The following is a 115343-nucleotide window of genomic DNA, read 5'->3' as shown; positions in this document are numbered from 1 at the left end:
CCCACCAATGTAAAAAGGCGCCCTAAAGGCGCCTTTTTGCTATCCGCAGTTTGTCTACTTCCCTGCCTTCAACGTCGCAATCAATACTGATTGTGTATCGATGCAACTCCCTGCCAGATATGGCAGTTTTGCTCAAGCTAATCCCATTGGTGCCGATACCTCTGTTTTATAACGCGAGGAAAAAGTATGACGACCATTCAGGCTTCAACCCAACAGATTCAAACCAGCGGCGCGAGTGGAACTTCGAGCAGTAACGATATCTCTGCGCAAATCACCCGCATTCTCGACAAGATCAAAAAACTGACCCAGCAGTTAAAAGAGCTGTCGAACAGCCCCATCAGCACCGACGAGAAGAAAAAGCAGCAGGAACTTATTCAGACCCAGCTCAAAGTGCTGCAGGCTCAGCTCGCGGCGCTGCAGCGCCAGCAGGCCGAAGAGGCCCAGAAGAAGCAGGAACAAAAACTGGGCAAAGTGGAAGGCGTGAATAGCCCGTCAGACAATAATCAGATTGATATCTACATCTGATCTTCTGATGCGTTAAACAGTGGGTCGCGTATGCGGGCTTCGGTTAATCGTTGTGCCTGGATACGCACCACTTCCCAGATAGCCTGCGCCGCCCCCGAGAGTGAACGATTTTTTCGCCGCACCAGCATCAGCTTTCGCTCGACAACGGGCGTTAATCGCCTGACGGCCAGTCTGCTTCCCTGCGGCAGGGGGAGCGCCAGGGCGGGCAATACGCTGATGCCAATGCCGGCTTCCACCATGGGAAACAGCGTCGCCGGGTGACCAATCTCCTGCACGATTGTTGCCTTTACGCCCTGATTCATCAGCGCGGAATCAATCAACGGACGGCTGCCCGAGGCATAATCCTGTAATACCAGATTCGCGCCCTGCAGGGACTGCCAGCTGACCTCAGGCAACGAGGCCAGCGGATCGTCGTCACGGCAGAGCAGCAAAAAAGGCTCAGAGAGTACGCTTTCGCACGCCAGATCGCTTGCCTGACCGGGATCGATAACAATACCAAAATCGACATCCCCCTGGCGGATGCTTTCCAGCACCCACTGTTGCGGCCTGTCATGCAGTACAAAATCAATGTCCGGGTAGCGATGGCTTCCCTCGGCAATACACTGAGGTATAAGGTGTGCGGATATCGTCTGGCTGGCCGCGACCCGCACGGTACCCGAAAGCTGCTGGCCCAGCCTCCCCACGTCTCTGAGCGTGCTGTTGAGCTCATCCAGCAACCGTTCAAGGCGCAGAGCGAGCTGCTGCCCCGCTTCGGTCAGCACCACTTCACGCGTGGTTCGGTCAAGTAACCGGACGCCAGTCTGATTTTCCAGCTCTTTCACGCTGTGGCTAACCGCCGACTGGCTCAGGCCAATCATCTCCCCTGCCCGGCTAAAGCTACGAGCCTGCGCCACGGTGACAAAAACACGAAGCTGACGGAGTGAATAATTCATCTTTTTAATTCATGAATGGATGCAATAAATCAATTTTATTTCTCAAATGGAAAAAAGCACAATAGCGACATCTGTTTTCAGGAGTCATTATGAAACTATTTCGTATTGTTGATCCGTTTACGCTCACCCTGGTAGTTACCGTTTTACTGGCCTCTTTCTTCCCCGCTCGCGGCGGTTTCGTCCCGTTTTTTGAAGGGCTGACGACGGCCGCCATCGCGCTACTGTTCTTTATGCACGGCGCAAAGCTCTCCCGCGAAGCCATTATCGCGGGCGGTAGCCACTGGCGACTACACCTGTGGGTGATGTGCAGCACGTTCATTCTGTTCCCGATCCTCGGCGTGCTGTTTGCCTGGTGGGCGCCGGTTAACGTCGACCCGGCGCTTTACACCGGTTTCCTGTATCTCTGTATTCTTCCGGCCACGGTGCAGTCCGCCATTGCCTTTACCTCTCTCGCGGGAGGGAACGTGGCGGCCGCGGTCTGCTCGGCATCGGCATCCAGCCTGTTAGGGATTTTCGTTTCGCCGCTGCTGGTAGGCCTGCTGATGAACATGCACGGTGCGGAAGGTAACCTTGAGCAGGTCGGCAAAATCTGTCTGCAGCTGCTGCTGCCGTTTGTGCTGGGGCATCTTTCCCGACCGTGGACCGGCGCGTTTGTGGCGAAGCATAAAAAATGGATTTCAAAAACCGACCAGACCTCGATTCTGCTGGTGGTTTACTCCGCCTTCAGCGAAGCGGTCGTAAACGGGATCTGGCACAAGGTGGGGGCAGGCTCGCTGCTGTTTATCGTGGTGGTCAGCATCGTCCTGCTGGCGATTGTTATTGCCGTTAACGTCTTTGTGGCACGCAAATGCGGCTTCAACAAAGCGGATGAAATTACGATCGTATTCTGCGGTTCGAAAAAGAGCCTGGCGAACGGCATCCCGATGGCCAACATTCTGTTCCCGACCTCGGTGATTGGGATGATGGTGCTGCCGCTGATGATTTTCCACCAGATCCAACTGATGGTCTGCGCGGTGCTGGCGCGTCGCTACAAGCGCCAGACCGAAAAGCTGGCGCAGGAAGAGACCCGCGCCGCGAAGGCTTAAGTTAAGGACGTTTCAGGGGCTGCACTAGCTGAGTCAGCCCCTCGGTTTTGATCAGTAACGTGATAGCCATCAGCTCGCCCAGTCGCCCTGCCGGGAATTCATCCTTACGGGCAAACCACAGCAGATACTCCTCCGGCAAATCAATCAGCCTGCGGCCCTTGTATTTACCGAACGGCATCTCGGTATTGGCGATCTCAACGAACTGCTCTTTCTCCACGTTACTCTCCTAACAGACGCATCATTTCCACTTCGTCGATAACCTCAATGCCGAGCTCCTGGGCTTTCGCCAGCTTCGAACCCGCCGCTTCACCGGCGATCACCAGGTCAGTTTTCTTCGACACGCTGCCCGCCACTTTCGCCCCCAGCGCCACCAGACGTGCTTTGGCATCGTCGCGTGAAAGCTGGCTCAGGCTGCCGGTCAGTACCACCGTTTTACCGGCGAACGGGCTGTCGATCTCTTCAGCGTTAACCACCACCGGCGCGGGCCATTTAATGCCCTCTTCCAGCAGTTCGCCGATGACGTTACGGTTGCTCTCTTCGGCGAAGAAGTTAAAGACGTGCGTGGCGACGACAATACCTACGTCCGGGACTTTCTGCAGCTCCTCAATGCTCGCCTTTTCCAGCGCCTCCAGCGTACCAAAGTATGCTGCCAGACCTGCTGCGGTTGCTTCACCCACTTCACGAATGCCCAGCGCGTAGAGGAAACGGGCGAAAGTCGTCTCTTTTGCGGCTTCCAGCGCGTTAACCACATTCTGGGCAGACTTTGGTCCCATGCGGTCCAGACCGGTCAGTTTACCAGCGGTCAACCTGAAGAGGTCCGCTGGCGTGTGGACGTACTCTTTCTCAACCAGCTGATCGATAATCTTGTCGCCCATGCCGTCAACGTCCATTGCGCGACGGGAGACGAAGTGCTTCAGTGACTCTTTACGCTGCGCGCCACAGATTAAGCCACCCGTACAGCGCGCCACCGCTTCACCTTCTACGCGCTCAACGTCCGAGCCGCACACCGGACAATGGGTTGGGAAGACAACTTCGCGCGTATCGTCAGGACGCTCTGACTCAACGACGTTAACCACCTGCGGGATCACGTCCCCTGCGCGGCGAATCACCACTTTGTCACCAATGCGCAGGCCCAGGCGTTCGATTTCATCGGCGTTGTGCAGCGTGGCGTTACTCACCAGCACGCCCGCCACCTGCACTGGTTCCAGACGGGCGACCGGTGTAATAGCCCCCGTTCGACCGACCTGGAACTCCACGTCGCGAACGAAGGTCATCTGCTCCTGAGCCGGGAACTTAAACGCCACCGCCCAGCGCGGCGCGCGCGCCACAAAGCCCAGCTGCTCCTGTAGCGCCAGTGAATTCACCTTGATGACGACACCATCAATATCAAACCCGAGCGTCGGACGGTCCGCTTCCACCTTGTGGTAGAACGCCAGCACCGCTTCCGGCGAGTCGCAGAGCTGAACGCGGTTGCTCACCGGCAGGCCCCACGCTTTAAACTGCAGCAGGCGTCCAAGGTGCGTATCCGGCAGCTCGCCGCCCTCAAGAATACCCACACCGTAGCAGAAGAAAGTAAGCGGTCGCTTCGCGGTAATACGTGGGTCGAGCTGGCGCAGCGAGCCCGCCGCCGCATTACGCGGGTTAGCAAACACTTTCCCGCCGGTGCGACGAGCCTCTTCGTTAATTTTCTCGAAGCCCGCCTGCGGCAGGAACACTTCGCCGCGCACTTCCAGACGAGCAGGAATGTTGTCACCCTGCAGCCTCAGAGGGATCGCGCGGATGGTACGCACGTTGGTGGTGATGTCTTCGCCCGTCGTGCCGTCGCCACGCGTCGCGGCACGCACCAGCACGCCGTTTTCATAGAGAAGACTGACCGCCAGGCCATCCAGCTTGAGCTCGCAGCACCAGGTGAGAGAGTCGCTGCTTTTCAGGCGATCCTGCACGCGCTTGTTAAACGCGAGGAAGCTCTCTTCATCGAAGACGTTATCCAGCGACAGCATCGGCACTTCATGACGCACCTGGCTGAAAGCGCCCAGCGGCTCAGCGCCGACACGCTGGGTGGGGGAATCCGGCGTGATGAGTTCAGGATGCTGCGCCTCTAGTTCGCGCAGCTCGCGCATAAGGCGGTCATACTCCGCATCCGGCACTTCCGGCGCGTCCATAACATGATAGAGGTATTCATGATGGCGAAGCGTGGTTCGCAGTTCAGTGAGTTGTTGTTCGATTGAGTCCATATCGCACCATCAATGAGAAAAAACCCCCGACATGCGGGGGTTGAGGAGGAGTTGAAGTCAACGCAGCGATTACGCGTTAGCTTCCTTAACTTCGCGGATGCGGTCCTGATACTCGCGCAATTTCTGCGGGGTCATCATTCGACGCTGATCGTCGAGCACCACGCCACCGACTTCGTCAGCGATGTGCTGAGCGGACTGCAGCATCAGCTTAAAGTTTTGCAGTTCATCACCGTAGGACGGCACCTGCATAAAGATAGTGACGCCCGGGGTCACGAAATCACCGGTCATTTCCGGATCGAAGGTGCCAGGGTTAACCATGTTGGCCAGGCTGAACAGCGCCGGACCGCTACCGTCAGGGCTCAGGTGGCGATGGAAAATATTCATATCGCCAAACTTGAAGCCTGCCTGTTGAATACTGTTAAGCAGCACATCGCCATTGAGATGGCTACCGTGATGCGCGGCCACGTTCATAATGATCACCGCTTCTTTACGCTGCGGTTTTTCAACAACCGGTTCTGGCTCTACAACGGGCTCAGGCTCAACGTGCGGGGCCGGAGCAGGCTGAGGCGCAGGCTGTACGTGAACAGGCTGCTGCGGTTGTTGTACCGGCTGAGCAGGTTGTTGCTGCACGGGCTGCTGAACCGGTTGCTGTTGAACCGGCTGTGGCGCAGCAGGCTGCTGATAGACAGGCTGTTGCGGCGGCTGGCGCACCGGCTCTTCCACAGGCTGCGGCGCTGGCTGGCGCGGCTGTGCAGAAGCATACGGCGGTTGATACTGGTGCTGCGAAGGACGAGGCGCTTCATGCTCCCCATGGCCTGCGCCGGGCGCAGTATTGACCCGATGAACACGAACTTCACCCACGCCGTCGTCATCGCTACCGTCGATGTCATCTTCACTGTCATCGTCGTCACGACTGGACTTCATGCGCTTCAGTGGGCGATCGCGAAACATCGAGGAACGCTCTTTACGGCTGGTCCAGAAACCATGTACCAGTAAAGCGATTATGGCGATCGCGCCAACAATGATTAATATCAGACGCAAATCCTGCATCATTATATTCTCTGTTGTTCTAACACCTTGCCACCACGGCAAACATTTACTCACTAAGAGTATTTGCCGTTTACGTCAAGTGCAAGTGTGTGCAGAGCATTCACAGCATAAAGATGAAGGAAATCGTGCTTTTTGCTGGTTTTTCGAACATTTCCGAACTGGTCATTGCTCAGTAAGTGGATAATATAGGCGGGCAATTCCACTGGTTGTGTAAAAAGGAGTACAGCCTGGCTATGGTTTCAACATCTTCTTCCCCCCCGCGCAGCGGCGTCTGGTATTTTTCTCAGGGCTGGAAACTGGTCTCCCTGCCGGGGATTCGACGCTTCGTCATTCTGCCGCTGTTGATCAACATTATTCTTATGGGCGGCGCGTTCTGGTGGCTGTTTACAAAGCTGGAGAGCTGGATCCCGTCGCTGATGAGTTACGTGCCGGACTGGCTGCAGTGGCTTAACTACCTGCTCTGGCCGGTGGCGGTGATCTCCGTGCTGCTGGTGTTTGGCTACTTCTTCTCGACAATTGCAAACTGGATAGCCGCACCGTTTAACGGTCTGCTGGCGGAACAGCTGGAAGCGCGGCTTACCGGTGCGACGCCGCCGGACACAGGGATATGGGGGATCATGAAAGACCTCCCTCGCATTATGAAGCGCGAATGGCAGAAGTTTGCCTGGTACCTGCCCCGCGCGCTCGTGCTGCTTATCCTCTATTTTGTGCCAGGCATTGGCCAGACCGTGGCACCGGTGCTGTGGTTCCTGTTCAGCGCCTGGATGCTGGCCATTCAGTACTGCGACTATCCTTTCGATAACCACAAGGTACCGTTTAAAGAGATGCGCACCGCCCTGCGCAGCCAGAAGGTCGCCAATATGCAGTTTGGCGCACTGACCAGCCTGTTCACCATGATTCCCTTCCTGAATCTATTCATCATGCCCGTCGCCGTTTGCGGCGCGACGGCGATGTGGGTCGACTGCTACCGTGCTAAGCACGCGTTATGGAAATAATGCAAAAATGTGTAAAGCAGGGGTGGCTTATGCCGCCCCTTATTCCATACTGATCCCCATTATTTCCTTGCAGTATATAGATATGCGAATTCCTTACTTCCCCCTACCTGCTCAACAGGTATGCTGGGTCGGTATCCCAATTTCATACAGTTAAGGACAGGCCATGAGTAAGATTTATGAAGACAACTCGCTGACTATCGGTCATACGCCCCTGGTTCGACTGAACCGTATCGGTAATGGACGCATCCTGGCGAAGGTCGAATCACGTAACCCGAGCTTCAGCGTTAAATGCCGTATCGGTGCAAACATGATTTGGGATGCTGAAAAACGTGGCGTACTGAAGCCTGGCGTTGAGCTGGTGGAACCAACCAGCGGTAACACCGGTATTGCTCTGGCCTATGTTGCTGCTGCGCGCGGCTACAAGCTGACGCTGACTATGCCAGAAACGATGAGCATCGAGCGTCGTAAGCTGCTTAAAGCGCTTGGCGCGAACCTGGTGCTGACCGAAGGCGCGAAGGGCATGAAGGGCGCCATTCAGAAAGCCGAAGAGATTGTGGCCAGCGATCCGGCGAAATATCTGCTGCTGCAGCAGTTCAGCAACCCGGCAAATCCGGAAATTCACGAGAAGACCACCGGTCCGGAAATCTGGGAAGATACCGACGGCCAGGTTGACGTCTTTATCTCCGGCGTGGGTACCGGCGGTACGCTGACCGGCGTGTCACGCTATATTAAAGGCACAAAGGGTAAAAAAGACCTGATCACCGTTGCCGTTGAGCCGACTGACTCACCGGTTATCACCCAGGCCCTGGCCGGTGAAGAGCTCAAACCAGGCCCGCATAAAATCCAGGGTATTGGCGCAGGCTTCATTCCGGGCAACCTGGATCTGAAGCTGATCGATAAAGTGGTCACCATCACTAACGAAGAGGCCATCTCTACCGCGCGTCGCCTGATGGATGAAGAAGGCATTCTGGCGGGTATCTCTTCCGGTGCGGCCGTTGCGGCAGCGCTCAAGCTGCAGGAAGACGAAGCCTTTACCAATAAGAATATTGTGGTTATCCTTCCGTCCTCGGGTGAGCGTTACTTGAGCACCGCACTGTTTGCCGATCTGTTTACCGAAAAAGAGCTGCAACAGTAGTGCCAGCATGTTAATAACGCGTAAAAAAGCACCTTTTCAGGTGCTTTTTTGTGGCCTGCTTCAAACTTTTACCCCTCCTGGCATTGCTTCACCCCGTTGGGTCTGGTATTTAAACCAGCAATTATTTTGATGCGTGAAATTAATCGGTGAATGAAATAGCCTTGCTGAATCGATTTTATGATTTGGTTCAAGTCTTGCTTTCGCTGCATAATGTTTAATGACGATCGAAACGTCAGCGCTAACAATACAGGCTAAAGTTCAGTCGCCAGGCTAGACTTTAGTTCCACAACACTAAACCTATAAGTTGGGGAAATACAATGTTCCAGCAAGAAGTTACCATTACCGCTCCGAACGGTCTGCACACCCGCCCTGCTGCTCAGTTTGTTAAAGAAGCAAAAGGCTTTTCTTCTGAAATCACTGTGACTTCCAACGGCAAAAGCGCGAGCGCAAAAAGCCTGTTCAAACTGCAGACTCTGGGCCTGACTCAGGGCACCGTTGTCACCATCTCTGCGGAAGGTGAAGACGAGCAGAAAGCAGTTGAGCATCTGGTAAAACTGATGGCTGAGCTCGAGTAAGTTTCCGGGTTCTTTTAAATATCAGTCACAAGTAAGGTAGGGTTATGATTTCAGGCATTTTAGCATCCCCGGGTATCGCTTTCGGCAAAGCACTGCTGCTGAAAGAAGACGAGATCGTCATCGACCGGAAAAAAATTTCTGCCGACAAGGTTGATCAGGAAGTTGAACGTTTTCTGAGCGGTCGTGCCAAGGCATCTGCGCAACTGGAAGCAATCAAAACTAAAGCTGGCGAAACTTTCGGTGAAGAAAAAGAAGCCATCTTCGAAGGGCACATCATGCTGCTCGAAGATGAGGAGCTGGAGCAGGAAATCATAGCCCTGATTAAAGATAAAGGCATGACGGCCGACGCGGCTGCGCATGAAGTTATCGAAGGTCAGGCAACTGCCCTGGAAGAACTGGATGATGAATACCTGAAAGAGCGTGCGGCTGACGTACGTGACATCGGTAAGCGCCTGCTGCGCAACATCCTGGGTCTGGCCATTATCGACCTGAGCGCAATTCAGGATGAAGTGATCCTGGTTGCCGCGGACCTCACCCCGTCTGAAACCGCACAGCTGAACCTGAAAAAGGTCCTCGGTTTCATCACCGACGCGGGTGGCCGTACCTCCCACACCTCTATCATGGCGCGCTCTCTGGAACTGCCTGCCATCGTGGGTACCGGTAGCGTCACCTCTCAGGTGAAAAACGGCGACTATCTGATTCTGGATGCCGTAAACAATCTGGTTTACGTCAACCCAACTAATGAAGAGATCGATAAACTGCGCGCGGTTCAGGAGCAGGTTGCGACTGAAAAAGCGGAACTCGCTAAGCTGAAAGACCTGCCAGCTATCACCCTGGACGGCCATCAGGTTGAAGTGTGCGCAAACATCGGTACCGTTCGCGACGTTGATGGCGCTGAGCGCAACGGTGCGGAAGGCGTAGGTCTCTATCGTACAGAATTCCTGTTCATGGACCGCGACGCGCTGCCAACGGAAGAAGAGCAGTTTGCTGCCTATAAAGCCGTGGCTGAAGCGTGTGGCTCTCAGGCGGTTATCGTCCGTACTATGGACATTGGTGGCGACAAAGAGCTGCCGTACATGAACTTCCCGAAAGAAGAGAACCCGTTCCTGGGCTGGCGTGCGATTCGTATCGCGATGGATCGTAAAGAGATCCTGCGTGACCAGGTTCGCGCGATCCTGCGTGCCTCTGCTTTCGGTAAACTGCGCATCATGTTCCCGATGATCATCTCTGTTGAAGAAGTGCGTGCACTGAAGAAAGAGATCGAAATTTACAAGCAGGAACTGCGCGACGAAGGTAAAGCGTTTGACGAGTCAATCGAGATCGGCGTAATGGTGGAAACACCTGCGGCGGCGACTATTGCGCGTCATTTAGCCAAAGAAGTTGATTTCTTTAGTATCGGCACCAATGATTTAACGCAGTACACCCTGGCAGTTGACCGTGGTAATGATATGATTTCACATCTCTACCAGCCAATGTCACCGTCCGTACTGAACTTGATCAAGCAAGTTATTGATGCTTCTCATGCAGAAGGTAAATGGACTGGCATGTGTGGTGAGCTTGCAGGCGACGAACGTGCTACACTTCTGTTGCTGGGTATGGGTCTGGACGAATTCTCTATGAGCGCCATTTCCATCCCGCGCATTAAGAAGATTATCCGTAACACGAACTTCGAAGATGCGAAGGTGTTAGCAGAGCAGGCTCTTGCTCAACCGACAACGGACGAGTTAATGACGCTGGTTAACAAGTTCATTGAAGAAAAAACAATCTGCTAATCCACGAGATGCGGCCCAAATTACTGCTTAGGAGAAGATCATGGGTTTGTTCGATAAACTGAAATCTCTGGTTTCTGATGATAAGAAAGACTCCGGAACTATTGAGATTGTTGCTCCGCTCTCCGGCGAGATCGTCAACATCGAAGACGTGCCGGATGTAGTGTTTGCTGAGAAAATCGTTGGTGATGGCATTGCTATCAAACCAACTGGCAACAAAATGGTTGCTCCAGTTGACGGCACCATCGGTAAAATTTTTGAAACCAACCATGCGTTCTCTATCGAATCTGATAGCGGTATCGAACTGTTCGTTCACTTCGGTATCGACACCGTTGAACTGAAAGGCGAAGGCTTCAAACGTATCGCGGAAGAAGGCCAGCGTGTTAAAGTTGGCGACCCGGTGATTGAATTCGATCTGCCACTGCTGGAAGAAAAAGCCAAGTCTACCCTGACGCCGGTAGTTATCTCCAACATGGACGAAATCAAAGAACTGATCAAACTGTCTGGCAGCGTCACCGTGGGTGAAACCCCGGTTATCCGCATCAAGAAGTAATTCTTGCCCGCACAGAAAAATGGCGCCTTCGGGCGCCATTTTTGTTTATGCCGGGAGGATAAGCTCGTCGTAGCCTTTCGACTGGGTATAAAGCATCACGTCAGTCACCCGATCGCCGGCCATGCGAATGGCATCTGCAACGGTTTTCCCCTCTACAATTCCGCTCACCAGCTCTGAACAGAACAGGTCGCCCGTCCCTTTCAGATCGGTTTCTACGCGCGGGTGCGCGCTGACGGTCACGCCTTCATTCGTCACCAGCACCACATGGATGTTTTGCGGGTCGTCAGCGACCGGCGCGCTGGTGATCGCCACCCATTTCAGGCTGTCTGAGAGCAGTCCCTGTGCCGCCGCGATGGCGCTTTTCGGCGTGCGGCACGGCTTGCCACTTAACACTTCCAGCTCGTAGACGTTTGGCGTAATCCCCTGCGCCAGCGGCAGCAGGTGCTCCCGATACGCCTGCGGGATATCCGGCTTCACGTACATCCCGCTGTCGATATCGCCGATAACCGGGTCGACCAGCACCAGCAGATCAGGATGCTGAGCTTTGACCGCCTTCAGCCACTGCGCCAGCAGGACGATCTGGCTGGCACTGCCCATATAGCCTGTGGTAACCGCCTTAAGCTCGCGCAGGATCTCGCGCTCTTCCAGCGCTTTCAGGTAGCCGCTGAACCACTCATCGGGGATCACGCCACCATAGAAGGTGTCATAGTGTGGCGTGTTGCTGAACAGTACCGTTGGCACGGCGGTGACGTTCAGCCTGTGGGTTCGAATATTAGGAACCGCAATGCTGTTACCCACGCTCCCGTACACCACCTGCGACTGTACCGCGACAATATCAGTTTGCTGCGCCCGGGTATTATCCCGGAATAGAATCATCTCCATGACGCTTAAATCCCCGCCCCCTGCGAATAACTCTCTTCACCAAAGACGCCGGTAGACAGATAGCGATCGCCTCGATCGCAAATAATCGCCACCACCACAGCGCCCGGGTTTGCCTGCGCTACCCGAATCGCGCCCGCTACCGCGCCGCCCGAGCTGACGCCGCAGAAGATACCTTCGCGTACGGCCAGCTCACGCATGGTATTTTCCGCCTCGCGCTGGTGAAGATCCAGCACCTGGTCCACAAGCTGCGCATTAAAGATGCCGGGCATATACTCCGCCGGCCAGCGGCGAATGCCCGGAATGCTGCTCCCCTCTTCCGGCTGCAGGCCCACAATGGTGACGGCTTTGTCCTGCTCGCGCAGAAAACGCGATACGCCGGTAATGGTGCCGGTGGTGCCCATGCTGGAGACAAAATGGGTGATTCGCCCGTCGGTTTGCTGCCAGATTTCCGGGCCGGTGGTGGTGTAGTGCGCGTACGGGTTGTCCGGGTTATTAAACTGATCGAGCAGTTTACCTTCGCCGCGCTCGGCCATTTCTAACGCCAGGTCGCGCGCGCCTTCCATCCCCTGCTCTTTGGTCACCAGAATCAGCTCGGCCCCGTAGGCACGCATCGCGGCGCGGCGCTCCTGGCTCATGTTGTCAGGCATCAGCAGCTTCATGCGGTAGCCTTTCAGCGCCGCAATCATCGCCAGGGCGATACCGGTGTTACCGCTGGTGGCTTCAATCAGTACGGCGCCCGGCTTAATATCGCCGCGCTTTTCAGCCTGGACAATCATCGACAGCGCGGCACGATCTTTTACCGACCCCGCCGGGTTATTGCCTTCGAGTTTGACCCAGATTTCGCTTCCGTTAGCCGGCCCCATGCGCTGAAGTTTGACCAGAGGGGTGTTGCCGATGGTGTGTTCGAGTGTATTCACGTTTTTTACTCAATAAAAAAGCCGGGTGGCGTTTCGCTTACCCGGCCTACAAGACGCAGTGATAACTGTAGGCCCGGTAAGCGCAGCGCCACCGGGCGATAAACATCCTAATAACCTATCAGGCTGACTCCGCCAGAGCAATATCCTCGCGCGTCTCGATGCGCTCCTTCCCGTGATAAATCCGGGCATGCTGCAGCCCGACAAACAGGCGCTCCCCCCGGTGCGGCGGCACGTCGTCGCGCATGACCACGGTCAGCGGCTCGGTATACCAGCCCAGAGGCTGTACCACCAGTTGGGTGTAGTGACCTTTAGGGCTCGCTTCCAGCACCTGGACCGGCAGCGGTGAATCCAGGCTGGTTCGGCGGCTCACGTCCACTTCCCACGGACGCAGGAACAGATCGACCGGGCCCTGGTGCGCGGAGGTATAGCCCAGCGGCCAGCGGTGCGCGCCCACGTGGAACTGACCGCCGCGAATAGTGCCCTGCAGACGGTTCACCTCGCCCATAAACTCCAGCACGAAGCGGGTCGCCGGTTCACGCCAGAGCTGCTCCGGTTCGTCAACCTGCTCAATGTTGCCCTGGCTCATGACCACCACGCGATCCGCGACTTCCATCGCCTCTTCCTGATCGTGGGTCACGAAGACGCTGGTGAATTTCAGCTCTTCATGGAGCTGACGCAGCCAGCGGCGCAGCTCTTTACGCACCTGCGCATCCAGCGCGCCGAAGGGCTCATCCAGCAGCAGAATTTGCGGTTCAACGGCCAGCGCGCGAGCCAGCGCCACGCGCTGTTTCTGCCCGCCGGACAGCTGGGCCGGGAAACGATCCGCCAGGTGAGCCAGCTGCACCATCTCCAGCAGTTTGGTCACCTTCGCCTTAATGGTTGCCGCATCCGGGCGCTCGCGACGCGGCAGCACGGTAAGCCCAAACGCGATGTTGTCAAACACGGTCATGTGGCGGAACAGCGCGTAATGCTGGAACACAAAACCCACTTTACGATCGCGGGCGTGCAGGCGGCTCACGTCGGTGCCGTGGAAGCGGATGTGCCCGCTGGTCTGGTGCTCAAGCCCGGCGATAATACGCAGCAGCGTGGTTTTGCCCGAGCCGGACGGCCCCAGCAGCGCCACCATTTGTCCGGAAGGGATATCCAGCGAGATATCATTCAGCACCTGGGTGCGACCAAAAGACTTCTTAATATTGGCAATCTCAATGCTCATGATTTCCCTCCTGATGCTGACGTTTTTCCTGATTTTCTAAACGCCACTGCACCACGCTCTTCAAAAACAGGGTCAAAATGGCCATCAGCGTCAATAACGCTGCGGCAGTAAACGAGCCGATGGTGTTGTAGTCCTGCTGCAGCAGTTCAATCTGCAGCGGCAGCGACAGGGTTTCACCCCGGATAGAGCCGGAAACAACGGAAACGGCACCGAACTCGCCAATCGCGCGGGCGTTGGTCAGCACCACGCCGTAAAGCAACGCCCAGCGGATGTTCGGCAGCGTCACGCGGCGGAACATTTGCCAGCCCGAAGCCCCCAGCAGCACCGCCGCTTCGTCTTCGTTGCTCCCCTGGCTTAACATCACCGGCACCAGCTCGCGCACCACAAACGGGCAGGTTACGAAGATGGTGACCAGCACCATGCCCGGCCAGGCGAACATGATCTGCAGGTTATGCGCATCCAGCCAGCCGCCCAGCGGGCCGTTGGAGCCGTAAAAGAGCAGGTACACCAGGCCCGCCACCACCGGCGACACGGCAAACGGAATATCCAGCAGGGTCAGCAGCAGCTGACGTCCGGGGAAGTTAAAGCGCGTCACCAGCCACGCCAGCAGGGTCCCGAACACCAGGTTCACCGGGACGGTGATCAGGGCAATCAGCACGGTGAGCCAGATGGCATGGAGCATATCCGGGTTCGCCAGGTTTTCCAGCGCGGGCATCAGACCCTTGCTGAACGCCTGAACGAAAATATAAATCGTCGGCACGACGAGAATGAGGGCGGAAACCAGCACGCCCGCCCCAATCAGAAACCATTTACCCCAGTTGATGCGGGGCGCATCGTATCGCTTCAATTGCGTAACTTCCGCCATCAGTGACCTACCACACGTCGACCAAAGCGACTTTGCAGAGTGTTAATCGAGTACAGCAGCAGCAGCGAGGCGGCGAGGATCACCGAAGCAATCGCGCTCGCCGCCGGATAATCAAACTCCTGCAGGCGGATGAAAATCATCAGCGAGGTCACTTCCGTTTTCCAGGCGATGTTCCCGGCGATAAAAATCACCGCGCCGAACTCACCGAGGCTGCGGGTAAACGACAGCGCGACACCTGCCATCAGCGCTGGAGAGAGCTCCGGCAGCACCACCTTGCGGAAGCTCTGCCAGCGCGTGGCGCCCAGCGTTTCCGCCGCTTCTTCGTATTCCGGACCCAACTCTTCCAGCACCGGCTGCACGGTACGTACCACAAACGGGATGCTGGTGAAGGCCATCGCCACCGCGATACCGAGCCAGGTGTAGGTTACTTTGATATCAAATTTCGCCAGCCACTCGCCGTACAGCCCGTTTACAGAGAAGAGCGACGCGAGGGTCAAACCCGCCACCGCCGTCGGCAGCGCAAACGGCAGATCCATCAGGGCGTCAAGCAGCGTGCGGCCCGGGAAGCGATAGCGGGTCAGGATCCACGCCATCAGCAGGCCAAACACGCCGTTAAAAATGGAGGCGACAAACGCCGACAGCAGCGTCACCTTATAGGCCGCCACCACCTGCGGGTTGGTGACCACGTCCCAGTACTGCGCCCAGCTCATCTGAGCAAGCTGCATCACCAGCGCGCTGAGCGGCAACAGCAGGATCAGGCAGACGAACAGCAGGCTGGTCCCGAGGCTTAAGGTAAAGCCCGGCAGGACGCGTTTTGTCGAAACTGCAAACATTACTTATGCCCCGCCGCCAGCAGTTTGTCTAACTCACCGCCGCTGGCAAAATGCGTTTTCATCACATCAGGCCAGGAGCCAAAATGGTCTTCCACGCGGAACAGCGCGGTCTGCGGGAACTTATCTTTCAGCTTGTTCATCACGTCCGGGTTGTTTACGCGGTAGTAGTAATCGGTAATGATGGTCTGCGCCTGAGGGCTGTACAGGTAGTTGAGATAGGCTTTTGCCGCTTTCTCGGTACCGTTCGCCTGCACGTTTTTATCCACCCATGCGACCGGGAACTCGGCCAGAATGTTGGTTTTCGGGATAACCACCTCAAAGCCCTGCGCTTCATACTGCTTACGGATGTTGTTCACTTCCGACTCAAAGCTTATTAGCACATCGCCCAGACCGCGTTCTGCGAAGGTCGTGGTCGCCCCGCGGCCGCCGGTATCAAATACTTCGACGTTTTTCAGGAACTGGGTCATGAACTGCTCGGTTTTGGCTTTATCGTTACCGTCAGCCTTGTCCGCCGCGCCCCACGCGGCTAAATAGGTATAACGCGCGTTACCGGAGGTTTTTGGGTTCGGGAAAATCAGCTTCACGTCGGAACGCACCAGGTCGCTCCAGTCGTGGATATTCTTAGGGTTGCCCTTACGCACCAGGAAGCCCATGGTGGAGTAGAACGGCGAGCTGTTGTTCGGCAGTCGGCTCTGCCAGTCCGCCGGGATGAGCTTGCCTTTGTCGTGCAGGATCTGCACGTCAGTCACCTGGTTGTAGGTCACGACGTCCGCTTTCAGTCCCTGAAGAATGGCCAGCGCCTGCTTGGACGAGCCGGCGTGGGACTGCTTGATGGTGAGCTTATCGCTGTTATTGTCTTTCGCCCACTGCTGTTCGAACGGGGGATTAAGGGCGGCAAACAGCTCGCGGGAGACGTCATACGAACTGTTCAACAGTTCAGTCGCCTGCGCCTGTGCCACCAGCAGTAAACCTGCCAGCGCCAGAGTTCCTTTTTTCAGTACAGTAACGGCCATTGCGCACCCTTATAAATGTGATGACTATCTTATAGTCATAATATTTATAACGGGGATGAAAGGAGTAACGGTTTTATATACCGTTTGGTGATTTAGAAGCAGAAAAGGGAATAAGGGTGAGGCCTGATGCCCTCACCCCGGCCCTCTCCAGCAGGGAGAGGGAGAATGCCATTACAGCGCCAGAAGACGCTCAACGGACGGCGCAAAGTAGTAGCCGCCGGTCACCGGTTTGGTGAAGCGCAGCATGGCGTCGCGCTTGCCGTCGGTATCGCCGAACATGCTCAGCAGCTGCTGCTCGATGTTATACAGGCGCGCGCAATAGGCGCAGAAATAAAGGCCGTGCGTTCCGCTTGCCGTACCGTACGGCAGGCTCTGGCGGACAATCTTCAGCCCTTTGCCGTCTTCTTTGAGGTCAACGCGGGTCAGGTGCGAGGTAACGGGACGGTCGTCGCCGTCGATCTCTTCGTTAGCCTCTTTCGTACGGCCAATCATCATCTCCTGGTCGTGCACGCTCATGCGGTTAAGCTGCTTGAGGTTGTGCTCCCAGCGCTGCACGAACACGTAGCTGCCGCCCGCGTCCACGCCGTCTTTAATCACCGCCACCTCACGACGCGTCTCTTCCCCTGCCGGGTTTTCGGTTCCGTCGACAAAGCCGCTCAGATCGCGCTCTTCGACCCAGCGGAAGCCGTGAACCTCTTCCTGCACATCAATGCTGTCGCCAAAAGCCGCTACCGCCGCCTGGGCAACGGAAAAGTTCACATCGTGACGCAGGGAGAGAATGTGGATCAGCACGTCGTATTGGGTTGCCGGAGCCAGACCTTTGCCGTATGGGATGAAGTCTTTCAGCTCTTCCGCCCCTTCCCCGCCGCTCAGCTGACGCCAGACGTTATTGCCAAAGGCGACAACGGCGCCGAGGTGTGCTTCCGGGAATTTGGCCTGGAAGGTCGCCAGTTTATCAATAAACGCTTTGCTGGCCGCACGCAGGGCATCCACGTCCCCTTTAACATTGGCTTCAATCCAAATCGCCGCGCGGCAATGTTCTGGCAAAATGCCACTCTGAACCTGAGACATCGCTCCTCCTGAAATAAAGATGCCACGTCAGCGTGGCATTGATGGCGGGTATTATACCCGGATTTCAGCGAGGCGGTTTGCTCAGGCGCAAATTACTGCTTCCAGAGTATTTTGCTCACTTTCCAGCTCTTAAGCGTGTCGTCAGACGGCATCAGTCCTTCCGGGCCGCTCCAGGTGCCGGTGAAGACATAGCTGATGTGCTGGCTGCCTTCAGCCTTACATTCCACCGCAACCTTGTCGTCAGACGGCACGCTGGCGCAGTTGCCAAAGGCCTGCTTATAAAGATCGCTAAACGGGGTCCCCACCTTCACACCGCTCGCCGTCGGAATATCTTCATCCATCACCGCAATTCGGTTGACCGTGCCTTTATCACCGTTAATCACCAGCGCCAGCTTGTCGCCCTTCAGCGCCTCGTAGTAGCGAACAATATTGCCATTCTCCGTTTTCATGCCGCTGCGCAGGCGGTAATCACTGCTGAGCGCATCCTGGATAGCATTCTGATCCAGCGCCGTCGCGGCGGTAATTTTCCCCACGCCCTGCTCGGTTACTTCCGTTGATGAGCCAAACCAGTTCCACGGATACGCAGCGGACCAGTTAATGGAGGAGAGCGTCGAACAGCCGGTCAATGCCAGCGGGAGAGCGCATAAGAGTAAACGCAGCGATTTCATTGAAACGTCCTTACTTGTTAAATCAACGCTTGTTGGAGTGCGACATCGGCAAAAAGTGCCGGATTAATCATCCTGAGGCGCAAAACAGGCGCGAAGACGCGGGTTGGTCATCAGCCACAGCAGCGCCACAATATCAGCAACCACCAGCGCAACGCCGGTGCCCGTCAGCGGTTCACCGTACCACCAGAGAACCGGCTGCCATAAGAGCAACGCAACCTGGGCGAGGATCAGCAGCCATCGAAGCGTGCGCCAAAAACGAGGGATCAGGTGCCGTCGTCCGCTACACAAAAAAGCCACCACCGCCGGTACGCCCGGCAGTAAGCCGAGCCAGAAAGCATCGTGATCGGGATAAAAAAGATTCAGCAGCGTATCGCCCTGCCCGCGCGACGCGGCGGCCATCACAAACAGAACCCAGGTTCTGGCCTGGAGCAGCAGAACGCACCAGAATAAAAAGGGCAGCCTGACGCGCCCCTGAGCGTCATAGTCTGCCGGATGGATCTCAGTACTCTTCATCTTCGATCAGACGCTTTCCTAAATTCAGCACGTCAGCGTGTACGTAGCCCAGGCGTTCATACATGCCCAGCACCACGTCGTTATCTTCCCGCACCATAATCTGGATTTTCGGGCAGCCGCGAGCGATCAGCTTCTTCTCGAGCCGGTTAAGCAGCGCATTGGCAATGCCACGACCACGGTATTCCGGGTGAACGCCCAGATAATAGGCCGAGCCGCGGTGGCCGTCGTAACCGCCCATTACAGTCCCCACAACCTCACCGTTGACTTCCGCGACCAGGAACAGACTGACGTCGTGATTCACCTTACGTTCGATATCCATTTCCGGATCGTTCCACGGACGCAGCAGATCGCAGCGCTCCCAAAGGGTAATCACCTCTTCGAAATCTTCCTGGCGAAAAACGCGTATCTCCATGGTATTAACCGCCTTTTCGGGTTTAAAAACAGTGATTATGGCGCGAAGCTCGCCTTTAGCCAATAACCGGGGAAAATCTCGCCAAAATTTGGCATAATGTCACTTTGTCACGTATTGAAATGAAAAGTAAAACAATTCTCAACATGGACTGTCGTAACGGGAAACACGATACGATATAACACCAGGACCCCATTTTTTAGTATTCAGGCCGCATGAGCACATTCAAACCATTAAAAGCACTCACATCGCGTCGTCAGGTTCTCAAAGCGGGGCTGGCGGCCTTAACGTTAACGGGTATCGCAAAGCAGGCTCAGGCGAAAGACGAGAGCACGCTTAAAACCAGTAACGGACACAGCAAACCGAAAACGAAAAAGCCGGGCGCGAAGCGTCTGGTGATGCTCGACCCTGGGCACGGCGGCATTGATACCGGCGCCATCGGCAAAAACGGGTCGAAAGAAAAACACGTCGTGCTGGCGATTGCAAAAAATGTGCGGGCGATTTTACGCAGTAACGGCATTGACGCCCGTCTGACGCGCTCTGGCGATACTTTTATTCCGCTGTATGACCGCGTAGAGATCGCCCACCAGCACGGTGCGGATCTGTTTATGTCGATTCACGCGGACGGCTTTACCAACCCTTCTGCGGCAGGTGCCTCGGTGTTTGCGCTTTCCAACCGCGGCGCCAGTAGCGCCATGGCGAAATACCTCTCCGATCGCGAAAACCGGGCGGATGAAGTCGCCGGGAAAAAAGCCACCGACAAAGACCACCTGCTACAGCAGGTGCTGTTCGACCTCGTGCAGACGGATACGATCAAAAACAGCCTGACGCTTGGCTCGCACATCCTGAAGAAGATTAAGCCGGTGCATCGCCTGCACAGCAAAGGCACCGAGCAGGCGGCGTTCGTGGTCCTGAAATCACCGTCCATCCCTTCTGTGCTGGTGGAAACCTCCTTCATCACCAACCCGGAAGAGGAGCGACTCCTTGGCACCACGGCATTTCGTCAGAAGATCGCCAACGCCATCGCCTCCGGCATTATCAGTTATTTCAACTGGTTCGATAACCAAAAAGCGCACTCCAGGAAACGTTGATGAAACCCGATGCACAACTGGTCAAAACTTTCCTGCTGAAGCTGCAGGATGAGATTTGCCATAAACTGGCCGCCGCAGACGGCGGAGAATTTCAGGAAGATACCTGGCAGCGCGAGGCCGGCGGCGGTGGGCGCAGCCGCGTGCTGCGTAACGGCGGCATCTTCGAACAGGCTGGCGTGAATTTTTCCCACGTTCACGGCGACGCCATGCCCGCATCTGCGACGGCACATCGTCCCGAACTCGCGGGCCGCAGCTTCGAAGCGATGGGCGTCTCGCTGGTGGTGCACCCGCACAACCCGTTCGTGCCAACCAGCCACGCCAACGTGCGCTTTTTCATAGCGGAAAAGCCGGGGGCCGATCCGGTCTGGTGGTTTGGCGGCGGTTTCGACATGACGCCCTACTACGGCTTCGAAGAGGATGCCGTGTACTGGCACACCACCGCGCGGGATCTTTGCCTGCCGTTTGGCGAAGACATTTACCCGAAATATAAAAAGTGGTGCGACGACTACTTTTACCTGAAGCATCGCGACGAGCAGCGCGGCATCGGCGGACTGTTCTTTGACGATCTCAACACGCCTGATTTTGATACCGCGTTCAGCTTTATGCGCGCGCTGGGTGAAGGCTATACCGACGCGTACCTGCCCATCGTCGAACGCCGTAAAAACACCGACTACGGCGTGCGCGAGCGCGAGTTCCAGCTCTACCGCCGCGGGCGCTACGTGGAGTTCAACCTGGTGTGGGATCGCGGGACGCTGTTCGGCCTGCAGACCGGCGGGCGCACGGAGTCAATTCTGATGTCGATGCCGCCGCTGGTGCGCTGGGAGTACTGCTACGAGCCAAAAGAAGGCAGCCCGGAGGCTGCCTTAAAAGAATTTATTCAGGTTCGCGACTGGGTGTAACCCTTATCCCCTCTCCCTTTGGGAGAGGGTAAGGGTGAGGGTAAAAATTACAGCGGCTGCGTCTGCGCCTCAACCACCGCCAGCGCCACCATGTTCACGATACGACGCACGGAGGCAATCGGCGTTAACACGTGCACCGGCTTCGCCACGCCCATCAGCACCGGTCCTACGGTCACTCCTTCAGAGCTGGAGACGCGCAGCAGGTTATAGCTGATACGCGCCGCTTCCACGTTCGGCATAATCAGGATATTAGCCGATCCCTTCAGCGGGCTGTCCGGCATACGTTCATTACGGATGCTCTCCACGAGCGCGGCATCGCCGTGCATTTCTCCGTCAATCATCAGCTCCGGCGCGCGCTCGCGCACCAGCGCCAGCGTCTCACGCATTTTGCAAGCCGCCGCAGATTTGGACGAACCGAAGTTAGAGTGCGACAGCAGCGCCACCTTTGGCTCGATACCGAAGCGGCGCACGGTCTCGGCGGCCATCACGGTGATCTCCGCCAGCTCGTCCGGGCTCGGATCGTCGTTAACGTAGGTGTCAGCGATAAAGGTGTTGCCGCTCGGCAGCAGCAGGGCGTTCATCGCACCGGCGGTATGCACGCCGTCGCGATAGCCGAAGATCTCCTGCACCACGCTAAAGTGCTCGTGGTAATCGCCGATGGTGCCGCAGATCAGCGCATCCGCCTCGCCGCGATGGACCATGATCGCGCCGATCACCGTCGTGTTGCTGATGACGGCTTTCTGCGCCTGCTCCTGGGTGATCCCCCGACGCTTCATGATCGCGTAGTATTCGCTCCAGTACTCTTTGAAGCGCGGATCGGATTCGTTGTTGACGATCTCGAAGTCGACGCCCGGCTTAATCTGCAGGCCCAGCTTCTGGATACGCATTTCAATCACGCTCGGACGACCAATCAGGATCGGCTTCGCCAGACCTAAGGTGATCAGCTCCTGGGTGGCGTGCAGCACGCGCGCCTCTTCCCCTTCCGCCAGCACCACGCGCTTCGCGTCGGCGCGCGCCTGAGAGAAGATCGGCTTCATGAACAGGTTGGTTTTATAGACAAACTCGGTGAGTTTATCGACGTACGCGTCGAAGTCGTGAATCGGACGCGTCGCCACGCCGGAATCCATTGCCGCTTTGGCAACGGCTGGCGCAATTTTAACAATCAGACGCGGGTCGAACGGTTTTGGAATGATGTAGTCCGGGCCAAAGCTCAGATCCTGATCGCCATAGGCTGAGGCAACCACTTCGCTCTGCTCGGCGTGGGCCAGCTCCGCGATGGCGTGAACGGCTGCAAGCTTCATCTCTTCGTTGATCGCCGTCGCGCCGACATCCAGCGCGCCGCGGAAGATGAACGGGAAGCAGAGCACGTTGTTGACCTGGTTCGGGTAGTCCGAACGGCCGGTACAGATGATGGCGTCTTCACGCACCGCTTTCGCCAGCGGCGGCAGAATTTCCGGTTCCGGGTTGGCCAGGGCCAGGATCATTGGCGCACGCGCCATCTTCTTCACCATCTCCTGGGTCAGCACTTTCGGACCCGAGCAGCCAAGGAAGATATCCGCGCCGTCAATGACGTCCTCAAGCGTGCGCTTGCCGTCGTCTTCTACCGCATACGCCGCTTTGGTTTCCGCCATGTTCGGCTCGCGGTCTTTATAAATAACGCCCTTGGAGTCGCAGACCACAATGTTGTGTTTCTGCATACCCAGCGCCACCAACAGGTTCATACAGGCGATGGCCGCGGCGCCGGCGCCGGAGACCACCATGCGCACGTCGGAGAGGTTTTTCTCTACCACGCGCAGGCCGTTGAGAATCGCAGCGGTGCTGATAATGGCCGTACCGTGCTGGTCATCATGGAACACGGGAATGTTCATACGCTCGCGCAGCTTCTGCTCGATATAGAAACATTCCGGCGCTTTGATGTCTTCCAGGTTGATCCCGCCGAAGGTCGGCTCCAGCGCGGCCACTACGTTGATGAACTTGTCAGGATCGAGTTCATCCACCTCGATATCGAACACGTCGATACCGGCGAATTTCTTGAACAGCACCCCCTTGCCTTCCATCACCGGCTTACCGGCCAGCGCGCCGATGTTGCCCAGCCCCAGCACCGCCGTGCCGTTAGAGATCACGGCGACAAGGTTGCCGCGCGCGGTGTATTTGTAGGCCGCCAGCGGGTCTTTTTCGATTTCCAGACACGGGGCAGCTACGCCCGGGGAATAGGCCAGCGCCAGATCGCGCTGGGTTGCCAGCGGCTTGGTTGGGGAGACCTGGATTTTGCCCGGGACAGGGAACTCGTGAAAATCGAGGGCACTCTGTTTCAACTGCTCATCCATCTTATTTTTCCTTTCACGTATCGGTCAAAAGGGTGACGTAAGCGATCCTGATGCACACCCTGGTGTGCCGCCTAGTATCGCCTCAGGCCGCCTCCTAAACTTTGAAGGCAGCCAAACTCTCACCATCACACATTAAAAATTGTTATCAATTTATAACAGCCATGTTACCCGTCTCAAAAGCAATGCCTCCCCCGTCTGCTATGCTTTTTTGTTAAGTCCATCATGATTTTTCCAGAAGTGTGAACTAACGCACTCATCTAACTCTTTTATTTCCAAGGAGTAATCATTTATGAACCAGCTAGACGGCATCAAACAATTCACCACGGTGGTGGCAGACAGCGGCGATATCGAGTCGATTCGCCACTATCAGCCGGAGGATGCGACCACCAACCCTTCGCTACTGCTCAAGGCAGCCGGGCTTACCCATTTTAGTCATCTGATTGATGACGCCATTGCCTACGGTAAAAAGCGCGGCAAGACGCAGGAGCAGCAGGTGGCCGAAGCCAGCGACAAGCTGGCGGTTAATTTTGGTGCGGAAATTCTTAAAAGCATCCCGGGCCGCGTCTCGACCGAAGTCGACGCACGCCTCTCTTTCGATAAAGAAAAGAGCATTAACAAGGCGCGTCGCCTCGTGGAACTGTACGAGGAACAGGGGATCGATAAATCACGCATTCTGATCAAGCTCGCCTCCACCTGGGAAGGCATCCGCGCGGCAGAGGTACTGGAAAAAGAGGGCATCCACTGCAACCTGACGCTGCTGTTCTCCTTTGCCCAGGCGCGCGCCTGTGCCGAAGCGGGCGTGTTCCTGGTGTCACCGTTTGTCGGGCGCATCTACGACTGGTACCAGGCGAAACAGCCGATGGATCCGTACGTGGTGGATGAGGATCCGGGCGTGAAATCGGTCCGTAATATCTACGACTACTACAAGCAGCACCGCTACGAAACCATCGTGATGGGTGCCAGCTTCCGCCGTACCGAGCAGATCCTCGCCCTGGCAGGCTGCGACCGCCTGACAATTTCACCCAACCTGCTCCAGGAGCTACAGGACAAAGAAGAAACGGTGATCCGCAAGCTGGTGCCGACCTCCACCGTTCTGCCAAAACCGAAAGCCATGACCGAAGCGGAGTTCCGCTGGGAGCACAACCAGGACGCCATGGCCGTGGAAAAACTGGCGGACGGTATCCGCCAGTTCGCCGTCGACCAGCGCAAACTAGAAGATCTTCTCGCCGCCAAACTTTAACCTTGCCACGGAGTGAACTATGTCCCGTAAAGAGCTAGCCAATGCCATCCGCGCCCTCAGCATGGATGCCGTGCAGAAAGCCAATTCCGGCCACCCCGGCGCGCCGATGGGCATGGCTGATATAGCCGAAGTACTGTGGAACGACTTTCTGAAGCACAACCCCAATGACCCCACCTGGTACGATCGCGACCGCTTTATTCTCTCCAACGGTCACGCCTCAATGCTGCTCTACAGCCTGCTGCACCTTTCCGGCTACGATCTGCCGCTTGAGGAGCTAAAAAACTTCCGCCAGCTGCACTCCAAAACGCCGGGACACCCTGAGATCGGCTATACGCCGGGCGTGGAAACCACCACCGGGCCGCTCGGCCAGGGGCTGGCAAATGCGGTCGGGCTGGCGATTGCCGAACGCACGCTGGCGGCGCAGTTCAACCAGCCGGACCACGAGATTGTCGATCACTACACCTACGTGTTTATGGGTGACGGCTGTCTGATGGAGGGGATCTCCCATGAGGTCTGCTCCCTGGCGGGCACGCTGGGGCTCGGCAAGCTGATCGGGTTCTACGATCACAACGGCATCTCCATCGACGGGGAAACCGAAGGCTGGTTTACCGACGACACGGCAAAACGCTTCGAAGCCTACCACTGGCACGTGGTGCATGAAATCGACGGTCACGACCCTGAGGCGGTGAAAAAAGCGATTCAGGAAGCGCAAAGCGTGAAGGACAAACCGTCCCTGATTATCTGCCGCACCACGATCGGCTTCGGCTCGCCGAACAAGGCGGGTAAAGAAGAGGCGCACGGCGCGGCGCTGGGCGAGGAGGAAGTGGCGCTGACCCGGCAGAAGCTGGGCTGGAAACATCCGCCGTTTGAGATCCCGAAAGAGATCTACCGGGCATGGGATGCACGCGAAGAGGGTGAGAAAGCGCAGCACGCATGGAACGATAAATTTGCCGCCTACAAAAAAGCGCATCCTGAACTGGCGGCCGAGTTTTCCCGCCGCATGAGCGGCGGTCTGCCGGAAGACTGGGACGATAAAACCCAGGCGCTGATTGAAAACCTGCAGTCCAACCCGGCGAAAATCGCCACCCGTAAGGCGTCGCAAAATACCCTGAACGCAATCGGCCCTCTCCTGCCTGAGCTGCTGGGCGGCTCGGCGGATCTGGCGCCGAGTAACCTGACCATCTGGTCGGGCTCGAAATCGCTGAAGGAGGACATTGCCGGGAACTATATCCACTACGGCGTGCGCGAGTTCGGGATGACCGCGATTGCCAACGGCATCGCCCACCACGGCGGCTTCGTGCCCTACACCGCCACCTTCCTGATGTTCGTCGAGTACGCCCGTAACGCGGCGCGCATGGCAGCGCTGATGAAGGCGCGGCAGATTATGGTCTATACCCACGACTCCATCGGTCTGGGAGAAGACGGCCCCACCCACCAGGCGGTTGAACAGCTGGCGAGCCTGCGCCTGACGCCGAACTTCAGCACGTGGCGTCCCTGCGATCAGGTCGAAGCTGCGGTGGGCTGGAAGCTGGCGGTAGAACGCCACAACGGCCCAACGGCATTAATTCTGTCGCGCCAGAACCTGGCGCAGATTGAGCGTACCCCGGAGCAGGTGAAAAACATCGCTCGCGGCGGCTATATCCTGAAAGACAGCGGCGGCAAGCCGGACGTGATCCTGATTGCCACCGGCTCCGAGGTGGAAATCACGGTGAAAGCGGCGGAGAAACTGACCGCCGAAGGCCACGCGGTGCGCGTGGTGTCCCTGCCTTCTACGGATATTTTCGATGCCCAGGACGAGGCGTACCGCGAATCGGTACTGCCCTCAAACGTCGCAGCGCGCGTGGCGGTGGAAGCCGGTATTGCCGACTACTGGTACAAATATGTGGGTCTGAAAGGGGCGATTGTCGGAATGAGGGGCTACGGTGAGTCCGCCCCTGCCGACAAGCTGTTCCCGTACTTCGGCTTTACCGTTGAGAACGTGGTTGAGAAGGCGTTAAGCGTGCTGTAGCGCGGTCTGCGTGCCCGGTGGCGCTACGCTTACCGGGCAAAACTAGCGCGTGATCCACAGCGTGGGCCAGGCATCTGGCCCGTTCCAGTTATCACAGCTGGGCTCCTCGGCGTAGCGCACCAGGCGGAATCGCTGTCCGTCAAAACGCCAGCGCGTCTGGACTCCGCAATCGCCCAAACCGCGCCCCAGCGCCAGCGTTGTCAGCTCGCGCGTCTTTTCATCGAAGCTGGCATTCATCAACTCCATTTCGCTCCCGTCGCCTGACGGCGTAAACGGCAGACGCAGCCTGACGCTGCGTGCGGTGAACGGTTTTTTACGTGATACCAGCCACGCCAGATCGACCGTGTTATAGGCCCCCGCCTCGCAGCTGACGATCAGCAGCGCTTTCTCATCGGTTAACGCGGTGACGCGCACTTCCCGGCGGTTAGGATCCAGCGAGCACTGGCTGCTGTTCATCCTGCCGGTGCCATAGTCCAGCAGGTCGTTCAGTTCGGCGTGGGAGAGTGGCGTCGGGGTCGGATTGACGACCGCCACCTTTTTTAAGGCGGGTGCAGGCGGAACGCTTAACGGCGGATCGTCACCTTTCTTGATCCACGCGGTTTCGCTGCCGACGCGCTTTTGCTGCGCATCAATGAACAGTAGCGCGGCCTTAAGCCCGGTCAGTGAAATGACCTGCTTACCGCCGCGCAGAGTCAGGGCCTTCCCTTCCTGGATATTTTTCAGAAAGGCGGTGATGGTGGCCGCATCGTCCGTTTTCAGATGCCATGGCGTGAGCTGCCAGCGCTGTTTGTCCAGCTTCAGAGGAACGCTATCCAGCAGCAGCCGGGGGGCAATCTCTGGCTCTTTGATCGAGGGTGTATCAAGACTGCCAAGATCGATACGCAGCGTGGCATCCGTTTTCGCCCCGGCGCTACGGGTGAGCGTCATGACCAGACCACGGTGTTCACCCGTGTTGCGTGCAAGGCAAAAATTCTGGTTATTGCAGGTTACCTGCCAGTCAGAGAAGGCTTGCTGCGCCGGTGCAGCCCGCACCTGCGGCGCGAGGAGCACACAAAACAGGTAAAACAAAAAGACGCTGTAGCGCATGAATGACACAATCCCGGAACGAAAACGCTTAACTGGGCAGTATCTTCGTGTTCCCGCCGGGGTTGCTCAATCGGATTTATCAGATATACCCGAAAAACAGGCTATATCCGTTCGAAAGTGGTGTTCATCAGCCCGGTTGTCTGTAAATACTGCAGTAATATCACCGCTTTACCATCCCTGATTTCGCCTGAACGCATCATCTCCAGCGCCCGGGTAAAAGGAAGCTCCAGCACTTCAATATCTTCATCCTCTACGCCACCGCCCCGGTGCGTGCGCTGGGCGTCGCTGTATTCGGCAATGAAGAAATGCACAATTTCCGTTACGCCGCCCGGCGACATAAACAGCTCGAAGACCTTTTTGACCTCGCCCACTTCGAAGCCGGTTTCTTCCACGGCCTCTTTGCGGATACAAACTTCCGGCTCATCGTCATCAAGCAGGCCCGCGCAGGTTTCAATCAAACGTCCATCAGGGTTGCCATTAACCCATGTCGCCACCCTGAACTGACGGATTAGCACTACGCTCTGCTTGTCACGGTTATAGAGCAGAATGGTCGCTCCGTTGCCGCGGTCGTAGACCTCGCGTTTGTGGCGGATAACCTCACCGTTGCTACGTGTAAGATCATAGGTGATGTTACGCAGGACAAAGTAGTTTTCAGAAAGAATTTTGTCTTTGATAACGTCAATTTTCAGGGTCATACGGGCTCCACAGCACAATGAGTCGTCCTATACTACGCCGTGAATCCCGCTTTGTCGCCCGCCGGTTTAATGATGTTTTGGCGCGTTAACCCCAAGCCAGTCGAGGATCCCTTGCGCGGCATGGCGTCCTTCCGCCATTGCGGTCACCACCAGATCCGCGCCGCGTACCGCATCGCCCCCGGCGAAGATCTGCGGGTTGGTCGTCTGGTAACGGTAACGGCTCTCGACCGAGGCCACGATCCGCCCCCTGTCATCCGTTTCGACACCCTGCGCTTGCAGCCACGGCATCGCGTGCGGGTTAAAACCAAACGCCATGATGACCGCATCCGCGGCCATCACAAACTCGCTGCCCGCCACCGGAACCGGTCGCCGCCGTCCCTGCGCATCCGACTCTCCGAGCTCGGTACGCAGCATCCGGATACCGTTGACCTTTCCGTTCGGATCCAGCGTCAGCTCAACCGGCTGGACGTTAAATTCAAACGCCGCCCCCTCTTCTCTGGCGTTCTTCACCTCTTTCTTCGAGCCCGGCATGTTGGCCTCATCCCGACGATAGGCGCAGGTCACCTTCGCCGCACCGTGGCGTAACGCGGTTCGGACGCAGTCCATCGCGGTATCGCCCCCACCAAGCACCACCACGTTTAAGCCATGGGTGTCGATGTATGGTTCGCTGGCCGTTGCCTCCAGCCCCATAACATGGCGCGTGTTGCCCACCAGGAAAGGCAGCGCGTCGTAGACCCCTGGCGCGTCTTCATGTGGGATACCCGCCTTCATCGAGCGATAGGTTCCCACGCCAATAAACAGGGCGTCGTAATCGTGCTTTAACTGCGACATCGACACGTCCTGGCCCACCTCGCAGTTAAGCTCAAAGCGGATCCCCATCGCGGTAAATATCTCTCTGCGCCGCGCGAGCAGCGATTTGTCCAGCTTGAACGCCGGGATGCCAAAGGTCAGCAATCCGCCAATTTCCGGGTGCCGGTCATAGACCGTCACGCTCACGCCGCGGCGCGCCAGCACGTCGGCGCACGCCAGCCCGGCAGGCCCCGCGCCGACGATCGCGACGCGTTTACCTGACGGCGTGACGGCGGACATATCCGGCCGCCAGCCCATCGCCAGCGCCCGATCGGAGATATAGCGCTCGATGTTGCCGATGGTCACGGATCCTGCCTCTTCACGTATTGTGCAGGCACCCTCGCATAATCGATCCTGCGGGCAGACGCGGCCGGTAATTTCAGGTAAACAGTTAGTCTGATGAGAAAGCTCGGCCGCGCCGGCGATATCTCCCGCGTTGAGGCGCTCGATCCACTGCGGAATGTGGTTGTGCAGCGGGCAGGTCCACTCGCAAATGCTGTGCTCTCCGCATTTCAGGCAGCGCGACGCCTCGCGAACGGCCTGTTCGGCCCGGAACGGCAGGTAAATTTCGTTAAAATGGCCCACGCGTTCTGCGGCAGCCAGCTTGTCGGGCTCGCCGCGTGGCACCGTCGCCTGCATCTGCTGCAGTTTGGTACGCGGCGCGTCCACGCCGACGACCTCCGCATGCCAGGGCTGCGCCTCCAGGCAGGCCGTGCGCTGTCGGCGTGATTTCGTCAGATTGTCCAGCACGGCAGACGTCGCCAGGGAGAGGACATCCGCCGGGCAATTTTCGATACAGGCCGGGCCGTGTGGACGCGTCAGGCAGAGATCGCATTTATTCGCCGAAGCCTTCACGCTGCCGTTGTCGAGCGGGGTGACGATAATCTCCATCGTGCCAAACGGGCAGGCCACCACGCAGGCCTTACAGCCGATGCATTTTTGTTGATTCACCTGTACGCTGTCATCGCATTTGCTGATGGCGCCGTTCGGGCAGCTTTGCGCGCAGGGCGCGTTTTCGCAATGATGACAGGTCACGGGGCGGCTCTTCTCGCCAGCTCTCAGGACCGTGATACGCGGATGAAAATGGCGCTCGCTCAGGACATGCTGCTCATCGTTGTGCGCCATCACGCAGGCCACTTCGCAGGCGTGACACCCAATGCACTGCTGGCTGTTAGCCATAATAAAACGATTCATAACCACACCTGTTTTTGGTTCAATAACCTTTCTCTTTATAAGAGTATGGTATTTACGCATCACGGTGCGATCGGGCAACTTTCAAATGCCTGAAGCGCCCAATTATTTCCAGTGAACCTGTGGCAGATCAATTTTATTCAGAGAGCCGTTCTGTGACCGTTAAACGACCCGTTTCCGGAAGCCTTGCCTGGGCTTTCTTTTCGATCATAGCCCTGTCCGTGCTGACCAGCACCGTCGCGCTGCTGACGCTGGCAAGCAGCCAGCGTGATGCCGAAGCCATCAATATCGCCGGTTCGCTGCGCATGCAGAGCTATCGCATGGGTTACGAGATGCAGCGCAACAGCCCTTCTCTTGCGGCACATCGCGAGAGCTGGCAACAGACGCTCGGCGCGCCTGCCCTGCAAAAGCTGAACCGCTGGTACGTCCCCGACAATGTTAAAGCACGCTATCAGCAGCTGCATGTGGCCTGGCAGGAGATGGATGCGCGCATCGCCCGCGGCGACAGCGCGTGGTATCAACGCAATATTGAAGATTTTGTCGGCCGCATTGATGCCTTTGTGCTCGCCCTGCAGCACTACACTGAACATAAAATTCAGACGGTCACCCTGCTCTCGCTGGCTGGCGCACTCGGGATCCTGCTGCTGACGCTGTTTACCCTGCGACGCATCCGCCGCCAGGTGGTGCTACCGCTGAATAACCTGGTAGCGGCCAGCGAACGCATTGAGCGCGGCGAGTTTGCCACGCCTGCGCCGGATAGCGCCCTGCCGAACGAGCTGGGCCAGCTTTCGCGCGCCTTTAACCACATGTCAGCCGAGCTGGATACGCTCTACCGTTCTCTCGAAGCCTCGGTCGCGGAAAAGACGCGACATTTGCATGAAGCCCACCAGCAGCTCGACATGTTGTTTAAGTGCTCTCAGGCGCTGAATACCGGCCAGATAGACAGCCACTGCTTCCGGCATATCCTGCAGATTGTCCATGACTATACGCAGATGAATTATCTGGAACTGCGCACCAGCGACGACTGGCGGCTGTGTGAAGGGACGGAGGCTGAGGGTATCCCTCTGCAAAACCTGCCGGTACTGATGCAGGACACGCTCTACGGCGAGCTGCGCTGGCAAAGCGAGGCGGACAGCGTCCCCCTTCCGCTGATGAGAAGCGTGGCGACTATGCTCGGGCGCGGACTGTACTTTAACCAGGCGCAAAAGCATTACCAGCAGCTGCTGCTGATGGAAGAGCGCGCCACCATTGCCCGCGAGCTGCACGATTCGCTGGCGCAGGTGCTGTCGTATCTACGCATTCAGCTTGCGCTGCTCAAACGCGCCGTGCCCGAGGAAAATACCCCGGCGCAGACCATCATCACCGACTTCTCCCGCGAGCTGAACAATGCCTGGCAGCAGCTGCGCGAGTTGCTGACCACCTTCCGCCTGACGCTGAACCACGCGAACTTACCCGCGGCGCTGCAGGAGTCCCTCGACGTGCTGCAGAGCCAGACGCAGGCGAAACTGCATCTCGACTGCCGCCTCTCCTCGCTGGCGCTCGACGCGCAAAAGCAGGTGCACCTGTTACAGATCGTGCGTGAGGCGGTGTTGAATGCCATTAAGCACGCGCAGGCCAGCGAGATCACCGTAAGCTGCGTGACCTCAGTGGACGGGACGCACAGCGTCAGCATTCGTGACAACGGTATTGGGATTGGCGAGGCCAGCGAGCCGCCGGGACATTACGGCCTGAATATTATGCGCGAACGCGCGCAACGGCTCGGCGGGATGCTGCACTTCTCGCAGCCGCAAAACGGCGGCACACTGGTCAGCGTGACGTTTCCGGCGCCCACGCCGTTAACGGGTAAATAACGGTAAAGAGGGAAGCGCAGGGAAAAGCGCATGATAATTTACATTATCTCCTTTATTTCTCCACGTTTGACCTGGGCCTTACCGCTAAAGTTATGCGGGCAATAAACAATAATGACGTGCAGCAAAACGAGGTCACACTTTCATGGCGAATTTTTTCATCGATCGCCCCATTTTTGCCTGGGTGCTTGCCATCCTGTTGTGTCTGACAGGCGTCCTGGCGATTACTTCACTTCCCGTTGAGCAATACCCCGACCTGGCACCGCCGAACGTGCGCGTCACCGCAAACTACCCCGGCGCGTCGGCACAGACGCTGGAAAATACCGTCACGCAGGTTATCGAGCAGAACATGACGGGTCTGGATAACCTGATGTACATGTCCTCGCAAAGTAGCGCCACGGGACAGGCGACGGTGACCCTGAGCTTCAAGGCGGGCACCGACCCGGACGAAGCGGTGCAGCAGGTCCAAAACCAGCTGCAGTCGGCCATGCGCAAGCTGCCCCAGGCGGTGCAGAACCAGGGCGTAACCGTGCGTAAAACCGGTGATACCAACATATTGACCATCGCGTTTGTCTCGACAGATGGCTCAATGGATAAACAGGACATCGCGGACTACGTCGCCAGTAATATTCAGGATCCCATCAGCCGTATTAACGGCGTCGGGGATATTGACGCCTACGGCTCACAATACTCCATGCGCATCTGGCTCGATCCCAACAAGCTCAACAGCTATCAGATGACGGCGACCGACGTGACGAATGCCATCAAAGCCCAGAACGCCCAGATTGCGGTGGGACAGCTGGGGGGAACACCTTCCGTTGATAAGCAAGCCCTGAACGCCACCATCAATTCGCAATCCCTGCTGCAGACGCCGGACCAGTTCCGCAACATCACCCTGCGCGTGAATCAGGACGGGTCGGAAGTGCGTCTGGGCGATGTCGCCACGGTGGAAATGGGGGCCGAAAAATACGACTACCTTAGCCGCTTTAACGGCAATCAGGCTTCCGGTTTGGGGATTAAACTGGCCTCCGGCGCGAACGAAATGGCGACGGCAAAACTGGTGTTAGACCGTCTGGACGAGCTTTCACAGTATTTCCCGCACGGGCTGGAGTACAAAGTCGCCTATGAAACCACCTCCTTCGTTAAAGCCTCCATTGAGGACGTGGTGAAGACCCTGCTGGAAGCCATCGCGCTGGTGTTCCTGGTCATGTACCTGTTCCTGCAAAATTTCCGCGCGACGCTGATCCCCACCATTGCAGTCCCCGTGGTGCTGCTTGGGACCTTTGCGGTGCTTTACGCGTTCGGGTATAGCATTAATACCCTGACGATGTTTGCCATGGTGCTGGCAATCGGCCTGCTGGTGGATGATGCCATCGTAGTGGTTGAAAACGTCGAGCGCATCATGAGCGAAGAAGGGCTCTCTCCGCGCCAGGCGACGCGTAAATCCATGGGTCAAATTCAGGGGGCGCTAGTCGGTATCGCGATGGTACTGTCGGCTGTCTTTATCCCGATGGCCTTCTTTGGCGGCACCACCGGGGCGATTTATCGCCAGTTCTCGATCACCATCGTCTCGGCGATGGTGCTCTCCGTGCTGGTCGCGCTGATCCTCACCCCCGCGCTGTGCGCCACCCTGCTGAAACCGCTGCATAAAGGGGAGCATCACGGGCAGAAAGGGTTCTTCGGCTGGTTTAACCGCATGTTCGACCGCAACGCCGCGCGATATGAATCTGCCGTTGGGCGTGTACTCCACCGCAGCCTGCGCTGGATGATGGTTTACGTCGTGCTGCTGGGCGGGATGGTGTGGCTGTTCCTGCACCTGCCCACCTCGTTCCTGCCGATGGAAGACCGGGGGATGTTCACCACCTCGGTGCAGCTGCCGAGCGGCGCAACGCAGCAGCAGACGCTGAAAGTGGTCCAGAAAGTGGAGCAGTATTTCTTTACTAAAGAGAAAGATAACGTCGTATCCGTCTTCTCTACCGTCGGTTCCGGGCCGGGCGGGAACGGGCAGAACGTCGCCCGCATGTTCGTCCGCCTGAAGGACTGGGACGAGCGCGATACCAGAACGGGAACATCATTTGCCATCATTGAACGCGCGACCAAAGCCTTCGCGCACATCAAAGAGGCGCGCGTCTTTGCCAGCAGCCCGCCGGCAATCAGCGGCCTTGGCAGTTCCGCCGGGTTTGACATGGAGCTGCAGGATCACGCCGGTGCGGGACACACGGCGCTGATGGCGGCACGCGATAAGCTGTTAGCGCTGGCGGGCAACGATCCCGGCCTGACCCGCGTTCGCCATAACGGTCTGGATGACAGCCCGCAGCTTCAGGTAGATATCGATCAGCGTAAGGCGCAGGCGCTGGGCGTGTCGATCAACGATATCAACGATACCCTGCAAACGGCGTGGGGCTCGAGCTATGTGAATGACTTTATGGATCGTGGTCGCGTGAAAAAAGTCTATGTCCAGTCCGCCGCGCCGTTCCGCATGCTGCCGGATGATATTAACCGCTGGTTTGTGAGGAATAACGCTGGCGGCATGGTGCCGTTTTCTGCCTTTGCGACTTCGCACTGGGAGAGCGGTTCGCCACGCCTGGAGCGCTATAACGGCTACTCTGCGGTTGAAATCGTCGGGGAAGCCGCGCCGGGCGTCAGCACCGGTACCGCCATGGACACTATGGAAAAACTTGTGCAACAGCTGCCCGCCGGCTTTGGTCTGGAGTGGACGGCCATGTCTTACCAGGAGCGCCTCTCCGGGGCGCAGGCTCCCGCACTTTACGCACTTTCTCTGCTGGTGGTCTTCCTCTGCCTTGCCGCCCTGTATGAAAGCTGGTCGGTCCCGTTCTCCGTCATGCTGGTCGTGCCCCTTGGCGTCATTGGTGCCCTGCTCGCGACCTGGATGCGCGGTCTGGAGAACGATGTTTACTTCCAGGTGGGTCTGCTCACCGTGATTGGGCTGTCGGCGAAAAACGCCATTCTGATCGTTGAGTTTGCCAACGAGATGAATGCCAAAGGCCACGAGCTGATGGCGGCCACGCTGCACGCCTGCCGTCAGCGCCTGCGCCCGATCCTGATGACGTCACTGGCGTTTGTCTTTGGCGTACTGCCGATGGCAACCAGTACGGGAGCAGGCTCCAGCAGCCAGCATGCCGTCGGGACGGGGGTCATGGGCGGCATGATTTCGGCCACCATCCTGGCCATTTATTTCGTTCCGCTGTTCTTTGTGCTGGTGCGTCGTCGCTTCCCGCTAAAGGAACGTGCTGAGTAAGTGATTGAAATAAAAAAAGGCGGCTTTATCGGCCGCCTTTTTACTGTGTGATTAATTCACACTATGGTTATTTTACTTATTTTAGTGCTCTTGCAATTCTTACTGAATGTCATTTACGAAGCATGCCTTCGATAAAATCTTTCCAGTTCCCCAGTTCACGTTCAATCATAACTACCTCTCTTATTATTATGCGCATTCTACAAAAACGGGCCATCATTGTGAAGACTATTTAACCAATTGCTGTGATTGTACCCCACGTCCTGCGGGGATTTATGATAAATATGAACGGTGAGACCTCAATTTTTTGTGACGGCCAGCAATATTTTGAAATAACCCTACGAACGGGTGAGTTTTATTTTATTTGCTGACTTTATTGGGTTTTTAAAGTTTATGGACATCTATGCTTAAACGGTGAAAGAATATTCAGCGTACAGATGTGAGTTGAATTAATATAAAGTGTAAATCCAGACGATTCCTTAATGTGTTATATTCCACTTAAGGATATATCTTCGAATTTACTGAACATTTAATCATCATAAGGTCAAAAGGATTCACCATGGTTGTGATGTACGGCATTAAAAATTGCGACACCATCAAAAAAGCCCGTCGATGGCTGGAAGCGAACGGCGTGGAGTACCGCTTCCACGATTACCGCGCCGATGGGCTTGATGCAGAATTTCTGCATAGCGCTATCAGCGAACTGGGCTGGGAAGCTCTGCTGAACACCCGCGGCACCACCTGGCGTAAACTGGACGAATCTCTGCGAGCCAGCATCACCGATGCCGACAGCGCGGCAAAACTGATGCTCGAGATGCCGGCAATTATCAAACGCCCATTGCTCTGCGCGCCAGGGCAGCCTATGCTGCTGGGTTTCAGTGAAACCCTTTATTCCGACTTTTTTCGTTGAGGTGTAGTTTATGTCATGCCCGGTCATTGAGCTGACTCAGCAGCTTATTCGCCGTCCTTCCCTTAGCCCGGACGACGCAGGTTGTCAGGCTCTTATGATTGAACGCCTGCGTGCCATCGGTTTTACCGTTGAACGCATGGATTTTGGCGATACCCAGAACTTCTGGGCGTGGCGCGGACAGGGCGAAACGCTGGCCTTCGCCGGGCATACTGACGTCGTTCCCGCCGGTGACGCGGACCGCTGGATTAACCCGCCGTTTGAACCGACCATTCGCGACGGCATGCTGTTTGGTCGCGGCGCGGCAGACATGAAAGGTTCTCTGGCGGCGATGGTCGTGGCGGCAGAGCGCTTTGTGGCGCAGCATCCCAACCACAAAAACCGTCTCGCGTTTTTGGTAACCTCCGACGAAGAAGCCAGCGCGCACAACGGTACCGTGAAGGTTGTTGAAGCGCTGATGGCACGCAACGAGCGTCTCGACTACTGCCTGGTCGGTGAGCCGTCCAGCACCGAAGTGGTGGGTGACGTCGTCAAAAACGGACGCCGTGGCTCGCTGACCTGTAACCTGACCATTCACGGCGTTCAGGGGCACGTTGCGTATCCGCATCTGGCCGATAACCCGGTCCACCGCGCCGCGCCAATGCTGAGCGAGCTGGTGGCGATTGAGTGGGATAAGGGCAACGAGTTCTTCCCGCCGACCAGCATGCAGATTGCGAACGTCAAGGCCGGGACCGGCAGCAATAACGTGATCCCGGGGGATTATTTCGTCCAGTTCAACTTCCGCTTCAGCACGGAACTGACCGATGAGATGATCAAGGCGCGCGTTATCGCCCTGCTGGAAAAATATCAGCTGCGCTACACCGTGGAGTGGTGGCTTTCCGGCCAGCCGTTCCTGACGCAGCGTGGCAAACTGGTGGATGCGGTGGTGAACGCCATCGAGCACTATAATGAAATTAAGCCACAGCTGCTGACAACGGGTGGTACCTCAGACGGACGTTTTATCGCCCGTATGGGTGCTCAGGTTGTCGAACTGGGGCCAGTGAACGCAACCATTCATAAAATAAATGAGTGTGTCAATGCGGCAGATTTACAACTGCTGGCCCGTATGTATCAACGTATTATGGAGCAAATCGTCGCCTGACGAACGCTCTGAGAGGAATAGCGAATGGATTGGCTTTCAAAGTACTGGTGGGTTCTGGTGTTGGTTTTTCTGGTCGGCGTACTGCTTAACGTGATTAAAGACCTTAAGCGCGTGGACCATAAAAAATTTCTCGCCAACAAACCGGATCTTCCCCCGCACCGTGATTTCAACGACAAGTGGGACGATGACGACGACTGGCCGAAGAAAGACCAGAAGAAGTAACCGGTCCGTATCCCCTCTCCTGTGGAGAGGGGATAACCTCACATAAACTCAACAATATCATCGTTATCCGGTTTGCCGCCGCTGAGCGCTTCATCAAAGTAGTGCTTCGGCACGGTATAGCGCAAACGATCGAGCGCGAACTGCATGCTGCGGTCGTCAATCGCGTGGCCCAGATCGTCAACGATATCCAGCGTCACATCCCCCCTCTCACGAATCAGCGCTTCCTGTGCGTCAACCGCATGCGAGAGCTCAATCACCCGGTCTTCACCGCCGTGGATTAAGTGGATCGTGGTTTGCGTGGTTGCGCTAGTCGGTAACGTCGCAAAACGGCCGTTAAACGCAATCACCCGTGACACCAGACCCGGGTGCGCCTTTACGCTTTCCAGCGACATGATTGACCCCTGCGAGAAGCCAATCAGCGCGGTCGCCTCGGCACCCACGCCGCTCTGCTGCTGCCAGTAGCGGACAACGTCGATAAAGGTCGGCATGATGGCGTCAATGCGCGCCTGACGGTTCTCTTCCGTCACGCCCTGAACCGAGAACCACTGGCGCCCGTTCGGGCCGCATGGCTCTACGCCACCGATGCTGACAATCAGCGCTTCGGGGAAAACGGGTGCAAACCAGCTGCCAATCTGCCCCATATTGACGGCATTATCGCCAACCCCATGAAACAGAAGCAGTAACTGTTTAGCCGGTTTGTCAGGGCTTTGAACAACAAAATGATCGTGTTTCATGGTGGTCTCCTTAATAGATGACCTGGATTCTACGCCTCCCGACGTGAATGACCATGCCACTTTACTGAAGAAGTCATTGAAAAAATTGCCATTGCAAAATGTCTTCTTTCAACTGATGGCTGCGGGGATAATCAAGGCTTTCAAGCGCTTGCGCGGTTTCACTGCGCAGCTTTGCCAGCAACGCTTTTCGCCCGACGTCTTCCGTTTTTCCTGCCATTTTCCCTCGCAGGGCCGGAAGCGGCATGTCTACGGCTAACAGCAGCCGCGTCAGCGCGGCAACCGAGGTTGAAAACGCACGGTGTGCAAAAGCAAACCCCGCCAGCTCCAGCCAGTCGTCACTATTAAGGGTAGCTTCCCATCGGTCTTCCACGGGGATCTTTTCACCGTTCCAGGCAGACAGGACGCGCATATCCCGGCACAAACGCTGATGTTCCTGCGCGCACAGCCGACGCCCTGCCTCGCTAAGCGGCAGCAGCGCCATCGCCGTGTAGCAGCCGCTGCTGGCTTCACGATGGCTGCCCATCCGCACCAGCACAAAGCCGCACTGCTGCCAGAAATGCCAAAGTTCATCGGTGTAACCAAAGCTCACCGACAGATAATCTTCGCCGCAGGCGCTGCGAACAAGCGCCTGGCCAATCCCTTCCCGCTGACGGCGAGGGTGCACGGCAATGCGGGTCACCCGCCGTCCTCTGAGCGTCGCCGCCAGCGGAGAGCCGCCGTGTGCCGCCAGAGACTGCGCCACCAGGTTCCCGCGCGGACGCCGGAACCCCGCCCACACGGCACGGCTAAGCTCAGGGGACAGCCCGCCCTCCTCCACCAGCCATAGCGCCCCGGCGATAACCGGGTTCGTTTCGGCAACGGCAAACTGCTGCCCGGGCGCGTCCATCATGCGGCGCAAATCGAGCGGCGAGGTGCGGTAATGCGCCGCGCAGAGGAGCTCATACACGCTCGCGGCAAGCGCCGGGCGGCTTTCCCATGCCGTCGGCGCCAGAGACGTTAAATGCACCTCTCCTTCCGGGCGACGGTCGATCAGCGTATCGTCAAACAGCAGCGCGCTGGCGACGATCCGCTCAAGCGGGCAGCCCGCCGCCCAGCGCACAGGTGTAGATAAGCTGTAGCGCTGCAGCCCGGCAAACCGACCGCAGAATTTAAGCAAAAATCCCCGGCCCGTCCCTTCATAGCCCTGCACCGTGGTGGTTAACAGCACGCGGGGGAAACGGGCAACTAGCTTTTCCAGCAGAGGTCCGGGGATCGCAGCGGCTTCATCAACAATCAGCCAGTCTGCCTGGCGTGAAGAGGCAAGCAGCGCGTCCGGGGCCATAAAATGAAAACGCTCTCCGGCAAAGCGGGCGATGATATCCGTTGCCCCCTTCGACGGCGCGGTAACCACGGCGCTGCCAGCAATGCGGCTCAGCAACATTCCTGCCAGGGCTGATTTTCCGCGCCCACGCGCGGCGGTGACGGCCACGATGCCACCCGACATCCCCTGCAGCACATCCAGGATCTCAGCCTGTTCGCGCTGCGGGGCGCCGCTGGCAGGCTGCCAGTCTGGCGCGTCGGGTAAAGGCGGAAGGGATAACGCGCGGCCCTGAAGCCAGACAATCGCGTCGGGATCGGCTGCAATCGTCCGGGAGAAATGGTGGACAAAATGCGGCGTGGCTATTGCTTCCGCGCTGTCGCTCCAGCGCAGTGAATCGCTGTCTGGCAACCCGGCCCACGCGTCGAGTGGCGGAACCCGTAGCACCAGAAGGCTTCCGGCGCTCAGCGTTCCGCTCAGGGCGGCAAACGCGGCGACATCAAACCCGGCGCTGGCGTCAAAAACAGCATGCCGAAACTCGCGTCCCAGCAGGCCGCTGATGGCTTTTGAAGGATGTTCGTCAAGCCTTACCCAGTCTCCGGGCAAGGCGGCACGCAGGGCAAGCGCCTGGGTTAACGTCCACTGTACCTCGCCGCTGAGCACCACCAGCCGACGATGGCCGGTGCGCTCAAGCTCGCGTATCAGCTGTTCAAACGCCAGCATTACATCGCTTTGCCGAAGGTATTACACTGCGCCGGGTCGCCGCTGTCGAAGCCGCGTTTGAACCAGCTGTAGCGCTGCTGTGAGGTACCGTGAGTGAAGCTGTCCGGCACGACGCGCCCCTGGCTCTGCTGCTGAAGACGGTCGTCACCGATAGCCTGAGCGGCGTTTAACGCCTCCTCAAGATCGCCGGATTCCAGAACGCCCTGCTGCTGCATGCTGTGGCCCCAGACGCCCGCGAAGCAGTCCGCCTGCAGCTCCATTTTGACGGACAGTCGGTTAACTTCTGCCTGCGAGGCATTTTGCTGCAGCTGGCGCACCTTAGGCTCAATCCCCAGCAGCTTTTGCACGTGATGGCCGACTTCATGCGCGATCACGTAGCCCTGGGCAAAATCACCGCCAGCGCCAAGCTTGCGTTTCATGTCATCGTAAAAGGAGAGATCGATATAGACGGTGCCGTCTGCCGGGCAGTAGAACGGGCCCATCACGGACTGTCCGGTTCCGCATCCGGTGCGGGTGGCGCCGCGGTACATCACCAGCTTCGGCTGCTGGTAGGTACGCCCCATCTTCTCAAACAGCTGACCCCAGGTGTCTTCCGTTGTGGCGAGGATAACGGAGGTAAATTTGGCCGCTTCATCTTCATTCGGGCTGATGGAGTTCTGAGATTGCTGCTGTTGCAGCGGCTGACCGGTCATCAACCCTGTGAGGTCAACGCCGTAATAACCCGCGACTAAAACCACAATCAGCAGGATGATGCCGCCCTTACCGCTGGGTAACCGGAAGCCGGGTCCCCCCATTGAAGGACCGCCGCCGCCATCACTGCGTCTGTCTTCTACATTGTCACTTTCACGACGCCCTTGCCAGCGCATAACCACCTCTAACTATTCCATTTATAATAGCTATGATCGTAGGCGGTTAACGGCAAGATTACCATAGGAAACAAAGGTAAGACGCCAAAGGATGCGAACATCCTTTGGCAAGTGAGGGAGTTAGTCGAGCTTAACGCCTAAACGGTGAGCAACCGCTTCGTACGCTTCAATCAGGCCACCCAGGCTCTGACGGAAACGGTCTTTGTCCATTTTATCCAGCGTTTCTTTATCCCACAGGCGGCTACCGTCTGGTGAGAACTCATCGCCCAGCACCACTTCGCCTTTGAACAGACCAAACTCCAGCTTGAAGTCGACGAGGATCAGGCCCGCGTCATCAAACAGTTTTTTCAGCACGTCGTTGGCTTTGTAGGTCAGCTCTTTCATGCGCGCCAGGTTCTCTTTGTTCACCCAGCCGAAGGTTTCGCAGTAGGAATCATTGACCATCGGATCGTGCATGGCATCGTTTTTCAGGAACAGGTCGAACAGCGGTGGATTCAGTTCGATACCTTCTTCAATGCCGAGACGCTTCACCAGGGAGCCCGCCGCACGGTTACGAATAACGCACTCAACCGGAACCATATCCAGTTTTTTCACCAGACATTCCGTATCGGACAGCAACGCTTCCATCTGGGTCGGGATACCCGCTTCGGCCAGTTTGGTCATAATGAAGTGGTTGAACTTGTTGTTCACCATGCCTTTACGATCGAACTGCTCAATGCGTGCGCCATCCCCTGCTGACGTATCATTGCGGAACTCGAGCACCAACAGATCCGGGTTTTCCGTGCTGTATACGGTCTTCGCTTTGCCACGATACAACTCAGCTTGCTTCTGCATCTTCATTACTCCTGGTGTGATGATTTGTGTTCAAAACTGGGGATATTATGCCACGCACACGTTTGCGTGGCACTAAAATAAAAAGGGCTGGATTCACCAGCCCTCGTATTTATTTGCTGAATGCTGCCTGGAAGACAGCGACCAGCGCATCGTTCTGCGACTGGGTCAGCGTGTGACCTTTTGGATCGATAAACTGCAGACTGCTGCGGTTATCCAGGTCGCCTACCTGAATCTTATAGTCACCGGAGGCAAGCTGTGGATCTTTCGCGCCCAGTTCCTGCCACGCGCTGTCGGAGAGCGGCTTATAGGTTGCCGTCATGCTGCCGGTTGAACGCGTGCTGTCGGTCACTTTCATGCCCACTTTTTCCAGCGTCGCTGGCAGACGTTGCCAGGTCTGGTTAAACGGTGCACGCACTACCAGCATTGGCAGGCCGGTATCATCCGCGCCGCTCTGAACATCGAAGGTCACACCGTTACGGCTCTGCGCAGCGTTGGCGGCATCGGTAGCGGTCTTATCCAGACCTGCGGCAATCACGTTCAACATTTCGGTACTGTAACGCTGCAGGGACGCGGCATCCGCAACCGGTTTACCCGCCTGCTCCAGGTTCAACAGCTTAACGTTGACCGCCTGCTGATAACCCTGTGGTTTAACGGAGACTTGATAGCGACCGCGGTACTGCTGGTCTTCATCCAGACGGTTCCATTCGATCCAGTCGGTGGTTAACGTCTGGCTGGCGTCATCGCGTTTATCGATGGTGTAGTTCTTCGACTGAATGACGCTGACAACCTGCGGCCAAAGATTGCTACCGCGCGCGCTCTCAACCATCAGAGACGCCGTATCACCGGTGAACTGGGTACGCGCCCCGCTAACCAGCGCCAGAGGCTGTGCTGGCGGACGAATATCAAGCGCTTTACCGACCAGGCCGCTGCCGTTGGTCACGGGAATATTATAATCGCCGTTCTGAATCGGCAGGATCATACCAGCCGGTGCGTGAAGTTCAGCAAGCGGGGTCGCATCCAGATAGGATTCATCACCGCTCACCTGGCGCTTGTAGCGCGAGTCTGAACTACAGGCAGCGAGCAGCATAACAAGCGAAACACTCGCAACCTTCGCCAGGCGCGACTTCTGTACTGAATAAGCCATCAAATCTCCCTAAACTCTACAGCAAACCGGCATGCTTCAGCGCAGCCCTGACGATATCACGACCGTGGTCGGTGATCGGTGTCATTGGCAGACGCAGCGTATCGGTTGCTACAAGACCCAACTCCTTGCATGCCCATTTCACTGGGATCGGATTGGGTTCGACAAATAATTTATTGTGCAGCGGCATCAGACGCTGATTAATGACGCGCGCTTCATCAAAATGACCTGCTGCGGCCAGTTTGCACATTTCAGCCATGTCGCGCGCCGCAACGTTTGCCGTTACGGAGATCACGCCATGGCCACCGAGCTGCATAAAGTCCAGCGCGGTCGCATCATCACCACTCAACAGGATAAAGTCGTCTGAAACCAGCTCTTTGATCTGATGAACGCGGCTTAAGTTCCCTGTCGCCTCTTTAATACCGATAATATTTTTTACTTCCGAGAGACGACCAACGGTTTCCGGCAGCATATCGCAACCAGTACGGGACGGCACATTATACAGAATTTGTGGCAAGTCAGTATGTTCAGCGATGGCTTTGAAGTGCTGGAACAAACCTTCCTGAGTAGGACGGTTGTAGTAAGGAGTCACCGTCAGACAGCCAACGATGCCGCTGTCGTTAAAACGTTTGGTCAGGCTGATAGCTTCTGCGGTTGCATTAGCCCCTGTGCCCGCGATGACCGGAATACGTCCGTCAGCCAGTTCCAGGGTCAGCATCACCACATCGCCGTGCTCGTCGTGGCTCAGCGTTGCGGATTCACCGGTAGTCCCTACCGAAACGATCGCCGAGGTTCCGTTGGCGACATGGTAATCAATGAGCTTCTTCATGCTTGACCGGCAGACATTACCTTTTTCATCCATCGGTGTAACAAGCGCGACAATACTTCCCGTGAACATGAGCCATCCTCTGTGCGAACAAGAGCCTCAATGTTACGTTTGGAACTGTAATAAAAGCAAGCGACCTGAGGCTCTCAGGCGGTTGTATGCATGTTTTTTTTATGCTTTCCTTAGGAAGACTTAACCATGCAAAGGAAGAACAGGTTTGACAACCTCATCACAACATTACCTGGTTATCACTGCGCTGGGTGCCGACAGGCCGGGTATCGTGAACACCATCACCCGCCACGTAAGCAGCTGCGGCTGTAATATCGAAGACAGCCGTCTGGCGATGCTCGGTGAAGAGTTCACATTTATTATGTTACTTTCCGGGACATGGAACGCCATCACGTTGATTGAATCGACCCTGCCGCTGAAAGGGGCCGAACTGGATTTGCTGATTGTCATGAAGCGCACCACTGCGCGTCCGCGTCCAGCACTGCCTTCTACCGTCTGGGTACAGGTTGAAGTGCCTGATTCTCCGCATCTGATTGAGCGTTTCACGGCGCTTTTTGACAGTCATCAGATGAATATTGCCGAACTGGTTTCCCGTACGCAGACAAGCGATGACCATGGTCTTCCGGTGCTGTTTATTCAAATTACCGCGCACAGCCCTGCCTCACAGGATGCGTCAAATATCGAGCAAGCGTTCAAAGCCCTCTGTACAGAATTAAACGCGCAGGGCAGTATAAGCGTCGTCAATTATTCGCAGCACGAACAGGATGGAGTTGAGTAATGAACCCACTGAAAGCCGGTGACATCGCACCGAAATTTAGCTTACCGGATCAAGACGGCGAGCAAGTAAATTTGACCGACTTCCAGGGACAGCGTGTTCTGGTCTATTTCTACCCGAAAGCCATGACCCCCGGCTGCACCGTACAGGCCTGCGGCTTACGCGACAACATGGACGAGTTGAAAAAAGTCGGCGTGGAAGTGCTGGGTATCAGCACCGATAAACCAGAAAAGCTGTCACGATTTGCTGAAAAAGAGCTGCTGAACTTCACGCTGCTTTCTGATGAAGATCATCAGGTATGCGAGCAGTTCGGCGTCTGGGGCGAGAAGACGTTTATGGGTAAAACCTACGACGGCATCCACCGCATCAGCTTCCTGATTGACGCTGACGGTAAAGTTGAACACGTGTTTGACGACTTCAAAACCAGCAACCACCACGACGTGGTGTTGAACTGGCTGAAACAAAGCGCCTGATAAACAGCAAAACGGCAACCCAGGTTGCCGTTTTTCATGTTTTCTCCCTCTCCCCGTGTGAAGGGGTCGGGGTGAGGGCATCAGGCCGCCCCCCTCTACTTCTCTTCCACCGCCGGCACATCCGGCCACGCGTGGACGACCGCTTTAATCAGCGTAGCCAGCGGAATAGCGAAGAACACGCCCCAGAATCCCCACAGCCCGCCGAAAATCACCACGGATAAGATAATCACCAGCGGATGCAGGTTCACCGCTTCGGAGAACAGCACCGGCACCAGCAGGTTACCGTCCAGGCCCTGAATAATCAGGTAGACCGCGAAGCAGCTCCAGAACTCAGTCCCCAGCCCAAACTGGAACAGCGCGACCCCAACAACCGGAATGGTCACCACAAACGCGCCTATGTACGGGATCAGAACCGACAGCCCCACCAGCACCGCCAGCAGCAGCGAGTAGTTCAGGCCGAAAATCAGGAAGCCAATCCAGGTCGCTACCCCCACGACAATCATCTCCAGCACCTTGCCGCGAATGTAGTTGGTGATCTGCTGGTTCATCTCTTCCCAGACCTGCCCCGCCAGCCCGCGATTGCGCGGCAGAATACGGCGCACGGCGTTGAGCATTTGATCTTTATCTTTCACCAGGAAGAAGACCATCAGCGGCACGAGCACAAGGTAAACCGCCAGCGTCAGCAGTCCGACCAGGGACGCCAGAGAGTATTTCACCACCGAATCACCCATCGTCATGATGCGGGCGCGCATATTTTCGGCCATCGCGTCGATAATTCCGGCATCCATCAGGGCCGGATAACGGCGCGGCAGCGTGGCGGCAAAATCAGACAGCTTGTTCAGCATGCCGGGCATGTCGCGGATCAGGTTAATTCCCTGCTGCCAGGCGACCGGCATCACCACAAAAGCCATTAACAGCAGGATGCCGACAAACAGCACCAGCACGATGCTGGTCGCCCAGCGGCGGGAACAGCCGATATGTTCCAGACGCGCCGTGGGCCACTCCAGCAGGTACGCCAGCACAATCGCCACCAGCAGAGGGGCGAGCAGGCCGCTGAAGAAGAACAGAATACCGAACCCGGCAACCAGAATAACCAACAAAGCAATGGCTTCCGGGTCGCTGAACCGACGCCGGTACCACTGCATTAACATTTCGAGCATACAACCCTTCCCTGAATCGAATGGCGGGAGTGAGACGGTGAATTGTATCTAACTGTCACAAAAAAGACTTTCGCTTTTTGTATCCCGATCGCAATCCGCAAAACCCTGATGAATGGGATTTTCTTCATGCTACAACACGGCTACACTCGCAGGGCAGCAGAGATGAACGATATGCCGGTTCATCGGTCAAATTAGCACATCCAACATACAGGACAGTGGTTATGTTCAGGCAATTGAGAAAAACACTGGTTGCAACACTGATTGCCGCGGTGACGGTCGGTCAGGTGTTGCCCGCTTTTGCTGACTCGTCCGATTCATTGCCGGACATGGGCACCACAGCAGGAAGCACGCTCTCTATTGGGCAAGAGATGCAAATGGGGGATTACTATGTTCGCCAGCTGCGCGGCAGCGCCCCGCTGATCAACGACCCTTTGCTGGTGCAGTACATAAACGGGCTGGGGATGCGTCTGGTAGCGCACGCCGACTCGGTAAAGACCCCCTTCCATTTCTATTTAATCAATAATGACGAAATCAACGCCTTCGCCTTCTTTGGCGGTAACGTGGTGCTGCATTCGGCGTTATTCCGTTACTCTGACAACGAAAGCCAGCTGGCCTCGGTAATGGCGCACGAAATTTCGCACGTCACACAGCGTCACCTGGCGCGTGCGATGGAAGACCAGAAACGTAACGCTCCCCTCACCTGGGTGGGTGCACTGGGATCGATTCTGCTGGCGATGGCCAGCCCGCAGGCCGGGATGGCAGCCCTGACCGGTACGCTGGCGGGAACACGTCAGGGGATGATCAGCTTTACCCAACAAAACGAGCAGGAAGCGGACCGCATCGGGATTCAGGTGCTGCAGCGCTCGGGCTTTGACCCGCAGGCCATGCCGAGCTTCCTGGAAAAACTGCTCGATCAGGCGCGTTACTCTTCCCGTCCGCCGGAAATCCTGCTGACGCACCCGCTGCCTGAAAGCCGACTATCGGACGCGCGTAACCGTGCAAACCAGATGCGTCCTGTGGTGGTCCAGTCTTCGCAGGATTTCTACATGGCGAAAGTGAGAACCCTGGGAATGTACAATTCCGGGCGTAACCAGCTCACCAGTGACCTGCTGGATACCCTGGCGAAAGGCAACGTGCGTGAGAAAAACGCCGCGCAGTATGGTCAGGCGCTTCAGGCGATGGAAGCCAGCAAATACGACGAGGCGCGTAAAGCGCTGCAACCGCTCCTGGCTGCCGACCCGAACAACCCGTGGTATCTCGATCTGTCGACGGATATCGATCTGGGGCAGAAGAAAACCGCCGATGCGATTAACCGTCTGAAAGGGGCGAAAGACGTCCGTACCAACCCGGTGCTGCAGCTTAACCTGGCGAACGCTTATCTGCAGGGCGGCCAGCCGGGTGAAGCGGCGACTATCCTGAACCGCTACACCTTTAATAATAAAGACGATCAAAACGGCTGGGATCTGCTCGCTCAGGCGGAAGCCCAGCTCGGCAACCGCGATCAGGAGCTTGCGGCGCGTGCCGAAGGCTTTGCCCTGGTGGGCCGCCTCGATCAGGCGATTTCCGCGCTCAGCAGCGCCAGCTCGCAGGTCAAGCTTGGTAGCCTACAGCAGGCCCGTTACGACGCGCGTATCGATCAGCTGCGCGGCCTGCAGCAGCGCTTTAAGCCGTACGAGAAGATGTAATAAAGGAGAATTCACGTCATGACAGACGCCGTAAAAATTTATCACAACCCTCGCTGCTCCAAGAGCCGCGATACCCTGAGCCTGCTGAAGTCTAACGGCGTTGAGCCGGAAGTGGTGCTTTACCTTGATACACCACCTGACGCGCAAACCCTCCGCCAGCTGCTGCGCATGCTGGGAATGGGCAGTGCTAGAGAGCTGATGCGTCAGAAAGAAGATCTGTATAAGTCGCTCAACCTGGATGATAGCCGTCTCACCGAGGCTGAGCTGATCCAGGCGATGGTTGAAAATCCAAAGCTGATTGAGCGCCCGATTGTGGTGGCGAACGGCCAGGCGCGCATTGGACGTCCGCCGGAAGACGTGCTCGAGATCCTCTAATCGTTACGCCGCAGCGCTTCAAGAAAGGCCTGCGGCGTACTCTCTCCTAACTTTTTCTGCGCTTTTCCCCGGTTGTAAAATTCGCACAGCTGGATCAACAGCTCGCCTGCCGGCTCACTGTTCAGGCGTGGAATGATTTCACAGAGCGGCTGAGCAACCTGAACGGCGCGGTACTGCTGCGGATGCACCGTAACGGTGGTATTACGCTCCTCTGGCTTCACCTCGAAACCAAAAGTCTCAATAGATTGAATATCAGCCGGACAGGCTTCCAGCGCGTCGTGCGCCCAGCGGGCCAGCAGCTGCGGAGAAGTGCCCGCGTACAGCCGGGCGTAGCACCAGCCGCTCACCGGTTCACGCGCCCAAAGTAGATGCTGTTCTCCGCCATCGTCCATATGCAGAGACAGGGGCTGATGATGTAACAGAAGTTTTTGCGGCACGATACCTGCCTTGAGCGCCTTTTTCCCCTGCAACGGAGCCCCTTTTTGTTGCGCAGAGGTCGGTTTGAGGTAGCGGTTCAATGTCGCCCGGGATACGGGGATCCCCAGCACGCCGTTTACAATCTGCAGCAGTTCATCAAGCGGCGCTCCCGAGACGTCACGCAGGACATTCACCAGTGCGATCTGCTCTTGTCTCAACGCTTTGTGTATCACTTTTGGCGTTGTGTGGTTGTCCGAAATCTGCTCGCGGTTGCGCCAGCGCCTGACGGTAGTGACCGAAATGCCCAGCTCAGCGGCAAGCTCTCTGTCGCTTTTATCTGACTGCTGAAGATAGCGACGGATGCGCGGCGTCGTGGTGGCATTAGCATGCAGTTTAATTTCCATCGCAAGTCCTCAGAACTAATCTTATGAGATTTATACTACAGCAGCGATTGCTTTGTGACCGATTTCACCTTTCGCTCGCCACGCTTCACTGATAATTCCCAGACATAACACAACCAACACCCCTCAATCTTGTACGGAGTTCACAATGAACAATGTTCTGGGATTTCTTGAAGCAAAACTGATGCCGCTGGCGGCCAAAACGGCCCAGCAGCGTCATCTCGGGGCCATTCGCGGCGCCTACGTATCCTTCATGCCGTTTATCATCGTCGGCTCCGTTCTGCTGGTGATCTCGTCATTCCCGAATCAAGCCTATCAGCAGTTTATGTCTCAGGCCTTTGGTGAGAGCTGGAGCGCCATTATTGAAATCCCGTTCAACGCGGTGTTCTCCACCATGTCGCTGTTCATCAGCTTCCTGGTGGCCTTCCGCCTGGCGGAACACTACGGTGAGGATCGCATCTCCTGCGGCATCCTGGCGCTGGTCGCCTTTCTCATCCTGACGCCCTTTATCAAAGTGGCGGAAAACGGCGGTATTACCGTCATTCCGGTGGAGTGGATTGGCAGCAAAGGGCTGTTCGTGGCGATGATTGGTTCTCTGCTGTGGACGGAACTGTTCTGCTGGCTCAAGCGCAAAAAACTGGTCATCAAAATGCCGGACGGCGTGCCGCCGGCGGTGCAGGAGTCGTTCGCGGCATTAATCCCGGCCCTGCTGGTGATGATTCTGGTGCTGGGTATCCGTATCGTGTTTGAAAACACCCACTACAACACTATCCACCAGTTTATTTACGAAGTAGTGGCCACGCCGGTGCGCCACTACGGTACCTCTTACTTTGGCGCGCTGATGACGGTCTTCAGCATCACCATTCTCTGGTCAGTGGGCATTAACTCCGGCTCGATGATTAACGGCATCATTCGCCCGCTGTGGATGGAGAACCAGACCGACAACATCGCGGCCATTCAGGCTGGCGCCACGCCGCCGCACATTATCACCGAACAGTTTTTTGACATGATCTGGATGGGCGGCGCGGGGGCCACGCTGTCGCTGGTCATTGCGATGCTGATTTTCGCCCGCAGCAAAAACATGCGGGAAGTGGCGCGCCTCGGCGCCGGGGCGTCAGTGTTTAACATCAACGAACCGATCCTGTTTGGCCTGCCGGTGATCATGAACCCAATCATGCTTATCCCGTTCAATCTGGTGCCGCTGGTGCTGGTTACCGTGCAGTATGCAGCGATGAAGATTGGCGCGGTTGCCGTCACCACCGGGGTGTTTATTCCCTGGACGCTGCCACCCGTTATCAGCGGTTTTATCGTTACCGGGCACCTGAGCGGCAGCGTGATGCAGCTTATCAACCTGCTAATTGGCGCCATGCTGTACCTACCTTTCATGCGTATCGTGGACAAGCAGTACCGCGCGGCGGAAATGGTCACCGTTACGCAAACCGACACCACCCTTGCAAAACAGGAGTAAAGCATGTGGGGAATTATCGCGACCTGGAGAATGGCGCTTGAAGGCGTCACCGAGTCTGCATCTGCGCTGGCTGCGGGGAAACCGGTCTCGGCAGCGGTGGTGGATGCCGTCGCCGCCGTCGAAGATTTTCCGTTTTATAAATCCGTCGGCTACGGCGGGCTGCCCACCGAAAATGGCGAAGTGGAGCTGGACGCCGCCTACATGGACGGCGATACGCTGGCGTTTGGTGCCGTGGGCAACCTGGTGGATATCGCCAACCCGGTGCGGGTGGCGCATGCGTTAAGCCGCCAGCGCTACAACAGCCTGCTGGTGGGCCAGGGCGCGCGCGAATGGGCGCTGAGCCAGGGCTTTGCCGACAAAACCATGCTCACTGACCGCGCCTTGCAGCACTACCGCAAACGCTGCCGTGAAACGCTGGATAAGGGCTTAAGCCCTTACGACGGGCATGACACCGTCGGCATTATCGGCCTCGATAAGCAGGGCTCGATGAGCGTCGCCACCTCCACCAGCGGCCTGTTCATGAAAAAGCGCGGTCGACTCGGGGATTCGCCCATTATTGGTTCCGGATTTTACTGCGACAGTGAAACCGGCGCCGCCACCGCCACGGGCGTCGGTGAAGATCTGATGAAAGGCTGCACCAGCTACGAAATCGTCCGCCGCATGGCGCAGGGCATGACGCCCCAGCAGGCTGCCGATTCGGTAGTGTTCGAACTGGAAGACAAGCTGATGTCGCGCTTTGGGCGCGCGGGCGATCTCTCAGTGGTGTGCATGAACAACAAAGGCGAATTTGGTGCCGCCACCAACATCAAAACCTTCTCGTTTGTGGTGGCGACGGCTCGCCAGCCTCTCACCGTTTTTCGTACCGAACGCCTGCGGGAGAAAACGCATTATCACGCGGTAGACGATGAGTGGATGCAGGCCTATGCCGCGCGGATCCGCGCGCCGATTGAGGAGTCATGATGATTACGTATCAGTTTATCAACGCGCTTTCTGACGCGGCTCCGCAGAGCCATTTGATTGCGTCCGCCACCTGTACGCATTTGCCCGAAACGGCGCTGGTCGCAGAAATGCGCGAGTCTGCCAGCATCGCTGACACCCGCTTTGGCTGCGCCCCGTTTGCCCGGATCACTCTGCTGCCCGATGCGCTCTGGCAGGATAGCCTGACCGAAGGATTACTGACGGCGCTGCGCCCGCTGCTGGCCTCGCCCGTCAGCCCCGATCTGATACTGGACGTTACCGATATCGACGATGTGGTGCTGGCGCAGGCGCTGCGTTTTCTCTTTAATCAGGCGCACAGGCTAAGCGATCTGAAGCTGAGGAAAACGGATGATTCGACGGTGCGCCTTACGCACATTACTGCCCTTTGCCTGCCGGAACAGCAGGCAAAACTGGAGGGAATCTTCCGCCAGCAGCAGGCCATCGCCCACGGCATGGTCGCTGCGCGACGGCTGGCGGATATCCCTCCCGACCGCTGCACGCCGCAGTTTGTGGTGGAAGAGGCGCAAAAACTGTGTGCCGCCTTCCCTTTACTGCGCTGCGAGGTGTTGGATGAAAAGCAAATCGTTGAGCAGAGTCTGGGGCTGCTGCACGCCGTTGGCAAAGGGGCTACCTGTCCGCCACGTCTGCTGGCGATCCATTATGACGGCGTCAACGACGGACCGGTGCGCTGCTATGTGGGTAAAGGCATTACATTTGATACTGGTGGCCTGTGGCTGAAGGAAGGCGCGGGCATGTATACCATGAAATACGACATGTGCGGTGCGGCTAACGTGCTGGGCCTGATGCTGACCGCCGCAGAGCTGGCGCTGCCCGTACGCATTATGGGCGTGCTGGCACTGGCGGAAAACGCCATTGGCCCGGACGCCATGCAGCCCGGCACGGTAGCAACGGCCTGCAACGGGATCACCGTTGAAATCAACAATACCGACGCCGAAGGCCGACTGGTGCTGGCAGACGCCATCGCCTGGGCCAGCCAGCGGCATCCGCAGGCGCGCTATATCATTGATATGGCCACCTTAACCGGTGCGGTCGTGAAGGCGCTGGGGTATGAGCTGAGCGGGCTGATGACGCAGGATGAACCGCTGCGCGCGGCGCTGACGCTGGCGGGTAAGCAGAGCGGCGATGAAGTGTGGTCCCTGCCGCTGGATGCTCGGCTGAAAAAGCAGACCGACAGCGCGATCGCCGATCTGTGCAACACGCCGACCAACAATGCGGCGATTAGCGCTTCGGCGGCGTGGCTGCTGCACCACTTCTGCCCGCCAGCCATTCCGTGGGCGCATCTGGACATCAGCGGTACGGCGCTGTGGCGCGAAAACGGACGGAGCGTGGCATCGGGAAGACCGATTCCACTTCTGGTTGAGCATCTAATTGGGGATATTTAGCCGCCACCGGGCGAGAAAATTCAAAGCTTGAGAATATCTTTCACAAACGGAATGGTCAGCTTGCGCTGGGCGGTAATGGAGGCGCGATCGAGCTGATCGAGCGTGTCAAACAGCGTACGCATTTCGCGATCCAGCCGCTTGAGCAGAAAGCGGCCCACGTCTTCCGGCAGCTCAAATCCGCGCTGTTTTGCGCGCAGCTGTAACGCCTGAAGCTTATCTTCATCCGACAGCGGCTGGAGCTTGTAGATTTGCCCCCAGTCCAGACGAGACGCCAGATCCGGCAGCCCCAGATTCAGCTGTCGCGGTGGACGATCGCCGGTGATCAGCAGCCGGGTTTTGCCCGACTCCAGGATGCGGTTGTAGAGGTTGAAGATCGCCATTTCCCACGGCTCGTCCCCCGCCACGCACTCGATATTATCGATGCAGACCAGCGAGAGATGTTCCATTCCCTCCAGCACCTCAGGCACGAACCACGTACGTTTATCCAGCGGCACGTAGCCTACCGCATCACCGCGCGCTGAAAGCTCCGCGCAGGCGGCATGCAGCAGATGGCTGCGCCCCGCGCCTTCGCGTGACCAGATATAGATGTATCCGCTGTGATCCTGGCGCAGCACGTTTTGCAGTGCAGCCAGTAAAGAGGGGTTATCACCCGGCCAGAAACTCGCGAAAGTTTCGTCGTCAGGGAGATAAAGTGGCAGAGAGAGCTGTGCCGGTCCGTTCAGAAATACCTCAACCAGAGATCCTACGTAAAATCGGAAAGGAGTTTAACACGGAACCTGCAAGGAGAGAACCGGGCGATCCCTCGCCCGACTTTTCGATCAATGTGACGCTTTTTCGCTTTCGTCCGCGTCCAGTACCACCTCTTCAGGGCGGATCACCGAGATCAGCTTGAAGATCAGGCTCAGGCCAACGCCGACGATGGTCGCCAGCGCCATGCCCTTCAGCTCGGCCGCACCGATGTGCACCTTCGCGCCGCTCACGCCGATAATCAGGATTACTGAGGTCAGGATCAGGTTCTGCGCCTTGCTGTAATCCACTTTGGATTCAATCAGCACGCGAATACCAGATGCCCCAATTACCCCGTACAGCAGCAGAGACACGCCGCCCATCACCGGCACCGGGATGATCTGAATCGCTGCCGCCAGCTTGCCGACGCAGGAGAGCAGAATGGCGATGATCGCCGCGCCGCCGATAACCCAGGTGCTGTAAACGCGGGTAATCGCCATCACGCCGATGTTCTCACCGTAGGTGGTGTTTGGCGTGGAGCCAAAGAAACCGGAGATGATGGTGGAGAAACCGTTCGCAAACATGGAACGGTGTAGACCCGGGTCACGGATCAAATCGCGCTTAACGATGTTCGCCGTCACCACCAGGTGGCCGACGTGCTCCGCAATCACCACCAGCGCCGCAGGCAGAATGGTGAAAATCGCAAACCATTCGAAGCGAGGGGTGTAGAAGGTTGGCAGCGCGAACCAGTGCGCCTCGGCAATCGGAGTGGTGTCCACCACGCCCATCGCGAAGGAGAGCGCGTAGCCCGCCAGCACGCCGATCAGGATCGGGATGATCGCCATAAAGCCGCGGAACAGGACGGAGCCAAACACCGTTACGCCCAGCGTAACCAGCGAGATGATAATGGTTTTGGAATCCGGTGACTGGCCGTCAGCAGGCAGCAGACCGGCCATATTCGCCGCCACACCCGCCAGTTCAAGACCGATGACCGCAACGATGGCGCCCATCGCCGCAGGCGGGAACATCACGTCCAGCCAGCCGGTACCGGCTTTCTTCACAATGAAGGACACCACGCAGAACAGGACGCCACACATGATAAAGCCGCCCAGCGCGACTTCATAACCCAGCGGCAGCAGCAGCAAAACCGGCGAGATAAAGGCGAAGCTTGACCCCAGATACGCCGGGATTTTGCCTTTACAGATAAAGAGGTACAACAACGTACCGATGCCGTTGAACAACAGCACGGTTGCCGGGTTAATGTGGAACAGGATTGGCACCAGCACGGTTGCGCCAAACATGGCGAACAGGTGCTGCAAACTAAGCGGGATAGTCTGTAAAAGCGGCGGTCTTTCACTCACCCCGATAGCACGGCGCGTCATAGTGTTTTCCTCTGAGTAGTATTGTTGTTGGTGTTTTATTCAAAAAAAAGCCGACTATCAAAGTCGGCTTATTTATCGTTATTCGATTATTTCGTACCAAAGATCTTATCGCCGGCATCGCCGAGCCCTGGAATGATGTATCCGTGCTCGTTCAGGCCCTGGTCGATAGAGGCGGTATACAGCTCAACGTCCGGGTGCGCTTTTTCCAGCGCCGCGATCCCTTCCGGTGCCGCAACCAGCACCAGCACCTTAATGCTGCTACAGCCCGCGTTTTTCAGCAGGTCGATGGTGGCGATCATCGAACCACCGGTCGCCAGCATCGGGTCAACCACCAGCGCCATACGCTCGTCGATGTTAGACACTAGCTTCTGGAAGTAAGGAACCGGCTCAAGGGTTTCTTCGTTACGGTAGATACCCACCACGCTGATACGCGCGCTTGGCACGTGCTCCAGCACGCCTTCCATCATGCCGAGACCGGCACGCAGAATTGGCACCACGGTAATTTTCTTACCTTTGATCTGCTCAACCTGCACCGGGCCGTTCCAGCCTTCGATGGTGACTTTTTCCGTTTCCAGATCGGAGGTCGCTTCGTATGTCAGCAGGCTGCCGACTTCAGATGCCAGTTCGCGAAAACGCTTCGTGCTGATGTCATGCTCACGCATCAGGCCCAACTTGTGTTTAACGAGTGGGTGTTTCACTTCCACAATCTTCATTCTCTTTCTCCTCTGAGGCGGCGTCCGCAAAAAAATCGCGGGATTATACCGCTTTTTTCGGATTAGGCCATACCCATCTTGCTTGACGTATATCAAGCAAAGTGATTTAGAGACAAAAAAAACCGGAGGCGAAACTCCGGCTTGGGTGCGGGTTCTGCCCGGTGGCGCTGCGCTTACGCGGACCTACGTGTAGTGTAGGTCGGGTAAGCGTTAGCGCCACCCGGCAATTACAGGCTATCGCCGTTGCTCGCAATTACCTGCTTATACCAGTCGAACGATTTCTTCTTGCTGCGGTTCAGCGTGCCGTTGCCTTCATTGTCTTTGTCGACAAAGATAAAGCCGTAGCGTTTTTTCATTTCGCCCGTACCGGCAGAAACGAGGTCGATACAGCCCCACGGGGTATAGCCCATCAGATCCACGCCATCTTCCTCCACCGCTTTTTTCATCTCGCGGATGTGGGCGGACAGGTAGTCAATGCGGTACTGGTCGTTCACCGTGCCGTCGCTCTCCTGCACGTCGATCGCGCCAAAGCCGTTTTCAACGATAAACAGCGGCAGCTGATAGTGATCCCAGAACCAGTTGAGGGAGTAGCGCAGCCCCACCGGGTCAATCTGCCAGCCCCAGTCCGATTTCTGCACGTACGGGTTAGTGACCAGGCTCTTGCTCTCGTCGTAATCCAGCTGCGGGTTATCCGCCGTCGCCTTGGTGGCGAAGGACATATAGTAGCTGAAGCCGATGTAATCGACGCAGCCCTGCTTCAGCGCGGCTTTATCTTCTTCGGTAATATCCAGCGTGAAGCCGCGACGCGCAAAGTAGTTGAGCAGATGCTGCGGGTACCTGCCGCGCACGTGCACGTCGGTGAACCAGTAGCGGCGGTGCATGGCATTCATCGCCATCATCATATCGTCCGGCGCGCAGGTGAGCGGGTAGATAGGGCACATGGCAATCATGCAGCCAATCTGCAGCGACGGGTTAATCTCGCGCCCCGCCTTCACCGCCAGGGCGCTGGCCACCAGCTCATAGTGCGCCGCCTGGAACATCACCGGCTCACGGTCTTCACCCGGCGCGTACTTCAGCCCGGAGTTAGTGAACGGCGCAAAATCTTCGTGGAAGTTGGCCTGGTTGTTGATCTCGTTGAAGGTCATCCAGTACTTCACTTTATGCTGATAGCGCTGGAATACCACTTTTGCAAAACGAACGAAGAAGTCGATCAGCTTACGGTTGCGCCAGCCGCCGTATTCCGTGACCAGATGGAAAGGCATCTCGAAGTGAGACAGGGTGATAACCGGTTCGATGCCGTACTTCAGGCATTCGTCGAACAGGTCGTCATAGAATTTCAGGCCAGCCTCGTTAGGCTCAAGCTCGTCGCCTTTCGGGAAGATCCGCGTCCAGGCAATAGAGGTGCGGAAGCATTTGAACCCCATCTCGGCAAAGAGTCTGATGTCTTCTTTATAGCGGTGGTAGAAATCAATGGCTTCATGGTTAGGGTAATTTTTCCCTTCCAGCACGCCGTTGGTGATTTCACGCGGCACGCCGTGCGCGCCCGCGGTCATGACGTCGGCCACGCTCACGCCTTTTCCGCCCTCTTTCCAGCCGCCTTCCAGCTGGTGCGCCGCAACGGCCCCACCCCACAGAAAATCTGCTTTAAATCCTGACATTCGCTTTCCCTCATTCTGCGTTATTATCTGCAAAAACAATTACAGAAACCGGTTTCAGTTTGATGATGTGCAAAGGGAATAACCGTTGCAAGCAGTTCTCAGAAACCGGTTTCATTTTCGTGAACAGAGTCAAGTTTGGCTGCATTCACGGGGTGCACAGAAAAAAAGATCTCCACGTCCAGAATAGGCTCGCAAACGTTTGCCTGGACTGTTAGAATTGCGCCGATTTTTCTTACTAGCTATGCAATCGCGTGGGGATTTAAGCCGTGACCAACAAAACTTCTCTCAGCTACAAAGATGCCGGTGTTGATATTGACGCAGGTAATGCGCTGGTTGACCGAATCAAAGGTGTGGTGAAAAAAACCCGCCGCCCGGAAGTGATGGGTGGTCTGGGTGGATTCGGCGCACTGTGCGCGCTGCCGCAAAAATATCGTGAACCTGTTCTGGTCTCGGGTACTGACGGTGTAGGCACCAAGCTGCGCCTGGCGATGGATTTAAAACGTCACGACACGATCGGTATCGATCTGGTCGCGATGTGCGTGAATGACCTGGTGGTACAGGGCGCAGAGCCGCTGTTCTTCCTCGATTACTACGCGACCGGCAAACTGGACGTAGATACCGCGGCAAGCGTGATTAACGGTATCGCCGAAGGCTGTCTGCAGTCTGGCTGCGCGCTGGTCGGTGGTGAAACCGCAGAAATGCCGGGCATGTATCACGGCGAAGATTATGACGTCGCGGGCTTCTGCGTCGGCGTAGTAGAAAAATCAGAAATTATCGACGGCAGCAAAGTGGCCGATGGCGATGTGCTGATCGCGCTGGCCTCCAGCGGCCCGCACTCTAACGGCTACTCCCTGGTGCGTAAAATCCTCGAAGTGAGCGGCTGTGATCCGCTGACCACCGAGCTTGACGGTAAACCACTGGCTGACCATCTGCTTGCGCCAACACGTATCTACGTGAAGAACGTGCTCGAGCTTATCGAGAACGTCGACGTTCACGCCATTGCCCACCTGACCGGCGGCGGCTTCTGGGAAAATATTCCGCGCGTTCTGCCGGACAACACCCAGGCGGTGATCGACGAATCCTCATGGCAGTGGCCAGCCGTGTTTAACTGGCTTCAGACCGCGGGCAACGTGAGCTCTCACGAAATGTACCGCACCTTTAACTGTGGCGTGGGCATGGTTATCGCCCTGCCGGCAAGCGAAGCGGATAAAGCAGTGAAGCTGCTGACGGAGAAAGGTGAAAACGCGTGGAAAATCGGTACGATTAAAGCCTCCGATTCCGAACAGCGTGTGGTCATTGAATGAAAAACATCGTGGTGCTCATTTCCGGCAACGGAAGCAATTTGCAGGCCATCATAGACGCCTGCAAGCAGAAGAAAATCAACGGCACCATTCGGGCAGTATTCAGCAACAAGGCCGACGCGTTCGGCCTTGAGCGCGCGCGGGAAGCGAACATTCCCGCGCACGCGCTGGAAGCCAGCCAGTTTGCCGGGCGTGAAGCCTTTGACCGCGAGCTGGTGCATGAGATTGATGCCTACGCGCCGGACGTAGTCGTGCTGGCGGGCTATATGCGCATTCTGAGCCCGGCTTTTGTAGAACACTTCGCCGGACGTCTGCTGAATATTCACCCTTCTCTTCTGCCGAAATATCCCGGCCTGCATACCCATCGTCAGGTTCTGGAAAATGGCGATGAGGAGCATGGCACCTCCGTGCATTTCGTTACCGACGAGCTGGATGGCGGTCCGGTTATCCTGCAGGCGAAAGTCCCGGTCTTTGACGGCGATAGCGAAGAAGACGTGACCGAACGCGTGCAGACCCAGGAACACGCCATTTACCCGCTGGTGGTAAGCTGGTTTGTCGACGGACGTCTCGAGATGCGCGACGGCGCTGCCTGGCTGGACGGCGTTAAGTTACCTCCGCAGGGCCATGCGGCGGAAGAGTAGTTTATTATGTCGGGTGGCGCTTCTGCGCTTACCCGACCTGCCTGATGCATTACCCGAATGTCCCCTCCCCAACCCTCTAAATTCCCCAACAAAAAAAATAACTGTCATACTTTTCTGGCACTGTTGGACATATCGTGGAAATGCTCGCCATAATAAGGACGAGACGGATTTACCACGTCCTGTGATTGAACTGGAGTGTGAGCTGTAATGGGTCAGGAAAAGTTATATATCGAGAAAGAGCTAAGCTGGTTAGCATTCAACGAACGTGTACTCCAGGAAGCGGCAGACAAAAGTAACCCGCTGATCGAGCGCATGCGTTTTTTGGGTATTTATTCGAACAACCTGGATGAGTTCTACAAGGTTCGCTTTGCCGAGCTGAAAAGACGCATCATCATCAGCGAAGAACAGGGCTTAAACTCGCACTCGCGGCATCTGCTGGGCAAAATCCAGTCCCGCGTGCTGAAAGCCGATCAGGAATTTGACGGCCTGTATAACGAACTGCTGCTGGAGATGGCGCGCAATCAAATCTTCCTGATTAACGAACGCCAGCTTTCCGTTAACCAACAAAACTGGCTGCGCCACTACTTCAAACACTATCTGCGCCAGCACATTACCCCCATTCTGATCAACCGCGAAACCGATCTGGTGCAGTTTTTGAAAGATGACTATACCTACCTGGCGGTGGAAATTATTCGCGGTGAATCTATCCGTTACGCGCTGCTGGAGATCCCATCCGACAAGGTGCCGCGCTTTGTGAACCTGCCGCCGGAAACCCCGCGCAGACGCAAACCAATGATCCTGCTGGATAACATCCTGCGCTACTGTCTGGACGACATCTTCAAAGGCTTCTTCGATTACGATGCGTTAAACGCCTACTCGATGAAAATGACTCGTGACGCCGAATATGACCTGGTGCACGAGATGGAAGCCAGCCTGATGGAGCTGATGTCATCCAGCCTGAAACAGCGCCTGACGGCTGAACCGGTGCGCTTCGTCTATCAGCGCGATATGCCGGACGCCATGGTGGAGATGCTGCGTGAGAAACTGACCATTTCGCGCTATGACTCCATCGTTCCGGGTGGTCGTTACCACAACTTTAAAGATTTTATTGGCTTCCCGAACGTCGGCAAAGCCAACCTGGTGAACAAGCCGCTGCCGCGCCTGCGCCATCTCTGGTTCGATAAATTCCGCAACGGATTCGACGCCATCCGCGAACGCGATGTCCTGCTCTACTATCCGTATCATACGTTTGAGCACGTGCTGGAACTGCTGCGTCAGGCCTCGTTCGACCCGAGCGTGCTGGCGATCAAAATCAACATCTACCGCGTGGCAAAAGATTCCCGCATCATCGATGCGATGATCCACGCGGCGCACAACGCCAAAAAAGTCACCGTGGTGGTTGAGCTGCAGGCGCGCTTCGACGAAGAGGCGAACATTCACTGGGCGCGACGTCTGACGGAAGCCGGTGTGCACGTCATTTTCTCCGCGCCGGGGCTGAAAATTCACGCCAAGCTGTTCCTCATCTCTCGTAAAGAGGGCGATGAGGTGGTGCGTTATGCCCACATCGGTACCGGGAACTTTAACGAGAAAACCGCGCGAATTTATACCGATTACTCGCTCTTAACTGCCGATGCCCGCATCACTAACGAAGTGCGCCGGGTCTTTAACTTTATCGAAAACCCGTACCGTCCGGTGAGCTTTGACTATCTGCTGGTCTCGCCGCAGAACTCGCGCCGTCTGCTGTACGATATGATCGATAAAGAGATCGCCAATGCCCAGAAAGGGCTGTCGTCCGGCATCACGCTGAAGCTTAACAACCTGGTCGATAAAGGGCTGGTGGACAGGCTGTATGCGGCGTCCAGCTCCGGCGTACCGGTTAATCTTCTGATCCGCGGCATGTGCTCGCTGATCCCGGAACTGGAAGGCATCAGCGACAATATTCGCGTGATCAGCATTGTTGACCGCTACCTGGAGCACGATCGGGTCTATATTTTCGATAATGCGGGTGATAAACAGGTCTATCTCTCTTCGGCAGACTGGATGACGCGCAATATTGACTACCGAATTGAAGTCGCGGCACCGCTGCTGGATCCGCGCCTGAAGCAGCAGATCCTCGACATCATCGAGATTCTGTTCAGCGATACCGTGAAAGCACGCTATATCGACAAAGAACTCAGTAACCGCTATGTACCGCGCGGCAACCGCCGTAAAGTGCGGTCGCAACTGGCGATTTACGACTATATCAAATCACTCGAGCAACCCGATTAACCTATGCCGATAAATGATAAGACCCCACGCCCGCAGGAATTCGCCGCGGTCGATCTTGGCTCTAACAGTTTCCACATGGTCATCGCCCGTGAGGTGGATGGCGCGTTGCAGATCATCGGTCGTCTGAAGCAGCGCGTACACCTGGCGGATGGTCTTGATGAACGCAGCATGCTCAGCGAAGAGGCGATGGAGCGCGGGTTAAACTGCCTGTCGCTGTTTGCTGAGCGCCTGCAGGGCTTCTCGCCCTCCAGCGTGTGCATCGTGGGCACCCATACCCTGCGCCAGGCCCTGAATGCCCCTGAGTTTCTCAAGCGGGCCGAAAAGGTGATCCCCTACCCAATTGAGATCATCTCCGGCAACGAGGAAGCGCGTCTGATCTTCATGGGCGTCGAGCACACCCAGCCGGAAAAAGGGCGCAAGCTGGTGATCGACATCGGCGGTGGTTCTACGGAGCTTGTGATCGGCGAAGACTTTGAGCCGCGCCTGGTGGAAAGCCGCCGTATGGGCTGCGTCAGCTTCGCACAGATGTATTTCCCGGGCGGTAGCATCACCCGCGAGAACTTCCAGCGTGCGCGGATGGCGGCCGTCCAGAAGCTGGAAAACCTGGCCTGGCAGTACCGTATCCAGGGCTGGAACGTGGCGCTTGGCGCGTCGGGTACCATCAAAGCGGCGCATGAAGTGCTGCTGGCGATGGGTGAAAAAGACGGGTTTATCACGCCCGAACGCCTGACATTGCTGACCGAAGAGGTGCTGAAGCATAAAAGTTTTGACGCCTTAAGCCTGCCGGGGCTTTCCGACGAGCGTAAGGTGGTCTTCGTTCCGGGGCTGGCCATCCTCTGCGGCGTGTTTGATGCCCTCGCCATTAAAGAGCTGCGCCTTTCCGACGGCGCGCTGCGCGAAGGTGTGCTGTATGAGATGGAAGGCCGCTTCCGCCATCAGGATATTCGCAGCCGCACCGCGCAAAGCCTGGCTAACCAGTACAACATCGACCGCGAGCAGGCGAAGCGCGTGCTGGACACCACGGTGCAGATGTACGAGCAGTGGGAAGAGCAGAATCCGAAGCTCGCGCACCCGCAGCTTGCCGCGCTGTTAAAATGGGCCGCAATGCTCCACGAGGTGGGGCTCAACATCAACCACAGCGGGATGCATCGCCATTCGGCCTACATTCTGCAAAATAGCGATCTGCCTGGCTTCAACCAGGAGCAGCAAACCATGATGGCGACCCTGGTGCGTTATCACCGCAAAGCCATCAAGCTCGACGACCTGCCGCGCTTCACGCTGTTCAAGAAAAAACAGTTCCTGCCGCTTATACAGCTGCTGCGTCTGGGCGTACTGCTCAATAACCAGCGCCAGGCCACCACCACGCCGCCCACGCTGAAGCTTAAAACCGACGACCATCACTGGACGCTGAGCTTCCCGCACGACTGGTTCAGCCAGAACGCTCTGGTCCTGCTGGACCTGGAAAAAGAGCAGCAGTACTGGGAAGCGGTCACCGGCTGGCTGCTTAAAATTGAAGAAGAGAGCGCCGACGTCGCCGCGTAACGGTTCAGGCGTCCGCGCAGGACGCCTCAGCTTCCAGCAGCGACTCAAGCGGCGCCGGTCTGCCAATCAGATAGCCCTGCACATAATCGATGCCTAGCGCGTGAACCGCGCTACGTATCTCTTCGGTCTCGACGTACTCCGCCACCACCAGCATCTTCTTCATGCGCGCCAGATGGCAGATAGACGCCACAATCTGATAATCCAGGCTGTTGTTGACGATATTGCGGATAAAGCTGCCGTCGATCTTGAGAATATCCGCATCCACGCTTTTCAGCCGCGCATAGCTCGCATAGCCGGTGCCAAAATCATCAATCGCAATACGTACCCCCGTTTTCTGCAGCTGCCGGAGGATGTGTAGAGCCTGCTCCGCATTGCAAAAGGTGCTGCACTCCGTCACTTCAAAAATCAGCTGCCACGGCTCAATGGTGTATTTCGCCAGCAGGCGACTGACCTCAAGCGGAAACTGCACCCGACATACGGTTGAGGGGGCCAGATTAATGGCGAAACGCTGGCCGGGCAGCCTTTCGCGATGCGCGGCCAGGAAGCGCAGAGTATACTCCAGCACCCACAAATCCACCCGCGAGGAGAGGCCAAACTCCTGCGCGACGGGCAGGAACCGATCGGGAGAGATCAATAGCCCGTTGGCATCCGGCATCCGGAGCAGGACTTCGTGATAGCAATCGCCACGCAGGCCGCGAACGGGTTGAACCAGCAGGGTGAATTCGTCGTTATCAAGCGCCTTTTGCAGGCGGCTCATCATCGCAACTTTATCCTTCAGGTTACGCTGCAAATGGACGGCCCCACGCTGCTGAAGATTTTCCGGATGGTTAGAGGCGAGCGACAGGTCGGCAACCACGCCCAGTTCACCCAGCACCAGATACAGATGGTTAACCGGGGACCGGACATAGCAATAGCTCACTCCCACCTGCGGCTGAAGCGGCATGCCGTCCCAGACAAAGCGGAACTGCTTGATATGCTCGTCCAGGGTTTCAATTCGCTGCTGGTGCGATTCCGCGTTGAGCCGCACCGCCATGTCATACCCGGTGAGGTGATACACCTGCTCGTTGGGCTGGAGGGTACCGTTTACCCACTGCGCCAGCTGCTGTTTGTACAAAATACGCAGCAGCACGCCGTAATTTCGACCCAGAATTTCCAGCTCCGGAATACGCAGCAGGCAGAGCGCCGACCACGGGTTTTTCGCCAGATCGCGCGACAGCGCCCGCAGATTAGGCATATGGACGACCGGATCGAGCAGCGCCAGCCTGCGCGAGCGTTTGTTCACCGCGCGCTGCCGGGTTGCCAGCATCGACATAAAAACCACCACGAACGAGAAGACCAGGTAACTGGAAGAGGTGATCGCCAGCTGAATGTCATACCCCGGGTTCACCGGGATATAGCGGTAAAAATAGTGAATAGATACCAGCAGTATCGGCGTCCAGATAAGCGAAATCAGCTTATAGCCAAAACGCATCGCGCCCCAGAGCATCACCGGCATGAGCAGCGACAGGGTGTAGTTCGTGGTGAAAATGGAGCTGTTTTCATTCATCGGGAGCAGCAGCAGCGTAAGCAGCCCGCCTAGCGCAATCGCCCACATCAGAAACTCAATGACCGTCACCTTTTTATCTATCTGGGAACGGATCTGCGAGAAAAGGCTTTTGAGATAGCGCGGATGGCGAATCAGGCGGATCAGCAGATAGCTCAGCGGCACGCCCGTCAGCCCGCTGACCAGCAGCGTCTGATAGTTGATGAGCGTGCGAATATTAAGAGGGTTTAATCCCGCAAGGCTCTGCCGGCTCTCATACACGCCTAAATACACCGCAAACTGAAACAGCACCAGAAATAGCGTCGCGGGGCAGAAGACCTGCCAGAAGATGCGCTGCGCCATCAGCCGGATGTCGCCGTATGCGGTCATATTCCGTCTGGGCGCAAACACCCGGTAGCCGCCCCAGCTCAGCACTAAAGGGACGACAAAATGGAGCATACCAGCGACCGTTTCGAACATGCCGACCGAGGGGTAATAGCGGATAAACAGCGACAATACGATCCCGGGCAGCGCTTCCAGCCCAAAGAACATCATCAGCGAAAGCAAAAATGAGAGGGGTAAATAATAGAGTGCCGCAATACCGTCTCCCAGCTGCGTGAAGGTATTCGCGATGCTCAGTACGGGAAGTAAAACCACAGGCAAAATAAGCGGCAATGCCCACCAGCGGTTTTCATTTTTTTTCAGGAAAGCGAGAATGTTCATAGATGCCCGGTTAAACCCCTTTCGCTCCAGAGGGAAAATAAAGACAGGCATCCAACCTGACGTACGCGCCGCCCGGCGGCGTGCGGGGCGAACTGTGTGGAGGAAGGATTTTAAATATAAGGGCCGGGAATCCGTTGACTTAAATCAAACTACTTTACGCAAATTACTCTTTGTGGTGTTTTTTTTGAAATGATTTTCTTCATATTATCAATATGGTAAATGCATTAATTAAATTCAATAACATTAATTAATGTATACATTGACGGTTATTTACACACTGCAGAATTGACCCCTTCTTCCCGCTGTGCCTTAATATCCTTATCGCCCAAAAGGGCTTACCCAGGATAAACAGAGTGAGTCAGGTCACGCGTATGCGCAAACGACATCGATTTAACACCCGAATGACCCGCATCATACTGCTCATCAGCTTTCTGTTTTTCTTTGGCCGCTTCGTTTACTCCTCGATTGGCGCCTGGTACCACCATCAGGACAAAACCCAGTCGCAGCAATCCAGCCTCACCGTCGACACCGCTGACCGCTAAACCGCCGAAGGATGCTGCACGAGCCGAATAATGGCCGCTATCCCTTTGCTGAGGATTTTATCCTGTCGCATCACCACCGCCAGCTGCCGCTGCAGCATGGGCGTAAGCGACATCACGCATAGCCCTTCGCGATCGCCATCCTGTTCTACCGCCATTCGAGGCACGATGCTGTAGCCCAGCCCCGCGCGAACCATGCGTTTGATCGCCTCGATGCTGCCAAGCTGCATCACCGGTGCGATCGTTAATCCATTAGCCGCAAACCAGCCATCGATCAGCGTCCGGGTTCCGCTACCTGATTCAAAGGCAATCAGCGGCTGAGCGTGCAGCGCATCCGGGGTAAAGTCTCTGAAAACATCCTTCAGCTCCGGCGAGGCGATAAAAACAAACTCTTCGTCCATCACCGGCATGACGTCCAACGCCTTGCCACTCACCGGCAGCGTGACCAGCCCCATATCGAGACGGTTCTCTTCGATGGCCCTGACGATATCGCGGGTGTTGCCCGTCGTCACCCCCACGTTCAGGAGCGGATAGTCGCGTCGTAGCTGCTCCAGCAGAGGCGGCAGAAAATGAATGCAGGCCGTTGCCCCCGTGCCAAGCGTAATAGTGCCGCTCACGTCGTGGCTAAACGCATTCACGGCCCGGATGGCGTCATCCACCACCTGCTGAATACGCTCCCCGTGCGCCAGCAAGGTTTCTCCGGCAGCCGTCGCCTTAATCCCTCGCCCGGTACGCTCCACCAGCCGCGTTTGCAGAAACTGCTCCAGCTGGCGTATTTGCAGGCTGACGGCGGGCTGGGAGATACCCAGCACATCCGCTGCTGCTGAAAAGCTGCCGCGCTGGATCACCAGACGGAAGGTGGCGAGATAGCCCAGATTAAGCGTCGTCATTCAAAGTTTCTCTTATACCGCGCATAAGGTTGCAGCCCTGCCAGCACAATACCGCGCCCGTTATGCTCAGGACAACTGCATAGCGGAATGAAAAATAATGGAAACACCTGCCCTGCCACGCCGCCTCGCCCTCACAGCCGGATGTAATCAACTCATCAACTGGGGGATCTCGTTTTATATGCCGGGCACCTTTGCGCTGGCCATTTCAGCCGACCGTGGATGGTCTTCACCGCAGATTTACCTCGGCCTGACGCTGGCGATGCTGGTGATGGCGGCGGTATCCCCTTTTATAGCCCGCCTGCTGGCATGCTTTGGCGGTCAGACGGTGGTGATGAGCGGAACGTTGCTGATCGCCGCAAGCTGCGCAGGGATGGCGTATACCCAGACGCTTTTTGGCTGGTACTGTGCCTGGCTGGTCGCCGGCACAGGCATGCGCCTGTCGCTTTACGATGCGCTGTTCGCCGCGCTGGTGAACCTCTACGGGCAGCAGGCGCGCAGAACAATCTCACGCGTCACGCTGGCGGGCGGACTGGCCTCCGCCGTCTTCTGGCCGCTGGGCGATGCTCTGCTTCAGGTTATGCGCTGGCAGGACGCGCTGCGCGTCTATGCTCTGCTCGGCCTGCTGAGCGCGGCGCTGATAAGAACGCTTCCCCGTCAGCGGCGAACGATTACGACAAAGCTCACCTCGCCGCCTTTGAGCAACGAGCGGCGTAACGGCTGGCTTTATGCCATCTTCATTGCCCTCATTACCTTTGTTTCGAACGGCACGTCCACCCATCTGCCGGAGTTTATTGCCCACTTCGGCCTGCCTATCGCCATCGGCATGCTGTGGGGGATCGGCCAGACGGGTGCCCGCTCGCTGGAAGTGCTGGCGGGCGCTCGCTTAACCCCCTTTAAACTCACGCTTTTTACCGCGCTCGCCATGCCGCTCTGCTTTCTGGTTGGGCTAAGCAGTTCCCAATTTGTCTGGTGCGCGGCCGGATTTGTGCTGGGCTATGGGGCCATCAACGGGCTGGTCACCATCGTGAAAGCCACGCTGCCGCTGGAACTGTTTAGCACCGAAAGCTATGCCCGCCATACGGGCATGCTGCTTATCCCCGGCCAGCTGATGGCCGCAGCCTCACCGTTTGCCTATGCGTGGCTGAACAAAACGCTGGGGATCGCTGGCGCAATGGGGGTGTCGACGGGGCTGACGCTGGTGATTGCCGGGCTGGCGATAGCGATCGTGCGCTGTCCAGGGAAGCAAACTGTATCGCACTGTATCCAGAGCGCCACGCTGACAAACGGGTACAAAACGCCGCCTCCGGCAAATATCTCCGATACATAAAAATGGTTTTCTTTCCCTGTCGCCATTCAGAACCGATGAGGAGAGAGACCGATGACCCGTCGTTATACACTTATCCCCCTGCTTGTCCTGGCATCTGTAGCCCATGCCCAGGCCACGCCGCTGGACAACCTGAGCGCCGGGGACGTTAACGGCCCCGCCGCCGTTGCCCCGCTGGCGCAGCCGCAGCCGCCCGCAAAGCTGATCGTCGATCCCCCGCTTGCCGGGCCGCTGAGCAAAGGCGCGGTGTTTATCCAGTACCGTGCCGAAAACATGCGCATCGAGCCGGTATTCGGACCTGAAGCGCTCAAGGTCACCCCGCGCATCGGACACATTCACGTGGTGGTGGATGACGCGCCCTGGCACTGGGCTGACGCCAGCGGAGAGCCGGTGATTCTGGTGGGACTCCCCGCCGGTAAACACAAGGTGACGATTATTCTGGCCGACCCGACGCACAAGCCGCTCGACCACAAAACCATTGAATTCACCGTACCGCCCCACGCGGCGGTCCACCATTTTTAAGGAGTCTCAAGATGAAAGCACTGACTGTACTAACGGCAGGCCTGCTGGCGCTTTCCGCAAGCGCCTTTGCACAGGGTAAAACCAGCGTCGTGCTGGTTCACGGCGCGTTTGCCGACGGCAGCAGCTGGAATAAGGTGATTGCCCTGTTGCAGAAGCAGCACGCCGAGGTCATTGCCGTCCAGCTCCCGCTCACGTCGCTTAAGGATGACGTTGCGGCCACGCGGCGGGCCATCGCCCGCGCCAAGGGTGACGTGGTGCTGGTGGGCCACTCCTGGGGCGGCACCGTGATTAGCGAGGCGGGCAACGATGCGCGGGTAAAATCGCTGGTGTATGTGGCGGCATTCGCGCCTGATTCCGGCCAGTCGACGGCGGACCTGGCAGGAAGCTACCCTGCGCCGCCGGGTAGCGCGGGCATTGCCAAAGCGGCGGACGGCTATTTATACCTGCCAGCGGATGCCGTCAGGAAGGATTTCGCGCCTGACGTGAAGCCAGCCATTCAAGATACGATTGCAGCCACGCAGGGGCCAATTAAGGCAGAGGCGTTTGGTGAAAAAGTCGTCCACGCGGCGTGGCATGACAAACCGAGCTGGTATGTGGTCAGCAAGAATGACCGAATGATCAACCCCGATCTTGAACGGGCGATGGCGAAGACGATCTACGCGAAAACCACCAAGGTGGCGGCAAGCCACGTATCGATGGTGAGCCAGCCGCAGATCGTTGCCCGGACGATTGAGCAGGCGATTGAAGCAAAATAATATTTTGTAAATTGTAGGCCGGGTAAGCGCAGCGCCACCCGGCAAATAATAGCCTCAGTGCCCGCCATCCGCGGGATAATCGCGATTAATCCACGCGTGGTCCTCCTCCCAGGTGAACATCCATTTGCGCACCGGCCCGGCCATCACGTTGAGGTAGTAGCTGTCATACCCGGCCATCGTCGCCACCGGGTGGTAGCCCTTCGGCACCATGACCACGTCACGGTTATAGACCGCCATACACTCATCCAGCGTTCTGTCGTCGGTGTAGACGCGCTGCATGCAGAACCCCTGCTCCGGGTTGAGGCGATGGTAGTAGGTCTCCTCCAGATACGTCTCCTGCGGCGGGTTATCCGTGTCGTGCTTGTGGCTCGGGTACGAGCTGGTGCAGCCCTCGTTAGTCCAGACCTCCACCACCAGCAGGCTATCGGCGGGCCTGTCTTCCGGCAAAATGTTGTGCACATAGCGCTGGTTGTGACCTTTGCCGCGCGCTTCACCGTCGATATCCTGTGGCGCAATCAGCCGCGTCGGATACGTGCCCTTGCCAGGCGCGGCGCAGACCGCCAGCTCAAGCTTCGTCAGCGCCTTCACCTGCACCGTCTCCTGCGGGGTGACGTACACCGCCCACGGCTTGATGCGCTCGAACGGGCTCATCCGCCCGCCAATATCGTTAAACTGCGCGGAAGGCGTTGTGATGGAGGCGCGCCCGGCGACCAGCACCAGACAGCGCTCTTCGCTGACGGCGGTCAGCGTCAGCGTCTGCCCCTCCTGCAGTTCATACGCCTCAAAGCCGACGTACCCCCACCCTGCGCTTTCCGACGTGACGGACTGGGTGCGCCCATCCGCGTTCGGCTGTTGCCAGCGTGATAGCAAACGTGACATGTCGCCTCCTCAGATAAGCCCGGCGTCGCGCGCCAGTCGGCTCAGATTGTTATACCCCAGACGGGCGTAGGTCAGCGGATGGGCAATCGCCGGGTCCTGCTCGGCCTCCACCACCAGCCAGCCGTGATAATCCTGTGCCTTCAGCAGCCGCATAATCGGCGGGTAATCAACGCAGCCGTCGCCCGGCACGGTAAACACGCCGCTCAGCACCGCGTCGAGGAAGCTGGTTTTACGGTTTTTCACGTCCGCCAGCACGTCGGCACGCACGTCTTTGCAGTGGACGTGGTTGATGCGCGACGCCCAGCGCTGCGCCACCGCCAGCGGATCGGCCCCGGCAAAGGTCAGATGGCCGGTATCGAGCAATAGCCCCACCGCGTCGCCGGTGTGGGTCATCAGGTTGTCCACATCGTCGGCGGACTCAATCACCGTGCCCATATGGTGATGGTAGGCAATCTGCACGCCCTGCTGCTGGGTGTAGCGGGCAAATTCGGTGAGCTTCTCACCGTACTCCTTCCAGCGCGCCTGCGGGAAGCGCGGGCGCAGATGCACCGGGGTCTGCTGCTCGCCGTGAATGCAGCCGCTCACTTCCGCAAAGACCAGCACCTTCGCCCCCAGCTCGCGCAGCAGCGTCAGGTGGGACTGCACGGCGGCGATCTCCTCCTCCACGCTGCGCTCCAGCAGGCGGCCGGAATACCAGCCGGAGACCAGCTGCAGGTCGTGGCGCTGCAGGATGGGGCCGAGCAGGCGCGCTTCGCGCGGGAACTTATTGCCCAGCTCGAAGCCGGCGAAACCGGCCTCTTTACCTTCGCTCAGGCAGGTCTCCAGCGACGTCTCTGCGCCAAGAGAAGGCAGATCGTCGTTCGTCCACGTCAGCGGGTTAATGCCCAGTTGTACACTCATTGTCTTCTCCATTATGCGTGTCCGCGCTCGCGCCACCAGGCGATAAGCTGCAGGTAGTTGTCCCTGATGCGCGCCACCAGCTGCGCATCGTCAATATCGTGTTTCAGCCACGCGCGGGAGGCATCGCCAAACAGCGTGCGCCCTACGGCGAAGCCTTTCACCAGCGTCTGACCCGCTGCGGCTTTAAAGTCAGCGCGCAGCTGTTCCGCCGGGGCGTCCAGGCCGAGGATCACCACTCCGCGGCAGTGCGGGTCCCGGCGTTCGATAATCTCGCTCAGCGCCGTCCAGCCGTCGGCGGAGAGCGGCGGCAGCTTCCACCAGTCCGGGTAAATGCCGAGGTTGTAGAAGCGGGAGATAGCGCGCAGGTAGAGCTCGTCGCTGCGCGGCATGGTCGCGGGCAGGATCACCTCCAGCAGCAGCTCATGCCCGGACCGGCAGCAGGCGTGGTACACCTCGGCAATTTTCTGCTCCTGCTCCAGGCGCAGGCCGTGGGCGTCTTCCGGATGGAAAAAGACCAGGCATTTCACCACGTGCTCCTGCGGCCAGCTGATGAGCTGGGTGCCGATGTTGCCATGCTCCATCTCCAGCGGACGCGAGCCCGGCAGCTCAATGGGGCGGCCAATCCACCACCCTTCGCCGGTAATGGCGTTCAGCGCGTCCTGACCAAAGGTGCCGTCGCACAGCAGACCGGCTTTGCCCTCCAGCCCGGCGCGGCTCGCCGCCTCGCGGCTGGCCTGCAGGATCAGCTGCTTCAGCGCCGGAATGCGCTTAAGCGACGCGCCGCACTGCATCGCCATATCCTCAAGCTGGCTGCGGTGGTCGAAGGCCATCACGCACAGCTCCGGCCACTCGCGGCGTCGGGTGGTCACCCGGTGGAGATGGTTAAGACGCGGGTCGAGATCCGGGCGCGGCACATCTGCAGCGCGCGAAAGATAGTCATCCAGCTCGATTTTGCTCGGCATCGCCGGGGCGCAGCCGTGGCGCGAGACCACCAGCGCGCCGCAGGCGTTGGCGTAGCGGCACGCCTGCTCCCAGCCCTCGTCGTTCAGATAGCCGCGCAGCAGGCCGGACATAAACGCGTCCCCCGCGCCGAGGACGTTCAGCACCTCCACGCGCACGCCGGTCACCGTCAGGCCGTCGTCCAGCCGGGGCGGAATGGCGTCGGTATAGACCGAGCAGCCGAGCGCGCCGCGTTTGCAGACCAGGGTGGCCTGACTCACGGCACGCACCTGCCCCAGCGCCTGCAGGGTATCCGTGCTGCCGCCCGCAATGTGAAACTCCTCCTCGGTGCCGACAATGACGTCGAAGAGGTGCAGTACCTCCTGCAGCTCGCGGGTGACCTTATCGGCGGCGATAAAGCGCGTTTCGCCGTCGCCTAAGGCGGTGAGCCCCCACAGCACCGGACGGTAGTCAATGTCCAGCACCGTCCGGACGCCGTGACGGCGGGCATAGCCCAGCGCCGTCAGCACCGCCTCGCGGGTCTGAGGATGAGAAAGGTGAGTCCCGGTGATGGCAAGACACCGTGCGGAGGCAATGTAGCTTTCGTCCACATCGCTGGCCGTAATGGCCATATCCGCGCAGTTATCGCGATAAAAAATCAGAGGAAAGGTGTCCCGGTCTTTAATGCCGAGTAGCACCAGCGCCGTGAGGCGGTCTTTATCTGTAATCAGATGGCTGGTATCGCAGCCCACCTGGTTGAGCTCTTCGCGCAGGAAGCGGCCCATATGTTCATCGCCGACGCGCGCCAGCATCGACGAGCGCAGGCCCTGGCGCGCGGTGCCGTACGCCACGTTGCCGGACGAGCCGCCGAGGTATTTGGCGAAGCTCGACACATCCTCCAGACGGGCACCAATCTGCTGGCTGTAGAGGTCTACCGCCACGCGGCCCATGCATATCACATCAAACTGCTTTTCCACGTTGATACCTCATCAGACAATGTCGTTCACGTTCAGCCAGCGGCCTTCCCGGTGCGAAAGCGCGATCGCGTCCAGCACGCGCGACACCTTCCAGCCCTCTTCGAAGTCCGGCCACATCGGCGCGTCGGCGGCAATCCCGTCCACCAGATCGCGCACCTCCACCGTTTTTTGATCGTTAAAGCCAATCCCGTGTCCTGCGCCCATGCAGAACGCGGCGTAGTCCGGGTGAGCGGGGCCGACGAGCAGCGTGCGGAACCCCTGACGGTTCACCGGATCGTCATGCCGATAGAGCTTCAGCTCCGCCATGCGCTCCTGGGTGAAGCTGATGGCGCCTTTCGTCCCGGTGATGACGTACGACAGCCCCATTTTGCGGCCGCAGGCGACACGGGAGGTTTCAATTACCCCCTGCGCCCCGCCCGCGAAGCGCACCATCGCGTGGGCCTGATCCTCGTTTTCGACGGCAATCATCTCCGACGCTCCGGCCTTCGCCGGGCGCTCCGGGACCACGATCTTCAGATCGCCGCAGACCTGCTCGATATCCCCCACCAGGTACTGAGCCATGTTGACGATATGCGCCGCCAGGTCGCCCAGCGCCCCCAGCCCGGCGGTCTCTTTAAAGCAGTGCCAGTGAATAGGCGACAGCGGGTCGGCCATATAGTCTTCGTTGTGGGTGCCGTAGAAGTGGATCACCTCGCCTATCTCGCCGCGGGCGATAATCTCTTTCGCCAGCTGCGCCGTCGGGTTCTTCATGTAGTTGAACCCCACCAGCGTTTTCACCCCGGCCCGCTTCGCGGCGTCAACCATCTCCCGCGCGTCGTGGGCGTTCAGCGCCAGCGGCTTCTCCGAGTAGACGTGCTTGCCGTGGCGGATCGCCTCCAGCGCCATCTCTTTATGCAGATGGTTGGGTGAGCAAATATCCACCACATCAATAGCCGGGTCGGCCACCAGCGCCCGCCAGTCGCCCGTGGAGCGGTTGAAGCCAAACGCCTGCGCGCGCTCTGCCGCCAGCTCCGGCGTGACTTCCGCCACCATCTCGCGCACCAGCCTGCCGCGCAGGTTGAACACCGTTGGGGCCTGGGCATAGGCGATAGCGTGCGCCTTGCCGATATACCCGGTGCCAATTAATCCAATACGAACCTCTTTCATCGTGATCCTCACAGTGCGCCGCGACGGCTCTTGGCGTAGGTATCAAACGCCACCGCCAGAACGATAATTAATCCGGTGATAATCTGCTGGTAGTAGGCCGAGACGTTCATCAGCACCAGGCCGTTAATCAGAATCCCCATGATGATGGAGCCGATAATGGTGCCGCCGATGCGCCCGTAGCCGCCCATCAGCGAGGTACCGCCGATCACCACCGAGGCGATGACGCGCAGCTCAAAGGAGATCCCGGCCACCGCCTCGGCGCTCCCCAGACGCGCGCTCAGGATGAAGCCCGCCAGTCCCGCCAGGCAGCCGATCAGCACATAGACGCTGACCAGCACGCGCTTGACGTTCACCCCCGCCAGGCGCGCCGCCTCCGGGTTACCGCCGATGGCGTAAACGAAGCGCCCCCAGCGGGTTTTATGCAGCGCCAGATAGCCGCCGAGGGCGACGATGGCGAAGATCCAGATCGGAATGGAGATGCCGAGCAGCTCCCCGCGCCCCCACCAGCGGTAGCCCTGATCGAAACCGGCGATCGGCGCGCCATCGTTGATCACCAGCGTCAGGCCGCGCCAGATGGTCATCCCGCCGAGGGTGACGATGAACGGCGGCAGGCGCAGGCGGGTCACGCCCAGACCGTGCAGGAAGCCAATCGCCGTCCCCATCGCCAGACAAATCCCCAGCCCAATCAGCCAGCTCATGCCGCCCCAGGCGTTCGGGTCGACGGTGGTGAAGTTGTCGCCCTTAATCACGTACGCCGCGGTCATGGCGCACACCGCCAGAATGGAGCCCACGGAGAGGTCAATCCCGGCGGTCAGGATGACGAAGGTCATCCCCACGGCCATGATCCCGTAGATGGAGACTTCGGTCAGGATGTTGAAAATATTGCGTTCAGAGAAAAAGTTGCTGTTCTGCGACTGGAAGAAGATCAGCAGCAGGATCATGAAAATCAGCACCCCGAAGCGCTCAAAGAAGGCGATGGGATCGATGCGTCCGGCGCGTTTGACCGGGGCCTGCGTTTTAGAAATCATCTGCGTCATGAGAAACTCCGTTATGCCGCGTTCAGGGCGTTGTGGTTGATGGCCATCATCGTCATCAGCCGTTCTTCGTTAGCGTCGTCACCGTGGATCTCGCCGGTCACTCGCCCTTCGCTGAGGGTGATGATCCGGTCTGACACCGCCATCACTTCAGGCAGATCGGAGGAGATCACGATCACCGCCACGCCCTTTTTCGCCATGTCAAACAGCACCTGGTGCACTTCCGATTTGGTCCCTACGTCGATGCCGCGCGTCGGCTCGTCGACGATCAGCACCCGCGGGTTGAGCGCCATGCAGCGCGCGAGGATCACCTTTTGCTGGTTACCGCCGGAGAGCTTGCGCACCTCCTGCGCGCTGTTGACCATTTTGATCTGCAGCGCCTTGCGGTAGGACTCGATCAGGTCGTCCTCTTTGCGGGTATTCACGAACCAGCGCCACTGCAGCAGCGAGGAGAGGCAGGAGAGCGACAGGTTGTCGCGAATGGACAGCCCCAGCACCGCCCCCTCTTTTTTGCGGTCTTCCGGCACCAGCGCCACGCCCTGGTCGAGGGCATACAGCGGGTCACGCGGCTGGTAGGGCACGCCGTCCAGCTCAAAGCTGCCCGAGGTAAACGCGTCCGCGCCAAAGAGGCAGCGGGCCACCTCGGTGCGCCCGGCGCCCACCAGTCCGGCAATGCCTAAGACCTCCCCGGCGTGGACGTGGAAGCTGATGTCGTGCAGGGCGATGCCGTGCGGATCCAGCGGCGGCTTTTCGCGGCTCAGCCCCTTCACCGCCAGGCGGACGGGCTTGTCCTCATGATGCGTTTCGCTGGCGGGACGGCGATTAAAGGCCACGTCGCGCCCGACCATCAGGCGGATCAGCTGTTCGACGTTGGTCTCCGCCACCGCGCCGGTGCCGGTGAAACGGCCGTCCTGGAAAACGGTGAAGCGGTCGCAGAGCTGGAAAACTTCGTGCAGACGGTGGGTAACGTAAATAATGCTCACGCCACGGTTTTTAAGCTCGCGCACCACGCGGTGCAGGCTTTCCACCTCGCTGTCGCTCAGCGCGGCGGACGGTTCGTCCATAATGATTAGCCTGGCGTTGAGGGTCAGCGCCCGGGCGATCTCCACCATCTGCTGCTGGGCCACGCTCAGACGGGCGACCGGGGTGGTCGGCGCAACGTTCAGCTGCAGATAGTCGAGAATGACCTGCGCCTCCTGGTTTACCGCCTTTTCGTCGACGATCAGGTTACGTTTACGCGGCTCGCGCCCGAGAAACATGTTTTCCGCGACGGTCATGTTGGGCAGCAGGTTGAATTCCTGATAGATGGTGATAATGCCCTTGTTCTGGCGCTCCACCGGGGAGTCGTCCACCGGCAGCGTTTCGCCGTTGAACCAGATCTCCCCGCGGGTTTGCGGCTGCGCCCCCGCGAGCGCCTTCAGCAGCGTGGATTTACCCGCCCCGTTTTCCCCCAGCAGGGCGTGGATCTCGCCCGCGCCGACGGTCAGCTGGGCGCTGCTTAACGCCCAGACGCCGGAAAAGCTTTTTGCCAGGTCGGTCACTTTCAGTAAGGGTTGCGACATCGGTCTGCTCCTCCTTTAGAGTGAGCCGCCGCGCCAGCGACGGCTGCGGATAAATCAGTTACCGGCCTCACCGATACGCTCAGCCTGCTGCAGGTTCTCTTTGGTGATCAGCGTCGGCGGGTAGTCGGCCCCGGTGATGGCCTTCTTCTCGCGCACGTTGGCCACCAGCTGGCTCATCGCCGTCTGCACCGCAAAGCCCGGACGCTGGTCCGCCGTTACCGCCAGCCAGCCGTCGCGCACGCGGGCCAGCGCTTCCGGCACCGCGTCAAAGCCGGTGACCAGAATTTCACCCGGCTTCACGCCCTGGCTCTGCAGGGCTTCGATCGCCCCCAGCGCCATGTCGTCGTTGGCGGAGAGGATCACCTGCGGGCGTTTCGGCAGCGAGGGCAGCACGCTTTCCACGATGCGCATCCCTTCAGAACGCATCCAGTTGCCGGTCTGATCGGCGACGATCTTGTACTTATCGCCACCCGCCTTCAGGCTGTCGCGGATCCCTTTAGTGCGTTCGATGTTGGAGGAGGAGCCCGGCTGGCCGGTCAGCAGAATGATCTCCGCCCCGTCGGGGAATTTGGTTTTGACGAAGTCGCCAATCGCCTGGCCGCCTTTGTAGTTGTTGGCGCCAAAGTGCGGCACTTTCTTCTGGCTGTCGACGGAGCGGTCAAGGGTGACCACCGGCAGCTTCGCATCCTGAATTTCATCCACCGCGCTGGAGACCGCGTTCACGTCGTTAGGGGAGACGATAAAGCCCTGCGCCCCGCGGGTGATGGCGTTTTCCAGGTCAGCCACCTGCTTCGGTGAACTGCCCTGCCCGTCCAGCACCTGAAGCTTCACGCCCATCTCTTTTGCGGCTTTTACCGCCGTGCGCTGCATGTGAACTTCAAACGGCATGGCCAGGTTTGGCGTACTGAAAACAATTTGCTCGTTTTCGGCGAGAGCGGCCCCGGACGTCATGGCGATGAGGGCGGCTACGATCAGTTTTTTCATTATTATGTCTCTCTGTGTAGGGTTGTGGTGTTTAGAGGACGATCTCGCGCTGGCTGCGCAGTGACTCCAGCGCTTTATCCGCAAGGTACAGCGCACGTTCACCATCATCGCCGCTGCAGTCAGGCACCGCTTCGCCGCGCAGGACCGCGACAAAGTGTTCCCATTCCGCGGCGTAAGCGGATTTGTAGCGCTGCAGGAAGAAGTGTTCCGGCAGCGCGCTGGTGCAGCCCTGTTTGCCGTAGTGCTGCACCTGGTTTTCCAGAATGTTGCCCGCGCACAGCAGCCCTTCGGAGCCGTGCAGCTCCAGGCGCTGGTCGTAGCCGTAAGATGAACGGCGGCTGTTAACGATGGTCGCCATCGCGCCGGAGGCGTATTTCAGGACGATAAACGCGGTATCGATGTCCCCCGCCTCGCCAATCGCCGGATCCACAAGGTTGCTGCCCTGGGCATACACCGACACCGGCTCTTCGCCCATGATGAAGCGGGCCATGTCAAAGTCGTGAATGGTCATATCGCGGAACATGCCGCCGGAAACGCGCACGTACTCCGCAGGCGGCGGAGACGGGTCGCGGGAGATGATGAGCAACGATTCCAGTTTGCCGATGCACCCGGCCTGCGCGTCGGTTTTCACGCGGCGGAACTGCGGATCAAAGCGGCGGTTAAAGCCGATAAACAGCGGCACGTCATACTCTTTTACCACCTTCAGGCAGTCGCGCACGCGGGCGAGGTCAAGGTGGACCGGCTTTTCGCAGAAGATGGCCTTGCCGTGGCGGGCGGCCATTTCAATCAGGTCCGCGTGGGTATCGGTGGCGGAGGCGATCAGCACGGCGTGAACGTTAGGGTCGGTCATCGCTTCATCCAGGCTCTGCTGGCGGGCCTGATACTGCGTGGCGAGACGGGTGGCAAATTCCTGATTCGGGTCAACCACGGACCAGAGCGTGGTCGCGCCGTGGCTGGCGATGTTAGCTGCATGTACCTGGCCAATTCGGCCAGCGCCCAGTAAAGCAATGTTAAACATAACGGCTCCCGGTGTTGGTGAATGCTGTGAACTAACGACCCTATAAATAAAACATTTATTTCATTTTTATAAATAGTGAAAATTATGTTTTTGAGTGCGGGTTAACACTTTTGAGATGAATGAGATAAATTTTGTTATCAATCTCACAACATCGCGGGAGATGTGCCCCTCACCATAACTCTCTCCCCAAAGGGGAGAGGGGACGGTACGGCGCGGTCTTTTCTCCCTCTCCCCTTTGGGGAGAGGGCTGGGGTGAGGGGAAAATAAAAATGAAATGAAAATTTCGTTACGGCGGAAAAACTCAATACTGACGGGCTTTTTTCACCTGCGACTGCGTTTGCTCCGCGGCTTCACGCACGGCAGACGATTCCGCCACCTGCGCATCACCGGTTCGCCACCAGGAGGCGTAGTCGTGGGTCATGGTCTTCGGCAGCACCTTGATGTCCAGCAGCGTCGGGCCCGGATGGGCGCGTGACGCCTCCAGCGCCGCCAGCAGGCTTTGCTCGTCTTGCACCCGCCACGCGCGGCAGCCGTAGCTCTCCGCGTTTTGCGCAAAATCGACCTTCACCAGCGGACCGTCAAGCCGTCCGGTTTCCGGGTTGCGATGGCGGTTTTCCGTGCCAAAGCTGCCCATACCGTGCCCCATCTGCAGGTTGTTAATGCAGCCGAAGCTGGCATTATCAAACAGCAGAACGGTGACCTTAATGCCCTCCTGCACCGCGGTTTGCAGCTCGGAGTGCAGCATCATGTAGGAGCCATCCCCCACCATGGCGTATACCGGCTGCTCGGGTCGGGCAAGCTTCGCGCCGATGGCTGCCGCAATCTCGTAACCCATGCAGGAGTAACCGTACTCCAGGTGATAGCTGTCCGGCGTTTTGACCTGCCAGAGGCGCTGTAAATCGCCCGGCAGCGAACCGGCCGCGCCCACCACGATGGCGTTATCTTCCACATGCTGGTTGATCAGCCCCAGCACCCGCGTCTGGGTCAGGCGGGTATTGAGCGCCTCGCCGTACTCCGCCAACTGCGCGTCCAGGTGCCCCGCCACTTCGGGCGCGTCGTCAGGACGCCACTGGCGATCCCACAGGCGGCGGCACTCGTCGCGCCAGGCGGATTTCGCCTCAGCGATCGCCTCTCCCCAGCCGCTGCGGTAATCACCGAGCGCGTGGGTCAATGCCTCGAGCCCGGTTTGAGCGTCGGCAATCAGCGCCGTGGCGTCCAGCTTCAGGGCGTCAAACTCGGCCACGTTCAGCAGCAGAAATTCGACGTCCGGATGGGAAAAGAGCGCCTTGGAGCCGGTGGTAAAGTCGGTCAGGCGCGTGCCGATGCCAATCACCAGGTCAGCCTGCGGCGCGAGCTGGTTGGCCGCCATTCCGCCCGTCACCCCTACGCCGCCGAGGTTAAGTGGGTGGTCACTTACCAGCGCCCCCTTTCCGGCCTGAGTTTCGGCAAACGGCAGCTGCAGCGTCTCGACAAATTCGCGAAACGCCTCATGTGCGCCGGAATAGCGCACGCCACCGCCGCACACCACCAGCGGGCGACGCTTGCGGGCGATCAGCGCCCGCGCCTGCGCCAGACGCTGCGGATCGGGCGGGCGACGCTCGATGTGGTGCACGCGACGCGCGAAGAAGCTCAGCGGGTAATCCCACGCTTCCCCCTGCACGTCCTGCGGCAGGCAAATCGTCACCGCACCGGTATCTGCCGGGTCAGTAAGCGTTCGCATCGCGCTAAGCATTGCGCTCATCAACTGCTCGGGGCGGTTAATGCGGTCCCAGTAGCGGGAGACCGGACGGAAGCAGTCGTTGGTGCTGATGCTGAGGTCGTGATACTGCTCGATCTGCTGCAGCACCGGGTCCGGCTGGCGGCTGGCGTAGATATCGCCCGGGAGCAGCAGCAGCGGGATGCGGTTCGCCGTGGCGGTTGCCGCGGCCGTGACCATATTGGCGGCGCCCGGCCCGACGGAGGAGGTGACGGCAAAGATGCGCTGACGACGGTGCTGTTTGGCAAATCCCGTCGCCATATGGGCGATGCCCTGCTCGTTGCAGCCCTGCATCACCTGCAGATGGCCCGGATCCTGCTCCAGCGCCTGGCCGATACCCAGCACGTTGCCGTGCCCAAAGATGGTGGCGACGCCCTCCACGAAGGGCGTTTCGTTGCCGTCCACGCTGACGTACTGTTGATTAAGGAACCGGACCAGCGCCTGGGCCATGGTCATACGTTCGGTTTGCATAACGCCTCCTGTCAGCCCAGCGTCGGCATGGAGAACGCAGCGCCTGTCTCCTGCTGCATTTCCGGCCAGCGCGCGGTGATGGTTTTCATTCGGGTGTAGAAACGCACGCCGTCGCTGCCGTGGACGTTGAGCGCGCCGAAGATGGAGCGCTTCCAGCCGCCGAAGCTGTGGAATGCCATCGGCACCGGGATCGGCACGTTGACCCCCACCATACCCGCCTGCACCTCTTCGCAGAAGCGGCGCGCGCAGCCGCCGTCGCGGGTGAAGATCGCCGAGCCATTACCATATTCATGGCGGTTAATCAGGTCCACCGCGCTGGCGTAATCTGCTACGCGCACCACAGAAAGCACCGGACCAAAAATTTCTTCTTTATAGATGGTCATCTCCGGAGTGACGTTATCGAACAGCGTCGGCCCGACAAAATAGCCCTGCTCGTGGCCCTTCACGTTGAAGCCGCGGCCGTCCACGCGCAGCGTCGCCCCCTGCGCTTCCCCGCTGTCGATGTAGCCCAGCACCTTGCTGCGGTGCGCGGAGGAGATGAGTGGCCCCATTTCGTTTTCCGGCGACTGGTCCAGCCCCGGTCCGACGCGCAGCGCGGCAATCTGTTTTTCCAGCCGGGCGCAGAGGTCATCGGCGGTGTTATCGCCCACCGCCAGCACCACCGAGAGCGCCATGCAGCGCTCGCCCGCCGCGCCGTAGGCCGCGCCCATGATGGCGTTGGTCGCCATCTCCATGTCGGCATCCGGCATTAAAATGCAGTGGTTTTTCGCACCGCCCAGCGCCTGACAGCGCTTACCGTGGGCGGACGCGGTCTGGTAAATGTATTCCGCAATCGGCGTGGAGCCGACAAAGCTCACCGCCTGCACGCGCGGGTCTGTCAGGAGCACGTCAACGGACTCTTTATCGCCCTGCACCACGTTGAAGACGCCGTCCGGCAGGCCGGCCTCTTTCAGCAGCTGCGCCAGCGCGAGCGCCAGAGAAGGGTCTTTTTCCGACGGTTTCAGCACGAAGGTATTCCCGGTTGCCAGCGCAATCGGGAACATCCACATCGGCACCATCGCCGGGAAGTTAAACGGCGTGATCCCGGCGCAGACCCCGAGCGGCTGCATCAGCGAGTGGCTGTCGACGCCGGTCCCGACGTTCGCCGAGTGTTCGCCCTTTTGCAGATGCGGAATACCGCAGGCAAACTCCACCACTTCCAGGCCGCGGGTCAGCTCGCCCACCGCGTCGGAAAAGACCTTGCCGTGCTCTTCGCTGATGAGGCGGGCCAGGCGATCCATGTTCTCTTCCAGCAGCGCCTTGAAGCGGAACATCACGCGCGCGCGCTTAAGCGGAGCATGACGCGCCCACGCAGGAAACGCCTGCTGCGCGGCGGCAATGGCCTGCTCCGTTTCCTGCGCCGTACTCATCACCACCTGGCGGATCTGCTCGCCGGTGGCCGGGTTGAAGATCGCCTGAACGCGCTGGCCTGAACCGGTGACACATTCGCCGTGAATAAAATTCGCTACCGTCTCCATCCTTAACCTCTCGCTGTTGATACGTGACTGTGACCTGAACACTGTGTACTGAACACTATATATGAAACAAATATTCCATTTTAAGTTGAAATAAAATAAATGATGATTATTGTGATCAAGGATGGATTTTTATGTTAACAGCCAGCACCACAGACGCCGCGTGCGCTATTAAGGAATTTCGGGCGAGGAAATGACTGAAGCTTCTGTTTCATTTTTGCTGCCAGATGGATGGCCGACATTTAAAAGACGCGGTTTTGCGTTTAGAATCATATGACTGTATTTGGGGGATAAGATGACGACAGCAACCAGCCTGAACGAACTGCAGCAGCAAATCCGCGATCGCTACGATAGCCTGAGCAAGAGGCTGCAGCAGGTCTCACGCTACGTGCTGGACAACACCAACAGCGTGGCGTTTGATACGGTTGCCGTCATTGCCGAGCGCGCCGACGTGCCGCCCTCGACGCTGATCCGCTTTGCCAACGCCTTTGACTTCACCGGCTTCAACGAAATGAAACAGCTGTTTCGCATGAACCTGGTAGAGGAGACCGCCAGCTACAGCGACCGCGCCCGGCTGTTCCGCGAGATGGAGAGCGAGGCCGTGCCGGAAACGCCGCTCGATATCCTGCAGGAGTTTGCCCGCTCGAACGCGCAGGCGCTGCAGCAGCTGGCCGCCCGCGCCGAGCCGGAGATGCTGGAGCGCGCGGTACAGCTGCTGGCCGACGCCGACACCATCTACATCGCCGGACTGCGCCGCTCCTTTAGCGTCGCCGCGTACCTCACCTATGCCCTGAGCCATCTGGAGTGCCGCCCTATCCTGCTCGACGGCATGGGCGGGATGCTGCGCGAGCAAATCAGCCGCATTAAGGCGCGCGACATTGTGGTGTCGATCAGCTTCTCGCCGTACGCGGAAGAGACGGTGATGGTCAGCGAAACCGCCGCCAGCGTTGGCGCGCGGCAGATTGTGATTACGGACAGCCAGATAAGCCCCCTGGCAACGTTCAGCGATCTCTGCTTTGTGGTGAAAGAGGCGCAGGTGGATGCGTTCCGTTCTCAGTCGGCGACGCTGTGCCTGGTGCAGTCGCTGGTGGTGGCGCTGGCGTATCGGTTGGGTGAAGGGAAATAGGAAAATAAAAAACCCCCTGCACGGGCAGAGGGTTTTGGGTTAACTCAGAGGGAAATCATTCCCACTCAATCGTAGCCGGTGGCTTACCGCTGATGTCATACACCACGCGGGAAATACCGTTCACTTCGTTGATGATGCGGTTAGACACGCGGCCAAGGAAGTCGTACGGCAGGTGCGCCCAGTGCGCTGTCATAAAGTCGATGGTTTCCACCGCACGCAGGGAAACAACCCAGTCGTACTTACGGCCATCGCCCATCACACCGACGGAGCGAACCGGCAGGAACACGGTAAACGCCTGGCTTACCTTGTTGTACAGGTCAGCTTTGTGCAGCTCTTCGATGAAGATCGCGTCCGCACGACGCAGCAGGTCGCAGTACTCTTTCTTCACTTCACCCAGCACGCGCACGCCAAGACCCGGGCCCGGGAACGGGTGACGGTAGAGCATGTCGTACGGCAGACCCAGTTCCAGACCGATCTTACGCACTTCGTCTTTGAACAGCTCGCGCAGCGGTTCAACCAGGCCCATCTTCATCTCTTTCGGCAGGCCGCCCACGTTGTGGTGAGATTTGATGACGTGTGCTTTACCGGTGGCGGAAGCCGCAGACTCGATCACGTCAGGGTAGATGGTACCCTGCGCCAGCCACTTCACGTCGTCCAGCTTCAGCGCTTCTTCGTCGAACACTTCCACGAACACGCGGCCGATGATCTTACGTTTTGCTTCCGGATCGTTCTCGCCTTTCAGCGCGTCCAGGAAGCGCTGCTCGCCTTCCACGTGAACGATGTTCAGACCGAAGTGGTCGCCAAACATGTCCATAACCTGCTGGGCTTCGTTCAGACGCAGCAGACCGTTGTCCACGAAGACGCAGGTCAGGTTTTTGCCGATGGCGCGGTGCAGCAGCATCGCGGTCACGGAGGAGTCTACGCCGCCGGAGAGGCCGAGGATCACTTTGTCATCGCCAACCTGCTGGCGGATACGCTCAACGGCGTCGTCGATAATTTTTGCCGGGGTCCACAGGGCTTCACACTGGCAGATGTCGCGCACGAAGCGCTCCAGCATGCGCATACCCTGACGGGTGTGGGTCACTTCCGGGTGGAACTGCACGCCGTAGAAGCGTTTTTCTTCGTTCGCCATGATGGCAAACGGGCAGCTTTCGGTGCTGGCAACGGTCACGAAGTCAGACGGGATGGCGGTAACTTTGTCGCCGTGGCTCATCCACACGTCCAGCAGCGGTTTGCCGTCTGCGGTCAGGGAGTCTTCGATACCGCGCACCAGCGCGCTGTCGTTAACCACTTCAACCTGCGCATAGCCGAACTCGCGCTCGCTGGAGCCTTCTACGTGGCCGCCCAGCTGCATTGCCATGGTCTGCATACCGTAGCAAACGCCGAATACCGGCACGCCAGCTTCGAATACGTACTGCGGCGCGCGCGGGCTGTTCTCTTCGGTGGTGCTTTCCGGGCCGCCGGACAGGATGATGCCGCTTGGATTGAATTCGCGAATCTGTGCTTCCGTGACATCCCACGCCCACAGTTCACAGTAAACGCCCAGTTCACGCACGCGACGCGCCACCAGCTGAGTGTACTGAGAACCAAAGTCCAGGATGAGAATGCGATGTTTATGAATGTTTTCCGTCATTGACGCTAATTCCGAGGCAAGTGAAACAAAAACAGAGCGCCCGGCAGAAGCCGGGCGCGGAAACTTATCAGGAGCCCAGACGGTAGTTCGGGGACTCTTTGGTGATCGTCACGTCGTGAACGTGGCTCTCCTGGATACCCGCACCGCTGATGCGTACGAATTCCGCTTTAGTACGCAGCAGGTCAATGGTACCACAGCCGGTCAGACCCATACAGGAGCGCAGGCCGCCCATCTGCTGGTGAATAATTTCTTTCAGACGGCCTTTATAGGCAACGCGACCTTCGATACCTTCCGGCACCAGTTTGTCTGCGGCGTTATCGGTCTGGAAGTAACGGTCAGAGGAACCTTTGGACATCGCGCCCAGGGAGCCCATACCGCGGTAAGATTTGTAAGAACGGCCCTGGTAGAGTTCGATTTCACCCGGGGATTCTTCGGTACCGGCCAGCATAGAGCCTACCATCACCGCCGCTGCGCCCGCAGCGATCGCTTTCGCGATGTCGCCAGAGAAGCGGATACCGCCGTCAGCGATAACCGGAATACCGGTCCCTTCCAGCGCTTCAACCGCGTCAGAGACCGCGGTGATCTGCGGAACGCCCACGCCGGTCACGATACGCGTGGTACAGATAGAGCCAGGACCGATACCCACTTTCACCGCGCTGCAGCCGGCGTCAGCCAGCGCGCGAGCGCCTGCGCCAGTAGCTACGTTACCGCCGATGATCTGCAGGTCAGGGTATTTAGCACGGGTGTCACGAATACGCTGCAGAACGCCTTCGGAGTGGCCGTGAGAGGAGTCAATCAGCAGGACGTCAACGCCCGCGGCAACCAGCGCGTCAACGCGCTCTTCGTTACCAGCACCTGCGCCAACCGCAGCGCCGACGCGCAGACGGCCATGCTCGTCTTTACAGGCGTTAGGCTTACGTTCTGCTTTCTGGAAATCTTTAACGGTGATCATGCCGCGCAGGTGGAAGTTGCTGTCAACAACCAGCGCTTTTTCAACGCGTTTTTCGTGCATTTTTGCCAGCACCACGTCGCGGGTTTCACCTTCGCGAACGGTAACCAGACGCTCTTTTGGCGTCATGTACACGCTAACAGGCTGGTTCAGGTCAGTCACGAAACGCACGTCACGACCGGTAATAATACCAACCAGTTCGTTCTCTTCGGTCACAACCGGGTAACCGGCGAAGCCGTTACGCTCGGTCAGGGCTTTCACTTCGTGCAGCGTGGTGGTTGGCAGAACGGTCTGTGGGTCAGACACGATGCCGGATTCATGCTTCTTCACGCGGCGAACTTCTTCTGCCTGACGTTCGATGGACATGTTTTTGTGGATAAAGCCAATGCCGCCTTCCTGTGCCAGGGCAATAGCCAGGCGCGCTTCAGTCACGGTGTCCATTGCCGCAGAGAGCATAGGAATGTTCAGGCGAATGGTTTTCGTCAACTGCGTGCTGAGGTCGGCAGTATTCGGCAGAACGGTGGAGTGAGCGGGAACGAGGAGGACGTCGTCAAACGTCAGTGCTTCTTTAGCGATACGTAGCATGGGCAATATCTCTGACCTGGGTGGTTAAATATTGCCGTGGCATTATACAGAGCGTAACCGATTGCATCTACACTTTTTTATAAAAAAGCTTGCGATTGCCTCTCAGCAGGTTACTATCGACTGAATAACTTGCTGATTTAGAATTTGATCCCGCTCACATGTTATCCTCTCAATCCCCCTCAATTTATACCGTCAGCCGCCTGAATCAGACGGTGCGTTTGCTGCTTGAGCAGGAAATGGGGCAGGTCTGGATCAGCGGTGAGATCTCTAACTTCACGCAGCCGTCCTCCGGTCACTGGTACTTTACCTTAAAAGACGACACCGCCCAGGTGCGCTGCGCGATGTTCCGCAACAGCAACCGCCGTGTGACGTTTCGCCCTCAGCACGGCCAGCAGGTTCTGGTTCGCGCCAATATCACCCTGTATGAGCCGCGCGGCGACTATCAGATTATCGTCGAGAGCATGCAACCCGCGGGCGAAGGCCTGCTGCAGCAGAAGTATGAACAGTTAAAAGCCCGGCTCTCTGCCGAGGGGCTGTTCGACCAGCAGTACAAAAAGACGCTGCCCTCCCCCGCCCACTGCGTTGGGGTCATCACCTCGAAAACCGGTGCGGCACTGCACGATATTTTGCACGTGCTGAAGCGTCGCGACCCTTCCCTGCCCGTCATCATCTACCCGACCGCCGTGCAGGGTGACGATGCGCCGGGCCAGATTGTGCGCGCCATTGAGCTGGCGAACGCCCGTCAGGAGTGCGACGTCCTAATCGTCGGGCGCGGTGGCGGCTCGCTGGAAGACTTGTGGAGCTTTAACGACGAGCGCGTTGCGCGGGCAATCTTTGCAAGTCAGATCCCCGTGGTGAGCGCCGTCGGCCACGAAACGGACGTAACGATCGCCGATTTTGTCGCGGATCTCCGCGCGCCGACGCCGTCCGCGGCGGCGGAAGTGGTCAGCCGCAACCAGCTGGAGCTGCTGCGTCAGATTCAGAACGGCCAGCAGCGTCTTGAGATGGCGATGGACTACTACCTCGCCAACCGGACCCGGCGCTTTACCCAGCTTCACCACCGTCTACAGCAGCAGCACCCGCAGCTGCGTCTGGCGCGTCAGCAGACCGTTCTGGAACGTCTGCGTCAGCGCATGAACGTTGCGGTGGACGCGCAGCTTAAGCGCGCGATATCGCGCCAGCAGCGCGCGACCCAGCGCCTGAACCAGCAGAACCCGCAGCCGAAAATTTATCGCGCGCAAACGCGAATTCAGCAGCTGGAGTATCGTCTGGCGGAAACTATCCGTGCGCGACTGAGCACCACCCGCGAACGCTTTGGCAATGCGGTGACCCACCTTGAAGCGGTTAGCCCCCTCTCCACGCTGGCGCGCGGCTATAGCGTGACGACGGCGACGGACGGCAAAGTGCTGAAGCAAACCAAACAGGTGAGTACAGGCGATGTGCTGACGACGCGCCTGTCAGACGGCTGGGTAGAAAGCGAAGTGAAATCAATTAAACCGGTGAAAAAAACGCGTCAGCGTAAAACCGGATAATTCTTCGCCGGTTACTTACTATACTGCTGCTATTCCCTTTTTTTTAATAAGGAGAGCAGCATGACCCATCTTAATAGCGTTATTCCGCCGTATATTCTTCGTCGTATTATCGAAAGCGGTTCCGAACCGCAGCAGCGCTGTGCCCGCCAGACCTTAACCCATGTCCAGACGCTGATGGCCCATATGCCGGGCAAACCCGCCGCGCCGCACGTGAATAAAGCCGGGCAGCTTGAGCGTGATATTTACGACGCAAAGCAGACTCAGGAACTACCAGGTACGCAGGTGCGTTACGAAGGCCAGCCGTCGAACGGCGATATAGCGGTGGATGAGGCCTACGAGTATTTAGGTATAACCCATGATTTCTTCTGGAAAGAATATCAGCGCGATTCGCTCGATAATAAAGGGCTTATTTTAACCGGTACCGTTCACTATGGCCGGGAATATCAGAACGCCTTCTGGAACGGACAGCAGATGGTATTCGGCGACGGTGACGGGGAAATATTTAACCGCTTTACCATCGCCATAGACGTCGTGGCGCACGAGCTGAGCCACGGCGTGACCGAGACCGAAGCCGGGCTTATCTACTTTGAGCAGTCCGGCGCGCTGAACGAGTCGCTGTCGGACGTGTTTGGATCACTGGTGAAGCAGTACCATCTGAAGCAAACCGCCGATAAAGCGGACTGGCTGATTGGTGAGGGATTACTGGCAAAAGGCATCAACGGCAAAGGGCTGCGCTCGATGTCTGAACCGGGCACCGCCTACAACGATCCGCTGCTCGGCAAAGACCCGCAGCCTGCACACATGAAAGATTTCATCAAAACGCGTGAGGATAACGGCGGCGTGCACTTGAACTCCGGCATCCCCAACCGGGCATTTTATCTGGCGGCAACGGCGCTCGGCGGCTACGCCTGGAAAAAAGCGGGTTATGCCTGGTACGACACGGTTTGCGATCGCAATCTGGCGCAGGATGCGGATTTTGAGGCCTTCGCAAAACTGACGATCGCGCACGGAGAGAAACGTTCCGGCGGCGACGTGGGGGCGGCCATTAAACAAGCCTGGGAACAGGTGGGAGTGTTGTAAATGCAGGTTCCGGAACTGACGGATGACGCCGTTGTTGAGCTGGCCCGGGAAGGCGGCGTCGCTTTTATTCCCAAGCTGAGCGGACAGCGCACCATCGCGCTCTCCTCGCTCAATGAGGCCCAGCGCCAGCGCCTGGTAAGTATCCTGGAGCAGGCCTTTCCGCGCGGTCAGCCGCCGGGACAGGCCTCGTCACCCGGCAGCGGCGACCAGCGCTATTTCCGCATCCAGATTATCTGGACCGGGCAAAATCAGGCGCACTACGCCGATATCATCGTGCTGGTACCGGAGCAGGAAGCGCCCGAGTCGCTGGTCGAGCTGTGGAAGAAAGGCGAAGGCTGCGTGTGCGATTAACCTTCGGCCCGAACGAACTCCACGCGTTTTTTGGAGATAAGACCGTGGCCGTTCTGGCAGAAATAATCCACCGCCCCACAGGCTTTTAAGACCTGGAGTGGCTGATGGCACTCCGGGCAGCGGGCTTCAAGCGCAATATCCTTATTACAGCTCTCGCAGTGTGCCACCCCGTTCAGGGGCTCAAGCGGTGCCCGGCAATCCGGGCAGGTAATCGTCATATTCTCTCCTGTTGGGTTTTATCGGGGCAAGATAACTGCCCCGCCAGGGTGAATTTTATCAGGCTTCAGCCGCCGGTTTAGTCTGCGCATTTTCCAGCATGCGGCGTACCGGAACAATGAGGACGATCAGTACCGCTGCACAAATCAGCAGCGCGATGGAGCAACGCGCAAAGAGATCCGGCAGCATATCAAGCTGGTCGGCCTTCACGTGGCCGCCAATCAGACCCGCCGCCAGGTTACCCAGCGCGCTCGCACAGAACCACAGCCCCATCATCTGGCCACGCATTCTTTCGGGCGCAAGCAGCGACATGGTCGCCAGGCCAATCGGGCTGAGACACAGTTCGCCGAGCGTCAGCATCAGGATGCTGCCCACCAGCCAGAACGGCGATACGCCCGCCCCACCGCTGCTCAGCACGTTCTGTGCCGCCAGCATCATCAGGCCAAAGCCCGCTGCGGCACACAGGATACCGATAACAAACTTGGTGATACTGCTCGGACGAATGTTCATGCTCGCCAGCTTTGGCCACGCCCAGCTGAACACCGGTGCCAGCAGGATGATGAACAGGGCGTTGATTGACTGGAACCACACCGCCGGAATTTCGAAATCGCCGATCATGCGGTTAGTGTAGTCGTTGGCAAACAGGTTGAACGAGGTTGGCTTCTGTTCAAACGCGGACCAGAAGAACGCCGCGGAGATCAGCAGAATAAAGCAGACCAGCAGCCTGGCGCGCTCTTTACGGTTCAGGCCTGCAAAAACAAACAGATAAATAAAGTAGAGGGCAACGGATGCAGCAATCACGTAGACCAGCACGCTGGCTACCGCGACCGGGTTAATCACAATCACGCCCTGCGCAATCAGCGTCACGAGCGTTGCCACGCCTGCCGCCAGCGCCAGCAGCCAAACGCCCACGCCGTTACGCTTCACCACCGGGCTGTTCCAGGTGGAGTCGAGGCCAACTTCGCCGTCATAGCGTTTCATGGCCGGAACGGCAAACACGCGGAAGATAATCAGCGCTACCAGCATCCCGATACCGCCAATGCCAAAGCCCCAGTGCCAGCCGTGGGTTTTAATCAGCCAGCCGGAAATCAGCGGCGCGATGAACGAGCCCATGTTGATGCCCATGTAGAACAGCGAGAAACCGCCGTCACGACGCGCGTCGCCTTTTTTATACAGGGTACCGACCATTACCGAGATACAGGTCTTAAACAGCCCGGAGCCGAGCACGATGAACATCAGGCCGATAAAGAACAGGTTGTTCCCCATCACCGCCGAGAGCGCAATCGACAGGTGACCGAGCGCAATCAGAATCGAACCGTACCAGACGGCTCTCTGCTGGCCGAGCCAGTTATCCGCCAGCCAGCCGCCCGGCAGCGCGGCCAGGTACATGGTACCGGCAAAGATACCGACAATCGCCGAGGCGTTTTCACGCGCCAGGCCCATCCCGCCGTCATAGACGGTGGCGGCCATAAACAGGATCAGTAACGGACGAATGCCGTAAAACGAGAAACGCTCCCACATCTCGGTGAAGAACAGCGAACCGAGCGGATACGGGTGGCCGAAGAACGTTCGGCTCTCTTTTTGATTAACAGTGGATTGCATAATTCTCCCGAAAGGTATGTCGTCGTGCTTGTAAACACCAGCAGGTACGCCGGCCAGTTACGTATCTGGCCGATTTTTTACATGCGGCGAAAAGTTAGTTAACCATTTGATAACCAGGCGCTAGTTTTGTCTAGTACCGGCCCCTGGACTTTAAGATGAAAATTCGACGATTGTCTACTTTCTTAGATTTAAACATGGTTAAAAGTGAATAGTGATTGACTTCACACAGAGAAAACCGGCGGTATGATTAGACAAAAAAAGCCCGCGATAGTCGCGGGCTTTTGTGTGTTCAGCAAAGCTTATTTGCTTTTCTTAATGTGCTTAATCAGACGCTTACGCTTGCGCATCTGGTTTGGCGTCAGGGTGTTGCGCTTGTTGGCGAACGGGTTTTCCCCTTCCTTAAACTGGATACGGATAGGCGTGCCCATCACGTCCAGCGATTTACGGAAGTAGTTCATCAGGTAACGCTTGTAGGAGTCCGGCAGGTCTTTCACCTGGTTGCCGTGGATCACCACGATTGGCGGGTTATAACCACCGGCGTGGGCGTATTTCAGCTTCACGCGGCGACCGCGCACCAGCGGCGGCTGATGGTCTTCCGCAGCCATGTTCATGATACGGGTCAGCATGGCGGTGCTCTGACGACGGGTGGAGCTGTCGTAAGCTTCACGCACGGATTCGAACAGGTTACCCACACCGCTGCCGTGCAGCGCAGAGATAAAGTGCACGCGTGCAAAGTCGATAAAGCCCAGACGGAAGTCGAGGGTCTCTTTCACCTGCTCACGCACTTCGTTGCTCAGGCCATCCCACTTGTTGACCACGATAACCAGTGAGCGCCCACTATTGAGGATAAAGCCGAGCAGAGAGAGGTCCTGATCGGAGATACCCTCGCGTGCGTCGATGACGAGCAGCACTACGTTAGCATCTTCGATCGCCTGCAGGGTTTTGATAACGGAGAATTTCTCCACCACATCGGTGATTTTCCCGCGCTTACGCACCCCGGCGGTGTCGATGAGGACATATTCACGCTCATCGCGCTGCATAGGAATGTAGATACTGTCACGGGTGGTGCCCGGCATATCGTAAACGACCACGCGTTCTTCACCCAGAATACGGTTAGTAAGCGTAGACTTACCTACGTTTGGACGACCCACGATGGCCAGCTTGATCGGCAGGTCCTGCGGGTTGAAGTCGTCTTCAGGCTCTTCTTCTTCGCCCTCTTCTGCGTCTTCAAACTGCGCCCAGTATTCAGCGTCTTCGTCCACTTCTTCCGGCGGGTTCACTTCGTCAACCCACGGCAGCAGAACGGTTTCCAGCAGGCTGGTAACGCCACGGCCATGCGATGCCGCGATAGGATAGATTTCACCCAGGCCCAGAGACCAGAAATCCGCGATGGCCTGATCGGCATCGATGCCGTCGGTTTTGTTCGCCACCAGGAATGTTGGTTTTTCGCGTGAACGCAGGTGTTTAGCGATAGCGGAGTCCGCCGGCATCAGGCCAGCGCGTGCATCCACCATGAACAGCACCACGTCCGCTTCTTCAATCGCCAGCAGCGACTGTTCCGCCATGCGGGTTTCCACGCCGTCTTCCGTGCCGTCAATACCGCCGGTATCAATACAGATGAACTCGCGTCCTTCCACCTCTGCACGACCGTACTTACGGTCACGCGTCAGCCCCGGGAAATCCGCAACCAGCGCATCACGGGTGCGTGTTAAACGGTTAAAAAGAGTGGATTTTCCAACGTTAGGGCGCCCGACAAGCGCGACCACAGGTACCATGTTTGAAGCCTCATAAAATTCAAAATAACGTCGCTTTCGCGGCGTTTTTAAAAATGTCAAAACGGCTCCTGAGTGAACAGGAGCCGTTTAGTATACTACAACCGCCGGGTAATTAACGCGTGATCGCGTACAGCGTGCCGTCTTTTGCCTGAATCAGCAGTTTGCCGTCGGCCACAATCGGGTCGGTCAGGAAACCAGAGCTGTCGACTTTTTGCTGCGCAACAAAGCGGCCGTTATCCGGATCGATCCAGTGCATATACCCTTCGCTGTCGCCGACAACCAGGCTACCGTTGTACAGCGCCGGTGCGGTCAGCAGACGGTGCAGCAGGTCGCTTTGCGTCCACAGCGTTACGCCGCCTTCGGTGCTCAGGGCCAGCAGACGGTCGTTCTGGTCTACCATATAGATACGGTTACCCTCAACGATGAAATCGTTCACCGAGCCCAGCTCACGTTTCCACATGATCTGGCCGCTGCGCAGATCCAGCGCGGTCAGGTTGCCGTTATAGGCCAGCGCGTAAACCACACCGTTAACGATAACAGGCGTTGTATCCACGTCGCTCAGACGGTCAATTTCCGTTGAGCCAGTGGCCTGAGAGATACGCTGCTGCCAGATCATCTGGCCCTGCTGCATCAGCACTGCGCTCACGCGACCGTTATCACCGCCCACAATGGCAGCACCAAATGCGGTAGCCGGGGCAGATTCGCCGCGCAGAGAGAGCGCAGGCATATCCAGGTTAACGGTCCATTTCACCAGACCGTCCGCTTCGTTCAGCGCCTGCAGCTGGCCGTTGCTGGTATGAATCAGCACCAGGCCGTCGCTCACCACCGGACGAGACAGGGATTCACCCGCCACGGTTGTTTGCCAGGCAATGGAGCCGTCGCTGCTGTTCAGCGCATACACCTGCGCCTTTTCGCTGCCCACGTAGACGTGGCCACCAGCAACGGTCAGACCGCCAGAGAGCAGTGCAGGTTTACGGGAGAACCAGCCGTCTTTTTCCGCCAGGTTAACGGACCATACTTCCTTCCCGTCATCGGCGTTCACCGCTTTCACGGTACCTTTGCGGTCAGCGGCATAGACAACGCTGTCTGCATACGCAGGATGAAGGTTGGAATAGAAATCACCAATCCCATTGCCCACGGAGACATCCCACGCGGTGGATGGGGTAAACTGGTTTTCAACCGTCGGCAGTGGGGACATTTTCACAACGTCTTCTTCGCCACTGAACAGTGAACAACCACTCAATAACGTAACAGAAAGCAGTCCTGGCAGAAGTAATTTACGCAATTGCATCGGGTCCCTCTCAGACGGACAAATTATTTATTTTCATCTGCATCATTTCGCTCAGCGCAGGTGAAGCATTGCTCTCTACGCCAGCTTGCCACGCTTTACGCGCGCCCGCTTTGTCACCTTTGCTCAGCAGTGCTTCACCGCGCAGATCGGCAACGATGGCAGCAAAGCCTTCGCCTTTGATGGTATCGAGCGTTTTCAGCGCATCGTCAGCTTTCTTCTGCTGAACCTGAATACGTGCCAGGCGCAGATTGATCACCGCTTTCAGGTTTTCATCACTGGCGGCAGCAAGGCCCTGAGACAGCTGTGCAGCGGCTTTATCCAGTTCGTTCTTATCAACGTACTGCTGAGCCACTTCCAGCGCAGCCAGTGCACCGTAGGTGTTTTTGTTGTCAGCCGCAAACTTTTCTGCCGCCGTCAGCGTTTGAGGCTGATCGGCACGAATTGCGCTCACGGTATTTTCATAGGACAGAGACGCGCCGCGCGCGGAATCTGCCTGATGATTGTTCCAGTAACGCCAGCCCACCAGCGCACCGATACCTAAAACAACCCCAACAACCAGCGCTTTGCCGTTTTCAACAAAGAAGCGCTTAATCGCGTCGACCTGATCGTGTTCGTTCTCGTAAATTTCCACGCAGTCCTTCTCCTTAGCCCAATAGAGTGCGCAAGTGCGCCGCAACGCCGTCCTGCGTTACCGTTGTCTGCTCACCAGAGCGCAGGTCCTTCACCACCACTTCGCCGTTAGCCACTTCGGACTCACCCAGCACCAGTGCAATACTTGCGCCCCACTTATCGGCACGAGCAAACTGTTTTTTAAAGTTGCCGCCGCCATGGTTGGTCATCAGCTTAACGCCCGGCAGCGCATCGCGCACGCGTTCGGCAAGCTGCATCGCCGCAGACTGCGTTTCCGCGCCTGAGGCCACCAGGTATATATCGACAACGGAATCTGCTTTAAATTCCGGATTAACTGCCTGAACCAGCAAAACAAGTCGCTCAAGACCCATCGCGAAGCCAACAGCAGGTGCTGCGCGACCGCCAAGTTGCTCTACCAGACCGTCATAACGACCGCCCGCGCACACGGTGCCCTGAGAGCCGAGGCTCGTGGTCACCCACTCAAACACGGTACGGTTGTAGTAGTCCAGACCGCGTACCAAACGCTGGTTTACGGTGTAGGCGATGCCAGCCGCTTCAAGGAGCTTGCACAGGCCCGCGAAGTGTTCGCGAGATTCTTCATCCAGGTAGTCACCCAGCGCAGGCGCATCGTTCAGCAGTGCCTGAACATCCGCGTTTTTGGAATCCAGAACGCGCAGCGGGTTGCTGTACATGCGACGTTTGCAGTCTTCGTCCAGCTTCTCTTTATGCTGTTCCAGGAACGCCACCAGCGCATCGCGGTAGTTAGCGCGGGCTTCCAGAGAACCGATAGAGTTCAGCTCAAGGGAAACGTGATCGGCGATACCGAGGGCGCGCCACCAGCGGGCGGTCAGCATAATCAGTTCGGCGTCGATGTCCGGGCCCTGCAGACCAAAGACTTCCACACCCAGCTGATTGAACTGGCGATAACGACCTTTCTGAGGACGTTCGTGGCGGAACATCGGGCCGATATACCACAGGCGCTGCTCCTGATTGTACAGAAGACCATGTTCGATGCCGGCGCGTACGCAGCCCGCCGTACCTTCCGGACGCAGGGTCAGGCTGTCGCCGTTGCGGTCCTCAAAGGTGTACATCTCTTTTTCAACCACGTCGGTGACTTCACCGATCGCGCGTTTGAATAACGGGGTCTGCTCTACAATCGGCAAACGGATTTCGCTGTAACCGTAGCTGCCGAGCACCTGCTTCAGCGTGCCTTCAATGCGCTGCCAGATGGCGGTTTCGCCAGGCAGATAATCGTTCATGCCGCGGATGGCTTGAATGTTTTTTGCCACGTTTATTCTCTTTCTATATACAAAAAAAACCCAAAGAATGGGTTCAATCATACATGGGAAGCGGCTCGCTTCCCATCACGTTATTTTTCAACCTGCTGGATGCTGATACGCTGTGTCTCGTCCATCATGGCGGCTTTGGCGCGGATGCGGGCTTCAAGCTGGTCGATCATGTCGCTATTATCCAGACGATCTTTACGAACGCCATCTTCATAGAGACCACTTTTCTTGTTACCGCCGGTCACGCCCAGGGTTGACACCAGCGCTTCACCCGGACCGTTTACCACACAGCCGATGATGGAGACGTCCATCGGGGTGATAATGTCTTCCAGACGTTGCTCCAGGGCATTCACCGTCCCGATCACATCAAACTCCTGACGTGAGCAGGTTGGGCAGGCAATGAAGTTGATCCCACGCGCGCGAATACGCAGCGACTTCAGGATATCGAAACCGACCTTGATCTCTTCGACCGGATCGGCCGCCAGCGAGACGCGCAGGGTGTCACCAATCCCTTCTGAGAGCAGTAGCCCAAGACCGATCGCGGATTTTACCGAGCCGCTGCGCAGGCCGCCCGCTTCGGTGATCCCGAGATGCAGAGGCTGGTCGATCTGCTTTGCCAGCAGGCGATAAGACTCTACCGCCAGGAACACGTCGGACGCTTTTACGCTGACTTTGAACCGATCGAAGTTAAGACGATCGAGATGATCGACGTGACGCATAGCGGATTCGAGCAGCGCCTGTGGCGTAGGCTCGCCGTATTTTTCCTGCAGGTCTTTTTCCAGGGAACCGGCGTTAACGCCAATACGGATAGGGATATTTTTATCGCGGGCGCAGTCCACGACCATGCGGATACGCTCTTCGTTACCGATGTTGCCCGGGTTAATACGCAGGCAATCGACGCCGTATTCGGCCACTTTCAGTGCGATGCGGTAGTCGAAGTGGATATCAGCCACCAGCGGAACGCTGACCTGCTGTTTGATCAGTTTGAACGCCTCTGCGGCATCCATGGTCGGGACGGAGACGCGAACAATGTCCGCACCTACACGCTCTAATGCTTTGATTTGGTTGACCGTCGCTTCCACATCGGTGGTGCGCGTGTTGGTCATCGACTGAACGGCGATAGGTGCCCCATCGCCGATTGGCACATTCCCAACGTAAATCCGTTTCGATTTTCTACGTTGAATCGGAGCCTGGTTATGCATGAAAAATCTCCCGCGTTGCCCGTCTGTTACTGTGCTGCTGATTGTTCGGCATTAACGGTAAGACGTGCAACCTGGTTAGTTCTGATAAAGCGGCTCAGGTCGACAGGTTTTCCTTGATACTGGATCTGTACCGCTGCCGGAGCGCCGATTTTAAGTTTATAAGGAGCCTGGCCGATTAGATTTAACGTGCCATCTTTACGCTGCAGGCCGCTGAACAGTTTTTTACCAGTCGCGTCAGTAACTTCCAGCCAGCAATCGGCGCTGAAGTTCATCACCAGTGCGTTAGGATCGGCTGCTGTCGCCGTACCCGCCGGGCTGGTTGGCAGAGACGCTGCGGTATTGTCTGCAGGCTGAGTAGCCGCAGGCGCGTTCGCCGCCGTATCAACATTTGCCTGAGAAGGGGCAACAACCGCATTTTGATCCTGAGCCTGCGGCGCATTGGTGTCAGCCGTTGCTGCAGGAGCCTGTGCCGCACCGGTTGCAGACGCGTCAGGCGCTGCGGTCTGTGGTTCGCTGGAGGACGCAGCACCGTCGGTATTCAGCGGCACGCTCTGGCCGTTATCCGTTCCGGCCTGGTTGAGTTCAGCAGACGATTGATCGGCCATGGTGGTGATCTCTTCCTGCTGCGCCTTGTGGTTTTGCCACCACCATGCACCGGTCAGACCGATCACCACAAACAGCACAAGCCAGGTAAAGCTCATCAGCCAGCCGTCACGTTTTTTACGACGTTTCCCCAGAGAGAAGGTCTGCATCGGCGCAACTTTTGCTGCACGGACCGGCGCCTGCTTCTCCATCATTGGCAGTAATTCGTTTTCGGGGATATGCACCAGTTTTGCGTAAGAGCGGATATAACCGCGCAAGAACGTTGAAGCCAGATCGGCAGGCGCCTTATCTTCTTCAATATCGCGAACCGTGGAAACCTTCAGGCACAAGCGTTCCGCAACGGCTTGCTGGCTGAGTCCGAGTTGTTCACGGGCGTTGCGAAGACGAACGCCAGTGGAGAGTGCTTCATGTTGGTCGTGAGTGGCTTCAGTATTCATTCGCTACAACTACTGGTACGTGAAAAATAAGGGTTCAGGCGCCGGTGAGTCACAATGCCACCCGCACCGCGAAACTTCTGGTCAGTTAACCTTGAACAGAGAGTATAAGACTGTCAGCCCGGAGATGACAGTACAGCCCTGCCCGTACGGCTAAACTGTTGTTACGTCGTTACATACTGCCCGAAAGTCGGATGAAACGCACCGTAATTATTAATCAGTCATCACGAATCTGACTGATTATTCATAAGACTATGCCTCACGGCGCAGATAATGCGCCGTGAGTGCATAATAATCAAACAGCTTTAACCGCGATCGTCTCGCCCTGCATGCGTTTACGCAGGGTACGTTTGGTACGGTCAATAACATCACCCGCCAGCTGTCCGCATGCGGCATCAATGTCATCACCACGGGTTTTACGCACGATGGTGGTGAAACCATACTCCATCAGCACCTTGGAGAAACGGTCGATACGGCTGTTCGAGCTACGGCCATACGGCGCGCCCGGGAACGGGTTCCATGGGATCAGGTTGATTTTGCATGGCGTATCTTTCAGCAATTCAGCCAGCTGATGCGCATGTTCAGTACCGTCGTTGACGTGGTCAAGCATCACGTACTCGATAGTGACGCGGCCCTGGTTGGCGTTGGATTTCTCCAGGTAGCGACGCACCGCAGCGAGGAAGGTTTCGATATTGTACTTTTTGTTGATCGGCACAATTTCGTCACGAATTTCATCGTTTGGCGCGTGCAGGGAGATCGCCAGCGCGACGTCAATCATGTCGCCGAGCTTGTCCAGCGCAGGCACAACGCCAGAAGTAGACAGCGTGACGCGACGCTTGGACAGACCAAAACCGAAGTCATCCAGCATGATTTCCATCGCCGGAACGACGTTGGTCAGGTTCAGCAGCGGCTCACCCATCCCCATCATCACCACGTTGGTGATAGGACGCGTACCGGTTACTTTTGCCGCGCCCACGATTTTCGCGGCACGCCAGACCTGGCCAATAATTTCTGAAACGCGCAGGTTACGGTTAAAGCCTTGCTGCGCGGTTGAGCAGAATTTGCACTCCAGCGCGCAGCCAACCTGGGAGGAGACGCACAGCGTAGCGCGGTCTTCTTCCGGGATGTAGACGGTTTCAACGCGCTGATCGCCAACCGCAATCGCCCATTTGATGGTGCCATCCGCGGAGCGCTGCTCTTCCACCACTTCCGGCGCGCGGATTTCAGCCACTTCTTTGAGCTTGTTGCGCAGGACCTTGTTGATGTCAGTCATGTCATCAAAATTGTCGCTGCAGTAATGGTACATCCACTTCATGACCTGATCGGCACGAAACGGCTTTTCGCCCATCTCTTTAAAGAACTCGCGCATCTGCTGACGGTTCAGATCCAGCAGGTTGATTTTTCCATTTTTATTGGGAACCGCAGGAATGGCGACTTCGGAGGTATTCACTAATTCAGACATAATATTTACCGGCCTCGTTGTTACACGTTATGGCCCATGGAGGGTTGAATAGAAACGCCCCGGAAAGCGGTCTGCTCGTCCGGGGCGTTGCATTGTACAAAGTCTGGCGCAGGGATGCCACGTCTGGACGCGGCATTTACGAAAATAATGTGTAAACGAAACCGTTAAATTAACGGGTACGTGGACACACTTCGCCTTCAGCGAAGAAGAAAGCGATTTCGCGTGCAGCAGATTCAACAGAGTCAGAACCGTGGGTACCGTTCTCGGTGAAGCTATCTGCATAATCAGCGCGCAGAGTACCAGCCAGCGCGTTGTCCGGGTTGGTTGCGCCCAGCAGATCACGGTGACGCTGCACTGCGTTTTCGCCTTCCAGCACGGAGACCACGATTGGACCGGAGGTCATGAACTCAACCAGGCCGTCAAAGAATGGGCGACCTTCGTGCTCAGCGTAGAAGCCGCGAGCCTGCTCAACGGTCAGGTGCAGCATTTTGGTGCCAACAATTTTGAACCCTGCAGATTCAAAGCGAGCGAAGATACTGCCAATAACGTTTTTTGCCACCGCGTTTGGTTTGATGATGGAAAAAGTACGTTCAATAGCCATGATAACCTCTGTCAATGTTCTGTTGTTTTGCATACCTGAGTATGGTGTGGCGCGGATTATAATGAGCAATGGCGCCATTGCCTATGGATTCAGGTAACATTTTTTTAAAATAAGACGAGTTTTAGCAACAGCTCACATCAGAAAGCTTTTTTCAGGTCACTGCAGCGTAAAATTCACCGTCGCGACCTGCCCGGTCTCATCCATAACGAGTAACTGATAATCGCCCGGTTTATCAAGCTGTAATGTGTAAACTCTTCCCTTCACATTCAGCGGTTCACCGTTCAAAAACCACCAGCGCTCACCGCTATTGCCGGTCGCCTGAAGCGGCAGCGAAACGCGGGGTTCCCCCGGCAGACGTTTGATGACGGCCCCTTCGCGCACGCCTGTCAGAATGAGTGGCGCAGGTGCGTCCTGCGACAGCGGAGGACAGGTTGTTGATGAAGGAGGGACCCGTACCGCACGACGCTCGGTTGCGGGTAGCCACGGCTCCAGCGGCAGTGGCCAGACATCCAGGACTTTCTCTGTAGCATCCGGGCAATCTGCCGCCACGCGTTTACCTGATTTATCCAGCCAGACCGGGAAACGGATCCCGCGTATGCCTTCCTGTTCGGGCAAGAGCAGCGTGGGCGGTTCACTCCCATCCAGCAGCCAGGTCGACAGGCGACGTCGACAGTTTTCACTGCCTTCCGGCAGCGACTGGCCGCCCGGCCAGCAGATTACGCCCCTCCCGACGCTCTCCGGACGCGGATCGCGCGGCAGGCGGGCTTCGTCTACCGTTGAGCGCGACTGAAGCAGGTTATTGACCTGGTTTAATAGCGGCACCGCGCTGGCAAACCCAAACTGTCCCGCCACGGGCGTACCGTCCGGTCGCCCGGTCCAGATGCCTATCACGTAACGGGCATTCAGACCGATGGCCCAGGCATCACGGTAGCCGTAGCTGGTGCCGGTTTTCCACGCCAGCGGCGCAACCTGCGGTAGCGCATTATCCGGCAGTGGCTGCGCTTCATTGGCAAGAATCCGGCGAATAATCCACGCCGAGCCCGGTGATAACAGCGGACGTTCAGTCAGCGGATCGCCCGGCTGCAGGCGCAGCCTTCCCGCCCTACCGTGTCGGGCAAAGGCGCTGTAGGCAGCGGTGATATCTGCCAGCCGCGCGCCTGCCCCGCCGAGGATCAGAGACAGATTTGGCTGCGCCCCCGCTGGCAGGATCAGCGGCAAGCCTGCATTGCTCAGCATCCCGGCAAACCGTTTTGGTCCGTAGGCTTCCAGCACCTGTACGGCCGGCAGGTTGAGAGAGCGCACCAGCGCTTCACTCATGCTGACCGGTCCGTGGAAACCGCTGTCAAAATTTCCCGGGCGATAATCACCGGTTTTTCTTGGAACGTCCTGAAGCAGCGAGGCGGGATGGATCAGTCCTTCATCCAGCGCCATGCCGTAGATAAAGGGCTTTAACACCGATCCCGGCGATCGGATCGCATTGACCATATCCACGTGGCTGAAACGCGTGTCATCGTTGATATCCACCGACCCCACCCAGCCGCGCACTTTCATATCGGTATGATCGACCACGATCATCGCCAGCGAGCTGCGTGCCGGCAGGCGGGATTTCCAGTTCATTGCCAGCTCTTCCAGCTGCCGCTGCAGTCCGGCATCCAGCGTGGTGACAATTTTCGTGTCGCGACTTTTGCCGAGCATCATCCGTGCAAAGAGCGGCGCCAGCTGCGGCATCTGCCGGGGCGCCAGCCATACTGATTCTTCACGGGATTCTTTGACCTGCTTTGCGGACCAGACGCCCTGCGTCGCCATGCGGTCGAGCACTTTGTTGCGCGCCGCTTCGGCCCGTTCAGGCCAGCGGTCCGGGCGTAAACGACTCGGTGCCTGCGGCAGCACCGCCAGCAGCGCCGCGTCGGAATAGCTGAGCTGCGACGGCGGCTTGCCCAGATACGTCCAGCTTGCAGCCCCCACGCCCTGCAGCGTACCGCCAAACGGGGCGCGGTTGAGATAGAGCGTGAGGATCTCACGCTTGGAAAGATGCCACTCCAGCTGCATGGCACGCCAGAGCTGGCGAATTTTGCCGCCAACGGTGCGCGGATGCGGGTCCAGCAGTCGCGCGACCTGCATGGTGAGCGTGCTGCCGCCAGAAACCACTCTTCCGGAAGTGAGATCCTGCCAGGCAGCGCGCAGAACAGAAAGCGGGTTTACGCCGGGGTGATCCCAGAACCAGCGATCTTCATATTGGATCAGCGCCTCAAGATAACGGGGAGATACCTCTTCGATCGTCACCGGATAGCGCCAGATCCCATCGCTATCGGCAAAACGCCAGAGCGGCGTGCCCTTCTCATCCACCACCACCCGGGCAGGGTTAACCTCTTTCAGAGGCAACGGCCACAGGCGGTCGGCGGCGACAATTAGCCCCCATAAAACGAGAAGCGCTCCCGCCAGCCAGAGCCAGCGGGAGCGTGTCAAACGTGCCATTCGCATATTACGGAACAACAATCAGCGGGCCACTGGCCGCCCCCGTTGCCCGCCACTGCGGCACATACATGGACTCGACCATCGGAACCGGCACCTGGTAGGTTCCCGGCGTCACGGCGCGCGCCAGATAGACCAGCGTGACCGGCTGACCTTCATTTACCGGCACGGCGGCCACAAAGCGGTCGTCGCGGAATTCCATATGCTGAATGTCCGCCTGCTGCATCTGGCTGAGCAGGTTCTGTACTTCACTACCGCTGTCCTGCAGGCTGGCGCTGCTGCTCGCCAGGTTCTGGTTTTCCAGCTCCAGACCCGCAGGGAGGAGATCCACCACCAGCGCATCCGGCACGTTCTGGCTGGCTTTAACTTCCAGCCACACCAGCACCAGCTCACCGCTCTTCAGGGAAGAGAGTGATTTAGTGCTGCCGTCGGTTGCCAGGATATGACGTTCAACCTGCAGCACGTTCGCGCTCGGCTGAGGGGTGTATTCCGGATATCCGGTGCTGTCCAGACGCACCCACAGCGGAGTCGTGCCGGTATTGGTCACCTGCAGCGCGCCAAGCTGGTCGCCGCTCACGTTTTGTACCAGTGACTTATCGCCGCCTGATGCGGTCTCAGGCAGAGAGGTTTTCGCCTGCCATGTACCGGACAAGGTTTGCAGCGAACGTCCGGCCAGGAACAGCGCGTTGCTCTCCTGCGTTGACAGCCAGCGTTGGCTGAAGGCCTGTTCAGACAGAGCATTCAGCAGCGTATTCTGCGCATCCGGCAGCAGCTTGTACTCCTCCAGCAGGGAGAGCATCAGCGCGTTATCGCGAAGCTGGCTGCCGTAATCGGCCATCCAGGTTTTGCTGTCGTTACGCGGTGTTTTGAGAGCCAGATCCAGCGCCTGCTGGCTGCGCGGCGCATCGCCCATCAGCTTGAGCGCCATGCCCAGCTGCATGAGCGGTAGCCCGGACGCCGCCTGAGCGTGACGTTCCCAGATTTCACGCAGCGCGCCCAGCGGTGCTTTTTGCTGACGTGCCAGCACCAGAGCGGCATAGGCCTGCACGGCAAATTTACTGGCCTGAGTATCGTCGCTGTAGCGAATGGACATCATGCCCGGATCCTGCAGGTAGCGCAGCAGGCGGCTATTGGCGTTATTCACCGCATCGGCAGGTACGCTGTAACCCTGCTCGCCCGCGCGCACCAGGAAGTCGGTCACGTAGGCCGTCAGCCAGTACTCTTCCGGACCGTTTTTATCCCACAGCGCGAACCCGCCGTCTTCACGCTGCATCTGCAGCAGACGGGAAATACCGATATCAATGGCGGCACGGCGTTTATCGTCCGTATCACCTTTGATGCCAAGCGCCGTAAGCTGCGCCGCGTTAGTATAGAGCGACGGGAACAGGCCGCTTGCGGTCTGCTCCAGGCAGCCATACGGATAGGCCTGCAGCTCACGAATGTAGCGCGCCAGGTTGAGCGGTGGTTTTCCGCTCAGCAGCAGTTGCCCCTGCAGGGTGGCAGGAGAGAAACCGTTACTATGCTGCGCCGGTGCGGTCCAGGATTCGCCAGGGTTCAGCATGGCACCGGTATTGACCGTCTGCGCCGGGAACGCCGGACGCACGCCGATTTTCCAGCTCTTCTGCTGTGGCGCAAAGGTCTCGCCCGGAAGCTGCAGGCCGATAACCTGTGCTGTCACCTCACCGTCACCATAGCCTTCCAGCGCACGCACCGGAATAAAGAGGGTGGTTCGTGCCCCCGGAGGCAGTTGCACCGGCTGCGGCTGTCCGCCTTCCAGCGATAGTTTGCCTGTTGCGGTCAGGGCAACGTTCAGCGTTTGCGGCTGGTCGGTCAGGTTGGTTAGATCCAGCGTCAGCCGCGAGGTGTCTCCGCTTGCCAGGAAGCGTGGGGTATTCAGCTCGGTAATAACCGGCGCGGCTACAATAATCTTGCTTTCACTGCTGCCGAAATCGTCCTCCGTCCAGGCCTGCGCCATCAGACGCAGCTCACCGTTAAAGTCTCCAATCGGCAGCGTAATCGTGCCTTCCCCGTTGGCATCCAGCGTGACCGGCTGTGCCTGCTGGGCAATGATGGTGACGTGGTTCACCGGCGGTTTGCCGCCGCGCTTCAGTTCATCCCCATCGCCACCGAAGCGCAGCGCGGCCAGGCGGCCCTGCCCTTCAATGACCTGGCCATAAATGTCGTAGATATCCGCGCCGTAGCGCTTCTGACCAAAGAAAGCCTGCCAGGGATCAGGCGTCACGTAATCGGTAATGTTCAGCACGCCGCTGTCCACCGCCGATACCAGGACGTTCACCTTCTGCGGCACGGCCCCCTCTTTCACGCTGGCTTTCACTTTCACAGAGAGCGTCTGGTTTGGTCGCATTTTCTGCGGGCTATCGAGCGCAATATTCAGGCGACGGTTTTCGTCGCCCATCGGCAGATGCAGCAGGCCGACCGCGCGTTTCGGCGTAGCGGATTTTGATTTATCCCCAGGACGCACCACCAGCGTACTCAGATAAAGATCGTGACGTTTCCACGCCTTGTCGACCGGGATCGCGAGATCAAGCCCGTTTGCCGGTACGTCGATCTCTTTCCACCACAGCGGCCCTTCGCTGGACTCGATCATCGCATAGCCCTTGCCAGCGGCCGGCGCGGCAATGTGCAGGTTGATGGTATCGCCTGGCTGATAGGCTGGCTTATCTAGTTTTAGCGTCACGCGGTCAGGCCGCGCGGCTCCTGTGCCGTCGCTGTTATCCTGCCAGCTATACCCTGCCCAGAAGCGTACGCTGCTGACCATCTCATCAGGTGCTTTCACCTCGAGACGATAAGAGCCCCACTCCACCGGGAAGGTGACTTTACCCGTCTCGTTGGCCTTGAGCGTCAGCTCCTGCTCGCCTTCAACCAGGTCTTTCTGATCGAACTGAGACTGCCAGCCCTCGCTCTCAGACCAGTTCCAGAAGTAGTCGCGGCGCTCGCGGATCAGGCGAACCTGCAAACCGGACACCGGTTTTTTCGCGCCGCTGGCATCGGCGTAAACGATATCGAAGCTGGCGTTGCCGTTCTCATCAACAATCGGCTGGTTGACGGTGGTATCGGTGCGGTAATCGTAAACCGCCTTGCTGGCGAACTGAGGACGGATACCCGGCAATTCCGCTGCGGGCCAGATGGCCTGCTCAGCACGACGCGTCACTGGGCGACCGCCCGACTCCAGCAGGCTGGCCTGCAGGATAAGCTGCAGCGGAGAGTGCACCTCTTTCCACTGGCTTTCGGTAGAAACCTGCCCACGCCCCTGCTCATCAAGCGTAAGCTGCACTTCATCCAGACTGCGGCTCAGGTTCTCTTCGGCGATATCGCCAAACTGGAAGCCCGGCAGCGCAGACACCGCGTCACGCAGCGGACGCAGGAAAAGCTGGCCCTGCAGAGAATTACCGTTGGCCGGTGCGCCATACAGGTAATAGCCCACCACGTTAAAGTCGACGTTATCCTGCGGTGATAGCGGCGTTTTTTGTCCGCTCAGGTTGAGCGCCATGCGCTCTGGCATGAAGTCTTCGACATGGAAGTCCCACAGACGCTGCAGGTTATCGCCCGTGTTGGCGCGTATATGCCACATGCCGGTCTGCGCTCCGCTGTCCAGCGTATAGTTAAAGCGATAGAGCCCGTTCTCTGGCTTGACGACAATGGTACGCGCGACCTGTCCATCCGGACGCAGCACGTCAAGCTTCACGGGCTGATCGGGAAGTGGCTTACCGTCACTGTCGCGCAGCAGGCCGTTGAGGATCACCGTTTCACCCGGGCGGTAGAGATCGCGCGGGCCAAACATAAAGAACTGCTTGCTGTAGCCGGGGCTACCGGCAATATCGAACTCCGCCAGATCGAGCGCCGGCAGCTTGAGGTCAAGCAGCGTGGTCTGGCCGTCTTTGCTGGCCAGAATCAGCGCGGCCTCTTTGTCGGTTTCAAGCTTCGCATGGCCGTCGGCATCGCTGTTTGCTTCGGCAAGGGTCTGCCCTTTGTCATTCAGCAGGGTAACGGTAACCCCGGACTGCGCCGCCCCGTTTTCCAGGCTCTGGGTGAAGATGTCCAGGCGGTTATGATAACGGTGAGCGGACAGTCCAATATCGCTTAAGGTAAAGAGCGTCGCGGCGTTGCTGTAGTTGTAGTGCCCGGCCTGGTTCATGACCGCGATATAAACGCCAGACTGCTGGAGCGGTTTAATATCCTTCAGAGGCAATAGCAATTTTTCGCGCGTGTTGCGCGCCGGATTAAGATCGAATCGACCGGTGTAAACCAGTTCCGCCATCTTCAGCAGATTGTCGGATTCCCAGTTGGTCAGCGAGTTACGGTACTCCCACTGACTAACAAGGGAGGCCAACGATTCAGGCTTCACGCGGTAAAAGTTGACATCGACATTGTTGACGTTGAGCGCCATAACCGGCAGCCCTTCCACCACTTTACCCGGCAGCAGCGAGCCGCGGCTGGCAAAACCGACGGTGGGTTCAACGTCCCGGGTGGTCAGGGCTTTCTCATAATCAGTACCAAACGTCGCTTTGTTCAGCGCCTGCAGGCCAGGTTCAACGGTGACGACCAGGTTGCGGTTAGGCTCCAGATGGCGCAGGCGAAGCTCTTTCAGGTTAGGCGCAAGTTCCCACGCCCCGTCAACCTTGCCGCTTTTCTTATCCACGACATGCACTGTTTTCGCGAAATCCTGTTCAGGATTCAGCGGAACAGAAAAGGTCAGCACCAGCGTGGCAGCACCGTCTAGCTGGACTTCAGAGGCATCCAGCAAGGTCAGCGCTTTTCCCTGACTCTGGGCGGCCAGTTTAGCCAGCGTTTCAGCATTGGGCTTTTCCGCGGCTTTTGGTGTGGATGCGGTGGATGCCGCGGGAGCCGCAGCCTGAGATTTATCGTCGCTGTTATCACAGCCGACAAGCGTAAACGTGGTAAGCAGCGCAAGAGAGAGCGCGGCTAAGCGAAACGGTTTCATCCTTTGTCCCTGGCCCAGGGGGCCTGTTGGTCGTCGTCCGGATAAGTATTATCCGCAAGTTTCATTAATTCAAAAAGTCCAATTTTAGAGTCTGGAAAGCGCCTCGCAGAGTGACATCACGCCGCTACGCCGTGATGGAACCGCGATCACAAGACATAACGTCACATGTTACCTTCCAAGTCATTTGTTTTTAAAACAATAAGATAGCTGGATAAACGTGCCTGAAGACTGCTAGTTTTATGACCATGACGCACCCCGAGTGCGCGGTTCAATAAGAGAGAAAGCCATGAAACGAGCCGTGAACGCCCTACAAAATTTCGGAAAATCATTGTACGGACCGGTACTTATCTTACCGATCGTCGGTCTGTTTATCGCCTTTGGTAACGTGCTGGGTAACGGTAATCTCGCGGAGTACCTGCCGTTTCTTGGACATCCTCTGATTCAGCATACTGGTCAGCTTATCGCGAAATCTGCCGTGTCGGTGCTGGTTAACCTGGCGCTGGTGTTTGCCGTCGGTATTCCGATTGGTCTGGCGACGCGTGATAAAGGCTATGCCGCACTGATTGGCCTGGTCACCTTTATCGTGTTCATCAACGCCATGAACGTCACGCTGCAGCTGCAGGGCGCGCTGGCGCCAGTTGCCCAGATGAAAGCGGCCGGACAGACAATGGTGCTGGGCGTGCAGGTGCTAGAGATGGGGGTCTTTGCCGGGATCCTGACCGGAGCGCTCTCCGGATATCTGTACAATAAATACTCCGGCGTACAGTTTAACGGCGCGATGGCGATTTACTCCGGCCACTGTTTTGTCGCCATTGTAATGCTTCCGGTCTCCATGCTGCTCGGCGTGGTGATGAGTGAACTGTGGCCCTTTGCCCAGCACGGCATCAGCGCCCTGGCGCTTGCCATCAAAGGCTCCGGGCCGTTTGGCGTGGCCATCTACGGCTTCCTGGAACGCATTCTGGTTCCCACTGGCCTGCACCATCTGGTTTATACGCCGTTTCTCTATACCGAGCTGGGCGGTACGCAGGAGGTGTGCGGCGCAACATATCAGGGCGCGCGCAATATCTACTTCGCCGAGATGGCTTGCCCGAACGTGAAGCAGCTCAGCAGCACGGTGGTGTGGGACGCGCGCGGCATCAGCAAAATGTTCGGCCTGCCTGCCGCCGCGCTGGCGATGTATATGACCGCAAAGCCGGAGCGTAAAGTCATTGCGAAAGCCATTCTTATCCCCGCGGCGCTGACCTCGCTGCTGGTCGGCGTGACCGAGCCGATTGAGTTTTCATTCCTCTTCGTCGCCCCGCTGCTGTTCGTGGTGCACGCGGTGCTGACCGGCATCGGCATGATGCTGTTCTCGCTGCTGGGCGTTCACGCCATCGGCGCCAACGGGATTATCGACTTCATCCTTTACAACCTGCCGCTCGGCACGGAGAAGTCCAACTGGCCGATGTACATCGTGGTGGGGCTGATCGTGTTTGCCCTCTACTTCGTGGTGTTCCGCTTCCTGATCCTGCACTTCAACATGAAAACGCCGGGCCGTGAGGATGACGACAAGGAAACGCGCCTTTACAGCAAGCAGGAGTACCAGGCGAAGGGGAATAACGACGGGCTCGGCGAATCCATCGTGGTAGGTCTCGGAGGCCGGGAAAATATTCAGGTCGTGGATAACTGCTACACCCGCTTACGCGTCACGGTGAAGGACGTCGCCATTATCGACGAGCCTCGGCTGAAGGCGACCGGCGCGAAAGGGATTATCAAACAAGGTAACAACGTTCAGGTGGTCTACGGGCTGCACGTCAAAAAAATGCGAGAAGCCGTTGAGACGTTTCTCTGAAAGGAGCTAAAGATGTTTACACCCCCATTCATTCTGTCGATTGCCGGCGGCGGCAGCACCTACACGCCGGGTATTGTGAAAAGCCTGATGGTGCGCCTGCAGGATTTCCCTCTGGCCGAAATCCGCCTTTATGACATCGACGAGGCGCGTCAAAGCACCATTGCGCCCGTCGTCGAGAAGGTGGTTCGCGACCACAGTCAGAGCATCAAATTTACCGTCACCAGCGATCCGGAAGTGGCCTTCAGCGGCGCGCATTTCGTCTTCGCCCAGATGCGCGTCGGCCAGTATAAAATGCGCGAGCAGGATGAGAAGATCCCGCTGCGTCACGGCGTGGTGGGCCAGGAAACGTGCGGACCCGGCGGGCTTGCCTACGGCCTGCGCACGATCCTGCCGATGGTGGAGCTTATCGATCTGGTCGATCGCTACGCGCATGAAAAAGCCTGGATCGTGAACTATTCCAACCCGGCGGCGATCGTCGCGGAGGGCGTGCGGCGTCTGCGCCCGAACGCGAGGGTGCTGAATATCTGCGATATGCCGGTGGCCGCGATGCGCAATATGGGGGCAATTCTGGGTGTCGATCGCCACAAGCTGGAGGTCGACTACTTCGGCCTGAACCACTTCGGCTGGTTTACCCGCGTGCTGGTGGACGGCGAAGACAAGCTGCCCGAGCTGCGTAAGCATATCGCAAAGTTTGGCCTGCTGACGGAAGACGCGGCTAAAACCGATCCGCAGCATTCCGATCCTTCATGGGTGAAGACCTGGCGCAATATCAAGCCGATCATGGACAACTTCCCGGAGTATCTGCCGAACCCGTATCTGCAGTACTACCTGATGCCGAACCAGATTGTGGAGCATCAGAACCCGGACTATACCCGCGCCAATGAAGTGATGGACGGGCGTGAGAAAAAGCTGTTCGCCGCTGCCGAAGAATATAAGCGAACCGGGATCCTGCCTGATGCCTTCCACGTGGGCGTCCACGGCGAGTTTATTGTTGATGTCGCCTGCTCGCTGGCCTTTAACCTGCGCAGCCGACATCTGGTGATGGTGGAAAACCGCGGGGCGATCGCCAACCTGCCGTACGATGCCGTGGTGGAAGTGCCCGCTTATATCACCTCCGAAGGCCCGGAACCGATTCGCGTCGGTCAGGTGCCGCTGTTCCATCAGACCCTGCTGCAACAGCAGCTCGCCTCGGAACAGCTTCTGGTGGAGGCGACCATCGAGGGCAGCTATGAGAAAGCCCTGCAGGCGTTCACCCTCAACCGCACCGTGCCGACCATGGAACATGCGAAAGTGATTCTTGATGAGATGATCGAGGCCAACCGCGACTACTGGCCTGCGCTGCAAAAAGCCTGGCAGGACGGCGAACCGGTGAAAAAATAGGGGCTTGCTCGCGAGTTGAACGTGGTTTGCTTGTCGGTGTCAGAAAAAACACCGACAATCCTTTTTTACGGAAAAGAATGGAGGCAACCCATGTCCACCTCATATTTTGTCGCTGCCGACTGGCTGATTGAGCACGGCGACGATCCGGAAGTTCAGATTATCGACGCTCGTATGGCCCCTCCGGGGCAAGAGCATCGTGACGTGCCCGGTGAATACCGTGCCGGGCATCTGCCTGGCGCGGTATTTTTTGATATCGAAGCCCTTTCCGATCACACCTCTCCCCTGCCGCACATGCTGCCGCGCCCGGAAGCGTTTTCCGTGGCGATGCGCGAGCTGGGCATCAGCAAAGATAAGCACCTCGTTGTCTATGATGAAGGTAACCTCTTCTCAGCGCCGCGCGCGTGGTGGATGCTGAAAAACTTCGGCGTAGAAAAAGTCTCGATTCTGGCGGGCGGGCTGGCGGGCTGGAAACGTGACGAACTGCCCCTTCAGCAGGGTGACGTCACGCTACCGGAAGGCGAATTCGATGCGACCTTTGACGCCCACGTGGTAAAACGCCTGACCGACGTGCTGGTCGTGAGCCATGAAAAAACGGCGCAAATCGTTGATGCCCGTCCTGCTCCGCGCTTTAATGCCGAAGCGGATGAACCGCGTCCGGGGCTGAAGCGCGGACATATTCCGGGCGCGCTGAACGTGCCGTGGGGCGATCTGGTGTTTGAGGGCGAGCTGAAAACCACCGACGAGCTGCGCGCTATTTTTGACCAGTCAGGGGTTGATTTACATCGTCCGATTATTGCCAGCTGCGGTTCCGGCGTGACGGCCTGCGTAGTGATTCTGGCGCTCGCCACGCTCGGCGTAAGCGACGTCACGCTCTACGACGGCGCCTGGAGCGAATGGGGTGCGCGAGACGATCTGCCTGTCGAACCCGCGAAATAATGGATAACCGCCTGGCCACGCTGTTAACGCGCGGGGCGTCGCTGACCCGCGCGGAGTATCGCGTCCTCGCCCACCTCACGGAGCATCCGCTGCTGGTGGGCAACATCACGGTTCGCGAGCTGGCGCAGGCGACGTTCGTTTCTACAGCCACCATTATGCGGCTATGCCAGAAGCTGGGGTTCAGCGGCTTTAGCGAGTTTATCTGGCACTGCAAGCAGCTGCTATCCGACACGCCGCATATTGCCGCTCAGGCGCAGTCGCGTCCTGAACTCCCGGTGCTGTTTAATCAGTTTATCGCCAACTATCAGCATACCTTTCAGTGGGTTACCCAGGAGAAACGCCAGCAGTTTGCTAACCTGCTGCGCCAGAAAGAGAGTTTCTTTCTCTACGGCGCCGGGTTTTCTTATCTGTTTGCGGAGTACCTGACCAAGAAGCTGCAGGTACTGGGCAAAACGGCGTTTATCTCCGGGCCGGGTGACAGCCGGAATATTTTCCTCAGCAACGCCGCCCGCTATCAGGTGTTTATTGCCGTCTCGCGCAGCGGCGAAACGGAACAGGTGCTGGATAAAGCGAGGATAGCCAAAAACGTCGGTATGACGATCGTCGCGTTTACCCGCGCCTCCGCCAATACGCTGGCGGGAATGGCTGACGTGCATTTTGCGCTCTATGACGAAGCGGTACACTTCGCCGCCGAAGCGGCAGGGGTGACGTCGTTTGAGTCGAATCTGGTGCTGCTGATGGATTTACTGCTGCTGGAAGCAACGGGGTGATATTCACCCCGCCGTAATCAGATGATGCGGTTGGTTTTGAGATCGCGCAGGAAGCCGCCCCAGCGACGCTCGTAGAACGGGGTGATGTGCTCGGTAATAAAGTGGCTGATGCCCTTCTCGCCGTTCTTCACCTGGCAGATATCAATCGGCTCGTCGCCCGGTAGCGTGTCGGTTGCCACGCTGCCCGCCGCCTGAATGATTTCGTCGATATCGCCGTCCGCCTCAATACCAATCAGCAGAACCGGCTGTTCGTCCGCACGCTCTTTAATGGAGCAGAGAAACGCGCGCCGGACGGGCTTGAGCGTTTTGAACAGCGTCGTCAGGGAATCAATCATCTGCGCGGGTGGCTCGGCCACCTCAGAGAGCAGCAGCGTTTCGCCCCCTTCCAGCACTTCCTGCGTGCTGAGCGGGTTGCCCTCTTCGCCAATCAGGTGGCTGATTTCACGCGGCGTAAACTCTTTCCCGGTCGGCAGCTTCGCGTTCAGGAATAGCGTCTGGCCGAGCGTCATTTCAAACAGGGTACGCACCGGCATCACCACGAACGCCTGTTCGTCTTCTACCGCTTTCTGAAGCGCTTCCAGCGAGGTGAAGAACGGGATCACCGACGTGCCGTCGTCTTTCTCCCAGTGCAGCAGATCCAGCGCGCTGTCTTCTACGACCTGCTCACCTTCCGCGGCGGTACCCGGCACCCAGACGGTCGATTCCAGCAGGGTGCGGAAAAATGCCGGACGGTGGGCGGGCTCAGTCGCCGCCTGCTCCAGCAGGGTTTCTAATTCGTTTTTGGTTTCGGACATAACAATTCCAGATGTCGAATTTCCCCCTCACCCCTGCCCTCTCCCATGGGGAGAGGGTTAGGGTAAGGGCAAAGAGCATTACTCAGCCGTTAGCAGGTTCGCCACGGTACGCACGCCCAGACCGGTCGCGCCCGCGGACCACTGCTCAACCGCTGCTTTACGGTAGGTTGCGGAGCAGTCAATGTGCAGCCAGCCTTCGTGATAATTCTCAACGAAGTGGGACAGGAACCCTGCCGCGGTGCTTGCACCCGCCGGGTACGCCGCGCTGGCGGTATTGTTCAGCTCGGCAAAGTTGGACGGCAGCTGGCTGCGGTGGAACTCGGCCAGCGGCAGACGCCAGAACGGCTCGTTTTCCGCAGCGGCGCTTGCCAGCAGGCGAGCGGCCAGCTTGTCGTCGAAGCTGAACAGCGCATGGTAATCGTTGCCCAGGGCGGTTTTCGCCGCGCCGGTCAGGGTCGCCATGTCGATGATCAGCTCAGGCTTCTGGGCAGACGCGTCGATCAGGCCATCGGCCAGCACCAGACGGCCTTCGGCGTCGGTGTTCATCACCTCAACGTTTTTACCGTTGCGGTAGCGAATGATGTCGCCCAGC

98 protein-coding genes and 1 tRNA gene (2 of these 99 only partly in view) are annotated in these 115343 nt (G+C 57.8%); 40 read left to right on the top strand and 59 right to left on the bottom strand.

Annotated features, from left to right (window positions below; all coding sequences use genetic code 11):
* Nucleotides 1-7 (top strand) — tRNA-Lys (locus tag UR504_RS13540) (it extends 69 nt beyond the left edge of the window).
* Between the two features lie 179 nt (nucleotides 8-186).
* Nucleotides 187-525, top strand: coding sequence for a FlxA-like family protein (locus tag UR504_RS13535; RefSeq protein WP_111965208.1), 339 nt, complete (start codon nucleotides 187-189; stop codon nucleotides 523-525).
* On the opposite strand, the gene UR504_RS13530 is transcribed toward UR504_RS13535, so the two are convergent.
* Nucleotides 516-1457 carry a LysR family transcriptional regulator gene (locus UR504_RS13530; RefSeq protein WP_111965207.1) on the bottom strand — a complete coding sequence of 314 codons (942 nt, stop codon included), beginning with the start codon at nucleotides 1455-1457 and terminating at the stop codon, nucleotides 516-518. The genes UR504_RS13535 and UR504_RS13530 overlap by 10 nt on opposite strands.
* A gap of 89 nt (nucleotides 1458-1546) precedes the next feature.
* Here UR504_RS13530 and UR504_RS13525 point away from each other — a divergent pair, with 89 nt between their 5' ends.
* Nucleotides 1547-2542: a bile acid:sodium symporter family protein gene (locus UR504_RS13525; protein ID WP_111965206.1), complete on the top strand. Its 996-nt coding sequence runs from the start codon at nucleotides 1547-1549 to the stop codon at nucleotides 2540-2542.
* Between the two features lies 1 nt (nucleotide 2543).
* Here UR504_RS13525 and UR504_RS13520 read toward each other — a convergent pair whose 3' ends face one another.
* From UR504_RS13520 to zipA, 3 genes are all read right to left on the bottom strand, one after another.
* Nucleotides 2544-2759, bottom strand: a complete 216-nt coding sequence (locus UR504_RS13520) for a DUF3820 family protein (protein WP_302236031.1) — start codon at nucleotides 2757-2759, stop codon at nucleotides 2544-2546.
* A gap of 1 nt (nucleotide 2760) precedes the next feature.
* Entirely contained in the window at nucleotides 2761-4776 is a 2016-nt protein-coding gene (ligA, locus tag UR504_RS13515) for an NAD-dependent DNA ligase LigA (protein ID WP_136195532.1), read from the bottom strand.
* 69 nt (nucleotides 4777-4845) lie between these two features.
* Nucleotides 4846-5829 carry a cell division protein ZipA gene (gene zipA / locus UR504_RS13510; RefSeq protein WP_023308727.1) on the bottom strand — a complete coding sequence of 328 codons (984 nt, stop codon included), beginning with the start codon at nucleotides 5827-5829 and terminating at the stop codon, nucleotides 4846-4848.
* Between the two features lie 230 nt (nucleotides 5830-6059).
* On the opposite strand from zipA, the gene cysZ reads away from it, so the two are divergent.
* From cysZ to crr, 5 genes are all read left to right on the top strand, one after another.
* On the top strand, nucleotides 6060-6821 hold the full coding sequence (cysZ, locus tag UR504_RS13505) for a sulfate transporter CysZ (protein ID WP_111965203.1): 762 nt from the start codon (nucleotides 6060-6062) through the stop codon (nucleotides 6819-6821).
* A 163-nt stretch (nucleotides 6822-6984) separates the two neighbouring features.
* On the top strand, nucleotides 6985-7956 hold the full coding sequence (gene cysK, locus UR504_RS13500; protein WP_014884739.1) for a cysteine synthase A: 972 nt from the start codon (nucleotides 6985-6987) through the stop codon (nucleotides 7954-7956).
* A gap of 317 nt (nucleotides 7957-8273) precedes the next feature.
* Nucleotides 8274-8531 carry a phosphocarrier protein Hpr gene (ptsH, locus tag UR504_RS13495; protein WP_045909449.1) on the top strand — a complete coding sequence of 86 codons (258 nt, stop codon included), beginning with the start codon at nucleotides 8274-8276 and terminating at the stop codon, nucleotides 8529-8531.
* Nucleotides 8532-8575: 44 nt separating this feature from the next.
* Nucleotides 8576-10303 carry a phosphoenolpyruvate-protein phosphotransferase PtsI gene (ptsI, locus tag UR504_RS13490; RefSeq protein WP_023332954.1) on the top strand — a complete coding sequence of 576 codons (1728 nt, stop codon included), beginning with the start codon at nucleotides 8576-8578 and terminating at the stop codon, nucleotides 10301-10303.
* A gap of 40 nt (nucleotides 10304-10343) precedes the next feature.
* Nucleotides 10344-10853 carry a PTS glucose transporter subunit IIA gene (crr, locus tag UR504_RS13485; RefSeq protein ID WP_003861316.1) on the top strand — a complete coding sequence of 170 codons (510 nt, stop codon included), beginning with the start codon at nucleotides 10344-10346 and terminating at the stop codon, nucleotides 10851-10853.
* 45 nt (nucleotides 10854-10898) lie between these two features.
* Here crr and pdxK read toward each other — a convergent pair whose 3' ends face one another.
* From pdxK to UR504_RS13435, 10 genes are all read right to left on the bottom strand, one after another.
* On the bottom strand, nucleotides 10899-11735 hold the full coding sequence (gene pdxK / locus UR504_RS13480; protein WP_320739787.1) for a pyridoxine/pyridoxal/pyridoxamine kinase: 837 nt from the start codon (nucleotides 11733-11735) through the stop codon (nucleotides 10899-10901).
* Between the two features lie 5 nt (nucleotides 11736-11740).
* Nucleotides 11741-12652 (bottom strand): cysteine synthase CysM, encoded by a 912-nt coding sequence (cysM, locus tag UR504_RS13475; RefSeq protein WP_302236042.1) that lies wholly within the window; start codon nucleotides 12650-12652, stop codon nucleotides 11741-11743.
* Nucleotides 12653-12770: 118 nt separating this feature from the next.
* Nucleotides 12771-13865 (bottom strand): sulfate/thiosulfate ABC transporter ATP-binding protein CysA, encoded by a 1095-nt coding sequence (cysA, locus tag UR504_RS13470; RefSeq protein ID WP_008501607.1) that lies wholly within the window; start codon nucleotides 13863-13865, stop codon nucleotides 12771-12773.
* Nucleotides 13855-14730 carry a sulfate/thiosulfate ABC transporter permease CysW gene (cysW, locus tag UR504_RS13465; protein ID WP_045325891.1) on the bottom strand — a complete coding sequence of 292 codons (876 nt, stop codon included), beginning with the start codon at nucleotides 14728-14730 and terminating at the stop codon, nucleotides 13855-13857. The genes cysA and cysW overlap by 11 nt, the downstream gene beginning before the upstream one ends.
* Nucleotides 14730-15563: a sulfate/thiosulfate ABC transporter permease CysT gene (gene cysT / locus UR504_RS13460; protein ID WP_004123378.1), complete on the bottom strand. Its 834-nt coding sequence runs from the start codon at nucleotides 15561-15563 to the stop codon at nucleotides 14730-14732. Before cysT ends, cysW begins: the two co-directional genes overlap by 1 nt.
* Entirely contained in the window at nucleotides 15563-16576 is a 1014-nt protein-coding gene (locus UR504_RS13455; protein ID WP_133294882.1) for a sulfate ABC transporter substrate-binding protein, read from the bottom strand. The genes cysT and UR504_RS13455 overlap by 1 nt, the downstream gene beginning before the upstream one ends.
* Nucleotides 16577-16747: 171 nt before the next feature.
* Complete coding sequence (locus tag UR504_RS13450; RefSeq protein WP_111965199.1) at nucleotides 16748-17647, bottom strand: Dyp-type peroxidase; 900 nt, start codon at nucleotides 17645-17647, stop codon at nucleotides 16748-16750.
* A gap of 92 nt (nucleotides 17648-17739) precedes the next feature.
* Complete coding sequence (locus tag UR504_RS13445; protein ID WP_111965198.1) at nucleotides 17740-18315, bottom strand: RpoE-regulated lipoprotein; 576 nt, start codon at nucleotides 18313-18315, stop codon at nucleotides 17740-17742.
* A gap of 63 nt (nucleotides 18316-18378) precedes the next feature.
* Entirely contained in the window at nucleotides 18379-18828 is a 450-nt protein-coding gene (locus tag UR504_RS13440) for a DUF2919 domain-containing protein (protein ID WP_302236055.1), read from the bottom strand.
* Nucleotides 18815-19240: a GNAT family acetyltransferase gene (locus tag UR504_RS13435; protein WP_008501614.1), complete on the bottom strand. Its 426-nt coding sequence runs from the start codon at nucleotides 19238-19240 to the stop codon at nucleotides 18815-18817. The genes UR504_RS13440 and UR504_RS13435 overlap by 14 nt, the downstream gene beginning before the upstream one ends.
* Nucleotides 19241-19452: 212 nt before the next feature.
* Here UR504_RS13435 and amiA point away from each other — a divergent pair, with 212 nt between their 5' ends.
* Nucleotides 19453-20328 (top strand): N-acetylmuramoyl-L-alanine amidase AmiA, encoded by an 876-nt coding sequence (gene amiA, locus UR504_RS13430; RefSeq protein ID WP_023308739.1) that lies wholly within the window; start codon nucleotides 19453-19455, stop codon nucleotides 20326-20328.
* Entirely contained in the window at nucleotides 20328-21227 is a 900-nt protein-coding gene (gene hemF / locus UR504_RS13425) for an oxygen-dependent coproporphyrinogen oxidase (RefSeq protein ID WP_320739784.1), read from the top strand. The genes amiA and hemF overlap by 1 nt, the downstream gene beginning before the upstream one ends.
* A gap of 47 nt (nucleotides 21228-21274) precedes the next feature.
* On the opposite strand, the gene maeB is transcribed toward hemF, so the two are convergent.
* A complete protein-coding gene (maeB, locus tag UR504_RS13420) occupies nucleotides 21275-23554 on the bottom strand; it encodes an NADP-dependent oxaloacetate-decarboxylating malate dehydrogenase (RefSeq protein ID WP_115875960.1) in 2280 nt (759 codons plus the stop codon).
* 289 nt (nucleotides 23555-23843) lie between these two features.
* Here maeB and tal point away from each other — a divergent pair, with 289 nt between their 5' ends.
* Both tal and tkt read left to right on the top strand, forming a co-directional pair.
* Entirely contained in the window at nucleotides 23844-24794 is a 951-nt protein-coding gene (gene tal / locus UR504_RS13415) for a transaldolase (RefSeq protein ID WP_115875961.1), read from the top strand.
* 19 nt (nucleotides 24795-24813) lie between these two features.
* Nucleotides 24814-26802, top strand: a complete 1989-nt coding sequence (tkt, locus tag UR504_RS13410; RefSeq protein WP_111965193.1) for a transketolase — start codon at nucleotides 24814-24816, stop codon at nucleotides 26800-26802.
* Between the two features lie 42 nt (nucleotides 26803-26844).
* Here tkt and UR504_RS13405 read toward each other — a convergent pair whose 3' ends face one another.
* From UR504_RS13405 to aegA, 3 genes are all read right to left on the bottom strand, one after another.
* Nucleotides 26845-27888: a DUF1176 domain-containing protein gene (locus tag UR504_RS13405; protein ID WP_302236066.1), complete on the bottom strand. Its 1044-nt coding sequence runs from the start codon at nucleotides 27886-27888 to the stop codon at nucleotides 26845-26847.
* Between the two features lie 101 nt (nucleotides 27889-27989).
* The gene (gene nudK, locus UR504_RS13400; RefSeq protein WP_302236068.1) at nucleotides 27990-28583 is read right to left on the bottom strand and encodes a GDP-mannose pyrophosphatase NudK; all 594 of its coding nucleotides are present in this window, start codon (nucleotides 28581-28583) and stop codon (nucleotides 27990-27992) included.
* A gap of 66 nt (nucleotides 28584-28649) precedes the next feature.
* On the bottom strand, nucleotides 28650-30626 hold the full coding sequence (aegA, locus tag UR504_RS13395; RefSeq protein WP_302236071.1) for a formate-dependent uric acid utilization protein AegA: 1977 nt from the start codon (nucleotides 30624-30626) through the stop codon (nucleotides 28650-28652).
* 152 nt (nucleotides 30627-30778) lie between these two features.
* On the opposite strand from aegA, the gene narQ reads away from it, so the two are divergent.
* Complete coding sequence (gene narQ / locus UR504_RS13390; RefSeq protein ID WP_271368377.1) at nucleotides 30779-32473, top strand: nitrate/nitrite two-component system sensor histidine kinase NarQ; 1695 nt, start codon at nucleotides 30779-30781, stop codon at nucleotides 32471-32473.
* Nucleotides 32474-32615: 142 nt separating this feature from the next.
* Nucleotides 32616-35729 (top strand): multidrug efflux RND transporter permease AcrD, encoded by a 3114-nt coding sequence (gene acrD, locus UR504_RS13385; RefSeq protein WP_127731904.1) that lies wholly within the window; start codon nucleotides 32616-32618, stop codon nucleotides 35727-35729.
* A gap of 109 nt (nucleotides 35730-35838) precedes the next feature.
* Here acrD and ypfM read toward each other — a convergent pair whose 3' ends face one another.
* A complete protein-coding gene (gene ypfM, locus UR504_RS13380) occupies nucleotides 35839-35898 on the bottom strand; it encodes a protein YpfM (RefSeq protein ID WP_015572204.1) in 60 nt (19 codons plus the stop codon).
* 387 nt (nucleotides 35899-36285) lie between these two features.
* Between ypfM and UR504_RS13375 the strand changes: the two genes are divergently transcribed.
* From UR504_RS13375 to UR504_RS13365, 3 genes are read left to right on the top strand one after another with little or no spacing between them, the layout of a single operon-like run.
* Nucleotides 36286-36636 (top strand): ArsC family reductase, encoded by a 351-nt coding sequence (locus UR504_RS13375; protein ID WP_302236078.1) that lies wholly within the window; start codon nucleotides 36286-36288, stop codon nucleotides 36634-36636.
* A gap of 10 nt (nucleotides 36637-36646) precedes the next feature.
* Complete coding sequence (dapE, locus tag UR504_RS13370) at nucleotides 36647-37774, top strand: succinyl-diaminopimelate desuccinylase (protein ID WP_104950382.1); 1128 nt, start codon at nucleotides 36647-36649, stop codon at nucleotides 37772-37774.
* A gap of 24 nt (nucleotides 37775-37798) precedes the next feature.
* Nucleotides 37799-37996 carry a YpfN family protein gene (locus UR504_RS13365; RefSeq protein ID WP_008501627.1) on the top strand — a complete coding sequence of 66 codons (198 nt, stop codon included), beginning with the start codon at nucleotides 37799-37801 and terminating at the stop codon, nucleotides 37994-37996.
* 38 nt (nucleotides 37997-38034) lie between these two features.
* Here UR504_RS13365 and ypfH read toward each other — a convergent pair whose 3' ends face one another.
* The 6 genes from ypfH to dapA form a co-directional block, all read right to left on the bottom strand.
* A complete protein-coding gene (gene ypfH / locus UR504_RS13360) occupies nucleotides 38035-38730 on the bottom strand; it encodes an esterase (RefSeq protein ID WP_320739779.1) in 696 nt (231 codons plus the stop codon).
* A gap of 73 nt (nucleotides 38731-38803) precedes the next feature.
* Nucleotides 38804-40750: a tRNA(Met) cytidine acetyltransferase TmcA gene (locus UR504_RS13355; protein WP_302236088.1), complete on the bottom strand. Its 1947-nt coding sequence runs from the start codon at nucleotides 40748-40750 to the stop codon at nucleotides 38804-38806.
* Complete coding sequence (locus UR504_RS13350; protein ID WP_302236090.1) at nucleotides 40750-41616, bottom strand: neutral zinc metallopeptidase; 867 nt, start codon at nucleotides 41614-41616, stop codon at nucleotides 40750-40752. The genes UR504_RS13355 and UR504_RS13350 overlap by 1 nt, the downstream gene beginning before the upstream one ends.
* A gap of 120 nt (nucleotides 41617-41736) precedes the next feature.
* A complete protein-coding gene (purC, locus tag UR504_RS13345; RefSeq protein ID WP_008501631.1) occupies nucleotides 41737-42450 on the bottom strand; it encodes a phosphoribosylaminoimidazolesuccinocarboxamide synthase in 714 nt (237 codons plus the stop codon).
* Between the two features lie 109 nt (nucleotides 42451-42559).
* Nucleotides 42560-43594 (bottom strand): outer membrane protein assembly factor BamC, encoded by a 1035-nt coding sequence (gene bamC, locus UR504_RS13340; protein WP_111965182.1) that lies wholly within the window; start codon nucleotides 43592-43594, stop codon nucleotides 42560-42562.
* Between the two features lie 16 nt (nucleotides 43595-43610).
* Nucleotides 43611-44489: a 4-hydroxy-tetrahydrodipicolinate synthase gene (gene dapA / locus UR504_RS13335; protein ID WP_008501633.1), complete on the bottom strand. Its 879-nt coding sequence runs from the start codon at nucleotides 44487-44489 to the stop codon at nucleotides 43611-43613.
* A 145-nt stretch (nucleotides 44490-44634) separates the two neighbouring features.
* Between dapA and UR504_RS13330 the strand changes: the two genes are divergently transcribed.
* Both UR504_RS13330 and bcp read left to right on the top strand, forming a co-directional pair.
* Nucleotides 44635-45204 (top strand): glycine cleavage system transcriptional repressor, encoded by a 570-nt coding sequence (locus tag UR504_RS13330; protein ID WP_023308758.1) that lies wholly within the window; start codon nucleotides 44635-44637, stop codon nucleotides 45202-45204.
* Nucleotides 45204-45674, top strand: a complete 471-nt coding sequence (gene bcp, locus UR504_RS13325; RefSeq protein ID WP_014171119.1) for a thioredoxin-dependent thiol peroxidase — start codon at nucleotides 45204-45206, stop codon at nucleotides 45672-45674. Before UR504_RS13330 ends, bcp begins: the two co-directional genes overlap by 1 nt.
* A gap of 95 nt (nucleotides 45675-45769) precedes the next feature.
* On the opposite strand, the gene UR504_RS13320 is transcribed toward bcp, so the two are convergent.
* A complete protein-coding gene (locus tag UR504_RS13320) occupies nucleotides 45770-46834 on the bottom strand; it encodes an AI-2E family transporter (RefSeq protein ID WP_033146172.1) in 1065 nt (354 codons plus the stop codon).
* 221 nt (nucleotides 46835-47055) lie between these two features.
* Between UR504_RS13320 and bepA the strand changes: the two genes are divergently transcribed.
* Nucleotides 47056-48519, top strand: coding sequence for a beta-barrel assembly-enhancing protease (gene bepA / locus UR504_RS13315; RefSeq protein WP_111965181.1), 1464 nt, complete (start codon nucleotides 47056-47058; stop codon nucleotides 48517-48519).
* Nucleotides 48520-48537: 18 nt separating this feature from the next.
* Nucleotides 48538-48894, top strand: a complete 357-nt coding sequence (gene arsC, locus UR504_RS13310; RefSeq protein WP_127731910.1) for an arsenate reductase (glutaredoxin) — start codon at nucleotides 48538-48540, stop codon at nucleotides 48892-48894.
* On the opposite strand, the gene UR504_RS13305 is transcribed toward arsC, so the two are convergent.
* Nucleotides 48891-49715, bottom strand: a complete 825-nt coding sequence (locus UR504_RS13305; RefSeq protein ID WP_115875972.1) for a helix-turn-helix domain-containing protein — start codon at nucleotides 49713-49715, stop codon at nucleotides 48891-48893. The genes arsC and UR504_RS13305 overlap by 4 nt on opposite strands.
* Before the next feature lie 145 nt (nucleotides 49716-49860).
* Between UR504_RS13305 and celB the strand changes: the two genes are divergently transcribed.
* The 3 genes from celB to UR504_RS13290 are packed head-to-tail and all read left to right on the top strand — an operon-like array spanning nucleotide 49861 to nucleotide 53561.
* Nucleotides 49861-51180 (top strand): PTS cellobiose transporter subunit IIC, encoded by a 1320-nt coding sequence (gene celB / locus UR504_RS13300; protein ID WP_115875973.1) that lies wholly within the window; start codon nucleotides 49861-49863, stop codon nucleotides 51178-51180.
* Between the two features lie 3 nt (nucleotides 51181-51183).
* Nucleotides 51184-52140: a N(4)-(beta-N-acetylglucosaminyl)-L-asparaginase gene (locus tag UR504_RS13295; protein WP_248174853.1), complete on the top strand. Its 957-nt coding sequence runs from the start codon at nucleotides 51184-51186 to the stop codon at nucleotides 52138-52140.
* Entirely contained in the window at nucleotides 52140-53561 is a 1422-nt protein-coding gene (locus tag UR504_RS13290) for a leucyl aminopeptidase family protein (RefSeq protein WP_302236266.1), read from the top strand. The genes UR504_RS13295 and UR504_RS13290 overlap by 1 nt, the downstream gene beginning before the upstream one ends.
* 20 nt (nucleotides 53562-53581) lie before the next feature.
* Here UR504_RS13290 and UR504_RS13285 read toward each other — a convergent pair whose 3' ends face one another.
* The 4 genes from UR504_RS13285 to UR504_RS13270 form a co-directional block, all read right to left on the bottom strand.
* Nucleotides 53582-54283 (bottom strand): DnaA inactivator Hda, encoded by a 702-nt coding sequence (locus tag UR504_RS13285; protein WP_211438414.1) that lies wholly within the window; start codon nucleotides 54281-54283, stop codon nucleotides 53582-53584.
* Nucleotides 54284-54379: 96 nt separating this feature from the next.
* A complete protein-coding gene (gene uraA / locus UR504_RS13280; RefSeq protein ID WP_045399708.1) occupies nucleotides 54380-55669 on the bottom strand; it encodes a uracil permease in 1290 nt (429 codons plus the stop codon).
* 86 nt (nucleotides 55670-55755) lie between these two features.
* Complete coding sequence (upp, locus tag UR504_RS13275; RefSeq protein WP_111965178.1) at nucleotides 55756-56382, bottom strand: uracil phosphoribosyltransferase; 627 nt, start codon at nucleotides 56380-56382, stop codon at nucleotides 55756-55758.
* A 227-nt stretch (nucleotides 56383-56609) separates the two neighbouring features.
* Nucleotides 56610-58040 carry a 6-phospho-beta-glucosidase gene (locus UR504_RS13270; RefSeq protein WP_302236111.1) on the bottom strand — a complete coding sequence of 477 codons (1431 nt, stop codon included), beginning with the start codon at nucleotides 58038-58040 and terminating at the stop codon, nucleotides 56610-56612.
* A 266-nt stretch (nucleotides 58041-58306) separates the two neighbouring features.
* On the opposite strand from UR504_RS13270, the gene purM reads away from it, so the two are divergent.
* The 4 genes from purM (at nucleotide 58307) to ppx (ending at nucleotide 63792) form a co-directional block, all read left to right on the top strand.
* The gene (purM, locus tag UR504_RS13265) at nucleotides 58307-59344 is read left to right on the top strand and encodes a phosphoribosylformylglycinamidine cyclo-ligase (protein WP_008501643.1); all 1038 of its coding nucleotides are present in this window, start codon (nucleotides 58307-58309) and stop codon (nucleotides 59342-59344) included.
* Nucleotides 59341-59982, top strand: coding sequence for a phosphoribosylglycinamide formyltransferase (gene purN, locus UR504_RS13260; protein WP_032646794.1), 642 nt, complete (start codon nucleotides 59341-59343; stop codon nucleotides 59980-59982). The genes purM and purN overlap by 4 nt, the downstream gene beginning before the upstream one ends.
* 207 nt (nucleotides 59983-60189) lie before the next feature.
* Nucleotides 60190-62250, top strand: coding sequence for a polyphosphate kinase 1 (ppk1, locus tag UR504_RS13255; protein WP_111965176.1), 2061 nt, complete (start codon nucleotides 60190-60192; stop codon nucleotides 62248-62250).
* Nucleotides 62251-62253: 3 nt separating this feature from the next.
* A complete protein-coding gene (gene ppx, locus UR504_RS13250; protein ID WP_045399702.1) occupies nucleotides 62254-63792 on the top strand; it encodes an exopolyphosphatase in 1539 nt (512 codons plus the stop codon).
* A gap of 4 nt (nucleotides 63793-63796) precedes the next feature.
* Here the strand turns inward: ppx and UR504_RS13245 are convergent, their stop codons facing one another.
* Nucleotides 63797-66037 (bottom strand): EAL domain-containing protein, encoded by a 2241-nt coding sequence (locus tag UR504_RS13245; protein ID WP_302236118.1) that lies wholly within the window; start codon nucleotides 66035-66037, stop codon nucleotides 63797-63799.
* Nucleotides 66038-66408: 371 nt separating this feature from the next.
* On the opposite strand from UR504_RS13245, the gene UR504_RS13240 reads away from it, so the two are divergent.
* Nucleotides 66409-66579, top strand: coding sequence for a YfgG family protein (locus UR504_RS13240; protein WP_008501648.1), 171 nt, complete (start codon nucleotides 66409-66411; stop codon nucleotides 66577-66579).
* On the opposite strand, the gene UR504_RS13235 is transcribed toward UR504_RS13240, so the two are convergent.
* Nucleotides 66576-67466: a LysR family transcriptional regulator gene (locus UR504_RS13235; protein WP_302236122.1), complete on the bottom strand. Its 891-nt coding sequence runs from the start codon at nucleotides 67464-67466 to the stop codon at nucleotides 66576-66578. The genes UR504_RS13240 and UR504_RS13235 overlap by 4 nt on opposite strands.
* A gap of 97 nt (nucleotides 67467-67563) precedes the next feature.
* On the opposite strand from UR504_RS13235, the gene UR504_RS13230 reads away from it, so the two are divergent.
* From UR504_RS13230 to UR504_RS13220, 3 genes are read left to right on the top strand one after another with little or no spacing between them, the layout of a single operon-like run.
* Nucleotides 67564-68793: an MFS transporter gene (locus UR504_RS13230; protein WP_302236125.1), complete on the top strand. Its 1230-nt coding sequence runs from the start codon at nucleotides 67564-67566 to the stop codon at nucleotides 68791-68793.
* A 51-nt stretch (nucleotides 68794-68844) separates the two neighbouring features.
* Nucleotides 68845-69312 (top strand): DUF6130 family protein, encoded by a 468-nt coding sequence (locus UR504_RS13225; protein WP_302236127.1) that lies wholly within the window; start codon nucleotides 68845-68847, stop codon nucleotides 69310-69312.
* Between the two features lie 11 nt (nucleotides 69313-69323).
* A complete protein-coding gene (locus UR504_RS13220; protein ID WP_302236129.1) occupies nucleotides 69324-70067 on the top strand; it encodes an alpha/beta fold hydrolase in 744 nt (247 codons plus the stop codon).
* Nucleotides 70068-70121: 54 nt separating this feature from the next.
* Here the strand turns inward: UR504_RS13220 and iolB are convergent, their stop codons facing one another.
* The 10 genes from iolB to UR504_RS13170 all read right to left on the bottom strand — a co-directional run bounded on the left by iolB (nucleotide 70122) and on the right by UR504_RS13170 (nucleotide 83250).
* Nucleotides 70122-70946 carry a 5-deoxy-glucuronate isomerase gene (gene iolB, locus UR504_RS13215; protein WP_302236132.1) on the bottom strand — a complete coding sequence of 275 codons (825 nt, stop codon included), beginning with the start codon at nucleotides 70944-70946 and terminating at the stop codon, nucleotides 70122-70124.
* Nucleotides 70947-70955: 9 nt separating this feature from the next.
* A complete protein-coding gene (gene iolE, locus UR504_RS13210; RefSeq protein ID WP_248165360.1) occupies nucleotides 70956-71846 on the bottom strand; it encodes a myo-inosose-2 dehydratase in 891 nt (296 codons plus the stop codon).
* 11 nt (nucleotides 71847-71857) lie between these two features.
* Complete coding sequence (locus UR504_RS13205) at nucleotides 71858-73762, bottom strand: bifunctional 5-dehydro-2-deoxygluconokinase/5-dehydro-2-deoxyphosphogluconate aldolase (RefSeq protein ID WP_302236138.1); 1905 nt, start codon at nucleotides 73760-73762, stop codon at nucleotides 71858-71860.
* 12 nt (nucleotides 73763-73774) lie between these two features.
* Entirely contained in the window at nucleotides 73775-74908 is a 1134-nt protein-coding gene (locus tag UR504_RS13200) for a Gfo/Idh/MocA family protein (RefSeq protein ID WP_274240591.1), read from the bottom strand.
* An 8-nt stretch (nucleotides 74909-74916) separates the two neighbouring features.
* Nucleotides 74917-75945, bottom strand: a complete 1029-nt coding sequence (locus tag UR504_RS13195; RefSeq protein WP_008502116.1) for an ABC transporter permease — start codon at nucleotides 75943-75945, stop codon at nucleotides 74917-74919.
* An 11-nt stretch (nucleotides 75946-75956) separates the two neighbouring features.
* The gene (locus UR504_RS13190; protein ID WP_021241823.1) at nucleotides 75957-77504 is read right to left on the bottom strand and encodes a sugar ABC transporter ATP-binding protein; all 1548 of its coding nucleotides are present in this window, start codon (nucleotides 77502-77504) and stop codon (nucleotides 75957-75959) included.
* Nucleotides 77505-77558: 54 nt separating this feature from the next.
* A complete protein-coding gene (locus UR504_RS13185) occupies nucleotides 77559-78488 on the bottom strand; it encodes a sugar ABC transporter substrate-binding protein (RefSeq protein WP_008502118.1) in 930 nt (309 codons plus the stop codon).
* Nucleotides 78489-78519: 31 nt separating this feature from the next.
* Nucleotides 78520-79506 carry an inositol 2-dehydrogenase gene (gene iolG, locus UR504_RS13180; protein WP_115875988.1) on the bottom strand — a complete coding sequence of 329 codons (987 nt, stop codon included), beginning with the start codon at nucleotides 79504-79506 and terminating at the stop codon, nucleotides 78520-78522.
* Nucleotides 79507-79807: 301 nt separating this feature from the next.
* Complete coding sequence (gene iolD, locus UR504_RS13175; RefSeq protein WP_302236148.1) at nucleotides 79808-81733, bottom strand: 3D-(3,5/4)-trihydroxycyclohexane-1,2-dione acylhydrolase (decyclizing); 1926 nt, start codon at nucleotides 81731-81733, stop codon at nucleotides 79808-79810.
* 11 nt (nucleotides 81734-81744) lie between these two features.
* Entirely contained in the window at nucleotides 81745-83250 is a 1506-nt protein-coding gene (locus UR504_RS13170) for a CoA-acylating methylmalonate-semialdehyde dehydrogenase (RefSeq protein WP_320739773.1), read from the bottom strand.
* 292 nt (nucleotides 83251-83542) lie between these two features.
* On the opposite strand from UR504_RS13170, the gene UR504_RS13165 reads away from it, so the two are divergent.
* Entirely contained in the window at nucleotides 83543-84373 is an 831-nt protein-coding gene (locus tag UR504_RS13165) for a MurR/RpiR family transcriptional regulator (RefSeq protein WP_008502123.1), read from the top strand.
* 55 nt (nucleotides 84374-84428) lie between these two features.
* Here the strand turns inward: UR504_RS13165 and guaA are convergent, their stop codons facing one another.
* Nucleotides 84429-86006 (bottom strand): glutamine-hydrolyzing GMP synthase, encoded by a 1578-nt coding sequence (gene guaA / locus UR504_RS13160; protein WP_008502126.1) that lies wholly within the window; start codon nucleotides 86004-86006, stop codon nucleotides 84429-84431.
* Between the two features lie 67 nt (nucleotides 86007-86073).
* Nucleotides 86074-87540: an IMP dehydrogenase gene (gene guaB, locus UR504_RS13155; RefSeq protein WP_008502128.1), complete on the bottom strand. Its 1467-nt coding sequence runs from the start codon at nucleotides 87538-87540 to the stop codon at nucleotides 86074-86076.
* 158 nt (nucleotides 87541-87698) lie between these two features.
* Between guaB and xseA the strand changes: the two genes are divergently transcribed.
* Genes xseA through UR504_RS13140 form a run of 3 tightly spaced genes read left to right on the top strand, consistent with a single transcriptional unit; the run spans nucleotide 87699 to nucleotide 90503 of the window.
* Nucleotides 87699-89072: an exodeoxyribonuclease VII large subunit gene (xseA, locus tag UR504_RS13150; RefSeq protein WP_133294910.1), complete on the top strand. Its 1374-nt coding sequence runs from the start codon at nucleotides 87699-87701 to the stop codon at nucleotides 89070-89072.
* 60 nt (nucleotides 89073-89132) lie between these two features.
* The gene (locus UR504_RS13145; RefSeq protein WP_302236156.1) at nucleotides 89133-90152 is read left to right on the top strand and encodes a M4 family metallopeptidase; all 1020 of its coding nucleotides are present in this window, start codon (nucleotides 89133-89135) and stop codon (nucleotides 90150-90152) included.
* Nucleotides 90153-90503, top strand: a complete 351-nt coding sequence (locus UR504_RS13140; protein WP_024908659.1) for a protealysin inhibitor emfourin — start codon at nucleotides 90153-90155, stop codon at nucleotides 90501-90503. It begins immediately after the preceding gene.
* Here the strand turns inward: UR504_RS13140 and UR504_RS13135 are convergent.
* From UR504_RS13135 to UR504_RS13080, 12 genes are all read right to left on the bottom strand, one after another.
* Nucleotides 90500-90721, bottom strand: a complete 222-nt coding sequence (locus UR504_RS13135; RefSeq protein ID WP_115875994.1) for a zinc ribbon domain-containing protein — start codon at nucleotides 90719-90721, stop codon at nucleotides 90500-90502. The genes UR504_RS13140 and UR504_RS13135 overlap by 4 nt on opposite strands.
* Before the next feature lie 58 nt (nucleotides 90722-90779).
* Nucleotides 90780-92321, bottom strand: a complete 1542-nt coding sequence (locus tag UR504_RS13130; RefSeq protein ID WP_302236162.1) for a peptide MFS transporter — start codon at nucleotides 92319-92321, stop codon at nucleotides 90780-90782.
* Nucleotides 92322-92620: 299 nt separating this feature from the next.
* Entirely contained in the window at nucleotides 92621-94096 is a 1476-nt protein-coding gene (gene der / locus UR504_RS13125) for a ribosome biogenesis GTPase Der (protein WP_127731952.1), read from the bottom strand.
* Between the two features lie 112 nt (nucleotides 94097-94208).
* Nucleotides 94209-95387, bottom strand: coding sequence for an outer membrane protein assembly factor BamB (gene bamB, locus UR504_RS13120; RefSeq protein ID WP_302236166.1), 1179 nt, complete (start codon nucleotides 95385-95387; stop codon nucleotides 94209-94211).
* A gap of 10 nt (nucleotides 95388-95397) precedes the next feature.
* Nucleotides 95398-96018 carry a YfgM family protein gene (locus tag UR504_RS13115; RefSeq protein ID WP_115875997.1) on the bottom strand — a complete coding sequence of 207 codons (621 nt, stop codon included), beginning with the start codon at nucleotides 96016-96018 and terminating at the stop codon, nucleotides 95398-95400.
* Between the two features lie 13 nt (nucleotides 96019-96031).
* On the bottom strand, nucleotides 96032-97306 hold the full coding sequence (gene hisS, locus UR504_RS13110; protein WP_032622984.1) for a histidine--tRNA ligase: 1275 nt from the start codon (nucleotides 97304-97306) through the stop codon (nucleotides 96032-96034).
* An 80-nt stretch (nucleotides 97307-97386) separates the two neighbouring features.
* The gene (gene ispG / locus UR504_RS13105; protein ID WP_133294915.1) at nucleotides 97387-98505 is read right to left on the bottom strand and encodes a flavodoxin-dependent (E)-4-hydroxy-3-methylbut-2-enyl-diphosphate synthase; all 1119 of its coding nucleotides are present in this window, start codon (nucleotides 98503-98505) and stop codon (nucleotides 97387-97389) included.
* 26 nt (nucleotides 98506-98531) lie between these two features.
* Nucleotides 98532-99545, bottom strand: a complete 1014-nt coding sequence (gene rodZ / locus UR504_RS13100) for a cytoskeleton protein RodZ (protein ID WP_274240622.1) — start codon at nucleotides 99543-99545, stop codon at nucleotides 98532-98534.
* 292 nt (nucleotides 99546-99837) lie between these two features.
* A complete protein-coding gene (locus UR504_RS13095; RefSeq protein ID WP_014171168.1) occupies nucleotides 99838-101004 on the bottom strand; it encodes a bifunctional tRNA (adenosine(37)-C2)-methyltransferase TrmG/ribosomal RNA large subunit methyltransferase RlmN in 1167 nt (388 codons plus the stop codon).
* 169 nt (nucleotides 101005-101173) lie between these two features.
* A complete protein-coding gene (gene ndk / locus UR504_RS13090; RefSeq protein WP_003860625.1) occupies nucleotides 101174-101605 on the bottom strand; it encodes a nucleoside-diphosphate kinase in 432 nt (143 codons plus the stop codon).
* A 156-nt stretch (nucleotides 101606-101761) separates the two neighbouring features.
* Complete coding sequence (gene pbpC, locus UR504_RS13085; RefSeq protein ID WP_149366381.1) at nucleotides 101762-104086, bottom strand: peptidoglycan glycosyltransferase PbpC; 2325 nt, start codon at nucleotides 104084-104086, stop codon at nucleotides 101762-101764.
* Nucleotide 104087: 1 nt separating this feature from the next.
* A complete protein-coding gene (locus UR504_RS13080; protein ID WP_302236174.1) occupies nucleotides 104088-109040 on the bottom strand; it encodes an alpha-2-macroglobulin family protein in 4953 nt (1650 codons plus the stop codon).
* 286 nt (nucleotides 109041-109326) lie between these two features.
* Between UR504_RS13080 and UR504_RS13075 the strand changes: the two genes are divergently transcribed.
* The 4 genes from UR504_RS13075 to UR504_RS13060 all read left to right on the top strand — a co-directional run bounded on the left by UR504_RS13075 (nucleotide 109327) and on the right by UR504_RS13060 (nucleotide 113957).
* On the top strand, nucleotides 109327-110871 hold the full coding sequence (locus tag UR504_RS13075; protein WP_115876002.1) for a PTS transporter subunit EIIC: 1545 nt from the start codon (nucleotides 109327-109329) through the stop codon (nucleotides 110869-110871).
* A 12-nt stretch (nucleotides 110872-110883) separates the two neighbouring features.
* Nucleotides 110884-112251 (top strand): 6-phospho-alpha-glucosidase, encoded by a 1368-nt coding sequence (locus UR504_RS13070; RefSeq protein WP_274240624.1) that lies wholly within the window; start codon nucleotides 110884-110886, stop codon nucleotides 112249-112251.
* 90 nt (nucleotides 112252-112341) lie between these two features.
* Entirely contained in the window at nucleotides 112342-113187 is an 846-nt protein-coding gene (gene sseA / locus UR504_RS13065; RefSeq protein WP_274240625.1) for a 3-mercaptopyruvate sulfurtransferase, read from the top strand.
* Nucleotides 113187-113957, top strand: coding sequence for a MurR/RpiR family transcriptional regulator (locus tag UR504_RS13060; RefSeq protein ID WP_133294922.1), 771 nt, complete (start codon nucleotides 113187-113189; stop codon nucleotides 113955-113957). Before sseA ends, UR504_RS13060 begins: the two co-directional genes overlap by 1 nt.
* A 17-nt stretch (nucleotides 113958-113974) precedes the next feature.
* Here UR504_RS13060 and sseB read toward each other — a convergent pair whose 3' ends face one another.
* Nucleotides 113975-114751 carry an enhanced serine sensitivity protein SseB gene (sseB, locus tag UR504_RS13055; protein WP_133294923.1) on the bottom strand — a complete coding sequence of 259 codons (777 nt, stop codon included), beginning with the start codon at nucleotides 114749-114751 and terminating at the stop codon, nucleotides 113975-113977.
* 78 nt (nucleotides 114752-114829) lie between these two features.
* Nucleotides 114830-115343, bottom strand: partial view of an aminopeptidase PepB gene (gene pepB, locus UR504_RS13050; protein WP_320739770.1) — the 3' portion only. It continues 773 nt past the right edge of the window; 514 of the gene's 1287 nt are visible here — the last part of the coding sequence; its start codon lies beyond the right edge, outside the window; the stop codon is at nucleotides 114830-114832.

This window comes from Enterobacter sp. 241F3 (assembly GCF_034106785.1).
Taxonomy (GTDB): Bacteria; Pseudomonadota; Gammaproteobacteria; order Enterobacterales; family Enterobacteriaceae; genus Enterobacter; species Enterobacter vonholyi.
This window is presented reverse-complemented; position numbering and strand designations above follow the sequence as displayed.

Coding starts and splice junctions, on each gene's coding strand:
- guaA (WP_008502126.1), bottom strand. CDS start 86,006: ATGACGGAAAACATTCATAAACATCGCATTCTCATCCTGGACTTTGGT.
- UR504_RS13440 (WP_302236055.1), bottom strand. CDS start 18,828: ATGAAGAGTACTGAGATCCATCCGGCAGACTATGACGCTCAGGGGCGC.
- UR504_RS13200 (WP_274240591.1), bottom strand. CDS start 74,908: ATGAAAGAGGTTCGTATTGGATTAATTGGCACCGGGTATATCGGCAAG.
- acrD (WP_127731904.1), top strand. CDS start 32,616: ATGGCGAATTTTTTCATCGATCGCCCCATTTTTGCCTGGGTGCTTGCC.
- UR504_RS13365 (WP_008501627.1), top strand. CDS start 37,799: ATGGATTGGCTTTCAAAGTACTGGTGGGTTCTGGTGTTGGTTTTTCTG.
- UR504_RS13230 (WP_302236125.1), top strand. CDS start 67,564: ATGGAAACACCTGCCCTGCCACGCCGCCTCGCCCTCACAGCCGGATGT.
- UR504_RS13070 (WP_274240624.1), top strand. CDS start 110,884: ATGTTTACACCCCCATTCATTCTGTCGATTGCCGGCGGCGGCAGCACC.
- arsC (WP_127731910.1), top strand. CDS start 48,538: ATGACAGACGCCGTAAAAATTTATCACAACCCTCGCTGCTCCAAGAGC.
- maeB (WP_115875960.1), bottom strand. CDS start 23,554: ATGGATGAGCAGTTGAAACAGAGTGCCCTCGATTTTCACGAGTTCCCT.
- iolB (WP_302236132.1), bottom strand. CDS start 70,946: ATGTCACGTTTGCTATCACGCTGGCAACAGCCGAACGCGGATGGGCGC.
- UR504_RS13220 (WP_302236129.1), top strand. CDS start 69,324: ATGAAAGCACTGACTGTACTAACGGCAGGCCTGCTGGCGCTTTCCGCA.
- UR504_RS13320 (WP_033146172.1), bottom strand. CDS start 46,834: ATGCTCGAAATGTTAATGCAGTGGTACCGGCGTCGGTTCAGCGACCCG.
- upp (WP_111965178.1), bottom strand. CDS start 56,382: ATGAAGATTGTGGAAGTGAAACACCCACTCGTTAAACACAAGTTGGGC.
- dapE (WP_104950382.1), top strand. CDS start 36,647: ATGTCATGCCCGGTCATTGAGCTGACTCAGCAGCTTATTCGCCGTCCT.
- UR504_RS13525 (WP_111965206.1), top strand. CDS start 1,547: ATGAAACTATTTCGTATTGTTGATCCGTTTACGCTCACCCTGGTAGTT.
- ptsH (WP_045909449.1), top strand. CDS start 8,274: ATGTTCCAGCAAGAAGTTACCATTACCGCTCCGAACGGTCTGCACACC.
- UR504_RS13140 (WP_024908659.1), top strand. CDS start 90,153: ATGCAGGTTCCGGAACTGACGGATGACGCCGTTGTTGAGCTGGCCCGG.
- celB (WP_115875973.1), top strand. CDS start 49,861: ATGAACAATGTTCTGGGATTTCTTGAAGCAAAACTGATGCCGCTGGCG.
- ppk1 (WP_111965176.1), top strand. CDS start 60,190: ATGGGTCAGGAAAAGTTATATATCGAGAAAGAGCTAAGCTGGTTAGCA.
- UR504_RS13145 (WP_302236156.1), top strand. CDS start 89,133: ATGACCCATCTTAATAGCGTTATTCCGCCGTATATTCTTCGTCGTATT.
- UR504_RS13435 (WP_008501614.1), bottom strand. CDS start 19,240: ATGGAGATACGCGTTTTTCGCCAGGAAGATTTCGAAGAGGTGATTACC.
- guaB (WP_008502128.1), bottom strand. CDS start 87,540: ATGCTACGTATCGCTAAAGAAGCACTGACGTTTGACGACGTCCTCCTC.
- der (WP_127731952.1), bottom strand. CDS start 94,096: ATGGTACCTGTGGTCGCGCTTGTCGGGCGCCCTAACGTTGGAAAATCC.
- UR504_RS13455 (WP_133294882.1), bottom strand. CDS start 16,576: ATGGCCGTTACTGTACTGAAAAAAGGAACTCTGGCGCTGGCAGGTTTA.
- zipA (WP_023308727.1), bottom strand. CDS start 5,829: ATGATGCAGGATTTGCGTCTGATATTAATCATTGTTGGCGCGATCGCC.
- bamC (WP_111965182.1), bottom strand. CDS start 43,594: ATGGCTTATTCAGTACAGAAGTCGCGCCTGGCGAAGGTTGCGAGTGTT.
- iolG (WP_115875988.1), bottom strand. CDS start 79,506: ATGTTTAACATTGCTTTACTGGGCGCTGGCCGAATTGGCCAGGTACAT.
- ptsI (WP_023332954.1), top strand. CDS start 8,576: ATGATTTCAGGCATTTTAGCATCCCCGGGTATCGCTTTCGGCAAAGCA.
- UR504_RS13135 (WP_115875994.1), bottom strand. CDS start 90,721: ATGACGATTACCTGCCCGGATTGCCGGGCACCGCTTGAGCCCCTGAAC.
- aegA (WP_302236071.1), bottom strand. CDS start 30,626: ATGAATCGTTTTATTATGGCTAACAGCCAGCAGTGCATTGGGTGTCAC.
- crr (WP_003861316.1), top strand. CDS start 10,344: ATGGGTTTGTTCGATAAACTGAAATCTCTGGTTTCTGATGATAAGAAA.
- UR504_RS13240 (WP_008501648.1), top strand. CDS start 66,409: ATGCGCAAACGACATCGATTTAACACCCGAATGACCCGCATCATACTG.
- UR504_RS13080 (WP_302236174.1), bottom strand. CDS start 109,040: ATGAAACCGTTTCGCTTAGCCGCGCTCTCTCTTGCGCTGCTTACCACG.
- UR504_RS13185 (WP_008502118.1), bottom strand. CDS start 78,488: ATGAAAAAACTGATCGTAGCCGCCCTCATCGCCATGACGTCCGGGGCC.
- nudK (WP_302236068.1), bottom strand. CDS start 28,583: ATGACCCTGAAAATTGACGTTATCAAAGACAAAATTCTTTCTGAAAAC.
- UR504_RS13165 (WP_008502123.1), top strand. CDS start 83,543: ATGACGACAGCAACCAGCCTGAACGAACTGCAGCAGCAAATCCGCGAT.
- pdxK (WP_320739787.1), bottom strand. CDS start 11,735: ATGGAGATGATTCTATTCCGGGATAATACCCGGGCGCAGCAAACTGAT.
- ppx (WP_045399702.1), top strand. CDS start 62,254: ATGCCGATAAATGATAAGACCCCACGCCCGCAGGAATTCGCCGCGGTC.
- purN (WP_032646794.1), top strand. CDS start 59,341: ATGAAAAACATCGTGGTGCTCATTTCCGGCAACGGAAGCAATTTGCAG.
- cysW (WP_045325891.1), bottom strand. CDS start 14,730: ATGGCGGAAGTTACGCAATTGAAGCGATACGATGCGCCCCGCATCAAC.
- xseA (WP_133294910.1), top strand. CDS start 87,699: ATGTTATCCTCTCAATCCCCCTCAATTTATACCGTCAGCCGCCTGAAT.
- UR504_RS13405 (WP_302236066.1), bottom strand. CDS start 27,888: ATGCGCTACAGCGTCTTTTTGTTTTACCTGTTTTGTGTGCTCCTCGCG.
- UR504_RS13225 (WP_302236127.1), top strand. CDS start 68,845: ATGACCCGTCGTTATACACTTATCCCCCTGCTTGTCCTGGCATCTGTA.
- purC (WP_008501631.1), bottom strand. CDS start 42,450: ATGCAGAAGCAAGCTGAGTTGTATCGTGGCAAAGCGAAGACCGTATAC.
- tkt (WP_111965193.1), top strand. CDS start 24,814: ATGTCCCGTAAAGAGCTAGCCAATGCCATCCGCGCCCTCAGCATGGAT.
- UR504_RS13375 (WP_302236078.1), top strand. CDS start 36,286: ATGGTTGTGATGTACGGCATTAAAAATTGCGACACCATCAAAAAAGCC.
- cysA (WP_008501607.1), bottom strand. CDS start 13,865: ATGAGCATTGAGATTGCCAATATTAAGAAGTCTTTTGGTCGCACCCAG.
- UR504_RS13290 (WP_302236266.1), top strand. CDS start 52,140: ATGATTACGTATCAGTTTATCAACGCGCTTTCTGACGCGGCTCCGCAG.
- sseB (WP_133294923.1), bottom strand. CDS start 114,751: ATGTCCGAAACCAAAAACGAATTAGAAACCCTGCTGGAGCAGGCGGCG.
- uraA (WP_045399708.1), bottom strand. CDS start 55,669: ATGACGCGCCGTGCTATCGGGGTGAGTGAAAGACCGCCGCTTTTACAG.
- UR504_RS13235 (WP_302236122.1), bottom strand. CDS start 67,466: ATGACGACGCTTAATCTGGGCTATCTCGCCACCTTCCGTCTGGTGATC.
- hemF (WP_320739784.1), top strand. CDS start 20,328: ATGAAACCCGATGCACAACTGGTCAAAACTTTCCTGCTGAAGCTGCAG.
- UR504_RS13170 (WP_320739773.1), bottom strand. CDS start 83,250: ATGGAGACGGTAGCGAATTTTATTCACGGCGAATGTGTCACCGGTTCA.
- ypfH (WP_320739779.1), bottom strand. CDS start 38,730: ATGAAACACGATCATTTTGTTGTTCAAAGCCCTGACAAACCGGCTAAA.
- rodZ (WP_274240622.1), bottom strand. CDS start 99,545: ATGAATACTGAAGCCACTCACGACCAACATGAAGCACTCTCCACTGGC.
- UR504_RS13060 (WP_133294922.1), top strand. CDS start 113,187: ATGGATAACCGCCTGGCCACGCTGTTAACGCGCGGGGCGTCGCTGACC.
- UR504_RS13130 (WP_302236162.1), bottom strand. CDS start 92,321: ATGCAATCCACTGTTAATCAAAAAGAGAGCCGAACGTTCTTCGGCCAC.
- UR504_RS13295 (WP_248174853.1), top strand. CDS start 51,184: ATGTGGGGAATTATCGCGACCTGGAGAATGGCGCTTGAAGGCGTCACC.
- UR504_RS13195 (WP_008502116.1), bottom strand. CDS start 75,945: ATGACGCAGATGATTTCTAAAACGCAGGCCCCGGTCAAACGCGCCGGA.
- cysZ (WP_111965203.1), top strand. CDS start 6,060: ATGGTTTCAACATCTTCTTCCCCCCCGCGCAGCGGCGTCTGGTATTTT.
- UR504_RS13445 (WP_111965198.1), bottom strand. CDS start 18,315: ATGAAATCGCTGCGTTTACTCTTATGCGCTCTCCCGCTGGCATTGACC.
- ispG (WP_133294915.1), bottom strand. CDS start 98,505: ATGCATAACCAGGCTCCGATTCAACGTAGAAAATCGAAACGGATTTAC.
- tal (WP_115875961.1), top strand. CDS start 23,844: ATGAACCAGCTAGACGGCATCAAACAATTCACCACGGTGGTGGCAGAC.
- UR504_RS13305 (WP_115875972.1), bottom strand. CDS start 49,715: ATGGAAATTAAACTGCATGCTAATGCCACCACGACGCCGCGCATCCGT.
- cysK (WP_014884739.1), top strand. CDS start 6,985: ATGAGTAAGATTTATGAAGACAACTCGCTGACTATCGGTCATACGCCC.
- cysT (WP_004123378.1), bottom strand. CDS start 15,563: ATGTTTGCAGTTTCGACAAAACGCGTCCTGCCGGGCTTTACCTTAAGC.
- UR504_RS13270 (WP_302236111.1), bottom strand. CDS start 58,040: ATGTCAGGATTTAAAGCAGATTTTCTGTGGGGTGGGGCCGTTGCGGCG.
- UR504_RS13355 (WP_302236088.1), bottom strand. CDS start 40,750: ATGCTGGCGTTTGAACAGCTGATACGCGAGCTTGAGCGCACCGGCCAT.
- UR504_RS13075 (WP_115876002.1), top strand. CDS start 109,327: ATGAAACGAGCCGTGAACGCCCTACAAAATTTCGGAAAATCATTGTAC.
- bcp (WP_014171119.1), top strand. CDS start 45,204: ATGAACCCACTGAAAGCCGGTGACATCGCACCGAAATTTAGCTTACCG.
- iolD (WP_302236148.1), bottom strand. CDS start 81,733: ATGCAAACCGAACGTATGACCATGGCCCAGGCGCTGGTCCGGTTCCTT.
- UR504_RS13245 (WP_302236118.1), bottom strand. CDS start 66,037: ATGAACATTCTCGCTTTCCTGAAAAAAAATGAAAACCGCTGGTGGGCA.
- UR504_RS13450 (WP_111965199.1), bottom strand. CDS start 17,647: ATGTCTCAGGTTCAGAGTGGCATTTTGCCAGAACATTGCCGCGCGGCG.
- ndk (WP_003860625.1), bottom strand. CDS start 101,605: ATGGCTATTGAACGTACTTTTTCCATCATCAAACCAAACGCGGTGGCA.
- amiA (WP_023308739.1), top strand. CDS start 19,453: ATGAGCACATTCAAACCATTAAAAGCACTCACATCGCGTCGTCAGGTT.
- iolE (WP_248165360.1), bottom strand. CDS start 71,846: ATGAGTGTACAACTGGGCATTAACCCGCTGACGTGGACGAACGACGAT.
- UR504_RS13350 (WP_302236090.1), bottom strand. CDS start 41,616: ATGCGCTGGCAAGGGCGTCGTGAAAGTGACAATGTAGAAGACAGACGC.
- ligA (WP_136195532.1), bottom strand. CDS start 4,776: ATGGACTCAATCGAACAACAACTCACTGAACTGCGAACCACGCTTCGC.
- bepA (WP_111965181.1), top strand. CDS start 47,056: ATGTTCAGGCAATTGAGAAAAACACTGGTTGCAACACTGATTGCCGCG.
- pbpC (WP_149366381.1), bottom strand. CDS start 104,086: ATGCGAATGGCACGTTTGACACGCTCCCGCTGGCTCTGGCTGGCGGGA.
- UR504_RS13190 (WP_021241823.1), bottom strand. CDS start 77,504: ATGTCGCAACCCTTACTGAAAGTGACCGACCTGGCAAAAAGCTTTTCC.
- UR504_RS13530 (WP_111965207.1), bottom strand. CDS start 1,457: ATGAATTATTCACTCCGTCAGCTTCGTGTTTTTGTCACCGTGGCGCAG.
- dapA (WP_008501633.1), bottom strand. CDS start 44,489: ATGTTCACGGGAAGTATTGTCGCGCTTGTTACACCGATGGATGAAAAA.
- sseA (WP_274240625.1), top strand. CDS start 112,342: ATGTCCACCTCATATTTTGTCGCTGCCGACTGGCTGATTGAGCACGGC.
- UR504_RS13095 (WP_014171168.1), bottom strand. CDS start 101,004: ATGTCTGAATTAGTGAATACCTCCGAAGTCGCCATTCCTGCGGTTCCC.
- UR504_RS13535 (WP_111965208.1), top strand. CDS start 187: ATGACGACCATTCAGGCTTCAACCCAACAGATTCAAACCAGCGGCGCG.
- bamB (WP_302236166.1), bottom strand. CDS start 95,387: ATGCAATTGCGTAAATTACTTCTGCCAGGACTGCTTTCTGTTACGTTA.